The organism is Bifidobacterium thermacidophilum subsp. thermacidophilum DSM 15837, assembly GCF_000426425.1.
GTDB lineage: Bacteria > Actinomycetota > Actinomycetes > Actinomycetales > Bifidobacteriaceae > Bifidobacterium > Bifidobacterium thermacidophilum.
In genome coordinates, this window is the sequence record NZ_AUFI01000007.1 from 115,344 (window position 1) to 230,686 (window position 115,343).

The 115,343-nt window shown below is 61.2% G+C and carries 82 protein-coding genes and 8 pseudogenes (2 of these 90 cut by a window edge); 30 read left to right on the top strand and 60 right to left on the bottom strand.

Features of this window, described 5'->3' with window-relative positions:
- From K315_RS09230 to K315_RS10355, 3 genes and pseudogenes are all read left to right on the top strand, one after another.
- A pseudogene (locus tag K315_RS09230) lies at positions 1 to 233 on the top strand (IS3 family transposase) (its annotated part extends 715 nt beyond the left edge of the window); the annotation flags it as partial.
- Positions 234 to 363: 130 nt separating this feature from the next.
- Entirely contained in the window at positions 364 to 453 is a 90-nt protein-coding gene (locus K315_RS10885) for an IS3 family transposase (RefSeq protein ID WP_331343331.1), read from the top strand.
- Between the two features lie 549 nt (positions 454 to 1,002).
- On the top strand, positions 1,003 to 1,281 hold the full coding sequence (locus tag K315_RS10355; RefSeq protein WP_152571471.1) for a hypothetical protein: 279 nt from the start codon (positions 1,003 to 1,005) through the stop codon (positions 1,279 to 1,281).
- Positions 1,282 to 1,504: 223 nt separating this feature from the next.
- On the opposite strand, the gene K315_RS0102910 is transcribed toward K315_RS10355, so the two are convergent.
- The 3 genes from K315_RS0102910 to K315_RS09900 all read right to left on the bottom strand — a co-directional run bounded on the left by K315_RS0102910 (position 1,505) and on the right by K315_RS09900 (position 3,514).
- The gene (locus tag K315_RS0102910) at positions 1,505 to 1,936 is read right to left on the bottom strand and encodes a hypothetical protein (RefSeq protein WP_029576108.1); all 432 of its coding nucleotides are present in this window, start codon (positions 1,934 to 1,936) and stop codon (positions 1,505 to 1,507) included.
- A 326-nt stretch (positions 1,937 to 2,262) separates the two neighbouring features.
- Entirely contained in the window at positions 2,263 to 2,559 is a 297-nt protein-coding gene (locus K315_RS09235; protein WP_029576109.1) for a holin, read from the bottom strand.
- 10 nt (positions 2,560 to 2,569) lie between these two features.
- Entirely contained in the window at positions 2,570 to 3,514 is a 945-nt protein-coding gene (locus K315_RS09900; protein WP_052316531.1) for a glycoside hydrolase domain-containing protein, read from the bottom strand.
- Between the two features lie 259 nt (positions 3,515 to 3,773).
- Here K315_RS09900 and istA point away from each other — a divergent pair.
- Both istA and K315_RS10925 read left to right on the top strand, forming a co-directional pair.
- Positions 3,774 to 5,208: pseudogene (istA, locus tag K315_RS09250) on the top strand (IS21 family transposase).
- 83 nt (positions 5,209 to 5,291) lie between these two features.
- A pseudogene (locus K315_RS10925) lies at positions 5,292 to 6,049 on the top strand (ATP-binding protein).
- Between the two features lie 47 nt (positions 6,050 to 6,096).
- On the opposite strand, the pseudogene K315_RS10660 reads toward K315_RS10925, so the two are convergent.
- From K315_RS10660 to K315_RS0102955, 5 genes and pseudogenes are all read right to left on the bottom strand, one after another.
- Positions 6,097 to 6,426: pseudogene (locus K315_RS10660) on the bottom strand (transposase family protein); the annotation flags it as partial.
- Between the two features lie 309 nt (positions 6,427 to 6,735).
- Entirely contained in the window at positions 6,736 to 8,610 is a 1,875-nt protein-coding gene (locus K315_RS0102940) for an ABC transporter ATP-binding protein (RefSeq protein WP_029576110.1), read from the bottom strand.
- A gap of 90 nt (positions 8,611 to 8,700) precedes the next feature.
- Entirely contained in the window at positions 8,701 to 10,596 is a 1,896-nt protein-coding gene (locus K315_RS0102945) for an ABC transporter ATP-binding protein (protein WP_029576111.1), read from the bottom strand.
- Between the two features lie 70 nt (positions 10,597 to 10,666).
- Positions 10,667 to 11,269, bottom strand: a complete 603-nt coding sequence (locus tag K315_RS09260; protein ID WP_029576112.1) for a MarR family winged helix-turn-helix transcriptional regulator — start codon at positions 11,267 to 11,269, stop codon at positions 10,667 to 10,669.
- A gap of 418 nt (positions 11,270 to 11,687) precedes the next feature.
- A complete protein-coding gene (locus tag K315_RS0102955; protein ID WP_044085939.1) occupies positions 11,688 to 12,083 on the bottom strand; it encodes a winged helix-turn-helix transcriptional regulator in 396 nt (131 codons plus the stop codon).
- Between the two features lie 241 nt (positions 12,084 to 12,324).
- Here K315_RS0102955 and K315_RS0102960 point away from each other — a divergent pair, with 241 nt between their 5' ends.
- Positions 12,325 to 12,900 (top strand): NADPH-dependent F420 reductase, encoded by a 576-nt coding sequence (locus K315_RS0102960; RefSeq protein ID WP_029576114.1) that lies wholly within the window; start codon positions 12,325 to 12,327, stop codon positions 12,898 to 12,900.
- A 693-nt stretch (positions 12,901 to 13,593) separates the two neighbouring features.
- Here K315_RS0102960 and K315_RS0102965 read toward each other — a convergent pair.
- The 3 genes from K315_RS0102965 to K315_RS0102980 all read right to left on the bottom strand — a co-directional run bounded on the left by K315_RS0102965 (position 13,594) and on the right by K315_RS0102980 (position 17,203).
- Entirely contained in the window at positions 13,594 to 14,853 is a 1,260-nt protein-coding gene (locus K315_RS0102965) for an OFA family MFS transporter (protein WP_033521016.1), read from the bottom strand.
- A 594-nt stretch (positions 14,854 to 15,447) separates the two neighbouring features.
- Positions 15,448 to 16,452, bottom strand: a complete 1,005-nt coding sequence (locus tag K315_RS0102975; RefSeq protein ID WP_238556480.1) for an aldo/keto reductase — start codon at positions 16,450 to 16,452, stop codon at positions 15,448 to 15,450.
- Between the two features lie 277 nt (positions 16,453 to 16,729).
- Complete coding sequence (locus K315_RS0102980) at positions 16,730 to 17,203, bottom strand: PhzA/PhzB family protein (RefSeq protein ID WP_033520972.1); 474 nt, start codon at positions 17,201 to 17,203, stop codon at positions 16,730 to 16,732.
- A gap of 507 nt (positions 17,204 to 17,710) precedes the next feature.
- Between K315_RS0102980 and thiS the strand changes: the two genes are divergently transcribed.
- The 3 genes from thiS to K315_RS0103000 all read left to right on the top strand — a co-directional run bounded on the left by thiS (position 17,711) and on the right by K315_RS0103000 (position 19,850).
- Positions 17,711 to 17,905, top strand: coding sequence for a sulfur carrier protein ThiS (gene thiS, locus K315_RS0102990; RefSeq protein ID WP_029576119.1), 195 nt, complete (start codon positions 17,711 to 17,713; stop codon positions 17,903 to 17,905).
- A 238-nt stretch (positions 17,906 to 18,143) separates the two neighbouring features.
- Entirely contained in the window at positions 18,144 to 18,857 is a 714-nt protein-coding gene (thiF, locus tag K315_RS0102995; protein WP_029576120.1) for a sulfur carrier protein ThiS adenylyltransferase ThiF, read from the top strand.
- 90 nt (positions 18,858 to 18,947) lie between these two features.
- Positions 18,948 to 19,850: a thiazole synthase gene (locus K315_RS0103000; RefSeq protein ID WP_081666370.1), complete on the top strand. Its 903-nt coding sequence runs from the start codon at positions 18,948 to 18,950 to the stop codon at positions 19,848 to 19,850.
- Positions 19,851 to 20,692: 842 nt separating this feature from the next.
- Here the strand turns inward: K315_RS0103000 and K315_RS0103005 are convergent.
- On the bottom strand, positions 20,693 to 22,375 hold the full coding sequence (locus K315_RS0103005) for an amino acid permease (protein WP_029576121.1): 1,683 nt from the start codon (positions 22,373 to 22,375) through the stop codon (positions 20,693 to 20,695).
- Positions 22,376 to 22,896: 521 nt separating this feature from the next.
- Positions 22,897 to 23,145 (bottom strand): annotated as a pseudogene (locus tag K315_RS10665) (IS30 family transposase); the annotation flags it as partial.
- A 141-nt stretch (positions 23,146 to 23,286) separates the two neighbouring features.
- Between K315_RS10665 and K315_RS0103015 the strand changes: the two are divergent.
- Positions 23,287 to 23,766 carry an SDR family NAD(P)-dependent oxidoreductase gene (locus tag K315_RS0103015; protein WP_029576123.1) on the top strand — a complete coding sequence of 160 codons (480 nt, stop codon included), beginning with the start codon at positions 23,287 to 23,289 and terminating at the stop codon, positions 23,764 to 23,766.
- 136 nt (positions 23,767 to 23,902) lie between these two features.
- Here the strand turns inward: K315_RS0103015 and K315_RS0103020 are convergent, their stop codons facing one another.
- From K315_RS0103020 to K315_RS0103030, 3 genes and pseudogenes are all read right to left on the bottom strand, one after another.
- Complete coding sequence (locus K315_RS0103020) at positions 23,903 to 24,382, bottom strand: Dps family protein (protein ID WP_029576124.1); 480 nt, start codon at positions 24,380 to 24,382, stop codon at positions 23,903 to 23,905.
- A 52-nt stretch (positions 24,383 to 24,434) separates the two neighbouring features.
- Positions 24,435 to 25,749 (bottom strand): annotated as a pseudogene (locus K315_RS09270) (hemolysin family protein).
- 272 nt (positions 25,750 to 26,021) lie between these two features.
- A complete protein-coding gene (locus K315_RS0103030) occupies positions 26,022 to 26,624 on the bottom strand; it encodes a carbonic anhydrase (RefSeq protein ID WP_033521008.1) in 603 nt (200 codons plus the stop codon).
- 570 nt (positions 26,625 to 27,194) lie between these two features.
- Between K315_RS0103030 and K315_RS0103035 the strand changes: the two genes are divergently transcribed.
- Both K315_RS0103035 and K315_RS09275 read left to right on the top strand, forming a co-directional pair.
- Positions 27,195 to 27,758 carry a redoxin domain-containing protein gene (locus K315_RS0103035; protein WP_029576126.1) on the top strand — a complete coding sequence of 188 codons (564 nt, stop codon included), beginning with the start codon at positions 27,195 to 27,197 and terminating at the stop codon, positions 27,756 to 27,758.
- 1 nt (position 27,759) lies between these two features.
- A pseudogene (locus tag K315_RS09275) lies at positions 27,760 to 29,587 on the top strand (FAD-dependent oxidoreductase).
- Between the two features lie 237 nt (positions 29,588 to 29,824).
- On the opposite strand, the gene K315_RS0103045 reads toward K315_RS09275, so the two are convergent.
- The 3 genes from K315_RS0103045 to K315_RS0103055 all read right to left on the bottom strand — a co-directional run bounded on the left by K315_RS0103045 (position 29,825) and on the right by K315_RS0103055 (position 33,546).
- The gene (locus K315_RS0103045; RefSeq protein ID WP_044085936.1) at positions 29,825 to 31,102 is read right to left on the bottom strand and encodes an IS30 family transposase; all 1,278 of its coding nucleotides are present in this window, start codon (positions 31,100 to 31,102) and stop codon (positions 29,825 to 29,827) included.
- Positions 31,103 to 31,255: 153 nt separating this feature from the next.
- A complete protein-coding gene (locus tag K315_RS09910) occupies positions 31,256 to 32,275 on the bottom strand; it encodes an RNase H family protein (protein ID WP_029576128.1) in 1,020 nt (339 codons plus the stop codon).
- Positions 32,272 to 33,546 carry a hypothetical protein gene (locus tag K315_RS0103055; RefSeq protein WP_029576129.1) on the bottom strand — a complete coding sequence of 425 codons (1,275 nt, stop codon included), beginning with the start codon at positions 33,544 to 33,546 and terminating at the stop codon, positions 32,272 to 32,274. Before K315_RS0103055 ends, K315_RS09910 begins: the two co-directional genes overlap by 4 nt.
- 721 nt (positions 33,547 to 34,267) lie before the next feature.
- Here K315_RS0103055 and K315_RS0103065 point away from each other — a divergent pair.
- Positions 34,268 to 35,167: a hypothetical protein gene (locus K315_RS0103065; protein ID WP_162142809.1), complete on the top strand. Its 900-nt coding sequence runs from the start codon at positions 34,268 to 34,270 to the stop codon at positions 35,165 to 35,167.
- A gap of 476 nt (positions 35,168 to 35,643) precedes the next feature.
- On the opposite strand, the gene K315_RS0103070 is transcribed toward K315_RS0103065, so the two are convergent.
- Complete coding sequence (locus K315_RS0103070; protein WP_029576132.1) at positions 35,644 to 35,934, bottom strand: DivIVA domain-containing protein; 291 nt, start codon at positions 35,932 to 35,934, stop codon at positions 35,644 to 35,646.
- A gap of 126 nt (positions 35,935 to 36,060) precedes the next feature.
- Here K315_RS0103070 and K315_RS0103075 point away from each other — a divergent pair, with 126 nt between their 5' ends.
- From K315_RS0103075 to K315_RS0103085, 3 genes are all read left to right on the top strand, one after another.
- Positions 36,061 to 36,768, top strand: a complete 708-nt coding sequence (locus K315_RS0103075; RefSeq protein ID WP_161786026.1) for a helix-turn-helix domain-containing protein — start codon at positions 36,061 to 36,063, stop codon at positions 36,766 to 36,768.
- 16 nt (positions 36,769 to 36,784) lie between these two features.
- Entirely contained in the window at positions 36,785 to 37,564 is a 780-nt protein-coding gene (locus K315_RS0103080; RefSeq protein WP_152571467.1) for a hypothetical protein, read from the top strand.
- A gap of 246 nt (positions 37,565 to 37,810) precedes the next feature.
- Positions 37,811 to 38,212, top strand: a complete 402-nt coding sequence (locus tag K315_RS0103085; RefSeq protein WP_044085934.1) for a type II toxin-antitoxin system HicB family antitoxin — start codon at positions 37,811 to 37,813, stop codon at positions 38,210 to 38,212.
- Positions 38,213 to 38,680: 468 nt separating this feature from the next.
- On the opposite strand, the gene K315_RS0103090 is transcribed toward K315_RS0103085, so the two are convergent.
- Both K315_RS0103090 and K315_RS0103095 read right to left on the bottom strand, forming a co-directional pair.
- The gene (locus K315_RS0103090; protein ID WP_029576136.1) at positions 38,681 to 40,036 is read right to left on the bottom strand and encodes an ABC transporter substrate-binding protein; all 1,356 of its coding nucleotides are present in this window, start codon (positions 40,034 to 40,036) and stop codon (positions 38,681 to 38,683) included.
- Positions 40,037 to 40,279: 243 nt separating this feature from the next.
- Positions 40,280 to 42,085 (bottom strand): glycoside hydrolase family 13 protein, encoded by a 1,806-nt coding sequence (locus K315_RS0103095; protein WP_029576137.1) that lies wholly within the window; start codon positions 42,083 to 42,085, stop codon positions 40,280 to 40,282.
- Between the two features lie 306 nt (positions 42,086 to 42,391).
- Here K315_RS0103095 and K315_RS0103105 point away from each other — a divergent pair, with 306 nt between their 5' ends.
- Entirely contained in the window at positions 42,392 to 43,435 is a 1,044-nt protein-coding gene (locus tag K315_RS0103105) for a LacI family DNA-binding transcriptional regulator (RefSeq protein ID WP_029576138.1), read from the top strand.
- A gap of 1,016 nt (positions 43,436 to 44,451) precedes the next feature.
- Here K315_RS0103105 and K315_RS0103110 read toward each other — a convergent pair.
- Complete coding sequence (locus K315_RS0103110; RefSeq protein WP_239645890.1) at positions 44,452 to 46,143, bottom strand: cation:proton antiporter; 1,692 nt, start codon at positions 46,141 to 46,143, stop codon at positions 44,452 to 44,454.
- Between the two features lie 168 nt (positions 46,144 to 46,311).
- Here K315_RS0103110 and K315_RS0103115 point away from each other — a divergent pair, with 168 nt between their 5' ends.
- The gene (locus K315_RS0103115; RefSeq protein ID WP_211219726.1) at positions 46,312 to 46,863 is read left to right on the top strand and encodes a TetR-like C-terminal domain-containing protein; all 552 of its coding nucleotides are present in this window, start codon (positions 46,312 to 46,314) and stop codon (positions 46,861 to 46,863) included.
- A 182-nt stretch (positions 46,864 to 47,045) separates the two neighbouring features.
- Positions 47,046 to 48,578, top strand: a complete 1,533-nt coding sequence (locus K315_RS0103120) for an amino acid permease (RefSeq protein ID WP_029576141.1) — start codon at positions 47,046 to 47,048, stop codon at positions 48,576 to 48,578.
- Positions 48,579 to 48,709: 131 nt separating this feature from the next.
- On the opposite strand, the gene K315_RS0103125 is transcribed toward K315_RS0103120, so the two are convergent.
- The 4 genes from K315_RS0103125 to K315_RS0103140 all read right to left on the bottom strand — a co-directional run bounded on the left by K315_RS0103125 (position 48,710) and on the right by K315_RS0103140 (position 53,124).
- A complete protein-coding gene (locus K315_RS0103125; protein WP_029576142.1) occupies positions 48,710 to 49,954 on the bottom strand; it encodes an AGE family epimerase/isomerase in 1,245 nt (414 codons plus the stop codon).
- 9 nt (positions 49,955 to 49,963) lie between these two features.
- Complete coding sequence (locus K315_RS0103130; protein WP_029576143.1) at positions 49,964 to 50,221, bottom strand: hypothetical protein; 258 nt, start codon at positions 50,219 to 50,221, stop codon at positions 49,964 to 49,966.
- Positions 50,222 to 50,599: 378 nt separating this feature from the next.
- Entirely contained in the window at positions 50,600 to 52,309 is a 1,710-nt protein-coding gene (locus tag K315_RS0103135) for a hypothetical protein (RefSeq protein WP_052316535.1), read from the bottom strand.
- Entirely contained in the window at positions 52,306 to 53,124 is an 819-nt protein-coding gene (locus K315_RS0103140) for an ABC transporter ATP-binding protein (RefSeq protein ID WP_029576145.1), read from the bottom strand. The genes K315_RS0103135 and K315_RS0103140 overlap by 4 nt, the downstream gene beginning before the upstream one ends.
- A 1,189-nt stretch (positions 53,125 to 54,313) precedes the next feature.
- On the opposite strand from K315_RS0103140, the gene K315_RS09290 reads away from it, so the two are divergent.
- Both K315_RS09290 and K315_RS0103155 read left to right on the top strand, forming a co-directional pair.
- A complete protein-coding gene (locus K315_RS09290) occupies positions 54,314 to 55,243 on the top strand; it encodes a hypothetical protein (protein ID WP_029576147.1) in 930 nt (309 codons plus the stop codon).
- Between the two features lie 69 nt (positions 55,244 to 55,312).
- Positions 55,313 to 55,975: a DUF624 domain-containing protein gene (locus K315_RS0103155; protein WP_029576148.1), complete on the top strand. Its 663-nt coding sequence runs from the start codon at positions 55,313 to 55,315 to the stop codon at positions 55,973 to 55,975.
- Positions 55,976 to 56,086: 111 nt separating this feature from the next.
- Here the strand turns inward: K315_RS0103155 and K315_RS0103160 are convergent, their stop codons facing one another.
- The 6 genes from K315_RS0103160 to K315_RS0103185 form a co-directional block, all read right to left on the bottom strand.
- Complete coding sequence (locus tag K315_RS0103160) at positions 56,087 to 57,121, bottom strand: LacI family DNA-binding transcriptional regulator (protein ID WP_029576149.1); 1,035 nt, start codon at positions 57,119 to 57,121, stop codon at positions 56,087 to 56,089.
- A gap of 169 nt (positions 57,122 to 57,290) precedes the next feature.
- Complete coding sequence (locus tag K315_RS0103165; protein WP_029576150.1) at positions 57,291 to 59,963, bottom strand: glycoside hydrolase family 2 protein; 2,673 nt, start codon at positions 59,961 to 59,963, stop codon at positions 57,291 to 57,293.
- 85 nt (positions 59,964 to 60,048) lie between these two features.
- Positions 60,049 to 60,936: a carbohydrate ABC transporter permease gene (locus K315_RS0103170; RefSeq protein WP_202962325.1), complete on the bottom strand. Its 888-nt coding sequence runs from the start codon at positions 60,934 to 60,936 to the stop codon at positions 60,049 to 60,051.
- Positions 60,933 to 61,997 carry a carbohydrate ABC transporter permease gene (locus K315_RS0103175; protein ID WP_029576152.1) on the bottom strand — a complete coding sequence of 355 codons (1,065 nt, stop codon included), beginning with the start codon at positions 61,995 to 61,997 and terminating at the stop codon, positions 60,933 to 60,935. The genes K315_RS0103170 and K315_RS0103175 overlap by 4 nt, the downstream gene beginning before the upstream one ends.
- A gap of 143 nt (positions 61,998 to 62,140) precedes the next feature.
- Positions 62,141 to 63,538 carry an ABC transporter substrate-binding protein gene (locus K315_RS0103180; protein WP_029576153.1) on the bottom strand — a complete coding sequence of 466 codons (1,398 nt, stop codon included), beginning with the start codon at positions 63,536 to 63,538 and terminating at the stop codon, positions 62,141 to 62,143.
- A 789-nt stretch (positions 63,539 to 64,327) separates the two neighbouring features.
- Positions 64,328 to 65,698, bottom strand: a complete 1,371-nt coding sequence (locus K315_RS0103185; RefSeq protein WP_029576154.1) for a GH1 family beta-glucosidase — start codon at positions 65,696 to 65,698, stop codon at positions 64,328 to 64,330.
- Between the two features lie 191 nt (positions 65,699 to 65,889).
- Here K315_RS0103185 and K315_RS0103190 point away from each other — a divergent pair, with 191 nt between their 5' ends.
- The 3 genes from K315_RS0103190 (at position 65,890) to K315_RS0103200 (ending at position 69,736) form a co-directional block, all read left to right on the top strand.
- Entirely contained in the window at positions 65,890 to 66,951 is a 1,062-nt protein-coding gene (locus K315_RS0103190) for a GDSL-type esterase/lipase family protein (RefSeq protein ID WP_029576155.1), read from the top strand.
- A gap of 1 nt (position 66,952) precedes the next feature.
- A complete protein-coding gene (locus K315_RS0103195; RefSeq protein ID WP_029576156.1) occupies positions 66,953 to 68,827 on the top strand; it encodes a sialate O-acetylesterase in 1,875 nt (624 codons plus the stop codon).
- Between the two features lie 135 nt (positions 68,828 to 68,962).
- Positions 68,963 to 69,736, top strand: coding sequence for an SGNH/GDSL hydrolase family protein (locus K315_RS0103200; RefSeq protein ID WP_081666372.1), 774 nt, complete (start codon positions 68,963 to 68,965; stop codon positions 69,734 to 69,736).
- Positions 69,737 to 69,863: 127 nt separating this feature from the next.
- On the opposite strand, the gene ilvC is transcribed toward K315_RS0103200, so the two are convergent.
- The 26 genes from ilvC to K315_RS0103335 form a co-directional block, all read right to left on the bottom strand.
- Entirely contained in the window at positions 69,864 to 70,916 is a 1,053-nt protein-coding gene (ilvC, locus tag K315_RS0103205; protein WP_029576158.1) for a ketol-acid reductoisomerase, read from the bottom strand.
- A 494-nt stretch (positions 70,917 to 71,410) separates the two neighbouring features.
- Positions 71,411 to 72,766: an MFS transporter gene (locus K315_RS0103210; RefSeq protein ID WP_029576159.1), complete on the bottom strand. Its 1,356-nt coding sequence runs from the start codon at positions 72,764 to 72,766 to the stop codon at positions 71,411 to 71,413.
- Positions 72,767 to 74,588: 1,822 nt separating this feature from the next.
- Positions 74,589 to 76,193 carry an MFS transporter gene (locus tag K315_RS0103215; RefSeq protein WP_029576160.1) on the bottom strand — a complete coding sequence of 535 codons (1,605 nt, stop codon included), beginning with the start codon at positions 76,191 to 76,193 and terminating at the stop codon, positions 74,589 to 74,591.
- An 85-nt stretch (positions 76,194 to 76,278) separates the two neighbouring features.
- Positions 76,279 to 77,790 (bottom strand): sucrose phosphorylase, encoded by a 1,512-nt coding sequence (gtfA, locus tag K315_RS0103220; protein ID WP_029576161.1) that lies wholly within the window; start codon positions 77,788 to 77,790, stop codon positions 76,279 to 76,281.
- Between the two features lie 184 nt (positions 77,791 to 77,974).
- Positions 77,975 to 78,412: a DUF1653 domain-containing protein gene (locus K315_RS10155; RefSeq protein ID WP_081666384.1), complete on the bottom strand. Its 438-nt coding sequence runs from the start codon at positions 78,410 to 78,412 to the stop codon at positions 77,975 to 77,977.
- A gap of 1,137 nt (positions 78,413 to 79,549) precedes the next feature.
- Positions 79,550 to 80,884 carry a chloride channel protein gene (locus tag K315_RS0103230; protein ID WP_029576163.1) on the bottom strand — a complete coding sequence of 445 codons (1,335 nt, stop codon included), beginning with the start codon at positions 80,882 to 80,884 and terminating at the stop codon, positions 79,550 to 79,552.
- A 162-nt stretch (positions 80,885 to 81,046) separates the two neighbouring features.
- The gene (locus tag K315_RS09300) at positions 81,047 to 81,889 is read right to left on the bottom strand and encodes an acetamidase/formamidase family protein (RefSeq protein WP_052316536.1); all 843 of its coding nucleotides are present in this window, start codon (positions 81,887 to 81,889) and stop codon (positions 81,047 to 81,049) included.
- Between the two features lie 258 nt (positions 81,890 to 82,147).
- The gene (locus tag K315_RS09305; RefSeq protein WP_029576164.1) at positions 82,148 to 82,942 is read right to left on the bottom strand and encodes a FadR/GntR family transcriptional regulator; all 795 of its coding nucleotides are present in this window, start codon (positions 82,940 to 82,942) and stop codon (positions 82,148 to 82,150) included.
- 204 nt (positions 82,943 to 83,146) lie between these two features.
- Entirely contained in the window at positions 83,147 to 84,283 is a 1,137-nt protein-coding gene (locus K315_RS0103245; RefSeq protein ID WP_029576165.1) for a LacI family DNA-binding transcriptional regulator, read from the bottom strand.
- Positions 84,284 to 84,533: 250 nt separating this feature from the next.
- On the bottom strand, positions 84,534 to 84,899 hold the full coding sequence (locus K315_RS0103250) for a fluoride efflux transporter FluC (protein ID WP_081666374.1): 366 nt from the start codon (positions 84,897 to 84,899) through the stop codon (positions 84,534 to 84,536).
- Positions 84,899 to 86,167, bottom strand: a complete 1,269-nt coding sequence (locus K315_RS10500; protein ID WP_081666375.1) for a fluoride efflux transporter FluC — start codon at positions 86,165 to 86,167, stop codon at positions 84,899 to 84,901. Before K315_RS10500 ends, K315_RS0103250 begins: the two co-directional genes overlap by 1 nt.
- Positions 86,168 to 86,616: 449 nt before the next feature.
- Positions 86,617 to 87,849, bottom strand: a complete 1,233-nt coding sequence (locus tag K315_RS0103260; RefSeq protein ID WP_081666385.1) for an ABC transporter substrate-binding protein — start codon at positions 87,847 to 87,849, stop codon at positions 86,617 to 86,619.
- Positions 87,850 to 88,907: 1,058 nt separating this feature from the next.
- The gene (locus tag K315_RS0103270) at positions 88,908 to 89,789 is read right to left on the bottom strand and encodes an ABC transporter ATP-binding protein (protein ID WP_029576169.1); all 882 of its coding nucleotides are present in this window, start codon (positions 89,787 to 89,789) and stop codon (positions 88,908 to 88,910) included.
- Positions 89,782 to 90,870, bottom strand: coding sequence for an ABC transporter ATP-binding protein (locus K315_RS0103275; protein ID WP_029576170.1), 1,089 nt, complete (start codon positions 90,868 to 90,870; stop codon positions 89,782 to 89,784). Before K315_RS0103275 ends, K315_RS0103270 begins: the two co-directional genes overlap by 8 nt.
- Positions 90,863 to 91,846 (bottom strand): branched-chain amino acid ABC transporter permease, encoded by a 984-nt coding sequence (locus K315_RS0103280; RefSeq protein ID WP_029576171.1) that lies wholly within the window; start codon positions 91,844 to 91,846, stop codon positions 90,863 to 90,865. The genes K315_RS0103275 and K315_RS0103280 overlap by 8 nt, the downstream gene beginning before the upstream one ends.
- A 3-nt stretch (positions 91,847 to 91,849) precedes the next feature.
- On the bottom strand, positions 91,850 to 93,277 hold the full coding sequence (locus tag K315_RS0103285) for an ABC transporter permease subunit (RefSeq protein WP_033520966.1): 1,428 nt from the start codon (positions 93,275 to 93,277) through the stop codon (positions 91,850 to 91,852).
- Positions 93,278 to 93,980: 703 nt separating this feature from the next.
- On the bottom strand, positions 93,981 to 95,516 hold the full coding sequence (locus K315_RS0103290) for a ClC family H(+)/Cl(-) exchange transporter (RefSeq protein WP_238556478.1): 1,536 nt from the start codon (positions 95,514 to 95,516) through the stop codon (positions 93,981 to 93,983).
- A 59-nt stretch (positions 95,517 to 95,575) separates the two neighbouring features.
- A complete protein-coding gene (locus K315_RS0103295) occupies positions 95,576 to 95,998 on the bottom strand; it encodes a fluoride efflux transporter FluC (protein ID WP_029576174.1) in 423 nt (140 codons plus the stop codon).
- On the bottom strand, positions 95,995 to 96,543 hold the full coding sequence (locus K315_RS09315) for a fluoride efflux transporter FluC (RefSeq protein ID WP_029576175.1): 549 nt from the start codon (positions 96,541 to 96,543) through the stop codon (positions 95,995 to 95,997). The genes K315_RS0103295 and K315_RS09315 overlap by 4 nt, the downstream gene beginning before the upstream one ends.
- Positions 96,544 to 96,722: 179 nt before the next feature.
- On the bottom strand, positions 96,723 to 98,024 hold the full coding sequence (locus tag K315_RS0103305) for an adenylosuccinate synthase (RefSeq protein WP_029576176.1): 1,302 nt from the start codon (positions 98,022 to 98,024) through the stop codon (positions 96,723 to 96,725).
- 172 nt (positions 98,025 to 98,196) lie between these two features.
- Entirely contained in the window at positions 98,197 to 101,307 is a 3,111-nt protein-coding gene (locus K315_RS0103310) for a restriction endonuclease (RefSeq protein ID WP_029576177.1), read from the bottom strand.
- The gene (locus K315_RS0103315; protein WP_029576178.1) at positions 101,304 to 102,407 is read right to left on the bottom strand and encodes a PDDEXK nuclease domain-containing protein; all 1,104 of its coding nucleotides are present in this window, start codon (positions 102,405 to 102,407) and stop codon (positions 101,304 to 101,306) included. The genes K315_RS0103310 and K315_RS0103315 overlap by 4 nt, the downstream gene beginning before the upstream one ends.
- A gap of 4 nt (positions 102,408 to 102,411) precedes the next feature.
- Complete coding sequence (locus K315_RS0103320) at positions 102,412 to 104,379, bottom strand: site-specific DNA-methyltransferase (RefSeq protein WP_029576179.1); 1,968 nt, start codon at positions 104,377 to 104,379, stop codon at positions 102,412 to 102,414.
- Between the two features lie 9 nt (positions 104,380 to 104,388).
- Positions 104,389 to 105,177 (bottom strand): DUF4391 domain-containing protein, encoded by a 789-nt coding sequence (locus tag K315_RS0103325; protein WP_029576180.1) that lies wholly within the window; start codon positions 105,175 to 105,177, stop codon positions 104,389 to 104,391.
- The gene (locus tag K315_RS0103330; RefSeq protein WP_029576181.1) at positions 105,174 to 108,428 is read right to left on the bottom strand and encodes a helicase-related protein; all 3,255 of its coding nucleotides are present in this window, start codon (positions 108,426 to 108,428) and stop codon (positions 105,174 to 105,176) included. The genes K315_RS0103325 and K315_RS0103330 overlap by 4 nt, the downstream gene beginning before the upstream one ends.
- 307 nt (positions 108,429 to 108,735) lie before the next feature.
- Complete coding sequence (locus K315_RS0103335) at positions 108,736 to 109,980, bottom strand: polysaccharide deacetylase family protein (protein ID WP_033521074.1); 1,245 nt, start codon at positions 109,978 to 109,980, stop codon at positions 108,736 to 108,738.
- A gap of 130 nt (positions 109,981 to 110,110) precedes the next feature.
- Here K315_RS0103335 and fbaA point away from each other — a divergent pair, with 130 nt between their 5' ends.
- Entirely contained in the window at positions 110,111 to 111,187 is a 1,077-nt protein-coding gene (fbaA, locus tag K315_RS0103340) for a class II fructose-bisphosphate aldolase (RefSeq protein ID WP_029576183.1), read from the top strand.
- A 183-nt stretch (positions 111,188 to 111,370) separates the two neighbouring features.
- On the top strand, positions 111,371 to 112,144 hold the full coding sequence (locus K315_RS0103345; protein ID WP_029576184.1) for an SDR family NAD(P)-dependent oxidoreductase: 774 nt from the start codon (positions 111,371 to 111,373) through the stop codon (positions 112,142 to 112,144).
- Between the two features lie 1,177 nt (positions 112,145 to 113,321).
- Here K315_RS0103345 and K315_RS0103350 read toward each other — a convergent pair.
- Complete coding sequence (locus tag K315_RS0103350) at positions 113,322 to 114,149, bottom strand: hypothetical protein (RefSeq protein WP_029576185.1); 828 nt, start codon at positions 114,147 to 114,149, stop codon at positions 113,322 to 113,324.
- Positions 114,150 to 114,208: 59 nt separating this feature from the next.
- Between K315_RS0103350 and rpmB the strand changes: the two genes are divergently transcribed.
- The 4 genes and pseudogenes from rpmB to K315_RS09320 all read left to right on the top strand — a co-directional run.
- On the top strand, positions 114,209 to 114,448 hold the full coding sequence (gene rpmB, locus K315_RS0103355) for a 50S ribosomal protein L28 (protein ID WP_029576186.1): 240 nt from the start codon (positions 114,209 to 114,211) through the stop codon (positions 114,446 to 114,448).
- A 98-nt stretch (positions 114,449 to 114,546) separates the two neighbouring features.
- Entirely contained in the window at positions 114,547 to 114,714 is a 168-nt protein-coding gene (rpmG, locus tag K315_RS0103360) for a 50S ribosomal protein L33 (protein WP_029576187.1), read from the top strand.
- Between the two features lies 1 nt (position 114,715).
- Complete coding sequence (rpsN, locus tag K315_RS0103365; RefSeq protein ID WP_029576188.1) at positions 114,716 to 115,018, top strand: 30S ribosomal protein S14; 303 nt, start codon at positions 114,716 to 114,718, stop codon at positions 115,016 to 115,018.
- A 90-nt stretch (positions 115,019 to 115,108) separates the two neighbouring features.
- Positions 115,109 to 115,343, top strand: a pseudogene (locus K315_RS09320) (type B 50S ribosomal protein L31); its annotated part runs 17 nt beyond the window's last position; the annotation flags it as partial.

Here is a 115,343-nt window from a genome sequence, read left to right on the forward strand (position 1 = left end):
GTGACGGCAAAGTGTATGTCTCGCCCATGATCGACTGTTACGACGGCACGATCGTCGCCTACACGAGGGGATTACACCCGAACGCCCGATTGGCCAACACCATGCTCAGAAAGGCGATCGGAACCCTGCCCGATGATACCAGGGTGATCGTGCACTCAGATCGTGGCTGCCACTACCGGTGGCCCGAGTGGATCCGGATCTGCCAGGAGCACGGTATCATCCGCTCCATGAGCAGGAAGGGCTGCTCCCCGGACAACTCCGCCGCCGAGGGATTCTTCGGCCGCATGAAAACCTCAGGCGGTCTACCCCGAATACTGGGAGAAACTGACCTGCGCGCAGGTCGTGGAACACGTCGACACGACCATGCACTGGTACAACCACCAACGCATCAAACAATCCCTGGGATGGAAAAGTCCCGTACACTATAGAATGCAACAAGGGCTAATGGCCTAAACCATCTCCAAGAAAACGTCCGCAGCCCCTTATCTCAGTAGCCTCGTCCACATTGGGCACCGTCAAGCCGAGATGGTTGATGCCGCGAGGCAATGGTCCGAATTCCTCTTCGTTCGTTTTCCTGCCAGGGGTGCGCCTCCGTATGATTGCGTTCGCTGCCGAGCTGTTGCCCTCCTGTTGAGCTTGGCCTGGATTTCGCAACGTATGGGATTCGCCGGCGCGATTGGGTGTTCGCTCGGCCGCTTTGCAAAGCAGGCGGTCTGGGAATACCGGCTAGCCCACATCATGCCATGCGCAACATGGAATCATTGAGAAGAACAGCTGCAAACTATTGGAAACACGAGGAAAACCCAAGAAAAAAAGGACTTCCGGCAACCTACTGAAAACCTTGTTTGTGGAGCTAGGGGGATTCGACAGACATATGCGTGAAATACTGGAAACATTGATGTTCCAGATAGTAACAATCCTACTACCACATCTCATACCACATGAATAATGTCTGCCTGTGCTATATGGCGTTGGGAAAAATCATAGGGATAATCATAGCGTATGAAAAAAGTAGCAGAAGCTTCTAATTTCAAGGTCGTCGGTTCGAATCCGGCCGGGATCACCTACTGCCCGGCCGAAACCGGTATATGGCATATTGCGGTAGGGGTCGATTGTGACCGCCATATGACCGCCATCCTGACGAAGACCAAATCAACGGCATTTCGCGGGGGAGCGGAGCCGGGCGCTGGCACGATTGTTTCATGGTTGAGGATATTCACAAGCTCCTGCGTGACGCTTTCGATGAGGCTGACGCGCGCCCGGATCCGCATTGGCCGCTAAAGCGGTTCGCGCTCGACCTGTGGACGCAGGGGGCATTGGACGGCGAACAGCTCGCACGGCTGACGAGACTAATGCACGAGGACGAATTAGACCATGGGCACACCATTCGGGCGCCATGGTCGAGCATTACCGGCATGCAGACGTCTCGGAGCGGTTCAACGCGATGGAAACCGCTGGACTTGTCGCTGAACCTGTCACAGATCGAGTGAAAGAATGACCAGTCTTAGGCTTTTCTCTCCCAAAGAGCTATGGTTTCAACAACGTTCTTTTCACCAGTTTCGACATTGCGCTGGAAGAGTGCGGCTATGGAGTAATCGCCGAGGTACTCGTATGGCGCACCTTGTCCCGGTCGGACAAATGTATGCCGACGATCACCGATGTTATTCGCATTGCGGCCGCCGTCCCAGTGCTCAAGGATGAAGGATTGCCCATTCGGGGAGATAGAAACCAGATCCAGGTTCTTCGAGTTCTCAGTCAGGAAGACAACCTCAACTGGCGTATCACCATCGTTCTCTCGCAGATTGTATGCTGCATTACCAGGCATAGCCGACTCAGATGTCTCAACCCCCATTCGTCTCAAGCCGTCAGCCTGAGTCCTAGCCTTAAATCCGACCGGTGGGATATTAATTCTTGCAACAAGCCATTTACTCTGCATGATGCTCTCCTCTGAACAAGTTTGAACTCACGCAGCAATTCTACCGCCGCTTCCTGCCCAGGGCCGATGCCGAATCGCCAATGGGTGCGAACAGCACGCTCTTCGATTTTGTCATGAGGAAAAGCGGATGGGGGAATGTCGATCGTTGCGTTAATCGGTCGGGCAAGGAAGACGGGGATAATCTGTTACGAGCAATATCGCAGCGGGAGTCTTCCTCGGGAGCCAACGTGCATCGTTTTATGTTAGATAACAGTTGAAAATGCGAAAATCGCCCTCATCTCCGGTGAGAGAGATGAGGGCTGCTGTGTCTTGATGGCGTTTGCTTGCTAGTTGGTGGTGATTTGTTTGAGGTTGTCGCCGTTGCTGACTTCGGGTATGCCGGCGATGCTGGTGATCAGGCTGATGACGGCGGCCAGTGCTGCGGCTCCGGCTACCATGAGCCAGTCGACGCCGCCGATGGTGAGGGCGGATGCGGGGATGATGCCGAGCGCGGCTTGGGCTGCCGTCTTCACTGCCCGGACGCCGGCGGCCTTGATCCATTGCGTGAGCGTATGAGCGGTCGCGTTCTCGCTCGCGGCAGCGTCTTGCGCGGCGTCGGGTGTTGATTCGGTTGGCGTGGTCATTGTTTTCTCCTTAGAATCTGCCGGCGTTGAGCCGGTTTTGCAGGGCTTTGACGGTGGCGGGGCCGAAGCTGCCGTCGGCCGTGACACCTAGATGTTTCTGGATGGCTTTGATGGTGGCTGGTCCCATGAGCCCGTCTGCCTTAAGGCCGAGGCGGCGTTGCACGGCTCTGATCAGATTCGAGCCGTCTTTGCCGTACTGCACTGAATATAGGTTCGGCCTGGCGCCGCCGTTGTTGATCTGCCCGCTGATGACGCCGTCGATGGTGGTGCCCATGACCTGCTGCCAGCGGCGGATCGTGGCCGGGCCCGCCGAGCCGTCCACCACAAGTCTCGCGACGGCGGCCGTGGTTTTGGCTGCGGGCGCCGCAGGAACTGCCGGGGTTTGCTGCCATGCGACTTGCCCGTAGTCGGCCAGGCTGGTGCGCACGAAGTCGACCTCGCCGCCCGCCAGACGCTGCCCGTTCTTGTACTGGTAGAGCCTGATGCCCTGGGCGATTCGGCCGTGGCTCCACGCGTAGGTCTGCCATGCCGCGTAGCCGCGGCCGATGGCATGGGCGCACGGCCCGTAGCCCGCGTACACGCCCGTATGCGTTTTGCCGATGACGCTGGCCGCGCCGTCCAAATAGGCGTCCAATAGGGCGTATTCGCCCGGCTGCATGTCGTAGTCCACGGCGAAATACACGAGGCCGGCCGGCAGACCGAGCGCGGTCATCGCGCCGCGGGCAGCCGCGGCATCAGAGACGCCCGCCTGCCGGCCGCCTTTGACAGTGGTGCCGGTGGTCTCATACACGAGCGTCAATGTCAGTCCCGCCGTCTTGATCCGCGCGATCTCGTCCTTGGACAGGGCTTTGCCCCCGCTGCCGGTCAGATAGCGGATCACGCCAGCGCGCCCCGATGCCTTGACTTGCGCGAGATCGGGGTGGCCCCACGCGTAATCGATGAGTTCACTAGCCATATGATGGTCTCCATTCAGTCGGTTTCGGATATGACGAAGCCCCCGTCGCTTTGGCGGGGGCTTGGGGGAATGGGACGGTGTTTGTGTTCACTTAGATGTGGACGGTTTCGTCACTTTTTCTGGACAGCCGTGGCGTTCATTTTGGACGGTGTGGTCGGTTGCGGAATAGGGCACCGATGCCGTCCGGTTTCCCGGTGGATTCCCGGGTGCCGGTAACCGTTTTCGAGGTTCCCCGGGGGAAAAAGGATCGGTGACATCGATGCCTGTGCGACAGCGTACCGGGCAGTTGGAGGGACAGGGCACGGGCCACGCGCGGATCGCGCGCGGGCTGCATGTGTCCCGAACGACGGTGGCGGAGTTACGCCTCGAGGGAGGATTTCTCCCCGCGGCCGGCGGGCGGGGCGGACTCTGATCGATTCGTGGTATGCCGAGATCGTCGAGGGGTGGTCGGCCGCTGATCCCGGGTTCCCGCGCAAGCAGCGGCATACCGCCATGCGGGTGTGGCAGCGGTTGCGCGAGCCGCGGGTTCGAGGGCTCGTATCCGTCGGAGCGGCGTTGGGTCAAGCGGTGGCGGGAGCGGCATCGCGCGGAGTCGGAGGGGTACGCGCGGCTCGCGTGGGCGCCGGGGACCGCGCAGGCTGGTTTCCGGCCAGGCGCGCGCGTCGATCGCGGGCGTGGAGCGTGTGGTGCATTTCCTGGTGGTCTCGTGCCCGTATTCGAACATGCGGTATGTCGCGGCGTTGCCGGGCGAGACGTCGGGGTGTGTGCCGCGGACTGGGCGAGGTGTTCGCGCGTGTCGGGATGGCGCCGCGCGTGGTGGCGTCCGGGCAACGCCACGGGCGTTGGCCACCGCAACGCGGACGGCACGGTCACGCAGACCGTGATGTTCCAGCGGTTCTGCGCGCAGTACGGGTTCGAGGCGAGGTTCTGCAACCCGTACCCGGGCAACGAGAAGGGCAGCGTGGAGAACGCGGTCGGGTTCGTGCGCCGCAACCCGGTGGTGCCGGTCCCGTCGGCGGAGGGGTACCAGGCGTCGGCGACGCGCGTGGTTCGACGCGTGCGAACGGCTCGCGCAGGCCGACCATTACCGGCTCGGCGTGCCCGTCGCCGGCCTGTTCGAATCGGAGAAGGAGCATATGCTCCCGCTGCCGTCCGCCGCGTTCGACCCGGTCGAGTGGCGTTCGGTGAAGGCGGACCGCACCGGGACCGTGCCGGTCTACTCGAACCGGTACCTCGCCGGCCCGAAATGGCATTCCATGCGCCTGCACGCCGGCGCGGGGGTCTTCCAGATCGAGTTGCGCGACCCCGACGGCGGGCACACCGCCACCCTGGAACGCGTGTGGGGACGCTCGCCGGAAACGCAGGCCGACCCCGCGGCCCCGCTCGCGGTCATCGCGCGCAAGCCCCGGTCATGGGGCGAGAGCCCGATCCGCGGGGATTTCCCCGAACCCGTACGCGACCTGCTCGACCGCATGGACGCGCCGGAACGCTCCTCGCTGATCTCGGACATCCGGCACGCCGGCGAGACATACGGCTTCCCGGCCGCGGCCGGCGCCGTCGCCGCGACCGTCAAGGCCGGGCGCACCGTCGACCGGGCGACCATCGAGACCACCGCGGCACGCATCCTGCAAGGCGATGACACGCCCGGCGGCCAGGACCCGGCCAGATACGACAAATACATGGAGGAACGATGACCGACACCACCACGACCGATACCCCCGTCACGACGGCGCCCACCGGCAGACGGCGATGGCCGAAGGCCACACCCGGGCAGGTCATGGAACTCGCCCGGACGCTGCCGCCGGCACGGGACGTGCTCCGCCGGGCATGCGGCGAGGCCACCCCCGGGCAGCTCGGCTTCCTCGCCGGCCTGTCCAGGGATGGAGAACGCCAGCAGGGCCGAATCCAAACGCGCCCGCCTGCTCCGGCAGGCCGGCTTCCCTCAATCCAAGACACTCGACGGATACGACCGGGGGGGCATGGCCTCGTTCCCCGCCGACTGGGGACGCGAACAGCCCGCCAGCCTCCAGTTCGTGGACAGGGCCGAGGACCTCGTGCTCTACGGGGACGTCGGATGCGGCAAGACACACCTGGCCATCGCGATCGGGAGGACCGGCCTGCAAACACATGATACCGGCCGGGTTCTTCACGGCCTCGTCCCTGGTCATGCGCCTGCGCAAGGCCAAACACGACAACCGCCTCGACACCGAGCCCGAGGCGATCGGCAAGGCCGAACCGCCGGTCATCGACGAACTGGGCTACCTGCCCATCGACATCGAGGGCGCGCGCCTCCTGTTCCAGGTCATAGCCGACAGCTACGAGACCAGGAGCGTGGTGTTCACCTCGAACCTGGAATCCGGCAGGTGGGGCGACGTGTTCGGCGACGGCGACATGGCCGCCGCGGCCGGCGGCCACATCGTCCACCACGGGCGCACCGTCAGGTTCCACGGCGAATCCTACAGGAACACCCACTCACCGGTGAAACAGCCAAACAACACCAATAGGAAACCGGACAGCCCAAACCGTCCAGAATGAACGACGAACTGTCCGGAAAAGTGACGACACCGTACAAGTCAACTTGACAAAATACACCCGCCGCCCGGACGGGCCCACGGCACCCGCACCGCACGCACGCCGTGCCCGGGGCATGATACGCGCGGCACGCCCGCGTGGATGAACGCCTCGTACCGGAAGAAGTTCAAGTGCCGCCACACCCGGCCCCTGACATCATGCATCGGGCACGCCCCCCGCCCGCACCCCGCATGCGGGCAAGAAAAACGCGGGCCGGGCCCGAAGCCGATCGTGATGCGCAATTCGCGCCTGCCGCCCTCCCCGTCACGCAACTCCACACCCGAAACCCTCCAGGGATCAGGCAACTGCAAGGCGGCGGTGAACAACAACGTGGTATCCATACCCCCAAACTACCCGACCAGCCACCTCCACCCGACCAGCCCACCCACACCAAACAGCGAAAAGCCACTGATAATAACATCGTCCCTTATTATCACTTAGCGGCTAAGTGATAATAAGGGACGATGAAAACAACGCTAAACGCGAGACGCCAGGCGAAACGTCAAACGCAAGACGCGGGTGAGCGGCGAGACGCAGAACGAAACGCAAAACTTCAAACGCGAGACGCGAGACTCAGCGCTGGCTTAATTCGTGTCGCAGATAGTCTCATCCGCGCCAGCCCCGTGCCCAGCCGCACCCCGCCCTGCACCTCACGCGACGAGCGAGGCGAACTGGCTGTTGTACAGGTCGGCGTAGAAGCCGCCCTTATCGAGCAGTTCCTGATGCGTACCGCGTTCGATGATGTCGCCGTGGTTCATGACGAGAATCATGTCCGCGTTGCGAATCGTGCTCAGGCGGTGCGCGATTACGAAGCTCGTGCGGCCGACAGCCAGCTGGTCCATGGCCTTCTGGATGAGCTCCTCGGTGCGCGTATCCACCGACGATGTCGCCTCGTCGAGAATCAGAATCGGCGCGTCCTGCACCATCGCGCGGGCGATGGTGAGCAGCTGCTTCTGCCCAGCGGACAGCGCGGCCTTGTCGTCAAGCACGGTGTCATAGCCTTGCGGCAGCGATTCGATGAACCGGTCGAGGCCCACGGCCTTCGCGGCGGCCCGCACCTGCTCGTCGGTCACGCCCTGCTTGTCGTACACGATGTTGTCGCACACAGTGCCTTGGAACACCCAGGTGTCCTGCAGCACCATGGAGAACTGGCGGTGCACCTCGGAGCGCGGGATGGACGCCGTTGGCACGCCGTCGATGCGGATTTCGCCGCCATCCAGCTCGTAGAAGCGCATAAGCAGGTTGACCATCGTGGTCTTGCCGGCGCCCGTTGGCCCGACGATCGCGACTTTCTGCCCGGCTTTCACGGACGCGCTGAAATCATGGATGACCGGTTTACCGGGCTCGTAGCCAAAGCGCACGTGCTCGAAGTCCACGTCGCCGCGAGCACGGTCACCCAACGCATCGCTCATATGCGCATGACCTTGTGCCGCCTCGATCTGGGCACGATGCTCGGCGAAGCTGCCGGTCGCGTCGACAACCATTTCCGGCTCCTCGAGGAAGCCGAACACGCGCTCCGACGCCGCACCGCACCGCTGCAGGTTCTGCATGGCCTGCGCGAACTGGGCGAGCGGCTGCGTGAACAGGCGGATGTACATCATGAACGCCACGATGACGCCGAATTCGATACGCCCATCCATCGCGAGGGCGGCACCCACCACACACACGGCCACGTAGCCGAGATTGCCGACGAAGTTCATGAGCGGCATCATGAGGCCCGACAGGAACTGCGACTTCCAGCCGGATTCGTACAGGCTGTCGTTGTAGCGTTCGAACTGCCGGATCGAATCCGCCTCACCCGAATACGCCTTGACGATCACATGGCCGGCGTACATCTCCTCCACGTGCCCGTTGGTCTGGCCGAGCGCGAGCTGCTGCTGGGCGAAGTACTGCTGCGAGAAGCGCATGATGAGCATCATGAGCACGAGACCGATGATGCTCACGCCGATGGCGGTCAGCGTCAGCGTGACGTTGTTGGCGAACATCATGACGAGCGCGCCGACGAACAGCGTGATCGACGTGACGAGCGCGCCGAGGCTCTGCCCCAGCGTCTGACCGATGGCGTCGACATCGTTGGTGATGCGGCTGAGCACGTCGCCGTAGCTCGTGTTGTCGAAGTAACGCAGCGGCAGGCGGTTGATCTTCTTGGAGATGTCGTCGCGCAGGCTTTGCGCGGTCCGCTGGCTGATGGTCGCCATAATCCAGCTTTGCGCGTAGCTGAGCAGCGCGTACCCGACGTACAGCGCGACCAGGGTGAACCCGATATGAGTGACGGCGTCCAGGTCGATGCTGTTGAGCACCGGCCTGCCGTGCACGATGGCGGGCAGGCCCTTGGTGATCTCGTTGGTGATGTCCTTGAGCTTGTCCGGTCCGACGATCTGGCAGACCGTGCCGAACGCGCCCAGAACGAGCGCGATGATGATGGCGGGCAGGTAGCGTTTGCTGTAGTGCGCGAGCTTGCCCATGACGGCATTGAAATCCTGCGGCTTTTCGGCCGCGCCCCGGGCTCCCGGCCCGTGACCCATTGGTCCTGGCATATGAATGTTCCTTTCAGGAAAGCTAAGAAAGATAGAAGCTCCGGCGATTCGCGCCGGTTGTGCCACGCGCCGGCGGCGTCAGGAGGCGAGTTCGGCTTCGCTCAGCTGGCTTTCGGCGATCTGGCGGTAGACTTCGCAGTCACGCAGCAGTTCCTTGTGCGTGCCTTGGCCCACGACACGCCCCTGGTCGAGCACGATGATCCGGTCGGCGTCCATAATCGTGCCGATGCGCTGGGCGACGATGAGTTTCGTCGCATCCCCGGCCTCGCGGGCGAGCGCCTCGCGCACATCGTGGTCGGTGCGGAAGTCAAGCGCGGAGAAGGAATCATCGAAGACGAGGATTTCAGGGCGCCGCCATACGGCCCGCGCGATCGACAGGCGCTGCTTCTGCCCGCCGGACACGTTCGTGCCGCCCTGGGCGATCGGCGCCTCGTAGGTGCCGTCCATGCGGGTGACGAATTCATCGGCCTTCGCGACGGCCACGGCCTGGCGTACGTCTTCCATCTGCGCCTCGCTCAGCGTAGTGCCGTGCTCGGATTCCGCGAGCAGCGCCTTTTCGCGTGCACGCCCCTGCGGGGTGGAGGTGTCGGCGATCTCGACGTCCGCCATGCTCTCGCCCGCCGGCAGTACGCCGGCCTGGCTTTTGTCGCCGAACGCCACGTTCGAGGCGACGGTTCCCTTGAACATCACGGACTGCTGCGGCACATAGCCGATCTTGTCGCGTAGCGACTGCAAGGTGTAGTCCTTCACGTCCACGCCGTCGACGAGCACCTGGCCGCCGGTGGCGTCGTAGAAGCGCGGCACGAGGTTCACAAGCGTGGTCTTGCCGGAGCCGGTGGAGCCGATGAAGGCGACGGTCTGGCCGGGCTGTGCGGTGAAGCTCACGTGTTCGAGCATGGGTTCGCGCGCATCAGGGTAGGTGAAGCTCACGTCGCGGAATTCCACACGTCCGCGCACCGGCGTGCCGTCCGCGTTCTTCGCACCCTCCGTGCGTGTGCCGTCGGTGACATGCGGCTCGGTGTCGAGCACCTCGAGGATGCGCTTGGCCGAGACATCCGCGCGCGGCCACAGCACGAACACCATGCTCATCATGAGGAAGCTCATGATGACCTGGATGGCGTAGCTGGAGAACACGACCATGTTTGAAAACAGCGTGAGCTTGTCCATGAGGCCGGCCGCATCGATGAGATACGCGCCGATCCAGTACACGGCGAGGGTCAGGCCGTTCATGACGGTATTCATGAGCGGCATCATGACGGACATCGCGCGGTTGGTGAACAGCTGGGTTTCGGTCAGGTCGCGGTTCGCCTTGTCGAACTTGCCTTGCTGGTAGTCCTCGGCGTTGTAGGCGCGCACCACGCGCAGGCCGGTGAGGTTCTCGCGGGCCACGCGGTTGATGTTGTCGGTCAGGGCCTGCATGCTGCGGAATTTCGGCATGACCATGGCCATGATGATGGCGACGGCGCCCATGACCAGCACGAGCGACACGCCTGTCGCGGCCGTCCATTCGACACCTTTGCCGGCGATCTTGGCGATTGCCCACACGGCCATGATCGGCGCCTGCACGAGCATGAGCAGGCCCATGGTGAGGAACATCTGGATCTGGGTGACATCATTGGTGGAGCGGGTGATAAGGCTCGCAGTGGAGAAGCGGTTCAGCTCCTCGGGGCCGAAGGATTCCACGCGGCGGAACTGCATGGAGCGCAGCCGCTGTGTGAAGGATGCGGATACGCGCGCGGTGATGAAACCGACGGCGACGGTCGTGAGCATGGCGCCGAGCGCCACGGCGAGCATCTTGCCGCCAGCGACCCACACGTCGTGCATTTCGCTGTTCGGGGTTTCCACAAGCCGGGTGATGTCGGCCATGTAATCGGGCAGCTTGAGCTGGAGCCAGACGCCGGCGACGATGAACAGCAGGCCGACGAACAGCTGGAACCATTCGGCCTTGGAGAGGTATTTGCAGATTCGTATCACGATGTGTCCTTTCGGGGACGTTGGTTGGGAAACGGGTGTTATGTGGGACGGCTGTTGCGCCGGTTGATGGCTAAGCCGCGGGATGTGTCGGCGACGGGGTATCGTCTGGCATGCCGCCCGGGTGCCGCCCACCGGACGTATTGTGCGCGGTTATTGGGGTGACGTTCACGCGGTCCGCCGCAGGGTCATAGGGGATGCCGGTGCGCTCGAAGGCTTTTGCGATGGCGGCCTCGTCTGGGACAGGATCGTCCGGCCCGCACAGGCTCATGTAGGTGATGAACCGTGCCAGCAGGTCAAGGAACTGCTCAGTACGCCGTTCCCCCATCTGCCCGAACACCCAGCGCATGCGGTCGTCCATGGCTTGTTTGTGCAGTTTGACGAGCCGTTTGCCTTCCGGTGTGATGCGTACGATGACGTGTCTGCGGTTCTCCGGGTCGATGGTGCGCGTGGCCCAGCCTTTTTTCTCCAGCGCGGACAGAATCGCGGAGATGCGGCCCGGACTGTTGCCGGTCGCATCGGCGAGCTGGCTGGGTGTGCGCTCCCCTTTGACGGCGAGTTCGCGCATCACTGCCGGTTCACCACGATGGACACGGTTCATGTTTTCCATCATGGCTGATCTGCCGTCGGTCATGATCTTGTGCATTCGCTCGAATGCGTCATCTTCGAATGCCATCCGGTCTCCTTTCTGGCGTTGACGCGGGTGTCTTTGCATTGACGCGGACACTATTGCGTGGGCAGGAGCGTCTCGACATCAATCTGGATCATTTATACCCTTCATATTTTACGGTGTCAAATATTGACGATGGCAACTATGCCATGAGAGAAGCTGGGTGCGCCATTCGGCCGGGCGTATGCAAGGTGGGCAGTGCGCAGACAAGGAACGAATCAAGCCCAAGCTGCAGTATGTGAGGATTCGCTCACACAGTGACGGCACAAGCGGCCCCGGGAGCGCGATTCGTGCGGGAAAGTCGCCATCATGTGTGGATCGGCTCACACGACGGCGGGTCAAGTGGCCCAGAGATAGAGAGCCGGCCGCGAAGGTGGTCGCAGTGTGAGAATCCACTCACACGACGACGCCGGCAATCATGGAATCAACTAGCCGCACCAGCGGGCGCCCCAGCCGCACCGCTCCCTGTCTGCTGCGCATTGACGATTTCATCAAGCGCGAGATACAGACTGTCGAACAATTCCAAGCTCTGCCGGGCAATCTGACGCCCAGGCTCGGTCAGCGCATACGTTCCGTCGGCGTCATCCTTGACAATCAACCGGTCTTCTGCGAGCGCACCCAACGTCGCGGATAACATGCGGTCGCTGATGCCATCAACCCGCTCACGAATCTGCCCGAAGCGCAACGCCCCGTCCAGCAGGGTGGCGAGCACGAGGATGCTCCAGCGGCGCGTGACGTCATTCAATAGTTTGCGCGACGGGCACGCCGCAGCAAAAACGTTGAAATGATGCGGATTCTTCGGATTCTCGGAGGAAGTCATGCCATCCATTGTACCGACGACACGCCGGATGTGCTAACAAAACGTTAGTGGTAGTATCGTCTCAGCGCTAACAGATTGTTAGTTGTTCCGCAGCATCACACACACGGACGCGACTGACACAAGCAACAACAAGCAAGCACAAGCAACGCGGCCGACACAGTGGACGCAAGACCACCGCGAACACACCGCAACCAGAAACACAGCGGGGCGGCACACATCCGCCGACACGAAAGGAACCACCATGGCAACTATCACGATTTTCGGCACCGGCAACATGGGCACCGCAATCAAGAGCGTCTTCGAGGACGCCGGCGCAACCGTCCAGTCGCTCGATTCGCACTCCGAGAACCCGACCATCGAGGGCGACATCGTCGTGCTCGCCGTCCCCTACCCGGCCCTCGCATCCATCGCCGAGCAGTACGGCGACCAGCTGGAAGGCAAGACCGTGGTCGATATCACCAACCCGCTGGACTTCTCCACCTTCGATTCGCTCGTCGTGCCGGCCGACAGCTCCGCAGCCGCCGAATTGCAGGCCAAACTCCCCAAGTCGCACGTGCTCAAGGCGTTCAACACCGTGTTCGCCGCGAACATCGCCTCCAAGAAGACCGGCGACGCCCAGTCCACCGTGCTGGTCGCCGGTGATGACGATGCCGCCAAGGCCGCGTTCATCGACCTGGTGAAGGCGGGCGGTCTCGACGCCATCGACGCGGGTGCTCTGAAGCGTGCGCGCGAGCTTGAAGCCTTCGGATTCCTGCAGCTGGTCCTCGCCGTGCAGAAGAAGATCAGCTTCACCGCCGGTTTCGCGGTGTACCGCTGACGTCGCTTGTGGTTTTCGCAGCCCAGACAGCGCGCGGAAATCGCGTCACATATTCGACAGGCCGTCTGCATCCCGCAAAGTACGGGGTACAGACGGCCTGTCAGTTGTTACCGGGCGAGCGCCGACGACCGCGAGCGGCCACCGGCGCCAGTTCAGGGTCGTTATCGGGGCCATTAGTCAACTTGTGCGTCTGGTAATGGGGTGCGCGGGAGCCTCAATCATCGTTCTGGCCCATGCGCGCACGTCCTGTATGCCATGGCATGCGAACCCGAACAGATATCGACGAAATACGGTAGCGCCGGGCCGTGCTCTGCGTGTTGCGCATGCCAGGACATACGCAACTCGGCATTTTGGCCTCCGGACAGTACGAGACGCCCCCATCCGGCAGGAAAAGTATGCCGCAGCATACACAACCCGACATTTTGACCTCCGGGCAGTGCAGGGCACCTCCCATCCGACAGGAAACGTATGCCGTGACATACGCGGCCCGGCATATTCGAACCGCCAACGCACCCTGCGCCGCGACGAGCTCGCGCGGGCTTCGGACACACATTCCGTCCGGACTCGAAAGTGGCGGCAGGGGATCCAACACCTTGGCACGCCCGACGCGCAACCCCTCACACCCGATTCCGGGCACCCAGGTTGGCTAATGCCCCCTTCGGACATTCACGACATTCACGGCATTCACGGCATTCACACCGCAACGTTCACGACATCGCGCTCATCCGCGGACTTGCGATCACGCATGGCCAACAGGATCGCCACCAATGCGACCGCATACAACACGGCAAGCACCGGAATCAGGCCGGCGTAGCGGTGCGATTGGTCGGCGGCATGCGTCACCACGAAGGACGCCAGCTGATTGCCGGACAATCCGGCGAACGCCCATGCGCTCAACGCGAGCCCGTGCACCGTCGAAACCGAAGACATGCCGAAATGCTGCTCCAACAGCACCGGCAGCGTGGAGAAACCGCCGCCGTAGCCCGCGTTGACTAGGAACAGCATCACGAGAATCATCCACAACGTGCCGTTGTCAATCGAATGGAACACCACCTGCAGCAGGCAGACGACGACCGACATCACGAAAATCACCACGTAGCTGGTTTCACGGCGACGGCAGTGGTCGGACAGCGTGGAGAAGCCCAGTCGGCCGACCGCGTTGAACACCGCGTCAACCGCCAGCACCGTGCTGATTACGCCGGCGGTCGCAGTCGCAAACGCAGCAGCATCAAGCCCGGCGAAGCGCGGCATCACCGCAAGCGCATCATGCAGAATGTCCTTTTCCTGCGAAATCAGCGCGAGGCCGCACGTAATATTGAGATAGAAGGCAAGCCAAATCGCCCAGAACACGGGTCGACGCATCACCGTGCGACGCCTGACACGAGCAACGGCCGAGTACACGTAGCCCGCGGGGCGGCGAATCAGCAGGAATCCGGCGAACATCATAATCGCGTACACCACGGCAAGCACGTAGAACATGCTCACGAGACCTACGGAGGCGATGAGCCAGGTCATCACCGGGCTGGCGATCGCCTTGGCGAGGCCGAAGCCCGCGACCGCGATGCCCGTGGCCAGGCCTTTGTTGTCGGAGAACCAGAGCATGAGGTTCTTGACCGGCGTGAGATAGCCGACGCCCAGACCGACGCCCATAATCGCGCCATAGCAGATGAACACGCCGGGAAGCCAGCCGGCGGCGATACTTGCGCCTGTGCCGGCGAATCCGGCGACGAAGCAGACCAGGCTGATCAGCGCGGAGCGGCGGATGTCCTTTTCCACGACCGGCCCCAAGAACGCGGCGGACATGCCAAGGAAGAAGATCGCAAGCGAGAAGCCCCATTCGATGGTGCTCGGCGCGACGTGCATCTGGTCGGCGATAAGCTGTTTGAACACGCTCCAGCAGTAGACCGTGCCGATGGAGATGTGGATGAGCAGCGCGGGGACGACCGCGCGCATCCAACGATTGTCAAGGCGGCTCGGGGTGCGGACCGCAGGATTTGGCGCGACGGGTGCAGCGCCGGACGGACGGGTGGATGATGTTGAAATCGGCTGGGTGGTGATTGCCATAGCTTCCTCTCCGCAGCGAGCGCAGAGATGTTCGGTTAACACCTCCGCATCCCTGCCCGCACGACTGTATCAGGCTTTTTCCGCGGGCGCAGGAATGTGAGTGGCGTCACATGCAAACAATCAAAATGTTCGTTTCCGTGATGATTTCCGGGCTGATTGTGCGGTGCTGCGCGGTTCCGACGAGCGATGATGTTCAGTTGCGATTGGAGGGGGTAAGGGGCGACGTACCCAGCAAACTGGTGGCAAGCGGACAGGAAATCCCGATTTATACAGGCTTATACACCGCTATACAGCACTATACATTGCTATACATCGTTATACTTTTCTATATTTTGGCGATATAGCGGGTACATCCCTCGCGGCAAAGTCGCTTTTACTGTGCCGGATATGGGTGAGTTCATTCTTCGCGTGTCGTCTGCGGCGGGGGCAGACGTATGACGGGAAGCGGTGATTCAATCGCCTTGCCGGTCAGGCCTTGTATCACTAGAGCGCAGCGGCCATCGTCTGCCGGCGGGCGGCGACGGAAGCGTTGAGGCAGGCGAGGTCGTCCGGGGTGAGTTCGAGCCGCGTGGCGGCGAAGGAATCGTGGATTTCCTGCGGATTGCGGGCGCTGGGGATGGTGAACAGACGCGGGTATTGCGCCAGCTCCCAGGCGAGCGTCACCCGCTGGTGGGAGACACCGAGTTCCGCGGCGACCTCGCGGAACGGGTCGTACGCATGCTGATCAACCGGGTCAAGAAACCCACCGAGCGGGCTCCAGCACACGAACGACAACCCCAACTGTTCGCAGTATTCCAACGTATGTTCCGGGTCGGGGTGTGACGGCGAGAACTGATTTTGCACGGCGATCAGCTTGTCGCCAAGTATGCCCCGCGCGATATCAATCTGCTCGCGGTTCACGCGCGAGATTCCGGCATATCGGATGACGCCCGCATCCAGCAAATCGCGCAGCGCTCCAACCTGGTCGGCGTACGGCACCGCCGGGTCCGGACCGTGCGAATACAACAGATCAAGCGCCTCTACACCGAGATGCGCCGCCGATTCCTTCGCGTCGCGAATCATGGTTTCCGGCCGCGAATCCGCCATCCAACCGTAGCGACTGCCGACAGCCTGCAAATGCTGGCGGGCCGACTCCGCGGTGTTCTTCGCGTCGGGTGTTTCACGGGAAACATCAACCGCGGAGGCCCCAGAAGCACCGGAAGCCCCAGCATTCCCGCCGGCCGCAACCGCCTCGCAGGTGCGTCGATACCCAGTTTTTGTGGCGACCAGAACGCGTTCACGCGGGCCATCCCACGAGGCGAGCGCGTCGCTAACCAACCGCTCGCCATACCCGAGGTCTTCCGGCTCGCCGGTTCCCGGACGGCTGGGCAGATAATAAGACCACGCCGTGTCCAAATACCGGACACCTTCATCAAGCGCCGCATGGATTGTCTCAATGGCGGTCTCACGATCCGGACGCCCCTCGATCGCGAGCGCCATCGTCCCCATACCAATGCGCGGAATCTCGAATCCTGCAAGCCGCCCGTCGCGTACGCTGCGCAGATCGCGGCCGACATTCGCGTCACGTTCACCCTTCGCGTTACGCACGCCGTCCACCGCACTCAAATCGCCAGTATCGCCCGAATCGCTCCGATTATCCATCTCGCCCATTCGCCTCACCTCGCCGTTCTTCCGCTGTTTCCGCGCCGCCTCCAAGCGCCGCCTCCAAGCGCCGCCCGATGCCTCCCGGCGCCACGGCATTCCGCCGCCGTACGTTCCGCCCCGCTCAGGCGCTCGGGAAATCACCAAGCTCAATCGTCGGGGTCTGCATGCCCAGCGCCCGCATCTCGACAATCGGGTTCATGAACTCACGCTCGCGGTAAATCAGCCCGTCTCGCATTTCGAACGAATAAATGAAATGGTTGCGGTAGAACACCAGGTCATGGCCAGGCGGATTGATATTGCCCTCGCCATCGCACTCCGCCCACACACGGTCGGGATCATCGGTTGTCCAAATAGTGATATTGCTCCATGCCCAATCGGGGAAATGCTCCGATGACCACACGTCATATTTCGCGATATTCTCGCGCCCTTGGGCGAAAACCGGCTCCCGGGAATCCGATGTCCACAATCCGGAAATTCCGTCCTCGCAGAACAGCTCATGCCGGCGCAGCAGCGCGTCACCATGCCCGGAATGCAGGTACTTGTCCACCACCGCGCGGTTGCGCTCGCGCCGGGTCTGATCGTCTTCGAAAGTCATACCACCACTGTCCACACCGCGCCGGACAAGCTGTTCCGCCTTTGCCTGCCCCGGCCATCGCTTGTCCGGGGGCGTTGCCTAGGATGGCCTCACAACCGAACGGGAGCCCGCAAGGGCTGAGAGGAAGCCACGACTTCGACCGTCAACTTGATGCGGGTAATGCCGCCGTAAGTATGCGATTGTTCGTTCCGTGATTCCCCTTGGCGTTTGCCCAATCCCCGATGATTCGACCGACGGTCGGACGGCGTGCATGCGCTTCCTTCCCCGTCGCGAGTGCGGCGCCATCATCATCGTGCCGAACACGAATCAGACGGATTCTGTTCGTGAAACAACCGAATAACAGAACAAGCATGACCGGGTCATGAAGGAGCGCACCGCCCAATAGGTACGATTTCTTCAGTGACCCGTTTTTTGTTGCCTTTCGAGGCCAGGATGCCGGTTTGCGGACGCGCTTGCGCCCGGTCGGCGGGCGGCCACGGACGAGCAGCACCAACGGGAAGGATCATCATGATCGTCAACGGACAGCAGGAGACGCTCGGCACGCCAATCAGCGTCACCGAGCTCATCGAGCAGCGCGGACTGCGCCCCGAGCGCGTGGCCATCGAACTTAACGGCGATATCGTGCCACGCAACAAGCGCAGCGAAGTCATGCTGCACGACGGCGACACCGTCGAAATCGTCACCTTCGTGCAAGGCGGCTGAGCGGGTCGGGCGCCAACTAGCCGTCAAACCAGCCGTCGGGTTTGTCGCCAGACTTGACGCCGGACTTGTCGCCAAGCGGGTTACCAAGCCAATCGCAAGCTGTGGCTACGGCCAGTCATCAAATCCGGCAGCCACAGACCGCGGCAACCGCAACCACCGCTCCCAAATCACCATCGCCAATTCCAAACCAAAATCACCCCAATCACACAGCCAAACCACCAGACCACCAGAGCACACCATGACATTCACACCATCAGCAACCCCCGAACAAACCGCCGCACGACAGCAAGCCTTCGATGGCCTGCCCGACCCGACCACGCTCGTCAGCCGCGAGGAGATTCGCGCGGCCCTGCTCGACCGGCACACCGCCGCCACGCAAGACAAGCTCGACGCCGCGCATGTGGCGATTTGCGGGCTCGGCGGGCTCGGCTCGACCATCGCCGTCGCCCTGACGCGCATCGGCGTCGGACACCTGCACCTCATTGATTTCGACCGCGTCGACATGACCAACCTCAACCGCCAGCAGTACTTCCTCAAGGACCTCGGCCAGTACAAAACCGAAGCGCTGCGAGCAAACCTCAAGCAGATCAACCCATTCACCGACATCACCATCGACACCGTGAAAGTCACCGACGAGAACGTGCCGACGCTGTTCGAGCACGAGGACATCATCTGCGAGGCGTTCGACGTGCCGGAAAACAAAACTCTGCTCGTCAACGCGGTGCTCGAAAATCTGCCGGACAAGAAACTCGTGTCCGCAAGCGGCATGGCAGGTTACCGCAGCTCGAACCTCGTGCGCACCAAGCGGGTGTCCAGGAACTTCTACTTCTGCGGTGACGGCGAAACCGCGCCCAAACCGGGGGCCGGACTCATGGCACCGCGCGTCGGCGTGGTCGCCTGCCATGAGGCCAACATGATCACGCGGCTGATCCTCGGCGAAGAGGACGCATAATCGCGGCCTGTACGCGTGTCTGCCGGTTCGTCACAAACGGCACACCGACGGGCACGCATACACCACCAACTCACACACAGGAGCACACTCATGAGTACTACAACCGACAACGCAACAGCGCAAAACAACGCCGAGCCCAGCCTCGACGAACTGGTCGGAACCGCGACCAACACCGCGATTCTGCCCGAGCCGGACGCGCACGCCTATGATTCCATCGCCACCGGCGAATCCGACCCGCTGATCCTCGGCGGGCACAAGTTCACCAGCCGGTTCATTCTGGGATCGGGACGGTACGATCTGAATCTCATCAAGGCGACCATCGAGAACGCAGGCACGCAGATTGTCACCATGGCGTTGCGCCGCTGCCGCACCACCGACAACAACCTGCTCGACTACATTCCCAAGGGCATCACGATGCTGCCGAACACATCCGGCGCGCGCAACGCAAAAGACGCGGTGCGCATCGCCCGGCTCGCCCGCGAAGTATGCCAGACGGATTTCGTGAAAATCGAAATCGAACATGAGACGAAATACCTGCTGCCGGACAACCGCGAAACCATCAAGGCCACGGAGATCCTCGCCAATGAGGGATTCGTCGTCATGCCGTACATGTTCCCCGACCCCATCGCCGCACGGCAGCTCGAGGAGGCGGGCGCCGCGTGCGTCATGCCACTCGGCTCGCTGATCGGCTCGAACAAAGGGCTGCGGATGCGCGATTTCATCGAAGTGATCATCGCCAACGCGCATGTGCCGGTAATCATCGACGCCGGCATCGGCCGGCCAAGCCAGGCCGCCGAAGCGATGGAAATGGGTGCGGACGCGGTGATGGCGTACACGGCCATCGCGAGCGCCGGCAACATCCCGCTCATGGCAAGGGCGTTCAAGCATGCGATCGAGGCGGGGCGTGAAGCGTACCTGTCCGGGCTGGGCACGGTGACCGAGGGTCATGCCGTGCCGTCGAGCCCGACGAATGCGGCGGATTACCTGCACTGAGCGCGCCCCAGGCATGTGGCGGTGGCGGTCACTCAACGCTGATTGCCGCCACCGCCGCATGCTGAATCATGCCCTTGCCCATCCGGTTCAGGAAGATGCGCTTCACGGGCACCGCAGATACGCGAGATACCCGTCGATCACTGAGTGCATTTATGCAAATCATGGGTTAGGACTTATGCAAATCGTTGGTTAGGGTTTATGTAAATCGTGGGTTAGAGTTTATGCAAATCACAGATTAGGGTTCATGCAAATCGTGGGTTAGAGTTTATGCAAATCGTGGGTTAAGGTTAACGCAGATTGCCGGCTGGGACCGCCGACCGCGTACATTCCGCTCGACACAGCCGGTAAGTCGCAGTACGTTTCTCATCGATTGCCGATTCACAACAGCGAGAACAGACCAGGCTGACAGACGTCAGCAGACAAGAAATTCCCGCACGAAGCATACACGACGTCATCGGGCCACATGCCCGACTGAACTCACACGGACTGCGGGAGACCGTCTACCAGCCTGTCGCCAGAAGAAGAACTCCCGGTTTTTCGTGGGAGATTATCACGAATATGCGAATCCGATGATGTTCTCCCAAATAGCTATTTCGGGGCAAATTCAAGAACCGCGGAATTCCAACATTCTCATTTGGGAGATATTGTCCAGAAGCACGCAATACTCACAAACTCCCAGATTCGAGTGGGAGAACATCGGCGAATCCAACTTCTCCCGGGAGAACACCACCCAAAGGGCTGGATTGGATTAAACTCCCAAATTCCAGCGGAAAACATCATTCAGCCGACCAATCAGCCCGCCGACACCGCCCGCAAGCCGCACCGCAGCGCACCGGCCTACCTCAGCGCAGCGCCTCCTGCAAGTCGCGGTTCTGATAGCGCTCGTGCAGCAGGCAGTATCCGCCGAACACCAGCAGCCACACCAGTCCGGCGATGGCCGGGCCGCGCGTGTCCGCAGCGAGGAACAGCGTCACATACACGAACACGAAGAACGCAATCGCGAGCGCATCGGTGAACCGGTAGGCGGGCATCAGGAAGCCGTCGGCGATGAAGTCCGGCGAGCGACGATACCGTTCGTGCGCGATCATCGTGAGGATGTAGATGAAGATGATCACCGCGCTGGAGGCGCTGGCGAACAGCACGAACGCACTGGACATCTTCGGGAACGCGTTGATGATCGGCGACAGGAGAATCAGCGCGGCGGATACCAGGATCGCCCGGGCGGGCACACGGCGGCTTGAGACGACACCAAGCTTGTTGCGCTGTGGCGACGGCGAGTCCACGGCAAGCTGGTACAGGTGGCGTCCGGCCGAGTAGAGCAGCGAGTTGAGCGCACTGGACGCGGCGGTGATCACGACGAAGAACACGAGCGCGGCGGCCCAGTCGAGGCCCGCGTAGCGGAACACCATGATGAACGGCGAGGCGAAGGAGCCGTCGGCGTTGGGCTTGAAGCTGCGCCACGGCACGATGACCATGATCGCCAGCAGCGCGCCCACGTAGAAGATAAGCACGCGCATGATGATCTCGTTGATTGCCTTCGGCAGCACTTTACGCGGGTTCTGGGTTTCGGAAACGGTGACGCCGACAAATTCGATCATTTCGTAGGCGAAGAACACCATCTGGAAGCTCATGAGGAAGGCCAGCCAGCCGTTGGGCGCGAAGGAGAAGCCGTTCCACAGGTTGTCGAAGCCGGCGTGCCCGGCGGGGCTGACGCCGTCCGAACCGGGGATGTGGACGGACGGGTAATGGTAGTGGATGACCACCATGACGACGGCGGTGACGATCATCGCCACGATAAGCGTGATTTTGATCATCGAGAACCAGAATTCCGCTTCGCCGAACGCTTTGACGGCGATGAGGTTGATGGTGGTGAGCGCGGCGAGGAAACACAGCTCAATCAGCCATTTCCAAGCGCCCAGCTCGATGCCGAAGGTGCGGAAGAAGGTGACGAAATACGTGCTGACCGCGGTGATTTCGGTCATGCCGATGAGCACGAGAACGATCCAGTACGACCAGCCGGCGAATCTGCCCCAGCCGCGGCCGAGATACCGGTCGATGAAGTTGATGAAGGTGTGCTGGCTGGGGTCGCGGTACATCATTTCGCCGATGGCGCGCATGAGCAGGAACATGATCGCGCCGACTGCGATATACACGAGGACGATGCTCGGGCCGGTGAGTGCGATGGACTTGCCGGAGCCGAGGAACAGACCCGTGCCGATGGTGCCGCCAATGGCGATGAACTGCACGTGGCGGTTGGTCAGCCCGCGCTCCATCTCGTTGCCCTTGTCCAGGCTTTCGACGGATGCGGCGGTTGCGCGCCCTGGCGCGGCCTCCGGACGCCTTGGCGCGGCGGATGTGCCGGATGTCTTGGACGAGACGGAAGAAACGGACGAGACGGATGCGGAACAGGAGGCGTCACGGGATTCGGCGGCAGGCGTGGTGTCCGGCGTTGTGCTCGACGTGACGCCAGACGTGGCACCGGGCGTCTGACCGCCCGTGATATCGGAATGTTCAGAAAAAGTCATAATGTTCCCTACCCTACTCCTGTCCAACGGCAACCATACGCGCAACGATGCGTAACGGCGAATAATCGCATATACAACAGCAAGCGCGCCATCGTGCATCATTACACAACGCTGCGGCGGTGCGGCTTTCCCTGGCGCATACCGCCGCGCAGCTGTGCGAAGGTCTGCTCAAGCTCGATAATGCGCCTGGCCTGACGCGCGATAACCTGACTGGAAACATCCGTGTGATGCGAAGCTTCATCGTCCTGTTGGGACGCCGGAGCGGCGCCATCGTGTTCATCCGCCGATGCCGTGTCAGCGGGCTGTTTCACCCCGAGTGTGTCAGCAAGTTGGCTGAGATTACGGTCAAGCCGTTGCCGGACGACCAGCGCGCGCTCGTACCGTTCGACAAGGCAGACGATGATATCACGGTCGCTCATACGTTTGCCCGCTTGCGCCGATTTCATGGCGTCCGCTTTCCATCGGGCAACGCAACGCTCGTGGCTTGGGCATCTGGGGCGGTGGGCGGCCGTCTGCCGGACGCGGTGCACGTCGGCGATGGCGATGCGCTCGCCCATGCACAGGTGTCCGGCGTCGGTCCGCCTGGGTCTGTCCATGCCGCCACGGCACCGGTCCACGAGCGGCCGCCCGTTGCGGCCGGTGGAACGTGTCCTGCCGTTGCGCCAGACCTTCCCGGTGCGTTTGGATACACCGACCGCGTGGGCGGCCTGGGTGAAATTCATGCCGCCGCGCACCAGATCCAGGTACTTCGCGCGTCTCGCCGCCCGCATGTCCCGCAGCTTCTCGTACTTGGTCCCGTCGAACTCGTACACCATGTTTCGATTCCTTCCGAATCCAAGGTGTTGCGACGTTCACTAGAACTCGCCAGGCTCTGATCAACTGCGCGGGGGGGGGCGCTGGGCAAGGATCCCGTGGCGACGGCGGATCTTGACGACTGGCGTTCGATGTATGAGCTCAACGTGTTGGGAACCCTGCGGATCACCCAGAAGCTGCTTCCGGTACTGAAACGGGCGGCCGGAGGCGGCACGGTTCTGTTCATCTCGTCCACCGCGGGGATCAAACCGTATGAGGGCGGAGGCGGCTACTGCGCGTCGAAATTCGCCGAACGGGTCATGGCCAGGGTGCTCAGGCTCGAGCAGATCGGCGAGCCCGTTCGCATCGTTGACATATTGCCTGGCATGGTTCGTACCGAGGAGTTCTCGCTGAAGCGTTTCCATGGTGATGCCGAGCGCGCGGCAAGCGTCTACGACGGTGTTCCGGATCCGCTGGAGGCCGAGGACATCGCCGAATGCGTGCGCTGGGCTCTGGACCAGCCGGACACGGTGGATGTGGACTCGATCGTGGTCCGTCCTCGTGCCGAAGGCTCGTATACGAAGGTTTTCCGCCGGTAGTCGATAGCCGCCAGACTCCAGCCGGGTAGATGACACAGGCAGCACCACCGTGATGGGTGGTGCCGCCTGATGGATTCACGCAAGCGGACCGCGCCTTGCATCAGCGCGATTCGCGGCTTAGTCCGAGGGCTAGGGCTTACTCCAGATGGCTCCGCATGAACCACTGGAACTTCTCGAGCTCCTGGACGTGGTCCTGGATGATGTTGGAGCTGATGACGTCCAGCTCGTCCAGCTCGGCGATGGCCTTGCGGTCGTCGGCGATGAAAACGTCGTAATAGTCGATCAGGGCCTTGAGATAGTCGGCGGTGGGTCTGTGCCCTGTCAGATCGACGCCCTTCCATGTGCGCTGACGGACGATCGCGTCGGGGCGTCCGTCAGGTGATCCGCCCAGAGTGGAGATGCGTTCGGCGGTTTCGTCGGCCTGCGCAAGCACGGCATCGACCTCGGGGTCGATCATCTCATGAACGGCGATGAAGTTGGGGCCGGTGACGTTCCAATGCGCGTGCTTGAGGACCAGCGCCGCCTCCTGCTCCTGGGCCAAGCGGTTCGAGAGAATGGCGATGATCTTTTCCGATGCGGCTTCATCAAGACCGGGTACCACGAATGAGAGTGTCATGATCCGTCCTTTCCTAATATGAAACGGTGCTCGTTATTGTAGCGGCTGAGTCCTATTCGCGTGAGTTTTCCGGAAGGTTAATCTGACGGCGAACCTCCACGGTGTCGATTCGTCGACCATCCACCTTGGTGATGACCATGTCGTAGCCGTCATCCGTGTGAAGAACATCGCCCACTTCGCCCATTTTGCCTGTATGCGCAAGGAAATATCCAGCCACGGTCTCGTATGGACCGTCATCCAGCACTATGCCGGTCAGATCCGCGAAGTCCTCAAGTGTGGTGCCGCCGTCGACGGTCGCGACTCCGTTGACGAACGCGCTTGCTCCCTCCGCTGACGAGTTGTCGCCCGGTAGGTCGTATTCATCGCGAATGTCGCCGACCAGCTCTTCGGTCATGTCCTCGAGCGTCACGATGCCATCGGTTCCGCCGTATTCGTCGATAACGACCGCCAGATGGATTCCCCGCTTGCGCAGCAGCTCCAGACTGGGAAGGAGCTTGGAGGTGCCGGGCAGCGATATGCCTTCGCGCGTCACGTCCGCCACGGTTTTGGCGTTGGGATCGCGCACGTCAAGAAGGTCGCGCACGTGGACGAACCCCAGCACGTCGTCGAAGTCCTTGCCGGTCACGGGATATCGCGAATAGGGCATATTCCGCACGTAGGTGGCGGCGTCCGACAGCGACTGGTTGCCGTCCAGGAACACCACGTCCGCTCGGGGGCGCATGACCTCGGCCACAATCGTTTCGGATGCGTCGAATACGTCGTCGAGGATGGTCCGCTCATCCTTGCTCAGCCGTGAGTTGGTGTTCACCAGAACGCGAAGCTCGTCGCCGGATACCTCGCTTTCCGTTTCGTTCGGGTCGAATCCCATGAGCCGGACGATGCCATCGGTGTTTCTTGCCGATAAGCCAGATGATCGGTCGGCAGATCGTGGCGAAGACGTCAATGGCGGGCACCACGGCTCGTGCTATCTGCTCTGTGCGCTGCATGGCGATGCGTTTGGGGACCATTTCGGAGAGGACGATCGGGCAGTAGGAGATGATGAGGGTGAGAGCGACCGTGGTGAGGGGATTCGCGACATGGGCAGGAACACCCCAGCTTTCGACCACGGGCACGAGTGATGGTGAGATGGCGGATTCGCCGAAGGACGCCGACAGGAAACCCGACAGCGTCACGCCGATCTGAACGGTGGACAGAAAGGTGTTGGGGTCGCGCGCGATGGCTGCCACGCGCGCCCCACGCGCATCCTCCTGCTCCATCTGGTCGATCTGGGATCCACGGAGGCTCACCAGTGCGAGCTCGGTTCCGGAGAACACGGAACCGAGGAGGAGGAAGACGAAAACCAGCAGAATGTTCAGACCCAGCGACATATTCCCAACTCTAGCGTCATCCCGGGTGCACCCTGTCTTATATCGCTTATTCGCTTATATCGCTTGTTCGCTTGTTCGGAAATCATGCCTGATTCGGGTAAACGGGATGTGGCGCAGGGCGGCGAGATCATGCGCTGGGTGACGCGGGGGTACGCGGAGCAGCGCAGGTGAGACACGTGGGCCATGCTGGTGAGACGCATGGAGACGGAACAGGGATTCCACGGAGCATACGGGGGTTCCGATACTCGCAAGCACGTGGATGCCGGCATGGGCTAGAACGACAGCACCTCCACCACGCCATCAGACACGCGGTATCGTGCCCCCACGATGCGCAACCGTCCCTCACCCAAAGCCGCACTGATGGATTCCGACTCCGTGACCAACCGTTCGATGGTCCGGGCGATGTGGACGCGTTCGAAGTCATCCGTATCGTCAAGCCCCGCCCGCCGTGATTCGAGGACGGAGCCTCCCACGGATCTGATGATGGGCGAAGGGGAATCCGTCACCAGACGATCCAGCTCGTCAAGACGCTCCTCATCCAAGGGACTCAGCGCGGCAACGGCGCTTTGGATGGCGCCACAGTGCTCATGCCCCAATACGACCACAAGACTGGTGTGAAGGGTGTCGACGGCGAACTCAAGCGATGAGACCACTGCGGAATCGAGAACCTCCCCCGCCGTCCGCACCACGAACATGTCGCCCAACCCCTGATCGAAGATGATCTCCGGAGGGACGCGTGAATCGCCGCAGCTCAGAACCGCGGCGTCCGGGTGTTGGGCGTCGATGAGGGACTCGCGTGTTGCCGGATCCTGCCAGGGATGCTCGGGCTGACCCTGTGCGAACCGTCTGTTTCCGGCAAGAAGACGGCTCCACATCGCGTTGGCGGTGGACTCATGCTCCGAGGATCCGCCGCCGGCCTCGGTAGCCGAGAGTGGCGTGCGTCTGGTGGGATCCGCGCCGTCTGAATTCTCGTGTGAACCAGCACTGTTGGTCGTTTCCCCGCTCATCATGCTCTCCATCCGGTCCAATCATGCGCTTTTGCATCGGGACCCGAATTGTGAGGCCCGAATCGTTGGAACCCCATTCGTTGAGATCCTAGTGACATCCTAGAGCCTCAGTCTTCCAAACTGATTGCGCGGGTTCGATCGCGCGGGATCCGCCTGCCGGGGAATTGTGCCGCAGCTGTGCCTGCTGTGCCGGACGTATTCGTCGAACTCCGTGTTTCATGTGAAACGTCCTTAACCGATACGACCATGCGTCCGTGATTGTGACCCTTCCCACAGTTTTCCCCCTGACGTAACCCTGTCCGCGGCGATAGCATGGAGCTACGGACGTCTTACGGAAAACGGCGCGATGGCGTGTTTCCCGATCGGTTGTTTCCGTCTGGCGTCGATGGCACAAAGGCCGGCGCTTCGGCCTCACAGAACAAGGTAATGAGGATTATCATGACGATGCTTCAGCATGAACTGACGGATTTCACGGTCAACGCCTTCCAGAACGACGACTTCCATGAGGTCAGCAAGAAGGATGTCCTGGGCCACTGGTCGGTGTTCTTCTTCTATCCCGCGGACTTCTCGTTTGTTTGTACTACGGAGCTTGAGGATCTGGCCGACAAGTACGAGGACTTCAAGAAGATAGGCTGCGAGATTTACTCGGTCTCGCACGACACCCATTTCGTGCATAAGGCGTGGCACGACGCCAAAGAGAAAATCGCGAAGATTCAATACCCCATGCTCGCCGACCCCACGGCTCTGCTGGCTCGTGACCTCGACACCTACAACGAGGAGCTGGGACAGGCCGAGCGTGGCGACTTCATCATCAACCCCGAGGGCAAGGTCGTTGCGTACGAGGTCATTTCGTCCAACGTCGGACGGAACGCGGAGGAGCTGCTGCGCCGGGTGCAGGCAAGCCAGTTCGTCTATGAGCACGGCGATCAGGTCTGCCCGGCCAAGTGGACCCCCGGCGAGGACACCATCGCCCCCAGCCTCGATCTCGTTGGGCAGCTCTGATATGGGTTCGTCTGAAACGGCATCGTCTGAAACGGCATCGTCTGGTGTGGACACGTCGCGTCCCGCGGACGTGTACGACGTCGTCGTCATCGGTGGAGGTCCGGCCGGACTGACGGCGGGCCTTTATCTGGCGAGGGCGCGGTACCGTGTGCTCATCCTCGAACGGGCGGATTATGGCGGGCAGATAGCCATCACGGCTGATGTGGTGAACTATCCCGGCATCATCAGTACCGACGGTGCGAAGCTCACCGATACCATGCGGCGTCAGGCGGAGAATTTCGGGGCGGAGTTCCGAGCGGCCGAGGCCACCGGTCTGGATGTGGACGGCGATATCAAAACCGTGCACACGTCGCGTGGCGACGTCAGGGCCTTTGGTGTGCTGGTGGCGACCGGCGCGAGCCCCCGCAAAATCGGCTTCGCGGGGGAGGAGGAATACGCAGGCCGTGGTGTGGCCTATTGCGCCACCTGCGATGGCGAGTTCTTCACGAATCGCGAGGTCTTGGTTGTCGGAGGAGGCTTTGCGGCCGCCGAGGAGTCCGTTTTCCTTACGAAGTATGCAAGCAAGGTCACTGTGTTGGTTCGTGAGGACGACTTCACCTGCGATGCATCCGTGTCGGCCGAGGCCAAGGAGCATCCCAAGATCGAGGTGCGGTATCACACCGAGCTTGAGGGGGTGTCAGCCGGTCAGGGTGGTTTGGTCGAGGCCGAGCTGAAGGACGTCCACACGGGCAAGCGGGAATCCTGGCATCCTGCGGATGACGGAACCTTCGGCGTCTTCGTGTTCGCGGGTTATGTCCCGCAGACGGATCTCCTTCGTGACGTCGTGGCGCTTGATTCCCATGGCTATGTGGTCACTCATGGATATATGGAGACATCCGCTCCGGGAGTCTATGCGGCCGGTGATCTGCGCGTGAAGAATCTTCGCCAGGTCGTCACCGCTACGGCTGATGGTGCCATTGCGGCAGTGGAACTGGAACGGTATGCGTCGCAGATGAGCGCCGAAACCGGCATCGTCCCTCCACGCCCCGCGGAATCGAACTACGAGAAGGAGAAGGCGAAGGAGGCTGCGGCCGCCGATGCCGCGCAATCTTCTCCCGCTCCTGCTCCCGTGTCGACGTCCACCGACGCTACTGCGGCCGCCAAGGGGTCGTCGGGCTTCTTCGACGATGCCATCCGTCAGCAGCTTGGCGTCGTTTTCGGGCGTATGGCGCATCCGGTCGTGCTGCGTCTTTCCCTGGACGGCACGCCGTTGTCCAAGGAGCTGGAAGGGTTCGTCGATGAGCTGGCCTCGCTGAGTTCGGGGAAGCTGTCCGTTGACCATGATGATCCGGCCACGCAGGACGACGCGGGACGGGCGATATTCGATTCCGATGCCGCGCTTCCGCGGAGCCGTCCCGAGGTGCGAATCTGCGCCACCCGTCCGGATGGTTCGGTGGTCCCGACGGGGATGGCCTTCCACGGGGTTCCCAGTGGGCACGAGTTCAATTCGTTCGTGCTGGGGCTGTACAATGCCGCCGGGCCGGGACAGAAGGTCGACGCGGACACCGAGTCCCGCATCGAGTCGATCAAGGATTCGGTTGACGTGATGCTTCTGGTGTCACTTACCTGCACGATGTGTCCCACGACCGTGCTTTCCTCGCAGCGGATCGCGGCCTCCAACCCGAACGTTCGCGCGGAGGCCTACGATCTGGCGCATTTCCCTGAGCTCAAGGACAAGTACAACGTCATGAGCGTGCCCTGCATCGTCATCACAGGCGGGGATGGATCGCGAAAGGTCGAGTTCGGGAAGAAGAGCGTCCCCCCAGATGCTCGATTTGATCGGGGCGTGACTCCGGCGACGATAAATCCGAACATCACAGAACCGGGGTTCCATGAGCGCGCAACTCATGGAACCCCGGTTCTGTGTAGGTGGCCGTTTCAAAGGCGGGCTCTGGACGCGGTCTGGACGAATGTCCGGCCGAGGCGTCCAGAGCCCATATGAGGGATCATCCCGTGTTCTGGAGACCCGCGGCGACTCCTGATACCGTGCACAGGATGAGGGGCGGATTCTAATGGTCGTCGCAACATCATTGTTGACAGTTGGTGTTGATGGTACCGGTTGGTGTTGACGTTGCGGTGTCGCCGAGCAGTTCGAGGATCTTCTCGCTGGGTTTCATGTATCCCAGGGTCTTGCGTGGACGGTCGTCGGGTTCCATGGCGACGGCGTCGAGACGGTCCTCGGAATGGACGGACAGGTCGGTGCCTTTAGGGAAGTACTGGCGCAGCAGCCCGTTGGTGTTCTCGTTGGTGCCGCGCTGCCAGGGGCTGTGAGGGTCGCAGAAGTACACCTGCATGTCGAGCGCGGCGGACACGCGTGTATGCAGGGCGAGTTCGGATCCTTGGTCCCATGTCAGGCTGTTGCGCAGCAGTGCGGGCAGGGACCGCATCTTGCGGATGATGGCGTCCTGCACGTGTTCGGCGTCGTGCCCGTCGGGCAGGTGCAGGAGGATCGTGAACCGGGTGGTGCGTTCCACGAGGGTGCCGATCGCGCTGCGGTTGCCGGCACCGCAGATCAGGTCGCCTTCCCAGTGGCCGGGGACCGCCCGGTCGGCGACCTCGGCCGGCCGGTCGCCGGTCATGACCATGGGCTCGCGGAACCTGGGGCGTCTGGATTGGCCGTCGCCGCGGTGCCTGCGTACGACGCGCCCCCGTCTCATGGCATGTTTGAGCTGGAGTCGCAGCTCGCCCTTGCCTTGCACGTAGATGGCCTGGTAGATGGTCTCGTGGCATGCGTTCATGCTTCCATTATCCGGGTGGCCGCGTCGGAGCCTGCCGCTGATCTGTTCGGGGCTCCAGTGCTTGTCGAGCCCGGCCTTGATCTCGTCCCACAGCGGGGTGCCGGGCATGATCTTGCGTGGCTTGGGGCGTTTGAGGCGGTGGGTGGCCATCTGCTGGGCGCGGTGCGGCCCGTACACGCCGCCGATTTCGTCGACGTTGCGGCGCAGTTCGCGGCTGACGGTGCTGGGCGCCCTGCCGAGGGCCCTGGCGATGGCGCGGACGCTGTTCCCGGCGCGGTGCATGTCGGCGATGGTGATGCGCTCGTCCATGCACAGGTATCTGGCGTCGGTCCGCCTGGGTTTGTCCATGCCGCCACGGCACCGGTCCACGAGCGGCCGCCCGTTGCGGCCGGTGGAACGTGTCCTGCCGTTGCGCCAGACCTTCCCGGTGCGTTTGGATACACCGACCGCGTGGGCGGCCTGGGTGAAATTCATGCCGCCGCGCACCAGATCCAGGTACTTCGCGCGTCTCGCCGCCCGCATGTCCCGCAGCTTCTCGTACTTGGTCCCGTCGAACTCGTACACCATGTTTCGATTCCTTCCGAATCCAAGGTGTTGCGACGTTCACTAGAACTCGCCCATCCGTGCAGTGTGATGAGGGGGGGGGAGGTCGTGAGTCAGCCGGAGGACGGGACGATCGGATAGTCCGGATGGGGCAGTCGGACGGGTTGATCAGTCGGATCAGATTAGTGTTTCGACCAGTTCACGAATGACTCGGGCGAGGGATTCCTGGCGTTTCGCCGCCTTTTTGAGATTGTCTTCGGCATCAGCCACGCGCGCAGAGGGCGGGATGCTCGCCGCCTTTGCATAACGCTCGGCGGCATCTTGCTGCGCATGCGTCGCCTTGCGTAGCGTGGCGGTGAGGCCGTACAGCAACTGTGCCTGCAGGAGTCCTTCCTGCAAGTCTGCAGAAGGCTGCGAGTTCACAGAACGCTCTGAGCTCACAACTCGCTGCGTGTGCGTCGCAGCGGCGGTATCTATGGCGGCGGCATCCGCGGTGTGGGTATCCGCGGTATCGCCTGCCGTGGGGCTGTCCGCGTCATGATTGTCATCCGTGCCCGGCGTGTGGCGAACCGTCACGGGAACGACCCCCACGGTATTGGCGTCGGCCTTGGCGGCGGCGGAATTGTCGGGGTCGATCGCCTGCATCATGTCATCGGTGCCGGTTTGAATCACACGCCCTGCCAGTTGCAGCGGCACGCGCATCAGGTCTATCTGCGCTTCGGAGGGAATCTTCGACGGCGCGTGGAAGTCGCGGCACATCGTGGCGTATCCGCGCGCAAACTGGTCGGCCTGCTCATTGAATTTGTCGCCCGCGTGTCCCCTGACCCAGACGAAGTCGATCGGGCCTTCGCGTTCCTCCATCTCTATGTGGATGGCACGGATCACCGAAAGGAAGTATGGCGCGGGATTGCCGTTGTCCTTCAACCAACCGGTTTGGGACCATGTGCTTTCGCGCTTCGTGGAATACTCAATCGCGTCGCGCGAATCCGATTCGATCACCAGTTTTTCGGCGCCCGGATGCGAACGCAATGCTTGCAAGATCGCGCATAACTCGCCCAGCTGGATATTGCCGCCGAGGGAACCGCCGCAATCATGCAGCCCGGTGGTGTGGTCCACCCATGCCCAGCCGGTCACGGGGCGGGCCCCGAGTAGAAAACTGCCGTCAGTGGAGATATGGATGGTATGCGTGCCTGTCATTGGTTCCACCTCGCGGCATGCAGGGATTCCTGGGCAGAAACGCTGTCGGTATCCCCATAGCTGTTGAGGAATTGTTCCAGCTCTTCCGCGGCTTTCTCGTATTCCAATGCCGCGGCTTTCGTGTGCTTGCGAGCCTTGCGCAGCGGCTTCTCAGACAGCGGCGTGATGGGGTTGCCGTCAATTCCAGGCGTGGCATCCTTGGCGCGCTTGAGTGCGGAATCATACGCCTGCGCCGTGGCCTGCAACGCTTTCGCGCTGGAACGAAGATTGCGCACGGTGCTGTGCAACAGTTCGAGCAGTTGCGATTCCTGAGGTTCGTCCGCTTCCGTTTCGACGGCCGCGTGACGCGGGCGAGGCGGTGCCGGTACCTCGGGGACAGGCTTGGGGGCAGGCTCGCGGAGTGCCGGGTTGGGCTGGTAGGGTGCTGGCGTGGGCGTTCCTGAACCTTGTGATGACGCCGCATGGGCCGCATGGATTGGCGCGGGGACGCTCGCTGCGGTGTGCTGGACGTGGGCCGCGATGGCTTCGGCAGGGGCGCTCGCTGTCACGTTGCTGGACGTGACATTGTTGTGCGATGCCACGGCGTCATTCGCCGTTTTGCCGTCGCGGATGGTGCTGGCATTGTTCTTGCCGACGTTTGGTAGCGTCTCAGTTTGTTTGGTGAGCTTGTTGTTTTGCTTGGTCGCGTTTTGCTTGGTCGTAGGTTTGTTGGCCCGTGCCGGTTTGCCGGTTTGTTGTTGGTTCAACGCCTTCGCGTTTTGCTGGGCTTTCGCGCTCTCCTTGGCTTGTGCAATCGATGCTTCCGAGATGAGGCGACGGCTAATCATCACATCCATGGTTACGCGCGGAATCCCCGTCGGTGCGTGCTTGGGGTCTTTGGTGAAGGCCTGTAATTGCTGTTTGGCGAAGAGCCTGGCGGTTTTCAGCGCCATCACGAGCGTTTCTTCGTCAATGTCATGGAAAGACACAGGGGCGTTGTGGCGGCTGATTTCGTCAAGCACCGCTTGGATGAGGGGGAAGTTCTTGCGGCTGGATGGCGTCGTCGGTTTATGTCCTGATCGTGCGGCTTCGATTGCGACGATCGCCTGATGGCAGTCGGTTTTGATGGCGAGGCGCTGGGGGCCGGTGTGAAAGCGGAGCGCCAGCAGGATTCCCGTGAGGGCGCCTAGGTAGACGGTGCCGCAGGGGGCGCCGCCATATTTGTGAGTGTTTTCATCCGCCCATGCCCATCCCATGGCCTGGGCTTTGGTGGCGGCCTCGGCGTGTATCACAATGATTGTCTTGTCAGTGCCTTTCGTTTCGGACCGTCCTTCCCCACCGTGAGCCGCGCAACGCGCGGGGCATTCAGCGTCTCAGTCTACCCATTGCCCTAGAGCAGCGCTGATGAGCATGAGGGGCGTAGATGGCCATCAGTAAGTAAAACGTTTGACTTTACTGATGAGCCTTCACTGATGAACCTTATTACTGTTTGAAGAAAGTATCGATAGGAACACCAAGATCCCCGACCTTACGTGTGAAGCTGTTCGATGATATTCTGAAAACAGGGAATCACATAAAAGCTGGCGAACATATGGCGTTCGGGCTCATCGCCGGCGGTCGCGCTCGTTGCGCAGTTCCGCCGGATATCAGCCAAGGAGTAGCTGCGACAGCCGTCATAAAACCGTAATGAGGCGGTAGACATGATGGTGAAAAGGAGGCGCGCCACTTGTCTGAAGCCGTGCGAAAGCGCGCAACCCGAACCTGCTTCTGGGCACACCATTCAGATATCCAGGCAATCCGGCGGTACATCATTTCATCGGGATGCACCCGACCAGACCGCCCCAAGGTTCCAGCTGGAATCCCCATCCGTCCTGGAAGGCTACGTTTCGACAGAAACCAGTGCATTCCTGATGAAACGCACGTTCATTCGCGAAAACACCTCTCCGACGACATTGATCATGCACACCACGGTCTTTCTTCCCCCACATGGCGACGAGATGCCCCTGAGCGTCTGTGCCGCTGATCTTGCCCAGTCTGCAGACCCGAGGGAAAGCAATGCCGGACTCAACATGCTTGACTCACTATTGCACGATTTCAACAGAAAGGACAACCATGCCGTTGCCGTCAGTTGACATACCACATTCCACGCCGTGGGAAACCGTATTCGGCCTTGCACAGCTCACCGATGACCCGCATACATGGATGCTGACAGGCGGTCTGATGACGCAACTTCATGCGCTGATGCATCACGTCGACATCCGCCCGACCACAGACACCGATTTCCTCATCAACGTGCTCTCATACGAGCACTCGGTGATGCGCGTACGCAACGACCTCGTCACTCTAGGCTTCACCATACGGCAAGGCAGTCTCAGCCAATACACGACAAGAATGGTCAAAGGCGATCAGACAGTCGATCTGCTGGTTGACAATCATTTATCGCCTCGTCAGCAACGACGGGCTTTCTTGGGAACCAATCGAATGCTCGGAATGCCCGGGTCTCGCAAAGCGCTCCAACGACATATGCAAGTGACGTTGTCATTTCAAGATGAAAACGCCATCATTGAAACCCCTGATCTTCTCGGGGCGTTATTGATGAAAATCGCATCATGGCGAGAAGCCCCGCAGGGCAATATCGACCGTCACCTTGTCGATGCCGCGACACTGGCTTCGCTGATTGATTCACCGGAACAAGAACTGCTCAGACTCAACAATGCAAGCGACAGTGACAGAAAGAATGTCCGGACACTTCACCAAGTACTGAGCAATCCCACTGACTACTGGTGGCGCAACATGCCAGAAGAACAGCGCAACAACGGATTACGCACCGTGGCAATACCGTCATTGCTCATCGAGATGCCAAGGAAAGCAGACATGCGCGCATGGCTTGATAAGCATTACGGTCTGCTGTGATTTCCTGCATGAATCACCGGCGATTGTCCATTTCCATGCAACCCATGTACACCCGCGCGGTACGACCATGCAATCACACCACAACCAGATACCCCCGGGTTCCACAGCCAACCCGACCCCATACCAAGCCGTCATGCGACAGTCAGGTCACTGAAGCGGACCCCATATTCCGTACACATGTCCCGGTTTCCCGGGAAAACCGGAATCGGTACCAGCCACAGGAAGGAGCCCTCCCATGAAAAACGGGATGTTCACACCCGAGGAACGCGAACGACTCTCCCGCCTCGGCGCGGTCCTCGAAGTAAAGGCCAGGCAGATTGTCTACTCGCCCGAATTCAAAAAGGAATGCATGAGACGCTACCGTGCCGGGGAACGCCCCGGCGTCATCTTCGCGTCCGCGGGCATCCCACGCCGAGGACCACGGCGCCATACGGTACAGCAGACGATCGGTCAAGCCCCATCCTCGGCCAGTTCCATCAGCGATATCGGTAGTTTTCGTAGAACGCCAGCGCCTCTCTGGCTTCTTCTATGAACGCGTCAACACTTTCCTTGTTGTACGTCTCTCTGAAGCGCGCGACCGGCAGCTGGGAGGGAACGAGCATGTCGGAGGTCACCGTCACGCTCTCAGGGTGATGCGTCTCCCACGCCGCAAGCGACTCAGCGATTTTGTCAAGCAGGGAATCGACGTCATCGATCCTGTACCCCTCGTTGAAGAAAGTGAGCTTGAAAACCTGGTTGCGGACCTTCTCGGCCGTGAGCGTGTCCATAATCGCCTTTCTCCTGGTTCTGCGGGCAATTATCCACCATCATATCCATCGCAGGCGATGGACTCCGGGGGCAGTGATAGTCAAAACTATACGTATTCGCGAATAGTTTTGACTATAATCAGCACTATGGCAATCATGAATGAAGGCCGCTTGCTCACTACGAAGGAAACAGCGGGAAAACTCGGCATCAGCATTCGGCGCGTCCAGGCCTTGGTCGCGTCAGGCGACCTGCATTCCGTGCGCGTCGGACGCACGATTCTCATTCGCGCCCAGTCGCTGAACCGGTACCGCCGTATACAGGGGCACCCGGGTCGCCCTTTCTCCCCCAAGGTTGCCATGGGCGCGCTATTCCTCATCTCGGACGAACCAGCGGAATGGCTGACACCCCAACAGCGATACCGGCTTAAGCGCTATATTCTTGGCGCCGATGCGCAATCCCTTGTCTCCCGCGTTCGAGACAGGGCACGGACGCTCGACCTGTTCGCCGCGCCGCCAGCCCTGGATGCCGTGCGGGAGAACATCCACATATCCGGCGCATGCGAGCAACACGCCGAACAGTTCATGTTGATACCACAAAAGATACTAGAGGGGTATACTGGTGAGACAACATTCCGCCAACTGCTCCGGCACCACCCCCTTATGGAGGACCACAGCACCACAACACTTCGCTTGCATCTCACCGATTGTCTTCCCCAGAGGCCAGAACCGATGCCCATCGGTGTCTGCGCCGCTGACCTCGCAGTTTCCGCCGACCCAAGGGAAAGTCAGGCGGGACTACACATGATTGACAAGCTGCTCGCTATCTATCGCAAGGAACACGGCCATGAACAATAGCCAACAAGACATTCCCGTGATTGACATCCCCGCACAAACACACCCTTGGAGCACAGTTCTCGCGCTTGCCGAAGCAACTGACGATCCAACGGATTGGCGTCTTACCGGCGGTCTGATGGTCCAACTGCACGCGATGGCCCGCGGCACCGAAGCGCGGCCGACGACCGATGCAGACCTTCTCGTTGACGTGCTGACCCATCAGCACGCAGTCCGCAGGGTTGAAGACCTGCTCAAATCACTTGGATTTACTACGCACGTCGGCACACTCATCGATTACACCACCCGCATGACACGCGGCACCGCTGTGGTGGACCTTCTCGTCGACAATCATCTGTCACCTTTTCTGAAGAATCGGGCATGCCTCGACGGCCACCCCATGCTCGGCATGCCGGGATCACGAAAAGCCGTGGCGCGAAGCATGCTGGTCACCTTGCGGTACGAGGACACACAGGCGACAATGTGCATCCCTGACGTGCTGGGGGCGCTATTGATAAAAATCGCATCATGGCGGGAAACCCATCAAGGAGATCGGTCACGTCACTTGTACGACGCCGCATTACTGGCATCAATGATTGACGACCCCCGCAAGGAACTCTTACGACTCGATTGTCGCAGCCCAAGCGATCGCCGCAATATCAAAACACTCACGGAACAACTTGCCGGAGATGACGCTGATGATTATTTCGACCCGCTCAGCCCTGAACAAGTCGCGCAAGCAAAGATGGCCATCAACGAGTTTTCCCGATTGCTCGCCATGCCACGGCACGGGGGGCCGACAGAGGAGTATCTGCGATAACAGGCTGCGCTACGGGGACGATGTTGAGCGCGGGAAGTTGCGAGGCGATGCGAAGGCGTGGTGTACGTGGATGCTGGATGAGGGACGCTGGGCGCAGGGTGCGAATTACAATGCGCCGGCCGCAGAGCAGGGAACATGGCGGCGCGCGGCTTTACAGCATGAGCGCAAGGCGAGAAGACACGGCCCCCGGGGTGGCATACCATAAGTGATGCAGATACCCACTGAGGACGCACGGCGAGGAGCAACATGGGAAATACCAGCCAGCAGAAGACAACGTCTGCCATCGACGCGCATCATTACACCTATCAGGTCCGGTGGGACGCGAAAAGCAAGCAATACCAAGCCACCGTGGCGGAATTGCCGGAATGCACCGCGGCATCACCCTCCCAAATCGAAGCGCTGACCGCCGTCGAAACGGAAGCCATGCGCCGCATCGCCGCCATGCATGCAGCCGGCATTCCAGCCCCGATTCCACTCACGGAACGCCGCTATTCCGGGAAAATCCTGCTTCGAATTCCGCCGGAACTGCACCGCGAACTCAGCATCGCGGCGGCGACGCAGCATATCAGCCTCAACCGTCTCATCGCCAACCGGCTCGCAGGCGGGGCTGCGGATGAGGAGACCTCGGACAACCAGTCTGACGTGTGACCGCGGAGTCACATAGCAGACCGTACCGTTCGGATTCACCACTCGCACAGCGGTATCCAGCTGCCGTGCGACCGGACGATCGCACGATGGCAAGATATCACCCCTAACCGTGCCAGAATCCAGTCGCATCCGCCTGCAATGCAACCGCGAAACCGCACGGCAGACAGATAACCCCAGGAACGGCAACGACAACGGGCGTATCTGGCAGCAGTGCGACTGAGGGATCGCACCGCGGACAGATACCAGCCAAAATCCCCAGAGCACCCCACCACACCAGGCCACCATGCAACCGCCAAGTCGCACCACAACCAGATAGCCGCCCAATAATACGCGGAATCCCGCCCCGCAACCGTCTCAACGACGGTGCGGGAACGGGAGGGAAGAAGTTCGACACCCAGCAGGCTTGGTCAGCCGCATACCTTTGCTTCGAAAAGAATGCGGAACCGACCGTCAGACCCACTCGGCCAGTTATTCAGAGAATTTTGTAGCTTTCGGCAGCATTCCCAATTCGGCTTTGTTGTTCGCCCATTCGGTTGACCAACCGTTGACGAAGGCGTTGGACACCTTATTCCAATCGCCCGTCCCCTGCGCATACTCAACCAGCGCGTTGGAAATGTCATCCTGCCACTGCTGATCAGGGATCGTGAAGCTGCGAACCTCCTTCTTTCCCTGCTCGCTGTAGGCACGCGCCGCCGCGGTGAGCGGATTGTCCGGCTGATCGCTGTCACCGAAGGTGGTGAACGGCACCGAGAACCCCATATCCTTTGCGAAAGTCTTCTTGGCTGTCTTGTCGGTCACCAGCCACGCGATAAAGTCAAGCGTGGCCTTCTTATCCTGTTCGCTCGCGTTCTTGTTGACCGCCCAGCTCGCGTCGTAAACGCCCGCGGGACCGTAATCGCCTTCGCCCTTGATGCCCATGTAGTAGGGAAGCATGCCCAGATCGTCGTCGGCGACCTTGTTGCCCTTAATCTGCGAGTACGCCCACACGCCATTGGGATAGAACGCGACTTTGCCGAGTGCGAACTCCGACGTGCAGTCGTCATAGGTCTTGGAACTGACCAGGCTGGGTTGCGTCGGGCTGTTCTTCAGTTCAAGGTCGAACAGGTTCTTGTAATTGTTCAGATACGTTCCCTTCAGCGTTGCGGAGAATGTGGTGTCGCGATCGCGATACTCGTAGAACAACGGCAGTCGCGCCATATGTGCGGTGAAGCGGTAGGTGTCCGAGGGGTCGAGACCCGGCGTGGCGATTGCGCCGTCGAGCCCGAGATCGCTCTTGTGCTGCTGGATGCTTTCGACCACTTTCTTGAACACGGCATAACTGGTGATGTCATCAGCGGACTTGATAACCGCGTAATCCTTGGCGCAGTAGTCCTTGATGATCTTCTTGTTGTAGATGATCCCATACCACTCGGCCGCATATGGAAGCGTGTACACGTTGGACCCGTCCTTGTACGCGTAAGCACGGCCGTCCTTGCTGAGCAGGCTGTACGCCTTGGACGTCTGCAGCGGTTCCGCGTAACGCTGGTACTTCGCGAACTGGTCGTATCCGGAGATATTGAACATGGTAAGAGCGTCAGATTTCGACATCTCCGATGCCATCGTGGTGTCGTACGTGCCGGATGCCGCGGTCTGAATGTCCACTAGCACGCCAGTTTGCTTGGTATAGCTGGCCGCAAGCGTTTTCAGTTGGTTGACGATTTCCGGCTTGTTGTTCATGTAGCGCACATGGCCTTTATCGGCCGACGACCCTCCGCATGCGGCGAGGCCGACGCTCATGGCGAGTACCGCAACGGCTGCTGTGAGCTTCGTCAATGTAGTGTTCATGGTGACTCCTTTGTTGCTGATGAACTGCGGTTGACGGCCGCACTTCTGGTGGGCGGATAAAGTAATAACGGCAGATTCGCCCGGCATCGTTGCCGTTGCGGACAGGAAGAGTGACAAATGCTGACGATGGATATCGATTGCGGCCGAAGCGCCGATAATACGACAGCAGGGGCGCAACGGGGACTGCCGGCCGGAGGAATGCCCTGATATGGGCATCACCCCCAGCCAGCGATGAAAGCGCTATCAGTCCTGGTTCAACCGCAGCCAAGCGGTGGTGTCTTGCGGCAGCCGTCCGTCGGAGCACAGCTCGCCGGAGGTGAGCAGCACTTCCCCAGCCGGCAATGCGACAGGTTCCGCACCGAAATTGGTCACACTCGCCCAGCCGTTGGACCGGCGGTAGGCGATTACGCCGCCGTGCTGACCGTCAGCGCCATCCGGCACATCAGACGGGCGGTCTTCATCCAGCCAAGTCAACGTTGTGTCGGCCGGCATCAGCTCGTGACGCAACGCCAACGCCCTGCGGTACAGGTTCAACATCGACTCCGGCTGCGCGCTCTCACGGTCGGCGGCGAAATCAGCGAACCATGCGGGTTGTGGCAGGTGCGCCGGCTCCGACGGCTGCCCGGCCTGATCGGCGGAAACGCCAGCGCCCTCGGATTTCACGCGAGGCGAGAAACCGAACGACCCCTCGACCCCGTCGGCGGCGACCCACGGCAGGGGGACGCGGCACCCGTCGCGTCCCTTATCCTTGGCCGCACGCTCGCTATTGCGCGCGGTCGGATCCTCGAGCTTGTCCCACGGAATATCAGCGACCTCGAACAGGCCGAGCTCTTCGCCCTGGTACAGATACGCCGAACCGGGCAACGCAAGCTCCATCAACATCGCGGCCCGGGCGCGGCGTGTACCGACTTCGCGATCCTCGTGATAGCTGGTGCCATCACGCAGCAGCCAGTCATGCGCCAACTGATGATGCCGCGTGCTCGGCACTTGTGGCAGTGCGTAACGGCTGGCGTGACGCGGAACATCGTGATTACTCATCACCCACGTGGCGGTAGAGCCAGAACGACGCGCCGCCTCGAGACCTTCCTCGATCGCCTGATGCATGTCGTCACGCACCCAGTTCTTCTTCGCGAACTCGAAGTTGAACACCTGACCGAGCTCGTCGTCGGACGCGTACAGATACTGCCGCGCGGGATTAACCCACGCCTCAGCCACGGCGAATGCCGGCGGGTCATACTCGTTGAACACCTTGCGCCACTCGCGGTAAATCTGATGCACGTCGTCGCGGTCGTACAGCGGATGGCTGCCGTCGGCGGGCAGGCTTGGCGGGGTGACGCTCCACTGGTCGAGATTGTCGCGGTCGAGGTCCTTGCACAGGCCGTGCGCAACATCGACACGGAAGCCGTCAGCGCCGTGATCAAGCCAAAAACGCAGGGTTTTGATGAAATCCGCCTGCACATCCGGGTTCTTCCAGTTCCAGTCGGGCTGCTCCACGGTGAACAGGTGCAGATACCACTGGCCGTCAGGCACACGCGTCCACGCGGGGCCGCCGAAATGGGACACCCAGTCAGTGGGCGGCAGTTCGCCATGCTCGCCGCGGCCGTCGCGGAAGATGTAACGGTCGCGTTCCGGCGAGCCTGGCCCAGCGGCAAGCGCGGCCTTGAACCAGGGGTGCAGGTTGGAAGAATGGTTGGGAACGATATCGACGACGATCTTGATACCGGCCTCGTGCGCGGTTTTGGCGAGTTTGTCGAAATCGTCCATCGTACCGAGTTTCGGGTCGACGTTGCGGTAATCGTCGACATCGTACCCGCCGTCGGCGAGTTGGCTCGGATAGAAGGGGCTGAGCCAAATCGCGTCGACGCCCAGCTGCTTGAGGTAGCCGATGCGGCTGGTAACACCGGCGATGTCGCCGAGGCCGGAACCGGTGGTGTCCTTGAACGAACGCGGATAGACCTGATAGACCACCGCTTGATGCCACCAGGCCGCTGCGGCGCGATCCGATGCCGTGGATTCTTGCGCGGACTGTGGGGACTTGCGTTCTGCCATGCGCTTTCCTTTCTACGCTAGGTCATGGTGATGGGCGCGTGACTCGACTGCGCCACCACGATGACAGCGGTTACATCCTTCGCCGGCCTCACTGGCCGGAAACGTACGTTTCTCGTGATTCTTGCGTCTTGCCGTGGGTGATGTCGGGAAGTTGGAGAGCCGTCGTCGCCCTTGACAAGTCGTTGTATTGCAACATCATGATAGCGCTTTCATTACGACCGCACAAATATCTTGATTTCCGCCGCGTGTTGCCATGTTTTCCAACGGTTTCGATACGATGGAAGCGGTCAACAAGCAAGGAGTACCATGGCAAGGGCGACAATCAGCGACGTAGCGGCGGCGGCAGGCGTATCGCAAGCCACCGTATCCCGCGCGCTCAGGGGCAGCGCGAACGTAAGCCCCGCGACACGGGCAAAAGTCGAGCAGGCGGCGGAATCCTTGAACTTCACCCTGTCGAAAAGCGCGTCAACCCTCGCATCCGGCCGAACCATGCGCGTGCTGCTGCTCGTCTCCGGGCCGTTGAACACCTGGTTCAACGCATCAGTGCTGCAAGGCGTCTACGATGTCCTTGCTCCGGAAGGCTACGACACCATCCCGTCCTTCGTCATGAACCGCGAGCAGCTCGACCGCTTCTTCCGCGACCTGCCGCGCGACCGCAACGCCGACGCGATCATCATCACATCCTTTGAATTCGACACCGCGCTACACGACCAGCTTTCCGCGCTCGGCATGCCCGTCGTCGGGCTGAATTCGCCGTCAACCGCCGGATTCGACGCCTCCATCGGCATCGACAACGCCGCCGCCATCACCTCGGGCGTGCAGCTGCTGCGGTCGCTCGGCCATCGGCGCATCGCCTTCGTGCACGACTACATCCCCCACGACATGGTCTACGGCACTTCGACGCGCGTGACCGCGTTCCGGACTGCCGCCGCCCAAGCCGGGTACGGCGATGACGACATCGTGATGATCGGGGCCGATCACCACGACATGACCCCTGCCATGCTGGATGTGACCGCTGCTGGGATTGTGGCGAGGCTGCTGTCGTGTGAGCAGCACCCGACCGGCATCATGGGCGAGACCGACGAGTTCACGGCTGCGGTGTACAAGGAGCTGCGACGGCAGCATCTGGCGGCGCCACGCGACTTTTCCATCATGGGCTTCGACGACGCGTCCGTCTCACGAACCCTCGACCTGACGACCTTGCATCAGGATCCGGTTGAACTCGGCAATGCGGCCGCGCGCAAGGTCCTGGCGCTGCTGCGAGGCGAGGCGCCGGAGCGAACCCATGAGCTCGTTCCGGCGACCTTGGTGCTGCGCGAAACCACCGGCCGCGCGCCGAACGGGCGGTAGGTGCGGGCGCGCAGGACGCAGGACGCAGGACGCAGGAGTAAGCGGGGCGCGGGACGGCAGACCGGCGAACGTCACACAGCGGACGCCGCAATCAGCCCTACCGTATCCGTAACATGCGCATGCCCCGACATACACAACCCGACAGAACCGCAGACGATACGAGTCGGCCCCACATCGTCCGCATCAATCCGCGTGTCGCGACATACACAACACAACAGATCGACCAACCCAAACCGATTAGGCCCGCAACAGACTCATCTCGCGTATGCCCAGACATACATAACCCGACAAACCCGGCTCCCCAACCGTCCACCACGCCATCAATCCGCACGCCGCGCATGTCACGACATACACAACCCGACAAACCGGCCAATCACAGATCTTCTCTGCCCGACAATACCTGCGTCACGCATGTCAAGGCATACGCAACCCGACAAACCCAGTTCCCCGGCCATCTACCACGCCATCACTCCGCACGCCGCGCATGTCACGACATACACAACACGACAAATCAGCCCGGCAAGAGATAACTGAGACCGGCAGCAAACCAATCACGTATGCCACGGCATACGCAACCCGACAGATTGGCAGACGACACGAGCCAACCCTGCACCGTCAGTATCGCCCCGCATGCCCAGACATACACAACCCGACAGACCTGGCTCCCCAATCATCAGTCACGCCATCAACCTGCACACCGCGTATGCCCCGACAAACACAACGCGACAGACCGGACTGTGCGAGGACCCACTCACACAACGAGGGTCGAGTGGGACCGAATGACTGCGCCGAACATTGCCAAGCGTCACCGTGTGAGGATCCACTCACACACTGCCGGGTCAGGCGGCACGGACCGGAATACCGAGCGGTGCAAAGGGGCGTTGTGTGAGGATCCACTCACACAACGGCGGGCAGGACGGCCTGGATTGGGATACCGAACGTTGCGAAGGGTCACCGTGTGAGGATTGACTCGCACAACGCCGGGTCAGGCGGTTCTCCGCTGACATCTGCGCCGATTATCTCGTGGCACCCCCGGAGGCGCCAGCGTCACCCGCGCCAGCACCATCTGCCGCACCGGCACTACCAGTGTCAGCGTCACCAGCCGCACTGCCACCAGTACCACCCGCACCCGCAGCACCACCAGCCCGCTTACTCGCCGCCTGCCGCCAGCGCTTCACCGTGTCCTCCCGGTATTCCTGCGCGGTCGCCGGGTCGATGCCCAGCTCGCGCAGGCACCGGTCGCGCTCCCGCTCGGCGCGCTGCACCAACTCCGCCCGCAGTTTCGCATCCGCGGCACTCGCAGCCGGCGGCAACGTATCCATGCGCGCGACGAACACGTCCATCCGTTCCGCATGCCGTAGCAGATGCGCCATCTCGATATGTTCATGCAGAATCTGCCGGTAATCGTGCGGGTCGTGCGCAATCTCGCCGATCGCGGTCACCGGGTGCACATCCGCCACGCGGTAGGTCAGCCCGGCGAGCAACGGCATCAAGAACATCGTCACCGCACCGGCGGCGACCAGTGTGGACGCGGTCATCTGCTGCATCGTACCCGCCTTAACCGCGACTGTCGTCACCGCAACAATCAACGGCAGCGCGGTCGCACAATACACAGCGACGGTCACACGGTGATGCGAGGATATCGGGTTCGCCTTGCGGTCCAAGGACATGGCGATATACACAGGCACCGCGCGAATCAGCATCAGCACGACGATGAACACAATCAGCAATCCCGGATTGCCGCCGACGGCCTTCAAATCAATCGCCGCACCAGAAACGACGAAGAAAATCGGGATGAAGAAGCCGTACGAAATCCCGTCAAGCCGCGTTTCCAAGGTCTGCGAGCCTTCCGGAATCACGTATCGCAGAATGAATCCCGCGGCAAACGCGCCCAACACCACGTCAAGGTCGAAAATCGCTGACACCGTCACCAGCGTGATGAGCAACAGCACCGTCAGCCGCATGAGTACCTGCTCGGAAATGTTCGAATGCTTGGTCACGAGCCTGTAGAACCGGTTGCCCGCCTTGCGCGCCTTCGCCGGCACAAGCGCCGCGACCACGCAAATCGCGGCGAACACGGCGAGCGTGATGAAGGTCTGCCATTGCGATCGCGTGGACAGCAACACCGCCATCATCAGGACCGGACACAGCTCGCCCCACGTGCCGTAGGCGACGACCGCGTTGCCGACCGGCGTGCCTGGCGTGCCTTCAAGCCCACGCTCTTTGAGAATCGGCATCAGTGTGCCAAGCGCGGTCGTGGTGAGCGTGATCACCGCGGCCATTCCGGTCATATCATGCCGTTTGAAATACGGCACGAAGGTAATCACCGCGAACGCAAGCACGAATGTCGCCGCCCACGTCGCCAACCCCACGCGGCCCTGATGCCCGCCCAACTGCTTGGGGTCGATCTCGTACCCGGCCAGCAGGAACAGGAACGCGAGACCGAGCTCGCTGAGCAACTGCACCGATTCACTGACCTGAATCACCCCGAACATATGCGGCCCCAGCAACGCCCCGGCGAGCAGCAACAGCACGGTTTGCGGCACGGGTTTGCCGGGGATGAGCTGCACGATGACTGGGCACAGCACCGCCACGAGCATGATGATAGTAAGCGAGACAAGATCGACGATCATACCGCCATTATCGTCGCGATGGCGGAAAATCGCCGTTTCGTGCCCTAAGACGAGATGCGCCACGTACTGTGACATCGTTTGCGCATTCAATCAGATAGTGGTAGCTAGGTAAGTAATACGTGTGACCGATGCAACGCTCATGGGGGGGTCACTATGCCACGCGAACGCACAGACAATGCACGAACAAGATTCACTCGGCACGTGTTGCAGGATACCGTCATCAAACTCCTGCAGACGGAGCCTTTGCAGACGATCAATGTCAAAGAAGTGTGTTTGCAGGCGGGAATCAACCGCTCGACCTTCTACAGCTATTACGACAATATTCTCGATCTGGTCACGGATATCGAGAATGAGACGCTCACATGGCTGGACCATGCGATCGCCACGGCGTTCAAGACCACGCTGCGCGCCGATCTCGAGCCGGTCATCACCAGTATTTGCCAATACGCAGCAGACAACAAGGATCGCGTCCAGATTCTGCTCAGTTTGAAAACCGACCCGCGTTTCCAACGCAGACTCATCTCCATCATTCTCGATTACAGCAATTGGCAGTCCCGCGCGCAGTCCGAAGGGGCAGACCCCATTCTCGCCAATATGCGACTGCTGTTCTGCATCACCGGCGGGCTCGGGCTTGTGCAGTCGTGGGTGGATGACGGGTTTTCCGCCACACCTGAAGCGATTGCGCACGTGATTTACACGCAGTCGTTGCCGCCGGTGCTGCACGCCATGGCGCAGAGTTCGGCGGAACCACATGGAGAGGCTTCGCCGCGTGAACGCAACCGTCACGCAAGCTGACGCCACGTGCGATATGGCGGCAGGACTATGGCTTCTGCGATTTTGTGCGCCAGGTCGGGCGCGAACGCAACCGTCGCGTGAGATGACGGCGGGATGCCTCGTGTCTGCGCGTTACAATGTCACCGTCGCAGCGCCGCACCGATGATTGCCGGCGCGCGACCCGAGCGATCAGAGAGGAAAGCATGAGTACCGAGAACACCGAGCCCGCACAGGCGGGAACGCAAGGCGGGGCGCAGACCGCCACCGCAACTTCGAGCAGCCAGCCGAGCCTGCATAAATCATTGAAGAACCGGCATATCCAGCTCATTGCGCTGGGCGGAGCCATCGGCACGGGCCTGTTTTACGGGTCGAGCGAATCGATCAGCCTTGCGGGGCCGAGTATTCTGCTTGCGTATGTGATCGGCGGTCTCGCGATTTTCCTGATTGTGCGCGCGATGTCCGAGATGAGCGTCGAAGAGCCGAAAGCCGGCGCGTTCAGCTACTACGCAACCCGCTACTGGTCGAAGCGCGCTGGTTTCGTGTCCGGCTGGAATTACTGGTTCAACTACATTCTCGTGTCGATGGTCGAGCTTGCAGTGGTCGGCTCGTTCGCGAACTACTGGTTCCCGGCGATTCCGCAATGGGTATCCGCGGCGTTCTTCCTAGTACTGATCACCGCGATGAACCTGATGGGCGTCTCGAAGTTCGGTGAGTTTGAGTTCTGGTTCGCGATTATCAAGATCGCTGCGGTTCTGGCGATGATTGTCGGCGGCATTGTGGTGATCATCATGGGGATTCCGGGCATGTCCGGCGTGCGGGCGTCCTTCGCGAACTGGTTCACGATCGGTGGCGGATTCATGCCTCACGGCCTGCTGTCCCGCGGGTCTGACGGTCAGTGGACCGGCCTGCTGATGGCGCTGTGCGTGGTGATGTTCAGCTTCGGCGGCACCGAGCTGATCGGCGTGACCGCGGGCGAGGCGGAGGATCCGCGCACCACCATTCCGAAGGCGACGAACGGCGTTATCTGGCGCATCCTGGTCTTCTATGTCGCCGCGCTCGGCGTGATCATGGCGGTGGTGCCGTGGAACACGATCGACGGCAAGTCAAGCCCGTTTGTGCAGATTTTCGATTCCGTGGGCGTGCATGCGGCCGCCGGCATTCTCAACTTCGTGTGCCTGACCGCGGTGATGAGCGTCTACAATTCTGGCCTGTATTCGAACTCGCGCATGCTGTATTCGCTGGCGAAGCAGGGCAACGCGCCCGCGTATCTCGGCCGCCTGAACAAGCGTGGCGTGCCTGCCGCGGCAGTGCTGACCTCGGCTGCGATCACGGTGATTGCCGTGGTGGTGGTGTTCCTGTGGCCGCAATTCGCGTTCAACTACCTGATGAGCATCGCCACGATTGCCGCAGTGATCAACTGGTCGATGATCATGCTCACCGAAATGCACTTCCGCAAGGCCGTCGCAGCGGGTGACGGGCCGAATGAGCTCGCCGGACGCAGTGGGCAGGACGCGCTTGACGCGATTCACTTCAAGCTGCCGCTCGCCAGGGTCACGCCATGGCTGGTGCTCGCGTTCATGGCGCTTGTGGTCGTGCTTATGTGCTTCTCCCCCAGCTATCGTGTGGCCGTAGTGACCGGCCCGATCTGGCTCGCCGTACTGCTCATCGCCTACCAGCTGACCGTCTCCCGCAAGAACGCCGGCGCCGGCGATACCACCGGCACGACGCAAGCCTGAGCCCAATGCCCGCCCCTGTCCAGAGGGCGCAAGCCACAACAGAAGTGGGCCGCTTCCCTGTTGGAGGAAGCGGCCCACTTGCGGAAGAAGGAGTTCAAAGAAGAGTAGAAGAATACCGTGTTGGGCTTATGTCAGCCTTCTTTCGTCGCGACGGAGATGGACAGGCTCGGGTCGCGCAGCGGGATCATCATCGACTGCGTGGCATGGTACAGGTCGGACTTGCCGGGCCACACGGTGGTCATGAGCTTGTTTTCGCAATCAAGCTGGTGGAACCAGGAGCCGTTCTTGTGGTCGATCACATTGGCGTCAAGATACTGCAGGAACGTGGAGTACCAGTTGAGATACACGTCCTTGCCGGTGACGCGGGCAAGCGTGGACGAGGTGTTGATTGCCTCGGCAAGCGTCCAATGCATGCGGTCGTGGACGACCGGCTTGCCTTCCCAGTCCGTGGTGTACACGATGCCGGGGGCGCCGTCGGCGTTCCAGCCGTCAGCGACAGCGCGGGCGAAGAGGTGCTCGGCGATATCGACCAGGCGCTGCTTTTCGGCCTCGTCGATCTTCGCGCTCAACGCATACTGCGTGATTAGACGCGCCCATTCGATGCCGTGGCCCGGGGTCGCGCCGTACGGCTTGAACTGGTCATCGGGCTTGTCGCGGTTGAACTCGAGCGCCGGCTTCCAGTCGGAGGTGAAATGCTCGGGGATACGCCATTCGTTCTCGGACGCCCATTTGGTCACATGCGCGATGATGCGGCCGGCACGGTCACGCCAGCCTTCGTCGCCGGTCACGTCGGCGACCGCGAGGAACGCCTCGACGGAGTGCATGTTCGCGTTGAGTCCGCGGTAGGGGTCGAGCTCAGTGAACTCGGTGTTCCACGTGTCCACGGAAAGCCCTTCGTGCGCATCCCAGAAATACTTGAGGAAGATTTCCTCGGCATCGTCGAGGAGCTCCTGCGCACCAGGACGCCCGATCAGTGTGGCGGACGATGCCGCGAGCAGCACGAATGCGTGTGCATACGCCTGCTTGTCGGGCGTGTAGTCGCCGGTCGGGGTGACAGCGGGATACCAACCGCCATTGGCGTCATCGTGCAGCTCGCCGCGCAAGCCCTTGAGACCCGCGTCCACGAGCTCAGCGGCACCCGGATGTCCGACCAGCACGCCCAGCGAATACACATGGGTCATGCGGCAGGTAATCCAGGTCTCGCGATTGCGATCCGTCCACGGGGTGCCGTCATCGCCCAGCCAGTATGAGCTGCCGCCGGGAGATGGGAACCGATGACCGAACGCCATAAGGCTTTCGCGTTGTTCATCGAGGAACTGCTTGTTTTCAGGGGTGCCGAGCTGATACTTCGCTTCGGGTGATGCTTGCTCTGCCATGTGGACGCGTTACCTTTCTTGATCTTGTTCCGCGCTGTGGTCTTGTACACCGCGCAAGCCTGTGAGCATTGCTGCCGCCAGCAGGCACGCGGCATACGCGATTGCGATGACGCTGATGACGACACCGGCGACTGCGGCAACCGCCGCCGCGGACGACACCGCCGCGCTGCTGAAAGCCGCCGCCAGCAAAGCCACGCCGATAAGCAACGCCGCCGCCGGAGCCACGAACCATGTGGCCTTCAACCGTGGAAGCACTAGGGTGGTCATAACGTGCATCCTTTCTCGTCGTTGGTTCCTGGCACCATCACCAGCTGAACCGTTTAAGCTCACTGTACGACAACTTAATCGGTTATGCAAGCGGGCGTGTTGCCCCGATTCCCCAAGCATGACGCCATGATTTCGCTTGACACGCGACATCACGCGAGCGAATAATACCTACTGAAATTCGCAGAAATTCAGCGTTCAGGACTTACCGAAGCAGCGCAGAATCCACACAGGCGCAGTACAAGGTCCCAACCACCGGTGCAGGCCACGCGCAATCACGGCATACCACTGGCACCGAACCGTTACCACCAACCAACCCGCGATGCGACCCCACCGCCATGCACCGGCATGATCAATGCTCCTGTGCACGCCATTGCGCCGCTATTGCAGCGACGCGAAATCACGCAGATGCTCAAGCACCTTCAGCTGCCGCTCATCAAGCGCAATACCGCCAAGCCACGTCCCCAGCACCAAGACGCCGACACCGTTCACCAACGCGGTGCAAGCGACACCCAACGGCAATCCAGCACCGCCAACGTCCGCCGCGCCGAGCGCCGCCGCAGCCAACGCCGTCGGCAGCAGCATCACCATGGAAGCAACGATGTGAATCATCGGAATCAATGCCTGACTCGCCGCACGGCCCTGAGGCGTGGAAAACGGCCGGTCCGCCGGAGCGATCGGATACATGAACACCGGCGAAATCACTTCGGCCACACCAATGGCGCACAATCCAAGCCCCACACTCAACGCCCAAAACATCACGGACATCTCCAAACCCGCCCCAGGCTTCCAAGCGTCGGTCACCGCCACGCACACCACAGAAAGCAACGTCAGGTAGGCAAGAATAATCACCACATGCACACGCACGCGGCCACGCCGGTCATCAATCCCCCGCACGCCGCTCAACGCTTCGAGCGTGAATCCCAGCCCGTCATAGGCGACACCGTTGCCCTCGATCGCGGCGAGCATCAGCCCGCCCGTCGCAACAGCGAACCAGACCGCATACCGCATATCCCCCGGCTGCAACATCATCGCCACCAATACCAGCACGGGCGCCGCATACATGACCAACTGCCTGGGATCGCGGCGCAAATACGTCGCCAACCGCGCGGAAATAGCCCCAGACACGCTGTCGGGCACACGGGCGAAAATGCCGATGCCGTGCTGCATCTGCACCGCCCCCGTCCTGCCGCCGACCGTGCGTTCCCTACGCAGACACCACAGGCACGCCCGATAGCATACCCAACAAGTGACGGCAATAATCATCAGGCGCAACACCAGCAAGCCCCACCGCCCCCGACCTGCATCAAACGGCAATTGGAAAGCCGCGCCGAACGGCGTCCACGCGGCGACCACCGCATATTTCGCGTAGGTGACCTCGCCCACACCGGAGCTCATCAGGATATTCGGCAGCTGGAATACGAAGAAACACAACGGCATACTCAGGATGTACAGCCAACTGCGGGTGCGTCTCGAATCCGCGAGCACGGAAAACAGGGAAATCAACGCTTTCGACATGGCCAGGAGCACAGCAATCGCGACCGGGGCCGACAGGATCGCAACCACGGTCATCGCCGCACTCGTACCGCGGTATATCGGCGCGAACGCCAGCAAGGCGAGCATGCCGCAAATCCCCGGGAGGCCGCACATGCCGGCGGCGAACAAGCCACGCGTCAGCTTGCCGTCATCAATGCCGAACAACTTGAATTTCAACGGGTCCATGGCGCTTGCCTGACCGACATACATCAGCTGGAACAGCAAGACGCCCAGCATGGCGACCGCCCCGCCCAGCACCACACTCGTATTGAGCAGATCGCCGGCGCGGGTTGAAGCCGGCATAGCGTCACCGCCGAATCTCAGCGAGACGATAGCGGCGGCCGCAACCAGGCATACGGCAAACACCAGGGACACGACGACGGCAATGATCCGCTGCGGGGAATGCCGCAACGACGCGAAGGTCAGGGCCCAGCGCAGACGAATCAGTGTGGCAGCCACCTTGGGCGTGGCGGACGGGGTGACGGAAGGGGTACCAGGGTGCGTGTCGGAAGAGGTGCCGGAAAGAGTGGCGGAGTGCGTGCCGGAGGAAGTCATTGCGCGCCCCCATCCAGCCAAGCGATGTGCGCGGCGCCATGCCGCCCGCCAACCAGTTGCAGGAAACGCTCCTCAAGATCTTCTCCGGCCGCCACTTGGCCAATCGTCCCGGCGGCGCACACCACGCCCTGGTTGATCACGGCGACATGCGTGCACATCTTCTCGACAAGCGCCATGACATGCGAGGAGATAATCACGGTTCCGCCCGTGGACACGTATTCGATGAGAATATCCTTGAGATTGGCGCTGGAGACCGGGTCAACCGATTCAAATGGTTCATCAAGCACCAGAATGCGCGGGCTGTGGATCATCGCGCACGCCAGGCAGATCTTCTTGGTCATGCCGGCTGAATAATCGGCAACCATGACATTGGCGGCATTGGACAGATCGAAAGCCGCAAGCAGATCGCCGGCGCGTTGCAACGCCTTCGCCCGGGGCATCCCACGCAACATGCCGCAATACACGAGCAGCTGCATGCCGGTCAGGCGGTTGAAGATTTGATCAGGCTGCGGCATCACGCCGATCGTGCGTTTTGCGGCGTTCACATCACCCCACACGTCCCGCCCGAGAATGGTCACGATACCACCATCGGGGCGCAGCAGGCCGGTGACCATGTTGAGCGTGGTGGTTTTCCCAGCGCCATTTGGGCCGACCAAGCCGTAGAAGGACCCAACAGGAATATCAAGCGATAGGCCATTGACAGCAACCTTGTCACCGAACCGTTTCAACAGGCCGCGAATGGACACGGCGGCCGAGGGATTGGGCTGGGGCTGCATCATTGCGGGTATGGCAGGGGTCGCTGGCATCGCCGGCATCGCTGGCACTGCCGGTACTGTGGGCATCACCGTTGGCATCGCGGACGTCACAGGCGTCACAGGCGTCACCGGTACCGCTGGCATCGTTGGCATCACGGACATCACAGGCGTCGCTGACACGGGTGATATCACGGGCCCCGCCGGTACTGTGGGCGTCGCCGGTACTGTACCGCGGGGGTCGGGAGCAACGGACAGAAAACGGACAGGTTGCTCCGCATTGTCTAGACTCATGGATTCAGGCTAGCACGAGGTATTGCAAAGGTTGCGGAGATGCGGGGACTGCGCGGATTGCGGACGAGAGGTTATGGGCAGGTAGCCGCGGAAATCACGGGCTCGGCAGGCTTGATGGGCCATTACGAGGATTGAGAGTTCGCGCGCATGCCGGGGTATACACAACGCGCAGTATCGCCGATCCCGACTGGGGATTCGCTAGCATCCGCCGGCACACGTGTGCCCACGCGCGCGAAACCTGCAACACCACCGGCACACTCGAATCGGATCCACCGACAACCGCCGACACACGTATGCCCACGCACGCAAAACGCGCAACACCGCAACAATCACCCAACCGAATACGAGACAACTGCCGCCATACGCATGCCCGGGCACACGCGGGACGGCACACGCACAAGCCGGACTTCACGGACCGACCAGCATCCGACGACTTACGCATGCCGGTGCATACGCGGCATCGCAGCACGTCGTTGCCGCGGGGATACAGCAGCCCGGGCAGACTCAGCACGCTGTATTACTACTGTCGCCTCGGAACCGTGATGGTTGTTATGTGAGCCAAACCTCACACAACCACATCCGCAGACGGTCAAACGCCCAATCCAGACCATCCCGGCAGTCATCGTGCGAGTGAATCTTCGCACAACCACAGTCGAGGACAGCCAATCCACAGATTCCGACCGTCTCCAGTCCAACCGTGTGAGCCGAGCCTCACACACTCGACATCACTCGATTTCACGCTTAGAGCCGACACGAATTAATCGGTTCATATCCACGACGATTCGGCGTATACTTGACTGCGTTTGCGGCAACGGCGCATTCGCAGCGCGGCACGAACACGCACCACACCGTGCACATCAACAGTGCACACCACGCCACGCGCACACAGTGTGCGCGGTGACAACACCGGATTGGGGCCGCCGCAGGCCACGTCGACAATCCGCGGAAGGGAGCCAACATGACATCCGACCAGTCATCAGACCAGCTGCCGGAAACCGCGCAGGGCACACCCCGGGAACCAGACAAGACCAGAAGCGCCGCGCGCGCCACATCCGCGGAATCAAACCAAACACGGCGGCAAACACCAGCTCAAACACCAGCCCCAACCCTCACACAAGACACCACCGCCCCACGCCGCTCCGACTTGCCGCTCGACGACCGGGAACGTGCCATCGTCAGCCAGCTTTCCCGGCATAACCCGTACCACGGCATGTCCCGCATCGCGACGCTGCGCGCCCTTCCGCGCAACAGGAAATGGACGTATTTCCGCCAGGCGTTGCTCGCACGGGTACTCGCCGTCATCGCGGCGGTCGTCGTCGCGGTCATGCTGGCCGTGCATCTGCTCACCCCGGTCGCCAGCCCTCGGCTGTACGTAGCCGTCATCGACGGGGCGCTCGACACCCAGGACGGCACATCGCTGCAAACCGCCACCGCCCGCGCGCTGAACCTGCCCGAAGGCCGCGACGGCGGCGTGCGCATCGACACCTACTTCAACCTGGACACCGACGGGCTTGACAAACTCCAGACCATGCTCAGCAGCGGGGATATCGACGTCATCATCGCCAATTCGAAAGATTTCAAGCAACTCGCCGGATACGGGTACTGCGTGCCGCTGGGCAGCGCGCTCGACGGCACACAGCAGCACCAGCTCGCCGCATCCTATGTGTCACTGAACGGCTTCAGTGACGCGCATGACGACGACATGGACTACAACGGCAGCGGCAAAGGATCCAAACAGCCGTTCGGCCTCAAGCTTTCAGGCTTCGCGAACTGGACCACCTGGCAGAGCGCCAGCGCCGACGCCCTCGTCGGGTTCGCCCAGGATTCGCGCAACAAGACGACGGCACAGCAGTTCATCGATTATCTTCGCGACGCGAAGGACGTCTGAGCGCCCGGCAACACGCGCCGCCGTCTTCCCCTTCCCGCCCACAGCACACCACAGAAAGAACGAACCTAGATGCCTATTTTCGACCAAGACAACCCGTTCAACGATTTCATGTCGCATCTCGGCGATATGGCCATGGCGAATGTCGCGTGGGCCGTATGCAGCCTGCCGGTCGTGACGATCGGGGCCTCGACGTCCGCACTGTTCGACGTCGCCCGCGCCATCGACGAAGGCGACGACAGCCACGTACTGAAGCGCTTCTGGTCGGCGTTCACCCGGCGGATCGGCACAACGCTGCTGATCGGCATCATCTATCTGGCGTTCTTAGGGCTCATCGCTTTTGATATGTGGTACACCAGCAGCTCCGGCAACGGCGACCTCAACGCCATCAACTACGGCATCTGCATCGCCATCGGCATCATCGGCGCGATATGCTCCGCGTATGTGCTGCCCTTGGCCTCGCGCAGCAATCTGCCAGCCGGCGGTCAGTTCAAGCGTTCCGCCGCACTGGTCGCCGCACACCCGGTCGCGGCGCTCTCGGCCTTCGCTTTGGCCGCGATCCCGTGCATCATCGCCGTATGGATGCCCGGCGGCCTGTTCTTCGTGATCTTCTTCTGGGGCCTGCTGTTCGCCGGGTGCAGCAGCTGGCTGACCGCCGTGCTCATGCGCCAGCAGCGCGTGTTCGCAGACCCGCTGGTCACCGTTGACGAGGCACCGACCGCGGCACGCCGCTGACACGAGTCACCCGGACGCCGGGCTCCCTGCCTCTGCCGACGCCAACAATCACCCCAGCGTCGGCAGAGGCTTTCGTTGGCGCGGAAAGCCGCAAACCATCTGGGACTTGCGTCAGGCCTCGGTGCGCGGGGCGGCCGTCGAGCCGCGGGGAATCAGGTGATAGTTCGGCTCAAGCTGGTTATCCACGTGCTGCCCGTTGATCATCGCGTACAGCATCGGGACGATTTTCGCGCCGAGCTTCGGGATATCGCGGGCCAGCGCGGTCAGTGATGGGCTGGTCGCCGTGCACATGTAGGAGTCGTCCCAGGACATGAGCGACAGGTCGTCCGGCACGTGCAGGCCCTTGGCGACCGCCACGTGCAGGCCCTCGACCGTCATCACGTCGTTGTCGTACACAATCGCGGTCGGCGCGCTCGGCAGTGACAGCAGGCGTTCCGTGCATTCGCGGCCCTGTTCGGGCGAGTAGTCGGAGTGCAGGCAGTCGTATGCCATCGAGTATTTCGAGGTCTCCTCGTTGAATACGCGGTCGCGGATGTACGTGTGCCCGAACCGTTCGGGACCGGCTACACGTGCGATATGCCGGTGTCCCAGCTCATGCAGGTACTCAACGATCTGGCGGGCGCCGTCGGCGTCGTTGCTGCTGACGGTCGTCAGCTGGCCGGAGACCGAGGGGTCGGAGAAAACAAGCGCGCGGACTTCGGGATGCTGCTGGTACAGCTCGACGCGGGCGTCGCCGATCTCCACGTTGAAGATGAGCACGGCGTCCACGCTGCCGGCCGCGATCCAGTTGCGATGCACACGAAGCGCTTCAGTCTCGTTGCGGGCGAAGCGCAGCAGCAGCGAATAGTCCTCTTTTTCGAGTTCGACGCCGATGCCGGAGAACAGCTCCATGAAGTAGGGTTCCACACCGAGCAGCTTGCTGCCGGCGGTCATGACCACGCCGATGCTGTGCGTCTTGGCCACTGACAATGCCTTGGCCGCGCTGTTGGGTTTCCAGCCCATTGAGTCGGCGACTTCCAGCACTTTTTTACGCGTTTTCTCGGAGACGCCGGGTTTACCGTTTAAGGCGTACGAAACCGCGCTGTTGGACACTCCCGCCGCTTTGGCGACATCGGTGATGGTTACCTTGGTTTTCGCGCCTGTCATATCCCGCGTACTCCGTTTCTTGTCGCATCCTACTGAAATCAATGCTGAAATTCATCGTATCCCGATGCAACGTCAATGTTCGTGCCGAACACCAAATACGACAATGCCGGTGCGGCGGGGACACCCATGCCCCCTGCCGCACCGGCATGTGATGACGCGGTACCGGACTTTACCGTTTCAAGTCGTTGGCACACCGCAGCACGTTCGGCGCCGCGAAGCGTTCGGGATCGACATCGGCATCGCTGCTGATCGACCATGTCACCGATTCTCCCGGCAGCAGGGTCACCATGCCGCCGTCCACGGAAGCGTCCGCATCGACCTTGTCGGCCATGCAGAACACATCACGGGCGTAGGCGTGGGCGGTGAGCGTCATGGCGTAGCCGTGGTCCGTCTTCTCGACCTTCACGTCAAGCGGTTTTGCCTGAAGCTTCTGGCCGATGACCTCGGCGCCGTTGAACACCGCTCGTGCGAAGCCCGGCTGGTCCGCCACCGCGACAATGATCTCACTCGAGGCATCCGCGAAGGTCGCGACCTCGGGCTCGAGATACACCGTGACGTGGTCGACAGCGCCAAGCGACACCTCGATGCGCTGGCTGGCCAGGACTTCGCCTTCCAGCGTGCGCCGCTCGACCGTCCACGTACCGGCCCACGGCTCGCGCGTATCGTTGAGCACGACAAGCGCCAGCTTGTCGGCGGCCGGGCGCTTGCCCTCCCAGCTGCGGTCCTCCCACTGCTTCTTGGAGATACGCGGCTGGATTGTCGCCAGACGCGGCGCGAAGAAGTCGCGGGACGCATACCACAACGGTTTGCGATGGCCGTCATAATCGACCGCCGCCCACGAGACGACAGGCCAGTCGTCGTTGAGCTGCCAGATCAGCGCGCCTGCGTTGATCGGCTCCAGCGAGCGCATATGCTCGACGCCGAAGCGGATCGCCTGCGCCTGCTGCAGCTGGCAGGCCCAATGCCAATCCTCGATATCGTCCCAGTTGTCGGTGGGAATCAGCCAGTCGCGGGTGCCGTCGGCCTTGTAGCTCACGTCGTCGATGTCACCGGGGGTCAGGTGCGAGCGCATGCCGCGGGCGAGCTTGTAGTTGCCGCCCATGGCTTTCTGGTGCACGAGCATCTGGTCGCCGAAGGGCTCAAGCGGTTCATCATGGACGACGCGGGTCAGCGTGCTCCATGCCGGGGGCGCCTGGTAGCCGAATTCGTCGGCGAAGCGCGGCGTGTAGTCGGCGTACTTGCGGTAGTCCATGCGGTTCCACACGTCCCAGATGTGCATGGTGCCGTCGGTGTCGAGGTTCGCGTCGGTGAACTTGGTGAAGCTCATCGGGGAGCTGGGCAGGTAGACGTGCGTGGGGTCAAGCTCGGCGAGCAGCTGTGGGAAGAGCTGCGCGTAGTAGTAGTCGCCCCATCCTTTTTCGCCGTAGCCGTATTCGTTTGCCGGCCGGTCGTCGTCGCGCAGGGCCTGCTTGTAGCCGCCCCACTGCGCGTAGGCGACATAGTTCTCGTTGGAACCGTTCCACACAATCAGGCTCGGGTGCGGGCACAGGCGGGTGATCTGCCCGCGGGCCTCTGCCTCGATTTCGGAGCGGGTGTCCGCGTCCTCGCTGTAGGCGGCGCAGGCGAGCATGAAGTCCTGCCAGACCATGACGCCGAGCTCGTCGGCCAGGTCGTAGAAGTCGTCGGACTCGTAGATGCTGCCGCCCCAGGCGCGCACCATGTTCGAGTTGGACTCCACCAGGTCGTGGAAACGCTTGGTGTAGAAGGCGCGGTCGGCCCGGGACATGAACGCGTCGATCGGCACCCAGTTGTAGCCGCGGGCGTGCACCGGCACGTTGTTGACGTAAATCTGGAACGGGCGTCCGACCTCGTCGGCACGCGTGTCCACGTGGACGGCGCGGAAGCCGATGCGGCCAGACCATTCGGCCTCGCCGTCATCAGTGGTGACGGCAACGTCATACAGCGGCTGGTCGCCGTAGCCGAGCGGCCACCACAGCTTGGCGTCCGGGACCGCGATCTTCACGGTCGCGCTGTCGCGCCCGGCTTCGATGACGCCGGAGACCTTGGCGTCGGTGCCGTTGCCGTTCAGCGCCACCGTGAACGGGACCGGGGTCTGCCCGGCGTGGGCGTCCATCGGGTCCATGACGCGACCCTTGCCGGCACGCTCGATATCCACGGTGCAGGTGAGCACGCCGGTACCGTCGTCGAGCACATCAACCAGCGGACGGACGGCCTTAAGCCGTTCACCGGACCACGAGTCGATGCCGATCTGCTGCCAGATGCCGGCGTTGGCCACGTCGATACCCCAATCCCATCCGAACTGGTAGGACGGCTTGCGCAGCTGGTTGAAGGCGTGGTGCTCGGTATGCGGGTAGTAGCCGAGTTCCTGTTCGCGACGGTCGGATTCGCACACGGACGAGGCGAAGGTGACGACAAGCTGGTTCTCGCCCTCGCGCAGCTGGCCACGCACATCCCAGCGGTACGTGCGATGGTAGTTCTGCGCGTTGCCGACCAGCTGGCCGTTGAGCGTGACCGTGGCCACGGTATCGAGCCCGTAGGCCACCAGGTCGTGGCGTTCCTTGCCGTCGTCATGCCAGTCGAAGACGAGGCGGTACTGCCAGTCGATGTCGCCGATCCACTGCTGGTGTTTCTCGTTGTCGCCGTCGAAGGGGTCGGCGATCAGGCCGGCGGAGACCAGGTCGAGGGTCACCTCGCCCGGCACGGTCGCGGGGATGCCTACCGCGATGCGGTCACGCAGTGCTTCCGGGGCGACTTGCGGGTTGAGTGCGCGGACGCTCCAGCCATCGGCGAGCACGGCGAAGGTATGAGGGGTGTGAGTCATGATGGTTCCTTTTCATAGCCGTGGGCTGTACCGGTTAAGCAGCACAGCACAGCCCACGAGTTCTCGGATAGTCGGCGGACGGCGGTCAGCCCTTGACCGCGCCGGCGGCGATGCCGTTGTAGAGCTGCTTCTGGAACAGCAGGAACAGGATGAGCATCGGCAGCAGCGTGATGATCACGCCGGCGCAGATGAGGTTGTAGCGGCTGCCCATCGGGCCGGTGAAGGAGTACAGCGCGATGGCGACCGTCTTCAGGTTGGTGTCCTGCAGGTAGAGGTTCGCCGAGTAGTACTCGTTGTACACGCCGACGCCCTTGAGGATCATGCAGGTCACGATGGCCGGCTTGAGCAGCGGCAGCAGGATCTTCGAATAGACGGTGAAGTAGCTTGCGCCGTCCACGATGGCGGATTCATCCAGGGAGACCGGGATGTTCTCGAAGTACTGGATGAACACGTAGATGGAGATCACGTCCGTGCCGCACATCATGAGGATGTAGCCCCACAGGGTGTTCACCGCGTGCATGTTGACCATCATCTTGTACAGGGAGACCTGCATGGCGATGCCCGGCAGCAGGGCGGCGAGCGCGAACATGCCGCGGATCAGGGCGTTGCCCGGGAAGCTGAAGCGGCTCAGCACGTAGGCGAGCTGGGTGCCGATGATCGTGGTGACCACCAGGACGACGATCAGCACGATGAAGGAGTTGCGGAACGCGACACCCATGTTCGAGTACTTGAACGCTTTCACGTAGTTCTCGAAGTTGAACCAGTTGGATGGCAACTGCATGACCGTGGTCGACTGGTATTCCTTGTCGGTCTTGGCTGCGGTCACGAAGCAGCTGACGACCGGCAGGACCGCCCAGAACGCCACGAAAATCAGGCTGAAGTACTTGAGGAAGACGAAGAACCCGACCTTGAACCTGTACCAGGGGGTCGCACCCTTGTCGATCTGCTTGGTCTTGGTAGCTGCGGACATCATGCCACCGCCTTTCCGGTTGCGCTCTTCGAGGCGCCGTCGCGGAACAGGGCCGCGTTCCTGCGCTGCAGCTTGCGACGCTGCTTTTCCATCTTCTTGGCTTTCTTCAGGGCTTTCTGGGTGCCGTCATCGGCGTCCCTGAACACGTAGGCGAACAGGAGCTTCTGCAACAGCGCGCATATCAGGATGATGACGAGCAGGACGATCGCCATGGCGGACGCCAGGCCGACCTTCTGGTTGGTGTGGGCGAGATGATCCATGAGCACGAAGTAGGTGGCCGTGCCATTGGCGCCGGTCGTGATGACGAATGGGGCCTCGAAGGCGGACAGCGAACCGGTGATCGACAGGATCACGTTGAGCACGAGGATCGTCTTGATACCAGGCAGGATGATGTGACGGAACTGCTGGAACTTGTTCGCGCCATCGATCTCGGCCGCCTCATAGAGCGAGGAATCGATGGACATCATCGAACCGATGAACAGGATCACGTTCTGGCCCAGGTAGCGCCAGATGGAGGTGCCCACGAGGGACCAGTTGTTGATGCGCTGGTCCTTGAGCCAGTACGGCAGGCTCTTGAGGTCGAAACCGCACCATTGCAGCACGGAGTCAAAGACGAAGCCGCGAGTGAAGAAGAACTTGAAAATAAAGCCGATGGCGATGCCGTTGATCAGATAGGGGAAGAAATACACTGCCTTGAAGAAATTGCCGCATTTGACCTTGAAGGACAGCACAGTCGCCAGATACAGGGCCAGAGCAACCTGAAGCAGTGCGCCGACCATGTAGTAGAGGCTGAGCTTAAGCGACGAAAGCGTGTCGGGGCGGGTGAACACCTGCACGTAATTGTCAAGGCCGACCCAGCGCGGCGTACCGATGTACTTCATCTTGTAGAAGCTGTAGCCGATCATACTGCCGAACGGCACGTATGTGAAGACCACCAGCAGCGTCACAGGAATCAGGCAGAACAGAACGATGATCACGCCCCTGCGCCAGTCCCGTGGTTGCGTATTGAACGGCACATCGGCCCGGGTCTCGTCAACCGTTGCGCCTGCTGTTGTTGCAGTCACTGTATTCCCCTTTTTCTCTTGATACCTTCTTGATACCTTCTGTGGTTTCTCGGCCGTTCAGGGAACCGGCCGGTGAACGTCATCATGCGGTCGGCCCGACGCCTAGGCTCAGGAGCCGGGCCGACCGCATGATGGTCGAGGTGTTACTTGGCGACCGTGGTGTACTTGACGCTCACGCCCTCGGTCTTGAGGGCGTCGTTCCACTTGGAGTTCCACTCCTTGACCAGGGCGTCGTAGGACTCGTCGCCGTTGGCGGCGTGCTCGACGATGGCCTGGACTCGCTTGTCGCCGCCGGCGTTGATGGCGAGCTCGGAATCGGAGTTGAGGTCGTTGAAGAGATCTTCCTCGCCGGAGACCGCAGGCTCGTCCTCGAGGAACTTCACCTTGTCGAACTGGGAGTAGAGGTCCGGGAGCTTGGTGTCGCTCTTCGCGACGCCGATGCCGCCCTCGTTGTAGGCGAAGCCGGACTTCTCGGTCATCCACTTTACGAAAATCATCGAGGCTTCCTGGTTGTCGGCAGAAGAGCTCTTGTTGATGCCGTAGGAGTAGTCAGCGGCGGAAGTCGTGTACTGCTTGCCCTTGACGGAGATCGGGAACGGCATGTAGCCGACATCGTCGGGGTTGTCGCCGGCCTGCTGCATCTGGGACACGGCCCAGGAGCCGAGCACCATGGTGGCGATCTCGCCGTTGTTCATCTTGGACTTGGAGCCTTCCCAGTCGGTGGTGGAGTAGTCGTCCTCGGTGAGCTTGTCCTTGACGGCGTCGTAGAGGATCTTGTACACGTTGTAGGCGTGGGTGCCGTCCTTCGGATCGGAGAACGGGTCCTTGGTGTGCAGCAGCTCCTGGTTCATGTACTTGGCGTCGCCGGTAGCGGTGCCGCCGATGTAGGAATCCCAGGCGCCCATGGTCCAACCGGCCGCATAGTTGGTGTACAGCGGGATGGCCTTGGTCTTTTCCTTGATGGCCTTGAGGTCCTCGATGAACTCGTCCGGAGTGGTAGGCAGCTTGTCGACGCCGGCTTCCTTGAAGACCTTCTTGTTGTAGACGACGCCGACAGCGTTGCCGGTTGCCGGGACGCCGTAGACCTCGCCCTTGTATTCCTGGGCGTGCACGTATTTGATTTCGTTGCTCATGGCGTCGGTCTTGCCATAAGACAGGAAGTAGTTGCTGAGCTCGGACTTGTCGACCGCCGGGATGAGCATGACATCGCCCCAGTCACCGCCCTGCAGGCGGGTCAGCGCGCTGTTCGCGTAGTCCGTGCCGCCGGAGACCTTGACGGTGATGTTCGGATACATCTTGTTGAACTCTGCAAGATACTGCTTCCAGCTGGTGCCGGTGTAGGAATCCTGCAGCATATCGGTACGGTTGGTGTACACCTTGATGGTGGTCTTAATGTCCTTGCCAGTGGTGCCAAGCTTGATTTCCGGGTAGCTCACGTTCGTAGCGCTCTTGGAGCCGCCATTGCTTCCACCGCACGCTGCCAGGCTGATTGCACAGGTAGCCGCGACCGCTGCCGCCGTGATCTTGGTGATGACTTTCATCCTGTTCTCCTCATTGATGGGTTCGGACCCGGGAGCTTGCGCCGCCCGCGCCCTGTTGCTTCCGTCGTCTCATCACTGAACCGTTGCGGAAGATCTATCTGAAGGCTCCGTAACCGGCGCCTCCGTGATGACGATGTTCAGACTAACGCATGCTTTGCGGCTTGTCAACCGGTTAAGTTCCCGACACGCCGACAGCCCGGTTCACTGACCGTTCAGTTCTGCATTTCAGTTGACGCAGCTCGCGGAGCGGTACCGCTAAGTGGCTAATTTCCAACGATTTTATGGTTCCTCTCCCGATTAATCCAACCGAGGAGATGACGCCGATTTAGGCTGAATCATTCATGAAACGCTTAATCATCGCCATCCATCAGAGACCGCCCGTATGTCCGGAGGCACCATGTCCTAATCCCTTGAGCTGTCAAGCATTCGCGGCATGACGCTTACCTCTTCCGTTGCGCTCGACATGACTAAGCAGACGACACGCCGTGCATATGTCGAATTCGGCGATTGTCGCGGTATGTTTTCGACCGCAAGACCACCAATACCGGTCCAACGTACATTGAAGCGTTTCAGTTCGCAGGCCGTCGAAAGAGACCGCTACTGTAATCTGCGCCTTGAAACCCCGCACGGGCGCGCCACGCAAAGCAAAGCTAAGCAAAGCAGCTAGGCACTAACAACAAGTGCACAATACGACGGATTGGGGGCGGCCGCGCGACCAATGCGCGTCACCGCCCCCAATCCGTCTGCTATCCGGCACGCCGTAACCTACGGCGCGCCGGCACGACCAGGTTATGCCTCCGGAAGCTCGCGGTCAGCAATCACCCTGCGGTACCATGCGAAGCTGTCCTTGGGTACGCGACGGCAATCCTCGTCGTAATCGACACGCACGATGCCGAAGCGCTTCGAATAGCCGTACGCCCACTCAAAGTTGTCCATCAGCGACCACAGGAAATACCCCTCCACCGGCACGCCGGCGCTGATCGCCTTGCCGACAGCCGCAAGATGACGCCGCAGATAGTCGATACGGTTGGCGTCGTGCACGGCGAAGGTGCCATCGGCTTCCTGGGTTTCGACATCGTCGCACGCCTCACCGTTCTCCGTGACGACCAGCGGGACCGACGGGTAGTCATTGTGCACGCGAACCAGCAGGTCGGTCAGCCCCTCGGGGTCGATATTCCAACCCATCGCAGTGTGCTCGCCGGGCGTCGGCAACCAGTCGACGTTCTCGCAGCACGGCCACGCGGTCGCGCCCGTGTCGGTGTGCGGGGCCTTGGCGAGGGCGACAAGGCCGGTGCTGTAGTAGTTCACGCCCAGCAGGTCGATCGGCTGGTTGATGAGCTTCAGGTCGCCGTCTCGCACGAAGCTCCAGTCGCACGCCTTGCGCGTTACGTCAAACAGTTCCGCCGGGTAGTAGCCGCGCAGCATCGGGTCAAGCCACACGCGGTTGCCGATCAGATCGGTACGGTGCACGGCGTCGGCGTCGCCGCGGTTGAATTGCAGGTTCAAGGTGACGGAGACATTGCTGGCAGTGCCGACTTCCGATCGAACCGCCTGTGCCATAAGGCCGTGCGCAAGGTTGAGGTGGTGGACGGTCGGAAAGCAGCCGGCGCCAAGGCCGAGACCCGGCGCATGCTCGGTGGCGCCATAGCTCAGGTAGGAGGAGCACCACGGTTCGTTGAGCGTCGTGTAAACGTCCACGCGGTCGCCGAGCCGCCGTGCGACGATTCGCGCATAATCCGCCATTCGATAGACGGTGTCGCGGTTCAGCCAGCCGCCCTGTTCGCCCATGTACTGCGGCAGATCCCAATGGTAGAGGGTGACGACAGGCCGAATGCCACGGTCGCGCAGCGCGTCAATGATGCGCTCGTAGTGGTCGAGACCGGCCTCGTTCGACTTGCCGTCGGGCGTTGGGATGACTCGCGGCACCCCGATGGACAGACGGTAGGCGTCGACGCCGAGGTCCACGAGCAGGTTGAGGTCGTCTTCCCAGCGCTTATAGGAATCGCAGGCGATGTCGCCGGTGTCGCTATTGACGGTTTTCCCCGGCGTATGGCTGTAGACATCCCAGATGGACGGCGTGCGGCCATCAGCCTTCGGCGAGCCTTCGATCTGGTATGCGGCGGTCGCGGTGCCGAATACGAAATGTCGTGGTACGTGCATATGAGGCCTTTCTCGCTATGCCAGGTGATGGCGTGTCTTTTTAGCCACGCATAGTTGCATCTGCCGACATTCCGCGCTACCATTCTGAAACGGTTAAGCACGATGGTAGCACGATGCGCCGGCAACGACACCGGAGTCAACAGCGGCGGTGAAGCCACCGAAACCCGTACCACGGAAGGAAGAAGAGGACCATGTCTCGCATCATCTCACCCCATGACCCCGCGCTGCGCGTCATGGGACGTATCGATGACGGCAATCCGGACCGTCCCGTCTGGGTATTCCCGTACACGCAGATGAGTTTCCGATTCACCGGGACCACGCTCAGCCTTACCGTGATCAACCATCATGACTATGGGGACAGCAGAATCGGCGTCATTATCGACGGCACCCCATATTGCATCCGCATACCTATCGACAGCCGTCCCGTCACACTCACCCTGGCCAGCCATCTGCCTGACATCGAACACGAGGCGACCATCTACAAGCGGCAGGATGGCGAGCACTATTTGGAACTGCTTTGGCTCGCCATCGACGATTCCGCAGAAATACAGCCGCCCAGTGTTCCCGAACCGGCACGACGCATCGAAATCTACGGTGATTCAGTATCTGCGGGGGAACGCGATGAAGCGGTTCTGTACGCGGGCGCCTGCGACCCTGATGTGGACTTAAGCCCCTACAGCAACTCATGGCTGTCCTACGGTGCCATAGCCGCACGCAAACTCGGTGCCCAACTGCACGACATCGCCCAAGGGGGCGCGTCACTACTCGACGGAATTGGCTGGTTCCACGCGCCGAACTACATCGGTATGGAAAGCATCTGGGACCGCATCGAATACAATCCGTCGCTCGGCCCGACACGGCAATGGGATTTCTCCCGCTACACCCCGCACGTCGTCATCGTCGCCATCGGGCAGAATGACTCGCATCCAAACGATTTCATGGCGCAAGAGTACGACGGCGACGCCGCACGCCACTGGCGGGCACGATACGCCGATTTCCTCCGCGCTCTGCGCGGCCACTATCCGAAGGCGCTGATTATCTGCACAACCACCGTGCTCAAGCATGATCCAAGCTGGGATCACGCGATTGACGAGACAGTCAACACCGTCGACGACCCGAATATCGTTCATTTCCTGTACTCGCGAAACGGTTCAGCGACACCCGGGCATCCGCGCGTCCAAGAGCATGAGGAAATGGCCAACGAATTGGTCGGCTTCATTCGCAGCCACGGCGACGACATCTGGAGCGACTGACATGAGCGCACACATCGTAACCGGACCGGCGCCGGGAACCACCGCCCCGGCGCACACCGTGACAGGGCCAGCACCCGGCTCAGATGCCGGCCGAGCCGCAGACAACCGTTCGATCGGCAAGCCTCAGGGAACAGCCGATTTCAACGTGGCGGCCATCTTCTCGCACCACATGGTGATGCAACGGCACCGGCCCATCCCCGTATTCGGTCACGGCAAGCCGGGCACGCGCATCCACGCGAGGCTGTTCGAGGCAGCATCGGCGGCGAGCGGCGGCCCGAAAACGTTTGCAGAGGTTGATGGCACCATCCGCCCGGACGGCTCGTGGCGAATCACGTTGCCCCCGCAGGAAGCGGGCGGCCCATTCACGCTCGAACTCACCGCCTCGAACGGGATCCAACTGGTCTTCCATGACGTGATGATCGGCGAAGTCTGGCTCGCAAGCGGGCAGAGCAACATGGAATTCGAACTGCACAGCACCCGCGAGGCGGCCCAGGCCATCGCGCAATCCGCCGACCCGCTGCTGCGCTTCTACAACACCCCGAAAAGCGGCGACGTCGGCGACGAGCTGTTCGACGCCGAACGCAGATCCACGTGGCAGGCGTGCGCGCCCGACACCACCGGGACCATGAGCGCCATCGCCTACTATTTCGCCGCCAAGTTGCGCCGGCAATTCGGCGACACCGTGCCGATTGGCATCATCGACTGCTACATCGGCGGCACATCGATCACCTGCTGGATGGATGAGGCGACTGTTGAATCCGGCGATGCCGGACGGCCGTATTGGCAACGCTACCAGCAGGCGCTGGCCGGGCATACCGAACAGGACTTCCACGACATGACGCTCGCGTGGAAAACCAGGTTCGACCATTGGAACGCGCAGATCGAGGCCGCACGAGCCGCGAACCCGAACGTCAGCTGGGACGAGCTCAATGCGAACTACGGCGAATGCCCCTGGCCGCCGCCGGTCACCCCGCATTCGCAGTACCGGCCGACCGGGGCCTTCACCGCGATGGTCGCACGCGTCGCGCCGTACGCGGTGCGTGGCGTCCTGTGGTATCAGGGCGAAGAGGATGCACCGCATAGTGCGTCTTACGCGACGCTGTTGCGGCAGATGATCGACTTGTGGCGTCAGATGTGGCGCATCGGCGGGAATACCGTGCATGGCGTTTCCGGGTATGCGGCGCATTGCGCCGAGCTGCCGTTCATCATCATCCAGCTCCCGCAATGGATTGACCGTGCGACCGCCGAAGCGCACGCCGACCCGCTTGACTGGCCGGTGATCCGCGAAACCCAATGGGATGCGGCGCGCGACATTCCCGATGTCACGACCGTGTGCACCATCGACTGCGGCGAATACGACAACATCCACCCGTACGACAAGCGCACCGTGGGCGAGCGCACAGCCGCCATGGCGCTGCACACGATGTACGGGCACCGCGACATCGCCGCTTGGGGGCCCGAACCCGTGGAAATCCTGCTGGAAAGCGGACCCTCCCATGCGGCCCCCGGGGATGGCGCAGTCGACGGGGCGGCGGTGCTCGTACGGTATCGCCATGCCGACGGGCTGCGCTTCGACGGCACCGTACCCGGCACCGGGAACACCGGCGGGCTGGATGCGCTGTCCCGGATTGCCGGACAATCCGGGTTCGAGCTTGCCGGCGAGGACGGTGTCTTCCATGACGCTGCCGCGGACATCGTATATGGGTCCAAGGCCGGCGGCGACAATCGCGGCAGCGGCGCGATTCGCGTGTCCTGTCCCGAGATATCCCGGCCGACAGCCATCCGGTACGCCTGGCGAAGTTGGGGGCCTGCACCCGTGCACAACGCTGACGGGCTGCCCGCCATCCCCTTCCGCAGCGACGTACCGCAATCCTAGACTTGGCGCGTTCGGAGGTTGTTCCCCTTATCCTCCGGGCGCGTCAACCTCATTTTCACGACATGCAACGGAGCATCGGAAGGCGTGGCCAATTCCAAGGGTCGTGACCTTCCACTCGCGTAGGATGAAACGCATATGACTACCAAGACAACACCAGCAACACCAGCATCAGCGGCACAAGTGCAAGCGGGGCACGCAACGCAACCATCGCAGGCGATCATCACGTATCCTGCCGAACTGCACCCGGGGACCGACGGACAGCCAGGCAACGCGACCGCCTATGATTTCAGCGCAATCAAGCCGATTCCGGCGCCGCCCTGGGCGGGCAAGACATTGGGGATCCTCGGGTCATCGGTGGCTTACGGGGCGTGTTCGCTGGCCGACGGACCGGGCGAGTATATCGCACGGCGGCTGGATATGCGCCTGGCCAAGGAAGCCGTAAGCGGCACCACGCTCGCCGACCTCGATGACGGTTCCTACGTGCACCGGCTGGATACCCGGCTTCCCGCGAGCCTGCCGATTGACCTGTTCATCTGCCAGCTATCCACCAACGACGCCTCGCATGACGTGCCGCTGGGAGATGCCGGCGAAACCGACACGCATACCGTGGCCGGCGCGCTGAATCATATCGTCGCGATGGTCCGCGGACGCTGGGACTGCCCGCTCGTGTTCTTCACGGGCGCGCGATTCGACAGCCCGCGGTATCAGGCGATGGTGGATTTGCTGTTCGATATTCAGCGGATTCATGGCTTCGGCATTATCGATTTGTGGCATGATGCCGCGTGGAATGCGATTCCCGACGACCGCCGCGCGCTGTACATGCACGATCCAGTGCACCCGACCAAGGCCGGATACCGCGACTGGTGGGGCCCCGAGATGGTCCGTCAGCTGCTCGATCTCATGCGCTGAGACAAGCAGCCAAGCAATCATACGAAGAGACCGCCGGCCGGACGAACCGGACGACGGTCTCTTTCAAACGCTATGCGGAACCTCGGCTAGCCGGCCACTGGCTCAGCCGCCAAAGCGCCGCCCGCAATCACTGCACCTGGGTACGAGCGATCTTGCCGTTGAAGGACTCGGTCATATCAGTGTCAGCATCCTTCTGGTTGTTCCACGAGAACATAGCGCGCAGCTTCGGGCCAACGGTCTCGAGGTGCGGGTGGGAGTACTCCTCCTGCAGCTTCTTGAACTTCGGGGCGCCAGCAGCCTGGTCATCCATGAACTCCTTGGCGAAGGAGCCGTCCTGGATGCGCTTGAGCTGATACTCCATGCGCTTCTTGGTCTCCTCGTTGATCACGGTGGAGGTGTAGTCGCCGTACTGAGCGGTGTCAGAGCAGGACCAACGAGCCTTGTTCAGGCCACCCTCGTTAGCCAGGTCGACGAGCATCTTCAGCTCGTGGAACACCTCGAAGTAGGCGATCTCCGGCTGATAGCCAGCCTCGGTCAGCACGTCGAAGCCCATGTCGCACAGGTGGTTGATGCCGCCCATGAGGACATCCTGCTCGCCGAACAGATCGGTCTCGGTCTCTTCCTTGAAGGTGGTCTTGATGGCGCCGGCGCGCAGAGCACCGAGAGCCTTCGCGTAAGCCAGGGTGATGTCCCAGCCGTCGCCGCGAGGATCCTGCTCGACAGCCACAACCACCGGGACGCCACGGCCGTTGGCGTACTCACGACGCACAATGTGGCCCGGGCCCTTCGGGGCGACCATGAACACCGGGTGATCCTCGGTCGGCTTGATGTACCCGTAGTGGATGTTGAAGCCGTGAGCGAAGGCCAGAGCAGCGCCCGGCTTCAGGTTCGGCTCAACCTGCTCCTTGTAGACCTGAGCCTGGTACTGATCAGGCAGCAGGATCATGACGATATCGGCTTCGGCGACCGCTTCCGGCACGGACTTGACCTCGAGGCCCTGCTCCTTGGCGTAATCCACGGACTTGGAGGTCGGGCGCAGGCCGACGACGACGTCAACGCCGGAATCGCGCAGGTTCAGCGCATGGGCATGGCCCTGGGAGCCGTAACCGAGAATGGCGACCTTCTTGCCATTGAGCACGGAGAGATCCGCATCCTTCTCATACCAGATAGTTGCTGCCATATGTAGCACTCCTTGTTTTGGGAAAATCCCTTGCCGGCTTGATACCGGCACTTTGCTTGTAACTTCTGCAAAAAGGATTTTGTCCTTGATTGATGCCCATCATACTAGAACCGGCGTCCTGTATCGAACGCGTTCCACTAGTTGAACATCTCGGCAAAACTTTTTTCGTAAGCCATCAAGCACATGGGTAGTTGGTCTCCGGACCGTAGTGCGGAACCGGGACGCGGCGGGCGGAAAACCAACCGCCACGCCTCGGAATCGCGCCAAAATCCAAAGTGGAATCGATATTCAGTTATGTCGTCTTCAGTTATGTCGTTATGTACTTACGTGTTCAGTTATTTGTGGTCAGATATCAATATTCAGATATCTCAGGTATTGACTGCGGACAGACGCCGAAGCGTGCAACCTGCGACGACGCCCATGACGGGGAGCCGGCAATCCGCTGACCGACTGCCGAAAGCCGCGACCGCGACCGCCGGCTCCACGCGCCGACGTCACTTGGTGAAATCGGTGTCCTTCGTCTCACGGCAGCTGAGCACCGCGACCAGGCAGCACACAGCCATCACGCCGAGATACAGGCCGACCGAACGCACGCCCCAATGATGGGACAGCCAGGTGGCGATCGTCGGAACGAACGCGGCACCCACGATCGCGGCGAGATTGTAGCCGATGCCGGAACCCGAGTAGCGCACGTTCGCATCGAACAGCTCAGGCAGGAACGCGCCGATCGGGCCGAAGGCGATGCCCATCAGGGCAAAGCCGACGCACAGGAACAGCTCAACCTGGAAGAAGTTGCGGTGACCCATGAGCAGGTACGGGAACACCAGCGCGAACACCACCAGCGCAACTGAGGAGAACACGAGCACGCGACGGCGGCCGATCCGGTCCGCATACACGCAGGACAGCACGATGAATAGCGCGAACACGCAGATGGCGATCATGAGCATGAGCAGGTACTCGCGGTTCGTGAAGTCGAGGCCGCCACCGCCCTGTTCAACGGTCTTCGTGCCCCAAGCGAGCGACCAGGTGGCCAGCGTGTAGAACAGCGTGTAGGTCACAGCGACGATGAACGTGGCTTGGATCACCTGGCGCCAGCTCTTGCGGAACACCTCGGTAAGCGGGGACTTGATCACCTTGTGCTGCTGCTGGGCGAGGCGGAAGACCGGGGTCTCCTCCATCTGCACGCGCACAACGAGGCCGACGATCACCAGCACGCTCGACAGCAGGAACGGCACACGCCAGCCCCAAGAGACCATCGCGGCGTTGTCATTGAAGCTTTCCAGCAGGAAGTACGTGCCGTTCGACAGGAAGAAGCCGATCGGGGCGCCCAGCTCCGGGAAGGAACCGTACAGGGCACGCTTATCGGCGGGCGCGTTTTCGGTCGCCACCAACGCGGCGCCAGACCATTCGCCGCCCAGGCCGATGCCTTGAACAAAGCGGCACAGGCACAACAGCGCGACCGCAGCGACACCCCACATGTCATAGGTCGGCAGGCAGCCGATCAGGAAGGTTGCGGTGCCCATCGTCAGCAAGGAAACGACCAGCGTGGTCTTGCGGCCCATGCGATCGCCGAAATGGCCGAAAATCAGGGAGCCGACCGGGCGGGCGATGAACGCGATGGAGAAGGTGAGCAGCGACATCAGCAGCGCGACCGTCGGGTTGGTCGTGTCGCTGAAGAACACCTTCGGGAAATAGTTCGCAGCGGCGGTGCCGTATGCGTAGAAGTCATAGAACTCGATGGCTGTGCCGACCATGGAAGCGGCAATGACGGTGCGAACCGAATCGCGCGTCATCTGTTCCACTTTGCCGGCGGCCTGTTGAAGGCCAGTCGTCTGTTCGACTGCTGTCATGATTGCTCCTGGATTGCTCCTGGACGTGCCGACGTCACTCGCGTGCGACACGGTTCCATCTGTTTTGTTTTGAGCTGGATGCTGGTTGCGAATCTGTGGCGATCCTTGTGGGATTTGCAGTGCAACAAAAAAGCCCCGCGATGTATGCAGGGCGAATGATCTGTCCGGCCCCGCATTCGTCAGCGGGGCTCAGCATGTACCGAATCAGTCCGCCAACGAAGACGGGCTAATAATTCGTGCGGAAACTCGCAACAACAGCAGACCGTTCATCGTGGCGTCCTCCTTTCGGTTCTCTTTGGGATGTCTTCCCAACTGGCCCCTAACCATAGGAGGGTTGGACCGGTTCAAGGAAGCGATGTCCACTATGTGGACATGTCGGGAAGGCTGTAATATCAACGGGTTGAACGTTTGACTTCGATAGGTGTCAGGGTGCTGGTGGGGTGAGTGGGGTGAGTGGGGTGAAGTCGGATACAGTCGGATGCAGATGCGGATGCGGCCGAAGGTAGTAGAAACGGTCGGACACGGGAGATTGCGACGAATTGATCGGCATGGGCATAATCTCCCGGGAGAACAGTGGGGATTGAGGCAAGCCCCACAAGAACTCCCAACGGAATCGTTGGAATCATGCGGTTCGCAAAATCAGGCCGCCGGGAGTTCAACATCAAATCAACGCGAACACGATAAACTCCCGGCAGAACAGTAGGGATTGAGGCAAGCCCCACAAGAACTCCCAACGGAATCGTTGAAATCATGCGGTTCACAAAATCAGGACGCCGGGAGTTTAGCGCCAAATCGACGTAAACGCGATAAACTCCCACAACCGATTCCGCCGGCATGCGGGCGCACCGCGGATTTCCAACGCTCTCAATCAGGAGCTGATCCGCAGCAATGAACGATTGACACGCGCCTAGGGAGTTCTTCCACGCGATGAAGGAATCCGTGCAAACTCCCGCAGCGGCCAAAGCATCAACATGCTCAGACCTGATTTCGCCACGAATCGTCATAGATCGCGCCCGCCTTACAAACTGGTTACGCGGAGCCGGCCGTCAGCGTAACCAGTTTGTGTGAGGATGAACGGGACTGCCACAATTGCACGCGCCACGATATGGTTCTGCATCAGCGGCGGGTAGCGCCACAATTGCACGCCACCACGATTGGCCGTCACGCACCTGCACGACCGGCATGAGACAGGGGCAGATGCACCTGTGAATCGATTCTGCCGGCCATCAGCTCTCAATTCGCAATCTCAATATCTCAGCGAAACGTCGAAATCAGCGAGATTTTCAGAAAAAACTCTGAAAAACTCCGACGGGAACGCAAATCCGAGATTTATTGAGATTCTATGGGCCAGCCCGCACGAATGAGGCGCCATCACATCGTTGATATTCCGCGGTTCTCAAGAATCCACCATCACTGTAGCGACCCGCCAGAATCTGAAAATCTCGCGAACACATGTCCAGACGCGAGATATTCAGAACAATCTCTCAATATCTCGCGACAGAAGGGCAAATCCGAGAGTTTTTCAGACTCCAATCTGAATATCTCGCCAAATCGGAGGGGGCTGCGGTCGCAGGCGTGCCGGGATGCCTTCACCTGCACGGCCAATGCGAAAACGCAAGCGGCCGGGCACCTGTTTCGCCCCGCAATAAGGGAAACAGGCACCCGGCCGGTACATCGCACGCATCGCACGCGCTCAGGCTTTGCGAGACGGCGCAGCCACACGCGCTAGCACAAAGCGCGCTGCCCGCAACCGAATTGACGTTTAAAATCCGCCACCGTCGTCGAGCCACACGCACTTGCGGAGGGCAAGCCGCCCGCGGCGTCACTTCACTTTCTTGATGCGCATGATCAGGTAGGCGGCGATCAGCACGATCGCTATGGCCACAATGAACACCACGCGATAGGCGGATGGCGGCGTCGCAGTCACATGATGCATGCCCTTGGAAATGCTGATTATCGTCGACGTGAACACCGAACCAATCACCGTGGACAGCGTGTTCGCAAGGTTGAGGATGCCCAGATCCTTACCCGCCTCCTCCGGATTCGGCAGCACGGAGACGTTCAGCGCCTGGTCGATCGCGTTATACACGCCGTAGCCGAGGCCAGCGACCGCGGCAAACAGCAGCATGCCGGTGCGGGTCGGAATCAGCAGCGGCATGAGGATGCCGACGGCGAACAGGCAGCTGGCCAAGGCGACCGGCAGCTTGCGACGGCCGATCTTGTCGGTGATCGGGCCGGCGGTCAGCGCGGCAATCAGCGAAACCACCAGCGTGATCACGCCCATCACGGCGATCAGCGCGTTCGCGGAATCCTTCGCATGCGGCTGGCCCGCGTAGATGTAATCCTGCGAAATATAGAACAGGTAGCTGTTGATCATCCAGTAGCCGCCCATCATCAGGGTGCGGCCCACGAGCGCGAAGTAGAAATCAGGAGCGTGACGCGGCGGACGGAAGTTCATAAGCACGGACTTCGCGGTGATTTCCTCGCGCTTTTCGTTCACATTGGAGCCTTCGCGCGGCCAGATGGCGACCGTGATGATGCCGATCAACGCGAACACCGCCGCGCCGATCAGCCAGCCGAGCGTGACACCGGTGGCGCCGTTGTCGTTGAGCTTGGCGCCGACCACGTTGCCGAGCGTCTGGCCGGCGGCGATACCGGCACCGTAGAAGCCGGAAATCGTACCGCGGACCTTGTCGGGCACACGGTCGGACATAGTCGCCACGAACGGGGCGAGCATGACGTTATACCCCAGTTGGGCGCAGCACCACAGCACGAGGATCGCCGGGAAGCTGTGCTGGGCGAGGGCGATCAGGCCGACGGACAGGCCGGCGATCAGGCCGCCGAGCACAATCCACGGGCTGCGCTTACCGAACCGGCTGCGCGTCATATCGGACAGCGTGCCGAAAATCACGTTCGCCAGCAGCGCGACGATGGAACCGACCGCGTTGATGGTGCCGAGCATGGACTCCTTGGTGGCCGGATCGATGTTCTCCAGCACCTGCTGCAGGATGACCGCGCTCAAGGCGACCCACGGGATGGCGCAGGCGACGGCGCTGAGCGTGAAGCCGACGCCGAGGCGCACGATCTCGGTCTTCGACGGCCGATGCCCGTCAGCGCTGACCATCGGGTCGCGCATGTCGTTGAACGCCGAATTCGGGTCGAGCACGGCCGCATCCACGGAACTCGCCATCGCGGCGACCGGGCTGCCGCTTTCCGCGACCATACGAGTCTCCTGGACGCCTACGGATGCCGCAGAATCCTCGCTCTTCGCCTTCTTGGGCAGTGGGACAGCGAGACGGGAGACCGCCTCTTTCTGCTCCGGAGTCAGCGCCTTGTCCAAATCAGGGCGGTCATCGATACCCGGACGGACAAAACCGTTGCCGGGCTTCTGGCCGGCAGCTCCGCCGGTCTCATTGTTGTTGCTCATGGCAACCCCCTTGATGGGTATGGACGTATGCCGTGCCGCTTGGCCGACGCTCCAGCACCGGCCAAGCGGCACAGTCATTGTTGTCTCAGGCGACTGTCGGTGGAGCGGCCAGCAGGTCGTCGGTTTCATGCTCGCCAGCCGCATCCGACCAGCGCAGTGTGCACACGGAAGCCTGGTTATCAACACCCAGGCCACGTTTCGGTTCGAACGTGAGGCTCGCCGATGTGGTCTCGCCCGTCCAGCTGAAGGTCAGCGCATCGCCGTCACGGTTGAAAGCGAACTCGCCGTCGAATGCGTCAAGCTGGTTGCGCATGCGGCACAAGGCGTTGAGCGCCTTGACGACCGGACGTTCGAGATTGCGATCGATTTCCTCCACCGAATAATAGTGGCGATTGATGTCGCGGCCGACATTCGTGCGATGCAGCAGCTCCATGTCGTTCGCGCCGGCGAGCGCGCCGACATAGTACACCTGCGGCACGCCGGGCAGGAAGAACTGCACGGCACGCGCGGCGAGGTAATGCTGGTCGTTGCAGCCGAGCGCCGAATAATACGTGGAATTGACCTGATAGAGGTCGAGGTTGCTGGCGGCGGCACCGGTCGCGGCGCGGGATTCGCCGTGGGTGTTCTCGTGGATGGTTTCGACGAGCTGGTCGACCTCCTCGTCGGGTACGAGGCCCTTGAGGCTGCGATCGAGCTGGTCGGAACCGATGTCGATGACGCCGATGCCGTCATGCGTGTCGAGCACGGTGACCGCGTTGTTCGGGCGCACCTCGACCCACTTGGCGATCGGACCGGTCTTGCCGGTGGTCAGGGCGTGCAACAGCAGACCCGGAATCGCGAAATCGTAGACGCGATCGACCTTGTTGGCGATGGCGACCTGCTTCTTGTAGTAGGAGTGCACTTCGATGAGGGTTTCCAGCCCACGGGATTCGGCTTCCGCTTTGATCCGGCCGATGAGGTCGAAGGTCTTGGGGGTCATGAAGCAGCTGGTCTTGGCCTGCTTGGCACCGTAGCCTACCGCGTCGAGGCGGATGTAGCTCACGTGGCTGCGCGACAGCTGGTCGAGGATGGACAGCAGGTAATCCCAGCCTTCCTTGGAGTCGGTGTCGATATCGACCTGCTGCGGGGTGAAGGTGGTCCACACGAGACGGGTCTTGCCGCCCCACGTGTAGTGGGTGAACGGCAGGCCCGGGCGCGGACGGTAGATGCCGGCGAGGTCCTCTTCGGTGGCGCCGTCGGGGAAGACGCTCGACATGGTGAGGAACATCGGGTAGTAGGGGCTGTCTTCGCCGCGCTTCATGACGTCTTGGAATTGCTTGGATTCCCAGGACATGTGGTTGACGATGGTGTCGACCATGATGTCGTGGGTCTTGGACAGCTCGGCGATATCATCCCATGTGCCCAGACGCGGGTCGACCTTGGTGTGGTCCACCGGGTCGAAGCCGGCGTCGGCGCCGTCATAGGGGGTGAAGAACGGCAGGATGTGCACGCCTTCGTACACGCCGTCGAAACGGGTGCGCAGCACGTCGGTCAAGGACTTGATGGTGCCGTCGCCTAACCGGTCGGCATAGGTGATGAGTTGGACCTTGTTCTTCATCGACCCTCCTTTGGCGCCAAACACAGAACATTTTCAGTGTAGCGGGTTTTCGGCGGTTTTTGTTGGATTTGGCGATTCGAGTCGCCGTCCGCACAACACACGCTCGAACACGTATCGAACCGGTTCGATATTGTACACGACGGAACGCCCCGACACCATGCGACGCGCGGTCTGCGGCAGGAATTCAGCGATGATTCATGCTGGGGATATCCTCGAGTTCGAATCGGTAGCGCTGCCGGACGTCGGGATACTTCGCACGGTCGACCTCGCCGGCGAACATCTCAAGCGGGCGCACCCACAGCGAGCCATCGCCATACAGTTTGCGGTACACCACCACCGGCAGACCCGACTCGGAATCCGTGGCGAAATCCTCCACAAGGTACCGGTCGCCCTTGAAATGGCGGTAGATGCGGCCGCGGAGAATGCGACGGCCGGAGTGCGCTTGCGCGAGGGTGGGCGGGATGGTTTCGGCTGGGGTGCGGGGGGCTTGGGTATGAGTGTCCCGGCTGCCGGCGCTCTGGTTGCGGGTGTCCTGGCTGCCGGCATCTCGGCTGTTCACGTCTTGGTCGCGAGCGCCCTGGTTGTGGGCATCCCGGTCATGATTGCGCTGATTGTCGTCCATGCCTCGCATCGTACACGGGCGGGGCGGCGGAGCGACGGCCGGCATTGCGCGGGCCGCTATACGCATGATTCGGTTTCCGCACCAGCCAATCGGCAGAACCGCCGGATTCCACGACTCGTCGGCAGCGAGCGTTGCGCATCCACCCCGTTTCATGGTTACAGTTCCATACGATGAATGTTGATCATCGATGTCGCAGGCGCGGAGAAGCGAAGTGTTCAGCGCAGCAGGCACAACGCACCGGAACCGCGGAATTCCAACAGTTTGCCAGCACATGCGCTCCCGTTGCCGTGACTGCGAGCCCGGATGGCCTTCCACACCATGGATTTCGAGGACCGATTGTGCGGCCGCGGGGAGTCAGGCTGGCAGAGACGGCTGCGACGCGGAATCAAAAACCGCAGAATATCAACGATCCGATGGCAGTGAGCGTTGCACGGCACTCTCCCGTTCCAAGGTCACTTTGCCATACCGTGCGTTTCGACATTCGATTCTGCGGATGCGGACACATGATTCCCGAGATAATCGGGACTTTACGCCGAGACGGGCCATAAATGTGTAAAGTCCCGACTTTCCGCGGGAGATTAGCGCAATTGCGTCTATCTGGCGACAAACTCCCAACGGCATGATTTTGCGAACCGCATGATTCCAACGATGTCGTTGGGAGTTCCCGCAGGACACGGCTGGACCCGACGATTCTCCCGGGAGATTACCACCGCCCCGACGGAATCGGCGCAATCCCCCGCACCTGCTCGCCGCCGTCAAACCGCATCGAGACTCCCCGCACCAATCCTCCGCATCCGGCGACACATCAACGGAAACCAACAATCGCGAGCGAACCCAGTCCTGACCACCATCATCGCAACCAGACCGGAAAGACCCGCAAACCGGTTACGCCGAGACAGGCCATAAATGTGTAAAGTCCCGACTTTCCGCGGGAGATTAGCGCGAATCGGCCGATCCGTGGGAAAACTCCCAACGGCATGATTTTGCGAACCGCATGATTCCAACGATGTCGTTGGGAGTTCTTGCAGGACACGGCCGGACCCGACGATTCTCCCGGGAGATTATCCGTCCAATGGCCGATTCAGCGCAATCTCCCGCTTCCGACCGTGGATCAGCGCACCCAGTTTGGGATTGGGATCAACGGTGAACGCGGGCGGCAATGCCGGCGAGCGGGTGCCACGCGTCGAGACGCGGCATCAGCACTTTGCACACCAGCGCGCTCACCGCGACCGCACAACCGGCGGGCACGAACAGGTTCACCGGTGCGGCGGCGAGCTCCATCACCAGGCAGGTCGCCATCAGCGGCGCCTGCTGGGAGGCAGACAGCAACGCGCACGCGCCAATCAACGCATATACGGCGAGCGCATTCGTGTGGAAGCACGTCATCCACAGCACGCCGAGGATCGCACCCATCGACGCACCCAGCGCGATGCCCGGCTGCAGCACACCGCCCGACGCGCCGGAGCGGATGGTCAGCAGGGTCAGTACGGCTTTTGCCGCGAATCCGATCAGCAGCCCCGGAATGACTGACAGTTCAACCGCGCCCGAGAATCCCAGCTGCCCCAACGCACGACCGTTGCCCATAAGCTGCGGCAGCCAGATTGCAGCGACACCGGTGAGTGCGCCGGCAAGCGGCATGGTCCACAGCAACGTGACACCGGTGGATTTATGCGATTCCGCCCACGCGGAACCGCGGCGGAACAGGGCGCCGCACCCCCCGCACACCGCGCCGACAATCAGCGCGAAAGCAATAAGATCCGGCGTGAACAGGGCGCTGACATGCCCCAAGTCATAGAACGTGTGCGTGCCTTTGACCAGCGAGGCCGTCCATGCCGCCAGGGCCGAGCCACCGAACGCCAAAGCCACCGTTTCCAGGCTAATCTCGTGCAGCAGGATCTCCACGGCGAAGAAGGTCCCGGCGAGCGGCGCGTTGTAGACACCGGCAAGGCCTGCGGCGGCGGCGATCGCGACGAGTGTGCGCGTATCCCGCTTGTCCAGGCGGGTCAACGCCGCAAAACGCTGGCCGAGCAGCGCACCCAATTCGCGCGGCGCGACTTCACGGCCGATCGAGGCGCCCGAACCGACGATGAATATCTGCAGCATCACGTGCACCACGGTCTGCCAGGCGGGCATGCGCGAGCCGCCAACCGCCTGTTTGACCGACGGCACTTTGGTGGTGCGCGTGCGCAGCAGCCACCAGATCACCGCCGCGACCGACAGCCCTACAAACACCGACACCGCCCGCCGCCATGCGGGCACCGCAAACGGGCCGGGGGCCGAAACGCCTTCCACATAGCCGAGGAACAGGTGCTCCACGCCGTAGAGCATGAGCGTGAGCAGGCCGGCCGCCACGCCGGCGAGCGCGGACGCGATAGCCGTCGCCGTGGCGAGGCGCATCAGGCGCTGCCTGCCGGTGTCGGTTGGTTCCGCCGATTCGTTGGCGCGTCCGGTGGTGGTGTCTGCTTGTACCATGTCATCTCTTTCATCTGCTGGGCCAAATCAGGCTGGGCCAAATCAGGCTGGGCCAAATCAGGCCGGATTGTGTTCCAGCGGTCCCGTACCCATCTTCGGCGTATGCGGTGACGGGAGCATCCGGGTATCCGCCAACTGCCGTGCCGCCGCTGTCTTGCCTTGTTATCGGCCGATATCGGCCCGTCGGATCGCGGCATGGACGCCGCGTTGGATGTCCACCGCCTCGGAGATATCGAAATCAGCGGCGGCGCTGAGGTACGCGTAGGCGTGCGCGCGGTCGAAGCCGCAGCCGTCGACCAGCAGGCGCAGGGATTCCTCCACGCAATGTTCCAGCGCATCGTCGAGGCGCAGGGCGCGGCCGGTGGTCACCAGGTAGTCGGGGGTTTCCAGCAGCGGCCCCTGCAATACACCGAAACGCCGCGTGAAATCAGGCCCTGCGATGACCCCGACGCGCAGGTCGGCTTCCAGGGACGCTTCGAGTGCGGTCAGCGCAACCTCGCCGTCTCCTTGCGCGAAATGCGGGTCGCCCGCGTACAGGCCGGCGCCGTCCACGAATACCGGCAGGTACAGGCGCGTGCCTTCGACCATGAGGTTGATGTCGAGGTTGCCGCCGAAATCCCCGGGCGGTACGGTGCTCAGATGCTCGCCGGTGTCCGGTGTGACGCCGATGATGCCGAGGAACGGGCATAGCGGGAAGGCCACCGTATCGGGGTCGTCCGGCTCGGGCGGGCTCGCCGGCGCACCGCCGGCCAGGTACGTATGGTAGGCGTCGATGGCGTCCGGGCCAGTTTTCCGCATGACGCCGACGTCCTTGCCGTTGACGCGCATGCGCCGGGCGAAGATGCTGACCGTCCGTCGCCCGGCTTCGGGCATGGACGGCAGTACGCCTTTGCCGTGGCGATTCGAGATGATGCCGTAGTCGACGCGCGGGGAGAGGCGGAGGATATCGATGGCCAGCCAGTCTCCGGGCTTCGCCCCGCGCACTTCGACCGGACCGTTGACCACGTGCGGTCCGGAACCGTGCGGATGGTCCGATTCTGCGGCGATGGCGGCCGCGTCCGCGAGGATGTCTGATGCCGCGACGCCCTGCGCTTGGAAGAATCCCAGCGGATCCTTGCCTTGCTCTTCCAGCAGACCCTCATGGCTGAGCGTGTCGATGCGCAGCGTGTCCCCGGCGTTGATGGCGGCGACGGGACGGTCGCCGCGGGCGGGCAGGGTGCCCCCACCGCACGGTATCCGGATGGCTTGACAGGTGGATGATGCTCATCGTTCGCCCCTCGCTTGCCTCGTTGGCTTCATTGGCTTCGCAGGTTCCATTGGCTTTGTTGGCTCCTTCAGTTCTGCCGGTTGTTGTGGCTGGATGCCGAGGACGTCCATCCCGCCGATGGCCCGCAGATGGTCAAGCATCGCCTGCTGGGCGCCGGGCGCGTCACCGGCTTGGACGCGCGCGAAGATCGCACGGTGTCCATCCAGTGAGACGCGGCGTCTCGTAACCGTGCTGTGCGTACCGGCCCGCGTGGCTTCCGCGGAATCGTTGACAAACCGCAGCAGCGCCGCCAACAGCGGATTGCCGGTACTTTCGGCGAGCGCCAGATGGAACGCCATGTCCATTCGCAAGGATTCGCGTGGCGTCATCCGGATGTCGGTGTGGTCGATGATGCCGTGGAGTGTCACCAGATCCGAAGGCGATGCCCTGCGTGCGGCGAGTGCGGCCATGGGCGGCTCGACCAAGTCCCGCAGCTCGCGGATATTGCCACGTTCGTGGTCGGCTTGCCTCAATACCGTCTCGATGGCGAGGGACGCCTCGTCGGTGTCCAGCACGATGGTGCCGGCACCCCATTTGGTGCGTACCACGTGGCGTTGCGCGAGGATGGCGACGGCATCGAGGACTGTGCCGCGTGAGACGCGGAAGGTCGCGGCGAGCTCACGTTCGCCGGGCAGTCGCGTGCCGGGCGGGTATTGCCCTGCCGTGATCCGGCCGGCGAGTATGGAGGCCAGTTCGGCGGGTTTGCCCGCAGCGGATGCGAGGAATGTCCCGTCACTGTCGTTGTCGCCCATAGCCGTCTCCCGGTGTCGTTCCGATGGCGCACGGCCGCGGGTTGGATTGGACCTCTTGGCGTGCGCCTCATACTGGTGACAGCCAATCATCGCCGTATTTCCGCGGGGTTTCGCAGTGGTCGGCAAGTGGACGACCACTGGACCAATTTCCGGAGAAGGCAGGCCCGTCCTGCCCTCGGGATTGTTCCCCCACCTGGCAGGCCGCTAGGCGACAGGCCGGGTGGTGTCGCCGATGTGGAGGCAGACCGGCACGATATCGACCGCCGCGGCGTTGTTGGATTCCTTGCCGGCCTTGGAATCCTCACCGTCCTTGGATTCCCGACCTTCCGGCTCGTTGACGGCGTCGACGATACGTGCAGCCAACCGTTCGGCAATCGTATCGAAATCCTGCTTGATGACCGTCAGCGTCAATCCGGCGCAATCTACCAAGCATGTGCCGTCATACCCGATGATCTGCACATCACGCGGCACGTTCAGCCCGTGCGCGAACGCCTCTTTCACCGCGCATGCAGCGACCACGTCAGAACCGACAATCGCATCGACCGGCGGAATCCCGGCATCGCCGACGCCAGAATCGCGGGCAGAACCGCCGGCAGAACCGCCGGAACGCGATTCGCTGAGGCGGTCGAACAGCAGATGCACCGCCCGCGCATACCCTTCGACATCTGTGACCGGTCCGCATGCCACATACTCATGCCGAATTCCAACCGCATCGAGCCGCTCCCCCAGCGTCTGGAAATACCGCACCGTGGGGAATGTGGTCGCCCCTTCGCCGCGATCATCGAACTGACTGCGCGGGCCGCCGACCATCACCACATGGCGGGCCCCCGACTTCACCAGTTGCTCGGCAACCAGCCGACCGCCCTGCTCATGATCGGAACGGACTGTGGCGATGGTATCGCCCAGCGCACGGTCGAACGCGACAACAGGCCGGCCAATCGATGTCCAGTAATCCGCAGGATGATCAGTATGGGCAGCCATGATGATTCCGTCCATCATATGCCGGCGCAGGCGGCTGACATACTCCGCCTCACCGGTATCCGCATCAGCTGTAGAACACAGCAAAGTCTGCAATTCATGCTTCGCGAGCCGCCCCTGCAACGCGGACACCAACGTCGCGAAAAACGGATGACGCAATGTCGGCACAATCACGCCGATCATGCCGGTCCGCCCGCGATACAGATTGCGTGCCAGCTCGTTGGGGATATAGTCCAATTCGTGCATCGCCTGTTCAACGCGACGACGCATCTCTCGCGAAACGTATCCGGAAGCGTTCACCACCAACGATACGGTGCTTAAAGACACTCCGGCCTTTTTGGCCACGTCGCGCATTCCGACCACGAGTTTCTCCTCACGAAGCTTGATTCAAGCGCTCTCTGTTGCTTTCCGCTGCTCTCTGTTGTGCACGGACGGGTACCGCACGCCAAGCGGGACTTGAACCGCCGGGCGGTGTGCATCGCGCCTGCTACCGGCATTGTACTATCGGGACGAATCGAGCGGCGACACCGGTTTCGTCATCATGCGTTGTGATGGCACCGCTGAATTACGCGGGGTGTGGGATGCAGTGGCGCAACCGCGATCCGACAGGCGCTCAGCGCGTCACAGCAACCAGCATCCACCCCAACGCAGCGCACAACAGCGGCGTCGCAATCGTCGCAAGTAGATACGAGAACGCAAGCCACCAGCGACGATTACGGGCAAGTGACACCATCTCGTTGATGGCGGCCGAAAACGTGGACATGCCGCCGAGAAAACCCGCGACGAAAATCAGGCTGGTCGCGTAATCGACCGTATGGTACGCGTAGCCGGCCGCCGCCATACCCGCACAGAACGAGGCGAGCACGTTGACCAGCAGCGTCGCCAGAGGAAACGCGTGATGCCAGCCACGACGAATCGAAACGTCGAACACATAGCGAACCATTGTGCCAAGTCCGCCGCACACACAAACCAGCAGCATCAGTGCACCTCCCCGGTCACCGGATCAGGAACCAGCGGGATTTCCGCGGTGATGGGCGTCGGCTCGAACGAAGCCGGCATATTCGGGTCGCTTCCGGCTGCGACGCCGTTGGCGGCAGTGGAATCACCGCCGGTGGAAGTCTGGGCGTGTCCGGAAGCAGGATTTCCGCCCCCGACCGACGTGGGGTTGGCTCGCCGGGGATTATGCGACGCCTTGGAACCGCCTGACATGCGACGCAGCGACTTGGCGGCTCGCGACGCCGTCAGCACGTGAGCCAGCAGGACACCGGCGACGCAGCATATGGTGCCGACGACCACGCTCGCCACCATATAGGAAACAGCCATCCACGGCTCATGGTCGAGCATATCGGCGAGGCTTTCAACCGCCATGGTGGACATCGTCGACAATCCGCCGCACAAACCGAGTCCCAGCCCGCGGCTGAGCAATTGGCGGGTGCGCCGGCGGATCCACGAGGCGTGCGCCATCGTTTCCGCAAGCAGCGAGAACAGGAAGCAAGCCGCGACATTCGCGATGAACGTATCCACGGGGAATTCGGTGCCAGACGACGGGAACAGTGCGGACACACCGTAGCGGACGGCGGTGCCGACAAAGCCGCCGAGGAATACGACCAGATAGACCAGTCCGTCGGCGAGCGGGTTGAATTGGGCGCGGAGTTTTTTGATTGGGGCCAGCGAAATCTGCGGAGGATTCGGGGATGCCGCCGCACCCACCGGGGCGTCGTGCTGCTCGACCTGTTCGATCATCAGGGTCTCGGGCTTCGGCTCGTCACCGGGATTTTGGGGGTTGGCGAGGGTGGTGTGGTCGGTAGATTCACCGAGGTTGGCGTGGTTTGCGGATCCGTTGGGGTTGACGGGATTGCCGAGAGCGCTGGAATCGGCGGAATCTCGCCCGTTAACCGATTCAGATGCGGAGGTCAGCACTGTCGACATCACAGGGATATCAGGGACTTCCGGCATTGCAGGGACCGAAGCAGGGACCGAAGCGGCAGAAGCAATCGACGCGACCGAGAACACCGACGTAACGGCAGGGTCAGCAGGAGCTGGAGAACCGGCGGAATCCGCAGAGTCAGCAGAAAATGCGGCAGATGCAGGCTCGGCGGAGTCAACGGGAGATGTAGAAGATGCAGGTTCAGACGCGACAGCCGCGCGCTGCGGAACCGCCGCTCCCATAGCACCCGGCAGCGATGCCTCGCCACCTTCGCCGTTTTCGTCGGGGACATCCACGTCCCGACCATTCTGTTGCGTCATGTGTCACTCCGAAATCATGCCTGTGAGGCGGAATCGCCCGCCGCCGTCCTTACTCGCGCCACCGCGAATCGCGGCAATCCACTATGGTACCGCAACCATCGCACGAACCGTGCGGAACGGCACGACCGCAACGGGTCACAGACGGCAAACGCGCGCCTGCCGACTAGTGGCTGCCGACTGGTGGTCGCCGCCCGCCGACTCACGACTGCACAGACGCACAACTGCACAGACGACGAAGCGGCCGGCACGCACGTAGCGCACCGGCCGTTTCGTCGTCCCCGCACCGGCTTCACCCACCGGCTAAGCGGCTCCAGTCTGCCACAGACCAGTCATCGGCCAAATCGACACGCCGCCCACCGGCATCGTGCCCGATCGACCAACAGCCCGGTCCGCGACCATCCCAGTTATCAGGAATCAGAGATCAGCAATCGGCAATCAGTCATCTGCCATCAGTCAGTAGACACCTTGCCAGACTGGACGTGGTCGAACACCGGCTTGTTGTCCTCACCGAACTTGTACACGCCGATATTCGCGGAGCTCGGATCATGGTTCTTGTTGAACGGTCCGATACCAGTCTGTCCGACATATTCGATATCTTTGCCATCCTTCAGCAGCGCCACGCACTCTTTGTAGGACTTGCACTTCGTGCCGCCGTTCGCGCCGGACACCGCGAGCAGGTTCTTCTGGATGGTCTCGCCATCGGTCTTGCCGCCCTTCTGAGCAGCGAGCGCGAACAGGATCACGCCGTCATACGTTTCGGCCGCATACGTGTAATCCTTGACGCTGCTTTCCATGGACTTGACCTTCTTCTGGAAGTCCGCAGTCGCGTGAGCGCCCGGAATCGTGCCGGTCACGCCCTTGAGCGTGCCCTTGTCGAAAGTGTCGGAATAGTCGGAGGTATTGCCATCGACCAGATACAGCTTCGTGGTATCAATGCCCTGGCTGATCATTTCCTTGATGAGCGCCTTGGTCTGGTCGAAGGCGATGATGACAATGGCGTCCGGGTTGGAGGCTTTGATGGTGGACACGAGCGAGGAGAAGTTCGTTTCGGTCGGGTCGAAGGCCTGATCCGCGCCGTACACCACGTTGACGCCGGCATCCTCAGCGGTCTTGGCGATGGTGTCGCGCAAACCAGTGCCGTACTCGTCGTTGAAAGCCGCGATTGCAAGCTTCTGCACGCCATCCTGGGCAATCACGTTGCCAAGCACCGCGCCCTGCACGCTATCCGGGGCGACCGTGCGGAAGAAGTACGGGTCGACGCCGGACAGGCTTGCGGATGTCGCGCCCATCGAAATCATCGGGACCTTCGCCGCGGAAATCTCCTTGTACACGTTCTTGACCACGGAGCTGGACGCCGGACCGATGATCGCGGACGGCTTCTTGGACAGCACCGACTGGGTGCCGGACGTGTTCTGGTCCGCGTGGTCGGCGTCCGAAGTATCCGCGCTCACCGACGTGGCCTTCTTGCCGAGCACGCCGCCCGCATCATTGATGTCCTTGAGGGCGAGCTTGACCGCGCCTTCCTCCTGCGGGGACATGTACGCCAGCGAGCCGGTCTGTGGGAACAGCGCGCCGAGCACGAATCCGTCGTTCGAACTGCTGGACGCCGAGCCGCCTGATGACGAGGAGCCGCAGCCGGACAATGCCAGGGTCAGTGCGGCGACGGCGGCGGTGGCGCACATCATGGTTCGTTTCATTGACTTACGCGATGATGTTGACGGCGTTGATGATGTTGATGATGTTGAGTAGCGCATGATCAGTTTCCTCTCTCCCATGCTGATTCATTGGTGCGAAGCGGACGCTTGGACATTACGGTGATGTAGGCTTGCCGTTTCGTTTACCCGTGAATCTAAGCGTGGTTTGCAACACAGGCGTGTGCCGGATGTTTCCTGACCGTGACATGCGAAAACAACAGGAAATATTGTGCAATCAGACATGGGGGCTGGCTCGGGGCGCGGGGCGTGAGGTGGTGTGGGCGCAAGGAGTCATCGGAGACGGGCATCGGCATCAGGAACACGGGGGAACGCGGGAGTTCCGATTGAAAACGCAAGACAGCGGATAATCTCCCGGGAGATTATCCATGAAAACGGGATTCGGCGATAATGTGACAAGGAAAACGTTGGAATACCAACACGCCCAATATCAGCCCGTTGGGAGTTTACGGGACAAATCACGAATCACGCGAGAAGTCCCGCGATGATGGCGCCACGATGATGGCGCCACGATGATGGGTTGGGCTGTGCCTTGGGAGCCGGAACATGGCAGCGGCATGATCAGACCGCTCACCGGACCCGATAACGACTCCCGCAGTTGGCTCCATTCTCCTCCGCTCAAGCCGAGCCGGGTACCCAGACCCACGGTGCGGAAAGGTAACCATGGGATGCGAGGATGGCGGTGAGGGACGCGCTGCCGATGTAGGCGGAGGATTGGCGGTATTCCGCGGATTCAGGAACCAGAGCGGCAGGGCGAGCCGGGGCCGGGCGTCGCCGCATCGGCCACACCTGCGGAATCGGACATGACCATGCACGTTGTAGAACAGTAACCAAGGAACGCGGGCACGAGAGCGAAATCAACAAATCGCCGGCCGCAGGAATCATGCGGTGTTATGGTGGCTGGTCTCAGAGCGTCCCCCGCTTCGCCCCCGTCCCTGGTCGGTTACTGTTCCACACTGTGCGAATCGGGCAGCAATCTGCTCGGCACTGCGCCGAGCAACATGCCCCGGCGCCGCACACCGCCCCGTCTACCGACCTTCTTCCTCGACCGTCTCCTCGAGGTTGCCCAGGTACAGGGAGACGACCTTCGGGTCGTTGAGCAGGTCGCGGCCGCGCCCGGAGTAGGCGTTGCGCCCTTGGTCGAGCACGTACCCGCGGTCGCAGATCTGCAGGCATCTGCTGGCGTTCTGCTCGACGATCACCACGGAAACCCCGGCTCTGTTGACTTCCTTCACGCGGATGAAGGTCTCGTCCTGCAGCATCGGCGACAGACCGGCGGACGGCTCGTCGAGCAGCAGCACGGACGGTTTCATCATCAGTGCGCGGCCCATCGCGACCATCTGCCGCTCGCCGCCGGACAGCGACCCCGCCAACTGGTCCTTGCGCGAGGCGATTTTCGGGAAGATCGAGCTGACGTACTCGAACCGCTCCTTGAACAGTTTCGGCGCCTGGAACGCCCCCATCCGCAGGTTCTCCTCGATGGTCAGCGACGGGAACACGTTCTCCGTCTGCGGCACGAAGCCCACGCCGCGCGAAACCAGCTTGTCGGCGCGCATATTCGTGATGTCCTCGCCGCGCAGCAGCAGCTTGCCGGACCGGATGTGCACCAGACCGAACAGGGATTTGAGCAGGGTCGATTTGCCGGCGCCGTTCGGGCCGATGATGCCGACGATTTCGCCGTCATGCAGGGTCAGCGACGCCCCATTGAGGATGTTCACACCAGGCAGATAGCCGGCGATCAGATCCTGCGCGTCCATAAGCGGGTCGCCTTCCGGCTCGCCGACGTGCACTTGCGAACGCGCCAGCGTGCCTTGCGTTGGCGTCTCATCAGCGGCCGCCACACCGGAATCCACGGCCACGCCCGCGTCGGCAGTAGGTTCTTCGCGCTCGTTCACCGTTACGTCACTCATGCTGTTCCTCCTCAAGCTTCTCAAGCGCCGCGTCATCGCCCAAATCGATGTTCGCTCGGGCGCCCAGGTACGCGTCGATGACCGCCTGGTCGGACATCACGTTCTTCGGCACGCCTTCGGCCACGATCTTGCCTTCCGCCATGACCGTCACCCAATCGGCGATATGCCGGACCATGTTCATGTCGTGTTCGACGAACAGCACAGTCGTGCCGGTTTCGCGCAGCGCCATGATGCAGTCAAGCAGCGATTGCTTGAGCGCGGGGTTCACACCGGCCATCGGCTCGTCGAGCATGACCAGCTGCGGGTCGCTCATCAGCGCTCGCGCCATTTCGAGCAGTTTGCGCTGGCCACCGGAAAGCGACCCGGCGAAATCATCCTTCTTCTTCCACAGCAGGAAGCGCTTGAGCAGACGTTCAGCTTTTTCGCGGTTTTTCTCCTCCTGCTTGCGCCAACGGGCAGGAAACAGCGCTGCGAGCATACCTTCACCCGGTTGAACGGGGGCGCCCAGCAGCATGTTGTCCATGACGGTCAAGCGGCTCATGACTTTGGTCAGCTGGAAGGTGCGGACCATGCCCATGCGCGCCACCTGCTCCGGGGATTCGGATTTGAGCGGTTTGCCGTCGAATTCCCACGTGCCGGTGTTCGGGGTGTCGAAACCGGTCATGAGGTTGAAGAAGGTGGTTTTGCCGGCACCGTTCGGGCCAATCAGCGCGGTGATGCCGTGCCGTTCAATCTCGAAATGTTGCACGTCGACCGCGGTGACACCACCGAATTTGCGGGTGATGTTGTCCGCCACGAGGATCGGATCCGGCTTGGCCACACCGGGCGCGGCTTTCACGAACGACAGATCGTGTTGCACACGGTCCGCGTACTGCGTGGATTCGAGTTTCTCACCCTCGGGCGCGCGGGTCGCCCAACGCGGCAAATCCGCCTCGGGAGTGAGGGAACCAGGGGCCGGAGCGCCCGGAGCGTCAGATTCGGAGACGTACGTCTGCTGCTGGAAGGGCTTGCCGCCGAAGTCGTCGGCCGCGTTCTTCCCGGCCTGCTGCGATGCTGCTTGTTGAGATGTTGACTTACGCATTGAACGCCAACTCCTTTCGGTCGCCGAGAATGCCTTGCGGCCTGAATATCACGATGCACATGAGCGCGACGCCCATAATCACCCAGCCGAGCGCCTCCACCTGGTCGGAGGAGATCACGGTCGTCGGAATCGTGCCACGCATGAACTCCTTAATCAACGTGAGCGCCACCCACAGCACGCACGAGCCGATCAGCGGGCCGAACACGGTCGCCGCGCCGCCCATGAGCAGGATCGTCCACGTGTAGAAGGTGACCTGACGACCCAGGGAATCCGGCTGTACGGAACGCGGCAGCACGAAGATGATGCCGGCGAGCGCGCCGAACGCGCCGCCCAGGAACAGCGACTGGATCTTGAAGCGGGTCACCGACTTGCCCAGCGAGCGCACCGCGTTCTCATCCTCGCGGATGCCTTTGAGCACGCGACCCCACGGGGAGTTGAACCAGCGCCAGGTGAGGAACAGCGCGATGCCGACCAGCACCCAGGCGACGATGCGGATCCACCAGGAGTTCGCCGTATTGTTCGAGTAGGTCCACAGCAGGAAGGTCGATTGTCCGTCGGGCAGCGGGGAGAGCGCTTCGAACTTCTCCGTGAAATCCTGTGGGGAGATACCGCCGGAACCGCCGGTGATCTTGGTCATCGCGGTGGAGCGGCCGATAATGCGAACGATTTCAGCGGCCGCGAGCGTGACCATCGACAGGTAGTCAGGCCCGAGTTTGAGCGTCGGAATGCCAAGCAGCAGCGCGAACAGGAACGACAGGAACAGCGCCATACACAGGGAGCCGAGAATGCTCCAGCCCATAGACTGGGTGACCGCGAAGCCGTAGGCGCCCAACAGCATGAATCCCGCCTGGCCCATGTTGAACAGGCCGGTCATACCGAAGTGAATGTTCAAGCCGATTGCCGCAAGCGCGTAGGCGGCGGTTGTGGGCGCAATCAGTTCGCCCAACGAATTGGTGATAATCGTAAGGAAATCCATGGTTCAGCCCACCCTCTGTGCTTTGCCGAAGATGCCCTGCGGACGGAACAGCAGGACGATGATGAGGATCGCGAGCGCCGAAGCGTAGCGCATGTCGTTGGGGATGATGAGCGAGCTCATATCCGCCACGACGCCGATGATGAGGGCGCCGACGAGCGCGCCCGGCGCGGTGCCCAGGCCGCCGAGTGTGACCGCGGAGAACATGAGCAGCAGCAAGACCGCGCCCGTGTTCCACGCGATGCCGTTGAGGTAGATACCCATAAGCACGCCGGAAAGTGCGGCGAGCGCGCAGGACAGGATCCACACAATCCGCACCACGTGTTCCACGTTGATGCCGGACGCCGCAGCGAGTGCGGCATTGTCGGAGACGGCTCGCGTGGCCCGGCCGAACCGCGTGTGGTACAGGAAGTACGTGACGGTGGCGATGACCACGATTGCAATGGCCGCGGAAATCAGTGTCGCGCGGTCAGTAGTAATCGGGCCGATTTGGAAGCCACGTTCCACGGAGGTGACAATGCCTTTCGTACTGCCGCCGAAGAAGAACTGGAACAGGTATTGCAGCACCATGGACAGGCCGATGGTGACGATCATCTGCTGTAGCGGGCCGACATGCTTGCGGCGCAGCGGCGCCCAGATGACTTCGTTCTGGATGAGGCCGGTCAGCGCGCCGATCGCGATGGCGAAAATGCCGGAGACGATGAGCGGCCAATGCAGCATCTGCGTGCCGACATACGCCATAAGGCCGCCGAGCGTGACCTGCTCGCCATGGGAGAAGGAGCTCAGTCCGGTGGTGCCGTAGACGAGGTTCATGCCGACGCTCATCAGCGCGAGCATGAGGCCGAAAATCAAGCCGGAGTAAAGCTGCTGCCAGAAGCGCTGGCCGAAATTGCTGGAGCTGCCGGATGAGCTTGACGCCGACGAGCTGTCGGTTGTGGAGCTTGAGCTGCCCGACTTGGCTTTGCTTGACGATGATGCCGAGCCGGAAGCTTTGCCGGAGCTTGAAGAATCCGTCACGTTTGCCTTGTCGAAGCGGACGACCGCCCGCTGCTTGGAGAAATCGCTTTTGTCGATGCTCACGGTCGCCGTGTTACCGGGCAGGCCGTGGCTTGAGGCGACCGACTTGTCGATGGTGACGGTGTATGAGCCGTCTGCGGTCACCGAGAACGCCCATTTTCCGGTCGAATCGGTGGTTGTGGTCGCTGATTCTTTGCCGGACAGGGTGACGGTCGCGCCGGCAACAGGCTGTTTGGAAGTATCTTGCAGGATGCCGTTCACGCAGCCGTTGGTGGCGGTCGGATTGCAGGTTGTGACCGCTTCAGCGGCCTGTGCGGATGATGGGAATGCGAGGAACGCCATCGGAACCAGCATGGCAAGCATGCAAGTCAGTATCAGGAACCGATGGCGCCGCGCAGTCGATAGTGCGTCTGCCATATGTAGTCCTCTCTCGATTACCCTCACCATAGGTGTTCGAGATTCGACTAGCGGTTGCAATAACGTTTCGCCGGGGTAACTTCGCAGTCATTCGTGTTAACACGGCGGGCACGCGGATGACTGGGCGAGCGGGCGGACGGGCGAGCGGGCGAGCGGCCCGCACCGAATCGGAGAACACCGACCGAAAACGGATCCAGTCCGCGCGTGCGCTGACCACGGCATCACCCCGGCGACCCGACCAACACCGCAAACCCGCAGAATACCAACAATCCGAACACACCTCCGTCATCAACCATCGCCAAACAAACCACCCAGAACACCCGAACCACGGACCAAACCGGAAAACATAGGACAAAATCGGAACCAGTTCACACCCATGCCGGACCATGTCCGGCCGCCAACCAAGGCATCATCGCAGAAGCGCGGAATCACGGGGATCTGATTACGCCATCACAATCGACCGCCGGCGTGCCAGGCACCCAGAACACCCGAATCACGGATCAAACCGGAGAACACCGACCGAAAACGGATCCAGTCCGCGCGTACGCTGACCACGGCATCACCCCGGCGACCCGACCAACACCGCAAACCCGCAGAATCTCAACAATCAGCCGGCAGCACGAGTACCGAACAACGACGACTGACGTCGGATGGTACTGTCCCGTCGGCGTCAAATAGCTCGCGCAGGCAACCGCGGCGTCAATCAGCTCGACGAGGCGCCGGCTTCGGTCTCTTCCGCGTCGCATAGCCCGCGCAGCGCCGCGCGGACGGTCTGTTCCTCCTGACCGCTGAACAGTACGATCAGGTAATCGCCACCCCGCAGCATGGTGTCGCCACGCGGAACGATTTCGTGTTCACCCCGTCGAAGTCCAATAATCAGGCATCCGGACGGCCAGGCAACGTCGCGCACGCGATGCCCGTCTGCGGGCGCGCCCATTTCCAGCGGAAAGTCCATGATGCCGGAACCCAGATTGCCGGGCAGTTTCGCCGCCTGACCTTGCGCGCGCATGTAGCGTTCCAGTAGTACGCCGTAAATCGGTTTCGTACGCAACGAGTCGGAGACCAGCAGGGCGATGAACGCGGCTGCGGCGACCGGCAGCATGTGGGTCAGTGTGCCGGACATTTCAACGGTCAGCAGGATCGAGGTGATCGGGGTTTTGACCGATGCCGCCAACGTGCCTGTCATCACGCAAACCGCGAAAACCGGAATCGCCTGCGCGGAAAGCCCCCACAGGTCATGCCCGAGCGTGCCGAACGCGCCGCCCGCCAGCGCGCCGACCGCAAGAATCGGCATGAAGATGCCGCCGGGCACGCCGGAACCGAAACTTGTGCTGGTGAACAGGATTTTCACGACCAGCAGGATGCACAGCATCAGGAGCCCGGGATGGCCGCGTTCGGCGGTTTGCACGAGGTTCGAGCCGCCTCCGAGCACGTCGGGCAGCCACAGGCCGACCGGCAGGGCAATCGCCATGGCGATCATCGGGCGCAACCAGTCGGGCAGCTTGCCGTACAGGGTCTGGAATCCCAGCAGGGAACGGTTCATCAGCGAGCCAACCAGTCCGGCGATGATGCCGAGCGGAATCAACCACATGTAATCGCCGAGCGGCAACTGCCGAATATCCCCGAAATCGAGGACCGGGGTCAAGCCGAAACAGTATTTCGAAACAAAATCCGCGGTCAGGGAGGCTGCGGTTGCGCCCATGAGGATGGCCGGGGAGAAGCTGCGGTGGATGCCTTCCAGCGCGAACATCATGCCGGAGAGCGGGGCGCTGAACGCCGCGGACAGGCCGGCAGCCGCGCCCGCAGTCACCAGATAGTGCTCCTGCACGTCTTCGCGCCGTTCGCCGCGTATGCGGTGCGACAGGAATTGCGCGCCGGACGCACCGATCTGGATGGACGGGCCTTCACGCCCCAAAGACAGTCCGAACAGGGCTGCGAGCAGGCCGCCGAGGAAGCGCACCGGCAGAATGGTCTGCCATTTCATTTTCAGGCCGCTCAACACCACACCGTCGGTTTGTGGAATACCGCTGCCGGATGCCATCGGCTCTTTGCGGACCATCCATGCGATAAGCAGGCTGATGAGTATTGCAGCCAACGCCCAGGGGGCAATCAGCCATGGGGTTATGCGAATCTGCGCGTACATCCACCGGGCGAAGCGAATGCTTAGTTCGATGCCCTGCCGGTAGATGACCACGAGCACGCCGGACAGCAGGCCGATGAGCACGCCAGCACCAGCCATACGCCATTTGAGGCGGGCGAATGAGGTGAGCAGACGGTCCGCTGCGGCGTGCAGGTCGTTCACAGCGCTGCCGCCAGCCACCAGCCGAGCGCCACGCACAGCAGCGGGACGACATATTCGAGGACGATATTCGCTGCGGCAACCGCGCTCTTGCCTTTGCGCAGCAGGGTGACGCTTTCGTTGATGGCGGTCGAGAACGTGGAGAACCCGCCGAGGAAGCCGGTGGCGAGCACCAGACGCCACGGGCTGGCCGGGTCGCCGTGGTAGACGAAGGCCGCCGCGACGATGCCGGCGAGCAGTGAGGCCGCGATATTCACGACGAGCGTGGACAGCGGGAACGCGTGGATGGCTGCGGTGCGTTCGTCCGCGTTGTCGGGGATGCGGGACCACGGCTGTTTGACCGCGGTATCAAGCACGAACCGGGTGACGGCTCCGAGGCCGCCCATCAGGCACAGGAGCGCACCGATCAGGAATGATGTCATTGCCGGGCCTCCTGTTCTGCGGAGTTGGCGGGGGTGGTGGGGTTGTCGGAGGTGGCGGGATTGCCGAAGGCGACGGAATCACCAGACCGGGCAGTTTGGCCGGCCGCCGCAGCACGTTCCGCGCGATGCCCGGTCGCAAGCCGATTAGCGCACCAGACGCCCGCGAACGCGACCAGCAGGCCACAGACCACGCTGACCAGCAGGTACAGCAACGCCTGCCACACCTGCCCACCGAGTATGCCGGTGAAGCCTTCTAACGCGAGTGTGGACATGGTCGACAATCCGCCGCACACACCCATGCCGGCTCCCCGGTTGACCAGTTCGCGTTTGCGCGGGCGAATCCAATCAGCCTGTGCCAGGTACGCGCTCAATCCCGCGTATACGAAGCAGGCCAGCAGGTTCGCGGCGAGCGTGCCGAAGTGGAATCCAGCGGCCGTGGCCGGTATCGCCAGCCCCAGCAGGTAACGCATGCATGTGCCGATCGCGCCGCCGATGAACACAACGACATACAGTTGTGGGTCGGCGAGTGGGGAACGTTTCGCCATATGTCTTTCCTCCTTCTCCTTACTCTTCCTTACGCTTTGCGGCATCCGGGAACCCTCTCCCCTTCTCTCCCCCGGCAGCTTTTCACGGCCTGTTATGCGGGACCGGAGCCGTGACGCCCCTGCGCCTCGACTCCGGTCGGGTTGGGTTTGGTTGGGTTTGCCCCGTAATGCTTAGCCGACTAGTCGATCAGCGAGTGGACGGAGATGATATGGTCACGCTGCGGGCCGGTGCCGATTGCGGAGATCCGGCATCCGGACAGGTCTTCGAGACGGTTGACGTAATCCCGGCAGGTCTTAGGCAGGTCTGCGAAATCATGCACCTGCGAAATGTCCTCGTCCCAGCCGGGCATGGTCTCGTAGATCGGCTTCGCCGCGGTGAAGGCCGCCTGGTCGACAGGCATGTCGTCGTAGCGGGTGTGCGTGCCGTCCGGGTTTTCCACGTCGTAGGCGACGCAGATCGGGATTTCCTTGAGGCCGGTGAGCACGTCAAGCTTGGTGAGCACGATATCGGTCAGGCCGTTGACGCGCACCGCGTACCGGTTGACGACCGCATCGAACCAGCCGCAACGACGGGGGCGACCGGTGGTGACGCCGTACTCGTGGCCCTGCTCGCGCAGCCAATCACCCTGCTCGTCGAACAGTTCCGTCGGGAACGGGCCTTCGCCCACGCGCGTGATATACGCCTTGGACACGCCGATAACGCGGGTGATCTTGGTGGGGCCGACGCCCGTGCCGGTGCAAGCGCCGCCGGCGGTCGGGTTCGAAGAAGTGACGAACGGGTAGGTGCCGTGGTCCACGTCAAGCATGGTGGCCTGGCCGCCTTCGAACAGGACGGTCTTACCTGCGTCGAGCGCGTTGTTGAGCACGAGGGACGTGTTTGCCACGTACGGCTTAAGCCGTTCACCAAGCTTGAGCAGCTCGTCGGTGGTGCGGTCCACGTCGATTGGACGGCGGTTGTACAGCTTGACCAGCATCTGGTTCTTCTGGTGCAGGCTCGCCTCGACTTTGTCGTGCAGATGCTTCTCGTTGAACAGGTCGTGCACGCGAATGCCGACGCGGTTGATCTTATCGGCGTACGCCGGGCCGATACCGCGACCGGTGGTGCCGATCTTGTGCTTGCCCAGGAAGCGTTCGGTCACCTTGTCGATAGTGCGATGGTAGGGGGCGATCACGTGCGCGGACTCGCTGACCAGCAGGCGCGAGCAGTCCACGCCACGGGCTTCCAGGCCGTCAATCTCCTGGAACAGGACTTCAGGATCGACAACCACGCCGTTGCCGATGACCGGGGTCACGTTCGGGCTGATGATGCCGCTGGGCAGCAGGTGCAGCGCGTAGGATTCGTCGCCGACGACCACGGTATGGCCCGCGTTGTTGCCGCCGTTGAAGCGGGCGACATAATCGACATGCGAACCGATGAGATCGGTCGCCTTGCCTTTGCCTTCATCGCCCCACTGAGCGCCGATAAGAATGATTCCGGGCATGATGCACCTCCGCAAAACGCATGATTCCGCCGCCCACAGATTACCGTATCCCCTCTACCGGGTGGTGTGGGTGGCTTAGCTGACTCAGCGTCGGCAGAGGGTGAGAATACACAAACTGGTTACGCTGAGATGCGCCCCAGCGTAATCAGTTTGCGGGATTTTCCTCTGAGGCTCAGCTCTCCACCCACGGGTGGTATTCAGTGGCCACGTCATAATGGAAGTCGTCGCCTAGGTGCAATGCTTCGAAATGCTTCTCGGCACAGCTGATTTTGGCTTCTTCGGTTGGCCGGTTCTCACCGCGCTGCTTACCTTTGGTTTCGATGACGAAATACACCCGCTGCTTGCCGTCCTCATCCTCCTCGACGTATGCCCAGTCGGGATTGTAGCTTCCGAGTGGCGTGTCGATTTTGAACTTGCTGGGCAGCTTGGCGAACACCTTCACCTCTTCGGAACGGTCAAGTTCCACGGCGTAAGGTCTTTCAATGCTTGAGGAGTCATATACCACGTAGCTGTACAGGCTTTTGTGATGCACGGGCTTCCATGCGTTCTGATCCAGATACGCGCGCAAATCGTTCACAGCGAGGATGTCCATCATGTACCACTCGTTCTGCGGTCTACGCGTGTATTTGATGCCTTTGGCCACCACCTGATTCTTCGCGGATTCGATTCTCGACGAAACCTGTGAAAGGAATGTCATCGGGTCCACTGAGAACTCGTCCATGCGCCCGGATTCTGTCAGTATTCTCGCCAAGGTCGAGCGTGTAAGACCGACCGAGTCGGATAGTTCAGAGAGCGGATCCGGCAGGTCGTATACGCGTGCCGCGTCCGTGTGGACAAGGGATTTATGAACACTCGCCTCGTCGGCGGCCACGCCGCTGTCCGACACGTTCAATCCCGCAGCGGAACTGATTATCTCCACCGGTCGCACAGGCGGCATCTGCTTGATGGCTTCCACCGCCTTGTCCACCAGCTCATCGGTATCCACATGGAGCTCATAACGCGTGGTCTGCCGTATGCGGTTCCAGAGGGCTTGGAACGCGGGATCAAGCGACACGTCTTTCTCCAGCTCGACTTCCACTTCCTGTTTCTTGTCGCGGATTTGCAGTTTTTCAGCCTTGTGCAGGACGATGTTGCACACCTGCTCCTGTACATCCTCCACTTCGGCGATATCTTCGGGAAGGGGGATTTCCCCTTTCTCCGCCGCAGCCTTGAGTTCTGCCTTGATAGCGCCCTGCTTCTTGCCGTTGGTTTCCACGAGCCCTTGCTGCTCAAGGGTTTCATAGACTTGCTTGGAACGCTCGTAGCCGAGTTTCTCTTCAGTCCCATCCGGCTGTTTGAGCAGGATGTTGGTGAAGCTCTCAGGCGTCAGCATGCCGAAGCGATAGCCACCGTCTTCGAACTCCTTCTGGAGGCCGTTCGCGAAGTCCTTGTAGCTTTCATTGCAGATTACGGTGAGCACGTTGACGTCCGGATCGAGGCAGCGTTCGCCTTCCTGATTTACCGGCAAACGTAGGCCACGCCCGATTTTCTGCCGTTTTGTGAGCGTGTCCTTGGTTTCCACCAGCGTGCAGATCTGGAAGACATTGGGGTTGTCCCAACCTTCCTTGAGCGCCGAGTGGCTCCAGATGAAGCAGACGTCCTTGTCGGGGTCTTTCCCATCCGGGAGGGACACAAGTGTTTCCTTCTTCTGCATGATGAGCTCGAAGGCGCTGGTGTCCGCCTTCGTGGAGGCGGATTCACTCGTGTTCTTGAACTTGCCTTTTCCATCGACCGCGAAATAGCCTTGGTGGAGCGGCTCAGGGTCAGTGGGCAGCGGCACCCCCGCTTTTTTGTATTTGTGCTGCCACTTGGTGCTTGTGGCGAGTCTGCGGTATTCCTCCTCGAAGATCGAGGCGTATTCGCCCTTGTGCCAGCCTGTTCCTTGTTCGTCGTAGGCGCGGTATTTCTCCACTTTGTCGATGAAGAAGAGTGAGAGAACCTTGATTCCGAGAGGGCGCAGCCTCAGTTGCTTGTCGAGGTGGTCTTCGATGGTTTTCGCTATCTGGGCGCGTTTAACCGCCTCGCTCTCGGGGTCGTTGACGGTTTCGCCGAGTTCCATGTATGTGCCGTTTTCGAACTCGATGAACTCGTCACCCGGTTCTGTGCCGATGTTGCTTACTATCCAGCCGTCGCGGTAGTCCTCGTTCTCATTGGATTTCTGGTAGAGGTCAGCACCCGTGCGGACGGTGATTTTCTTTCTTACCTGCCCGCCACGATCCTGTCGCATGTCAATAGTGAGCTTGGCGGAATAGCCACTGCTGCCGTCCACTGATTCGAGCCGTACGTATGCACCGTTGAGGTCGGATCCGCTTTGCACGGAGTCCACGACGATACCCTTCACAAGGTGCTGCTGGAACGCCTCGACGGGCCCCAACTGGTAAACCGTGTTGAGTTTGCGGCGGTGTGTTGCGGAGTAACGGAGCACGAAGAGCGGATCCAGCGTATCAATGGCATGCCGCGCCTTTTCGGTATTGTCGACGCTTTGCGGCTCGTCGATAATCACGATAGGGTTGCAGCTACTTACCAATTCCTGTGGGCTGTGACCACCGACGAGCTTCTCACTGGGACGGTGGAAGATGTTTGTTACGCCCTTTTTCTCATCGCTCGCCAGCTCTTTGTTGAAAGCACCGATGTTGATAATCATGACTTGGATTGAGCTGCTTACGGCGAAGTTCGTGACGTTCCCGAGCTTTCCGGAATCGTAGACGAAGTAGTCGAGAGGGGTGTTGTCATAGAGCTGTTTGAAGTGGCTGCTGGTGCTTTCGAAGGACTTTTCCACGCCTTCTCGGATGGCCACGGACGGCACGACGATCACGAACTTCGTGAGGCCATAGCGCTTGTTCAATTCGTAGATGGTACGCGTATAGACATAGGTCTTGCCGGTACCGGTTTCCATCTCAATGGTGAAGTCGCGAAGACGCCCATCGGTGGTGTCATGGGTTCGAGGAAGGTTGTTTTCTTCCTGCACGGCGTGCAGGTTCTCTTCCAATTGACGTGCAGAGAGGCGCAGCCCGTTTGCGTATCCGATGAATGCCTCTTCGTACAGATCCAATTCCAGCTGTTCGGGGGTGTTGTCTATTCCCGGGAGCTTCAGCTGCTCACCTCTCACCATACGCACTGGGCGATAGCCGGCCGTGAACCGGGACTTGAGAAACTCCTGCCCGCGGAACAGATTGCACACTGCGTTGATAGCGTCCAGCTGGTACTGCTGGTCCGCAGCATACTTGAATTCAAGCTGACTCATTCGGTATTGCCCCCATCAGCGCTGTCAAGTCCCTGCTGCTCCGCGAAGAACTCCTTCTGACGCTCTATCTCTTCTTTCAGTTCCTCTTCGGTGGGCAGGTAGGTGAGGTACTTCGCTGCAAACAGCTGGTCACTCCCGTTGAGCACCGAGAAATGCGCAATGTCCTTGTCGGTTTCGGTGCATAGCACAATCCCCAGCGTGGGATTGTCTCCTTCGCCACGCTTGAGCTCGTCGTACATGCGTACGTACATGTCCATTTGCCCAATGTCCTGATGCGTTAACCGCCCGATCTTAAGATCAATAAGCACGAAGCATTTCAGCAGATAGTTGTAGAACACGAGATCTATATAGAAATCATCGAGTTCTGTACGGATATGCTGCTGACGCGCCACGAACGCGTACCCCTTACCCATTTCGAGCAAGAACTTCTGAAGGTTCGTGATAATGGCGCCTTCCAACTCAGACTCCTGGAAGCCACTGTTCGGGGCAAGACCCAGGAATTCTGCCACTACCGGGTTCTTGATGAACTCGAGCTTGTCACGCTGCAAGGGCGCGGAGAGCGCTTTCATCTCACCCTCGACGGCTTTCTTCTCGGCGCCTTGTGATTGCAGCAGCCTGTGGTAGTACTGCGTGGAAATGTTGCGTTCCAATGTACGGACGCTCCACCCCTGTTCCGCAGCCTCCTGCTCATACCAAGCTCGAGCTGCTGGATCGTAAATCCGCGAGAGCGCTCGGTAGTGTGACCAGCTCAATTGGTCACACAGTGTGTGACCAATTGGGAATGCGAGGTAGAACTGACGCATGTATTTCAGGTTTGTCGTCGTAAAGCCTTGCCCGTAATCGGCGGTAAGACGCTTCGAGAGGTCCCTGATGAGCGCCTTTCCGTATACCGCCCGTTCTTCGCCGCCTTGTTCTTCCACAATGCGGCGGCCAATCTCCCAGTAGGCGTGCACCATCGCAGTATTCACGGCACGGTAAGCCTTGCTTCGGGCTTCCTCCAGAACCGAAGCGATGCCTCCATAGAATCCATCGGGCAGGGAGAGGTCTTTTGAATCGCCGGACGTGGCACACTGGTTCCGCTGCTTTTCGATGTTCGCCATCGTGTTACACCGTCCTCAGTTCGATCTTCTGCTGCGTTTGTTCTTCGGCATGCTTGAAGATCGCCAAGGCGTCAAGTTTGAGTGAGTCATCGTAGCCGAACACACTGTCCATTATGAAGACGCGACGCGGCTGCTCGGCCGCTATCGCCTCCAGGGCGTCGACCGTGAGGCCCGGCTCCATGCAGCAGATGAGGTCGCCCGCCGCCACGGAGTAGCATCCGTAGCCAGCGAGCTCAGTCTTCTCGATGGGGTACGTCAGCTCGTAGCCCCACTTGAGCATCACTTCGAAGATGATGTCCAGGTCGGAGCGACCGTCCTTCCTGCGGTCGATGAGGAGCTGGCCATCCTTGGGCTCGGCAATGCCGGACTCATCGAGCCTGAAGACGCGGAAGCCGATGTCAGGCAGCTTCTTCGGCTCTTCGCCCAGCTTGGGCTGGTTGTTGGCTTCGGCAACCTCCTCAGCAATCTTGTTTCCTGCACGGCGTATGCGCTCTTCGCCTATGTCGCAGAGGGTCGAATAGCCTTGTTTTCCCGCCTCCGAACTAGGTTCACATTTCTCCGGAAGTTGCACCATAATAAATCGTCTTTCCTGGCCATCTTCGATATTTTGGAGCATGACTGCATGTGCAGTTGAAGATGAACCGCTAAAAAAGTCCAATACAACTTCATCAGTAGCAACACCGATTATTTGAATCAAAAAACGAATCAAGCCGACCGGCTTTGCATAATCAAAGGGAATGCTTAGAGCTTTAAGCTCGCGCGAAGATTGGCGGTTTTCAAATTGAGTAAGTAGGTTTGAAGGAACCACACCACCCTTTTCTTGCTGCTCACTCAAATAAAGTTTGTTGTATATATTCCATTTACTCTGATGCCCGAATTGGTCTACGAGACCTGATGTGCTCGTTTGTTTGAACACTATCCGGCCGGCTTCGAGTTCACTTTCATAGCGAGGATAAATCCACTTCCAGACCTTATCCCGCGCAGTGGGGAGCACCGTTTCACCTTCGATAAGATGTTTCGGCAGAGTAGGACCGGGCGGGATTGCAAAGGATCCGTCAGGGCATTGGATGTAGTACCTCTGGTTTGGCCTAGGATCGAGACTCGCTTTGAAGAGACGTTCCTCACCATAGAGTTCCCCAGCGTGAGGTCCAGAAGTCTCAGTGTTCTTATAAAACGTTTTTATCTGCTCTTCTGTGAATGGAGCACGAAAAGGCGCGGTCGCGTCAATATCGCGAGCGTAAAACAATATATAGTCAACCGAAGGAGTATAGAAAGTACCCTTGGCTCCACCGGATTTCATTGCTCGAGAAAAAAGAGCAATCCTATTCTGCTGCCCGAAGAGTTCATCACATATTTTTACAGCGTTATCGATTTCGTTTTCGCCAATGCTGAAAGTCAGCACACCGTCCTCGGAGAGCAGCTCCCGTGCCAGCTTGAGGCGCGGATACATCATCGAACACCAGTCAGAATGAAATCGTCCATTCGTTTCAGGATTCGATTGGCCAGCCTGTCCAGTTTGCTTCTTGTAATTTTCGATGGTGTCGCCGAACTTGTCTTTGTAGACAAAATCATGACCAGTGTTGTAGGGCGGGTCAATGTAAATCATCTTGACCTTACCGTGGTAGGCACGCTGAAGTAGCTTGAGTGCTTCAAGATTGTCGCCCTCGATGTAGATGTTGTCCGAGTCGAAGGAACCGTCTTTGCCGTCGCGGCTGCGGCTCTTCTCAACTACCGGCCGCAGAGTAGCCGTCGTGCTCGTCTGGCTCTGGCGGATGGCATCGGCCTTGCCTGGCCAAGTGAAGGCGTACCGTTCGTTGCCTTCGTCCACTTCATCGCCCAGCAGCAAACGCAGCTTGTCGAAATCAATGCCACTCTCGCTGAATGCCTCAGGTACAAGCTTCTTCAGCTGTCGCAGCCGGTCATCAACCAAATCTTCGGATTCCAAATCGACCTTCTTGATATCGTTGCCCATGTTCAACCTCTACTTTTCCTCACCATGTTCAGTAGTACTCATGTCTCGAATATCACTCAACGTACCATCACGTTGCCGCTGAGCTCTGCGCATTTCCATCCTCAGCCGGGCGGACTCGTTCGGAGTCACATCCTTGTCACGGCGTTGTTCTGCGAGCGCATCCACTTGAGCTTGCAGGCGCTTGTAATCAGCGATAAGTTCCAGCAACCTGTCTCGATTGTCAGGCGTGCAAGTCGGGTAGAAGCCCAGCGCTTCGATCGCCTGTGCGAGTCTCACACATGAGATAAGCCCCTCCAGGTATGAAAGCAAATCACTTTGCGGCAGGCTATCGAAGGCGAGCGCTCCGAGGAAAGGCTTAAAACGCTCATCGTCTGGATCGAATAGCCCTGTAGACTCCACGTCGTATACAACAGTCGTACCACGCTCAGCATGGCTTTTCCGCGTCAAATCAACGGATACCGCAATGGCGTCTCCCGCTTCCTGAAGAATCACCGTAGGGTTTGGGAAACACTTATGCAGCAGATGTGCAATCTCAGCCACCGCCTGAGAGTCTCTCGACATGCTACAGCGTAAGAAAATGACGCTTTGGATGTCATAATCCTCATCCACACGTGGAAGCACCTGCGCAGTGCCCTTCGCCACGGTAGCGAAGTGTTCAAGGCGGCTCATCTTGTCGAGCGTTCGCCGCTCATGCTTGGTAAGCATCGCGCGGCTTGTCAGTACGGTCTTCGGTATGCGCCTGCCTCCCGCATATGCAGTCTCAGGCAGCTTGAATACGTCTTCCCAGCGCACACTCATCGGAGCACCACGAATCCGACAAGCGAATAATCATCAAAACCAAGCGATACACCGCTGCCCACCTCACCAAGGTCGAACAACGCATCCACGCCAGCGGTTTCCTGCACACCAGTAATCGCCGAAACCACGCCATTGAGCAGTTCGGTGTACTTCTCCATGTCCCTGCCGTCTTTGGTCTCGCGGTTGAATTCACGACACAATTCCATCACTGGTTCCGCATGTCCGAGACACACCGCCCGCATAAGATCAAGCGCCGCCTTGGGCTGAGTGTGCTTGCTCATATGGCTGCCATCCGCGGTCACATACACCACGTAGTACGGGAAAACCGGGTTGGAATCCTTGGGGTCTTGTTCCTCGTCATTCTGGCGGAGACAGAAAATCACACCTGGCTGAACCTCGTTGCGCAAGTTATCTGGAATAGTAGTCACAGCATGAATACCATCCGGCGTGCTTTCAAGCAAACCGGGGTGATCCTTGTCATAGCGCTGTAATTCCACGCAGAAATCGTCAAACGCGAAATCGGTAATGGAAATACCGCCAGAAATGTCCTCAAGATCCAGCACCTCAGTTTGCAGCTGTTCAAGCTGTTTCTTGCGGTACATGAGGTCGTTCATCTGGTCGGGCGCTTTGTCTTCCAGCACGTTCTCCTCACCGGTGGCGCTTGCATCCATGAGCGCCATACGGCCTTTCACACGCCCCTCCAACTGGATGTACTCGTCCAGGTCAATGTCAGGCCAAAAATCCACAAGCTGTATCTGCGTGTTCTTCGAGCCCAAACGGTCGATACGACCGAAGCGTTGCACAATACGCACCGGGTTCCAGTGAATGTCGTAGTTGACCAGGCAATCGCAATCCTGCAGATTCTGTCCCTCAGAAATGCAGTCGGTGGCGAAGAGGACATCCACTTCGCCTAACGCCCAATCCTCTTCAGGCAGTTCTTTGGAAACCGGAGAGAAGTGACCCAGAATCTCCCCAAAGCTGGTTCTCGGAAGCTTGAGCGACCATGTCCGGTTACGGTCACCGGTCAGTTCAGCGCACTCCAGTCCGAGATCGTCCTTCAAGCCGGACGCCAGTTGGTCGAACAAGTAATCTGCGGTATCCGCGAAAGCAGTGAACACCAGCACCTTGCGGTTACCCGGGTTATAGGGCTCGCGTACCTTCTGCTCAATGAACTTCCGCAACCTGATAAGCTTCGCATCACGCTCCGGCGTCACACGCTCGGCATAGCTCAGCAGCTCGTGAAGCTTCCCGATGTCGAAGTCCAAATCATCCGCAAGCCTGAGGGCGTCGACATCACGCAGGTCAACATGCACCTTCCCTCCGGCAGTGAATTCCTCTGCATCATCGTCATCGTCAAACTCAACAGCCTCACTGACATCGTAGGAAGCCCCCACAGCGTCGGCAGACAGGTCGTTCAGCCGTTTCCGAAGATCTTCGCATCCCTTCAGAATCCGCTCCAGCGTGATGCGGAAACTGTTCACAGAAGATTCCATACGCTTCAGCACGTTGACCCGCATGAGATTGGCCACCGCCTTGGTGCGGTTCACCTGGCTTGAAAAGTCCTTACCCCACGAATCCCCATACCGGGCCTCATACTTCGCACGGGCATCCGTTCGCACGTACTCCAGCAGCTGATATTGGGCAAATGTCAGCCGTGCGATCGTATCGTTCAACACGCCCATGGGCGGCAACTCACCGGCAGCATCGATAGGCTCCTTGAACGAGATGGGCTTGCGCCGCGTCGGGAACGTACCATTCGAAGCGCCATAGTATTTCACGATATGCTTACGGCTGCGCGCAATGGTGAGCACGTCAAGCAGCTTGAAATAGTCAGGATTGACCATATTGGCGAAACTTTCAGTGGTACGTTCCGCATCGGTCAGCTTGCTCCACTCGTTGAAGCGCTGCTGTGCTACACGCGTCACATGCGTAATGGAGGGAATGCCGTCCGTCTCGGCAAGATATGTGTCATCGCCTTCGGTAATCAGCTCTATCTGATTACGCAAGTCAAGCAGTTTGTTATTCACCGGCGTCGCCGAAAGCATCAGCACCTTGGTACGCACGCCCGCCTTGATCACATCTTCGATGAGGCGTGTGTAGCGGTCTTTCTTGTCGGAATCAGTGCTCTTGTTGCGGAAGTTGTGGCTCTCGTCAATCACTACAAGGTCGTAATTGCCCCAACGCAAATGGCTTAAATCCACATCACCGCTCATGCCGCGGTACCGGGACAAGTCAGTATGGTTGAGCACGGTGTAGGCGAAACGGTCATCCGCGAGCGGATTGCGGTCATCGTTGTCACGCGTGTACAGCGTCCAGTTCTCACGCAGCCGCTTCGGTGCGAGCACCAGCACGCGAGCATTACGTTCCTCGTAATACTTGATGACTGCCAGAGCCTCATACGTCTTACCCAAGCCCACCGAGTCGGCGATAATGCAACCCTTGTATTTCTCAAGCTTGCGGATGGCACCCACGACGGCATCCCGTTGGAAGTCATACATCTTGTTCCACACAACAGACTGTTCGAACTTCAGCCCCGCCTTGATAGGATCCTCCTGATCCTCCATGAAGTCACGGAACAGATGGTACAGCGTCAAGAAGTACACAAGCTCAGGCGGATTCTCGCGATACAGCGTTTCCAGCTGATCGATGACAGCGCCAGTAACATCCTCCACCAGCGCTTGATTGTTCCAAATACCGTCAAACATGGCTTTCAAGCCGGCAGCTTCCGTACTCGTCTGGAAGTGAGCGACACCGGTCACTACGCCAGGTTCCCGCTCATAGCCGAGCCCCTCCAGTGTGAAAGCATTGGAGGTCGAGCCCATGAAAGCCTGATTCTCGTCGTTCGGGTTCTCAACGTGGTAGCTTCCGGAAGTGCCTATCATGCCTGATTTGCGAGCGGTCTTGAACGTCGCATGTCTGCGAGCCCAATCAGCACACTCGCGGGCGAGCGCACGCTGATTCAGATTGTTCGACAGCTTGAGTTCAAGCCCAGTACCGCCAAGCCCAAGTTCACGCGAGCGTCGGCTAATCTCCCACTCGCGAGGTTCCTTCTCTGACTCCATGCGCTTTGCAAAGGTCGGCTGGTCGAAAATGAAGCGCAACTCATCGACCTTCGAAAGCTCATCCTTAAGCTCGCCATAGGCGTACACCGTGAAATACGAGGCGATGACCGAAAGCTTCGCATCATCGCTGATGGCATTCTTAAGCGCGTCGCCCAGACGTTGCCGCCCCGTGTTATCCAAGTACTTCACGTGACGCTCCCAATCCGACAAGTCGAATACATTTTTCTGAATTCTATCAGCACAGTTGTAGCTCCTAGCGGCGGGCACTGCCAGCTCGCAACAGCGTCCACAGACACCTACACACCCCTCCTCTTCCTTCTGCCGACGCTTACGGAACTCTCATCGTCGGTAGAAACAGAACCACAACCCACAACTGACGCTCACACGGTCCTCAGTGTCGGCAGAAGCAGAAATCTGACCTCTTGCCGACACTCAATTCGTCACGCACTGCGTGACCAATTCGTCGGGCAACGCCCACAAGCACCCGCCGCACCACCTACTTCTTCGCGTTGCCGTCCTCATCAGCCAGCGGGGCGGCGCTGATGCCGGCGAGTTTGAGCAGACCGCTGATGGTCACGAACTCGTAGCCTTGCGCTTTCAAATCGTCAATAATGCCGGGCAGGGCCTGAATATCCTGGTCGCGGTTGCCGCCGCCGTCGTGCATGAGCACCACCGCGCCGTTGTACGCGTGGTTGAGCACCGCGTCATGGATCGCTTGAGCGCCAGGGCGCCGCCAATCCTCCGTGTCGATGCTCCACAGCACGTTGTAGTCGACCAGATCGTACACGTCCTTCCACTGGTCCACCGTGAACGAGCCGTACGGCGAGCGCATCATGCGCGTGCTCACGCCGGATGCTTTCTTCATGTTGGCGAATCCGGCGGTGATTTCCGCCCGCAACGCGTCCCGCTTCATCTTCGGCATAAACGGGTGCGTGTTGCTGTGGCTGGCCACTTCATGGCCTTCCGCGACCATCCGCTTCTCCAAAGCCGGGTACTGCACCGAATACTGGCCCACGTCGAAGAACGTCGCCTTCACGCCCTTTTGCTTGAGAATGTCGAGAATCGGAGCGGTGTACTGATCGCTCGGACCGTCATCAAACGTCAGCGCAATGACCTTATGACCTTGCGGACGCGGCGATACGCCGACAATCTGGGCATCAACCGGTTGAGCAATAACCCGCTTCGTGATGCGTCTCTTGGAGATATCGCCGACCCAAATCTCGCGCTTACCGTCTTTGCCGCGCGTTTTCACCATCTGGATGACGCTGCCCTTGATATTAACCGATACAGTATAGGGAATCGGCGCATAGTCGATCGCGTGCCCCTCGGCCACATCTCCTCCCGACTTCACGGAAATATCAGCGTTGCCGGAAAACCGGGTATTGCCCCAATCCGCAGGGTCAATCACGCTGCCGTCAACCCTCAATTCCGCCGGATGTCCGCCATACTTCTTGATGACGCTACCGTCCACCGCCAGCAGCCGACCGGGATGGGTGCCGAAATCGTCATGGTCTTTCAACAGTTGTTTCGCCGTGGTCCCCACGGAAATCTCCGCCTGCCGCCCGTTGACGAATACGATGATATGACGCAATCTGGCCTCCCAAGCCCACGCACTCGCGCACACCACAACCAGCGCCACGACAATCAGCACGGCAATCAGCTTGCCGACCCACAGGTGGCGTTTGCGTTCGCTCGCGCCGGTGGCACTGTCGCCGAACGAGAGTTCTTCTACTTCCTTCATGGCCCTTCCATCCTGACGATCCTGATACGGTATTGTCACACACACCCGCCCGTTTGTGTAGCACCTCATGCAAAAACAACACACCGGGTTCGAAACGCGAATCCGGCACCCCCTGAGCGATAATGGAATCATGACTATTGCAACCCCTGAACGGTATGCCAAGATGCTCGATGCGGCGCGTCGCGGCGGCTATGCTTACCCCGCTATCAACGTGACCAGCACGCAGACGTTGAACGCCGCGCTGCAAGGCCTGGCCGACGCCGAGTCTGACGGCATCATCCAAGTGTCCGTAGGCGGGTCCGCCTACTTCTCCGGGCAGCGGGTCAACGACCGGGTCACCGGGTCGCTCGCATTCGCCGCGTTCGCGCACGAGGTCGCCGCGAAATACCCGAACACGGTCGCACTGCACACCGACCATTGCGCCAAACAGTATCTGGACGAGTGGGTGCGGCCGTTGCTTGCCATCGAAGCGGATCAGGTGGCGCATGGCAAAGAGCCGTCATTCCAGTCGCATATGTGGGACGGCTCGACGGTCCCGCTCGCCGAAAACCTTGATATCGCCGAGGAACTGCTCGCCAAGTCGGTCGCCGCACATACGGTGCTGGAAATCGAGATCGGCGCGGTCGGCGGCGAGGAAGACGGGCAGCGCGCCGAAATCAACGAGAAACTGTATTCGACGCCAGCGGACGGCGTGACCGTCGCTCAACGACTCGGATTGGGCGAAAACGGGCGCTACATGGCCGCGTTCACCTTCGGCAACGTGCATGGCGCGTACAAGCCGGGTGTCGTCAAACTGCGGCCGGAACTGCTGGGCGATATTCAGAACGAGGTCGCCGCAGCCGTGGCGGACGGTCGGATCGCCGGGCATGCCGCAGGGCGTGGATTCGCGGGAGAAGTGCCTGAAAACAAGCCGTTCCCGCTGGTGTTCCACGGCGGCTCCGGGTCCAGCGCCGAGGAAATCGCCGAAGCGGTGAGCCACGGCGTTGTCAAGATGAACATCGATACCGACACGCAGTACGCGTTCACGCGGGCGATTGCCGGACACATGTTCGCGCATTATGACGGCGTGCTCAAGATCGACGGCGAAGTAGGCGACAAGAAGTTCTACGATCCGCGCTCGTGGGGGCGTGAAGCCGAGGACTCGATGGCGCGGCGCGTGGTCGAAGCGTGCGAGCAGCTCGGGTCGGCGGGGCGGCGGCTCAAGTAGGCCGGATGGTGTTGGGATTGCGCGCCGGCGCGTCCACGTGTCCCGTTCGCGCGTCCCGTCAACCTTCTGCCGACGCTGAGACGACCGTCAGCGTCGGCAGAAGCGGAATCATAACCAACTGCCGACGCTGAGATGACTGTGAATGTCGGCAGAGGCAGGATATCAACCAGCAAAGGAGCTGCAATGAAGGCAATCGTCACCGGAGCGTCGAGCGGATTGGGCCGCGACATGGCGCTGTATCTCGCCGAACTCGGGTATGATCTTGCGCTCGTGGCACGCAATCAGGCGCGTCTGGACAACGTAACGCAAGAAGCGCAACGAATCGCGGCGGCACACGGCAAAACTATCACGGTCGAAACTGTCACGCTCGACCTGTCGCAACGCAGCGCGTGCGAGCAACTGTTCGCGCGCTACCGCGACGAACGCATCGATCTGCTCGTCAACAACGCCGGATTCGGCCTGTTCGGCGACTTCACCGACACCCCGCTGGACCGCGAGCTCGAAATGATCAACCTCAACGTGGTCTCCTACCACGTGCTCACCAAACTGTTCGTCCGCAAGTTCAGGCGCGACGGGCACTGCCGGCTGCTCAACGTGTGCAGCGCCGCCGGATTCCTCGCCGGACCGCGGCTCGCCACCTACTACGCGACCAAGAATTACACACTCAAACTCACGCTGGCCGTAGCGCAGGAGCTTCGGCGCGACCGCGTTCCCGTCACCGTGAGCGCGCTATGCCCTGGACCGGTCGACACGCATTTCAACGCGACCGCGGGCGGGGAATTCCTCACGCCGGGCGCATCCAGCCGCACGGTTGCGCGATACGCGATCGACAAGACGCTGGCCGGCAAGCTCATCATCGTGCCGACCTGGCAGATGAAAGCCGGGCTGTTCGCCGCCCGGTTCCTGCCGTGGAGTGCGCAACTGCGGATCATGGACCGGTACGATCGCGGGCGGTGAGGGCACGGGCGCGGCTGAAGCCACCACGGCGGGTGAGGCGAGGCTGAGACTGAGGTGAGAGACCGGAATCCGCGGGATTCGTCACCTGCCGCAGATTCTGTCGGGTTCTGTCGGGTTACGCATACCGGGACATACGCAACCCGCGGAATCGTCGACCGAACCGTTCTCCCCCGCGCCATCTGCCTCATCCTGTATGTCGCGACATGCGCAATCCGACGGATGCCCTACCGGACAACCCCATCCACACACCACCCGCCCCACCACGCATGCCCCAACATACGCAACGTGCGAGATTCCCCACCGAACCGTCTTCAATCCGAAACATCCACCGGATTACGCACGCCGGGACATACGCGACGTGCGTAATCCCGCACCGAACCGTCCCCAACCCGGGACGCCCACCGGGTTACGCATGTCTTGGCATACGCAACCCGACAGACCCACCAGTCGAACAGGTCTCTTCCATACCCATCCGTCTCATTCTGTACGTCACGGCATACGCCGCGGCACAATCACGTTGCGGCACGATCACGAACAGACCGTCAGGACGGCAGGCTCGACCCACCGTGCGAGGATCCGCTCACACAGCGGCACCCCAGGGACCAATATCAACCAGCCCAGCCCCACCCTAAATCACCGTGTGAGGATTCGCTCACACAACAGACAGTGCGACCCACCCGAACCGGCAAACCCGACGGCCCCAACCGTGCCCATGTGAGGACCGGCTCACACAACGACACCTACATCGACCAAAACACCCAGTCCCCCTACCAATAACGGGCCCTCATGTGAGCATCGACTCACACAGTGACGTCCCCAGACCACCCGAACCCGCCGACGCTCCACCGCCACAGGCCATCATGTGAAAACCCACTCACACAACGGGGACTTCGGCGGCGCAAACCGGGCAGTCGGGCAGAGAAAGCCGTCGTCGTGCGAGGATCCGCTCACACGACGACACCCCGAGCGACTCCAATCAACCCACTTCCCGTCGCAGCAGGTCACCATGCGAGGAATCACTCACACAGCGGGCAAGAACAGGAAGCGGACAAGCAGAAAGCAGACAAGCGGGCACCGGCAGCCATCAACCTATCCGTCGCCCGCTCGTCCCACGGCGCTTTCGCCTGTTGCCCGCCACCCCGCCAAAGCCAACGCGACCATCGCGCCTTTCAACGCTTCAGACCCGTACCCGCGACGGCGTGCACACGTCCCCAATCAGCGCGTGCAGGTCGGTGCAGTGGGCATCCGGGTGAATGGTGGCGGCCGGGTCGGCGAGCGCGGTGACGATTGCGGACAGCCGTGCGGTTTCGTCGGCATCTTGCCTAGGTGACATAGCCGCGCCGCCCAAGGCCACACCGCCCAAGCCCGCACCACCATCCGCCGCGAGCGTCGGCAACACGAGTATGTGCGCGGCTTCGCGGATGAGCCGCGCCTGCACAACGCCAGTCGAGCGTGAGTCGAGTACGGCGTCGTCGTCTGTCGTTCCGGCGATAACAAGCCGGTCGTCGTCGAAGAGCCTTGATTCGAAGCCGTCCAGTCCGACCGCCGTGGCGACATGGATGGTGTCGATCGCGCACGGCAGGTCGCCCAGCATCGAGCTGTCCGCAAGATATTGCGCGACCGCGGTTCCCTCGACACCGACCGGCAGCACGGCCAGCACGGCTCCGGACCATTCGGGGGCCGCGTTCATCACACGTACGAGGTCGTGCTTGCACGCGCAGGTCAGGCAGCAGTCGTCCATGGGGAACATGGTGGTGTCGCCGCCGAGCAGATTGTTGTCGTTTTCAGGCTCGCAGACGGTTCTAACCAGGGACAAACCGGTGGGCGAGGCGGGGTCGGGGGTTACATCGTAGGTGGCGACGCGAATAGCCGGGCGGGAATCCGCCAGGGAGAAGGCGACGGCGTCGATGGCGAGGCGGTCGACTCCAGTCAGCAGGACGAGGCTGACGCGTGGGGTTCCGGCTTCGGCGTTTCCCCATGATGGCAACGATGGATGGCGTGGCATGGCACGACCTTTCTGCAATCACTTGACGATAATGATTCTCAATATCTATAATGAGGCACATGAGCAACTATTGTCAAGTCCTCGGCACCCACGCCGGCAAGGGCAACACCGTATCCCATTCGCACCGGAAAACCCGCCGCCGCTTCGAACCGAACCTGCAGCGCAAACGCTATTTCGTGCCGTCGCTCGGCCGGCGCGTCACCCTCACGCTGACACCGCGCGGCATGAAAACCATCGAAAGGCACGGCATCGATGCGGTCGCCGCCCGGCTGATCGCCAACGGCGAGATACGCCTGTAGCCCGCAGCCCTGCCCAACGCCGCGGAAACGCAACGGCACAGGAACGCGGGAACAACAGAACGACACCCCAGAAAACACCCAAAAAGAAAGGAAGCCCCATGGCCAAAACCACCGATATCCGCCCGGTCATCACCCTACGATCAACCGCAGGTACCGGATCGACCTACACGACAACCAAGAACCGCCGCAATACGCCAGATCGCCTCGAACTGCTGAAATTCGACCCCGCGCTGCGCAGGCGCGTGATGTTCCGGGAGGTCCGCTGATATGGCCAAACGCAGCCTCATCGCCAAACAACGGCAACGCGAACGCATAGTCGCGGCATACGCCGAACGGCGGGCGGCGTACCGGCACGATTCGGTCGACCCGCGTCTGCCCCCGGAAGCACGCGCCGAAGCAATGCGCCGGCTGCACGCGCTCCCCCGCGACGCCAGCCCCACGCGGCTGCGCAACCGTGACGCCATCGACGGGCGGCCGCGCGCATTCAACCGGCGATTCGGCCTGTCACGCATCAATCTGCGCGACAAAGCCCATCGCGGCGAACTGCCAGGCGTCGTGAAATCAAGCTAGTAGCAGCCTACCGGGCACGCGTCGCCGCCCACCGATCCGGCGACCCCACAATCAACCCTCAACCAGCCCCCAACCACCGACAGGAGAACCATGAAACCAGATATCCACCCGACATACGGGCCGGTCGTATTCCGCGACCAGACCACAGGCGAGACCTTCCTGACCCGCTCCACGCTCGCCGGGCAGGCCAAGCGGATGCCCTCCATCACCTGGACCGACGGGGCCACCTACCCGCTGGTCAACGCGGATGTGACCAGCGCATCTCACCCGTTCTACACCGGCAAAGCCGTCGTCCTCGATTCCGCAGGGCAAGTGCAGCGATTCC

Bases quoted from the DNA above. Each gene is read 5' to 3' on its own strand.
- K315_RS10885 (WP_331343331.1), top strand. From the start codon at position 364: ATGCACTGGTACAACCACCAACGCATCAAACAATCCCTGGGATGGAAA.
- K315_RS10355 (WP_152571471.1), top strand. From the start codon at position 1,003: ATGAAAAAAGTAGCAGAAGCTTCTAATTTCAAGGTCGTCGGTTCGAAT.
- K315_RS0102910 (WP_029576108.1), bottom strand. From the start codon at position 1,936: ATGCAGAGTAAATGGCTTGTTGCAAGAATTAATATCCCACCGGTCGGA.
- K315_RS09235 (WP_029576109.1), bottom strand. From the start codon at position 2,559: ATGACCACGCCAACCGAATCAACACCCGACGCCGCGCAAGACGCTGCC.
- K315_RS09900 (WP_052316531.1), bottom strand. From the start codon at position 3,514: ATGGCTAGTGAACTCATCGATTACGCGTGGGGCCACCCCGATCTCGCG.
- K315_RS0102940 (WP_029576110.1), bottom strand. From the start codon at position 8,610: ATGGGTCACGGGCCGGGAGCCCGGGGCGCGGCCGAAAAGCCGCAGGAT.
- K315_RS09260 (WP_029576112.1), bottom strand. From the start codon at position 11,269: ATGGCATTCGAAGATGACGCATTCGAGCGAATGCACAAGATCATGACC.
- K315_RS0102955 (WP_044085939.1), bottom strand. From the start codon at position 12,083: ATGACTTCCTCCGAGAATCCGAAGAATCCGCATCATTTCAACGTTTTT.
- K315_RS0102960 (WP_029576114.1), top strand. From the start codon at position 12,325: ATGGCAACTATCACGATTTTCGGCACCGGCAACATGGGCACCGCAATC.
- K315_RS0102965 (WP_033521016.1), bottom strand. From the start codon at position 14,853: ATGCGCGCGGTCGTCCCCGCGCTGCTCATCCACATCTCCATCGGCACG.
- K315_RS0102975 (WP_238556480.1), bottom strand. From the start codon at position 16,452: ATGGGGACGATGGCGCTCGCGATCGAGGGGCGTCCGGATCGTGAGACC.
- K315_RS0102980 (WP_033520972.1), bottom strand. From the start codon at position 17,203: ATGACTTTCGAAGACGATCAGACCCGGCGCGAGCGCAACCGCGCGGTG.
- thiS (WP_029576119.1), top strand. From the start codon at position 17,711: ATGATCGTCAACGGACAGCAGGAGACGCTCGGCACGCCAATCAGCGTC.
- thiF (WP_029576120.1), top strand. From the start codon at position 18,144: ATGACATTCACACCATCAGCAACCCCCGAACAAACCGCCGCACGACAG.
- K315_RS0103000 (WP_081666370.1), top strand. From the start codon at position 18,948: ATGAGTACTACAACCGACAACGCAACAGCGCAAAACAACGCCGAGCCC.
- K315_RS0103005 (WP_029576121.1), bottom strand. From the start codon at position 22,375: ATGACTTTTTCTGAACATTCCGATATCACGGGCGGTCAGACGCCCGGT.
- K315_RS0103020 (WP_029576124.1), bottom strand. From the start codon at position 24,382: ATGACACTCTCATTCGTGGTACCCGGTCTTGATGAAGCCGCATCGGAA.
- K315_RS0103030 (WP_033521008.1), bottom strand. From the start codon at position 26,624: ATGTGGAGCCGTCTTCTTGCCGGAAACAGACGGTTCGCACAGGGTCAG.
- K315_RS0103035 (WP_029576126.1), top strand. From the start codon at position 27,195: ATGACGATGCTTCAGCATGAACTGACGGATTTCACGGTCAACGCCTTC.
- K315_RS0103045 (WP_044085936.1), bottom strand. From the start codon at position 31,102: ATGGTGTACGAGTTCGACGGGACCAAGTACGAGAAGCTGCGGGACATG.
- K315_RS09910 (WP_029576128.1), bottom strand. From the start codon at position 32,275: ATGACAGGCACGCATACCATCCATATCTCCACTGACGGCAGTTTTCTA.
- K315_RS0103070 (WP_029576132.1), bottom strand. From the start codon at position 35,934: ATGGACACGCTCACGGCCGAGAAGGTCCGCAACCAGGTTTTCAAGCTC.
- K315_RS0103075 (WP_161786026.1), top strand. From the start codon at position 36,061: ATGGCAATCATGAATGAAGGCCGCTTGCTCACTACGAAGGAAACAGCG.
- K315_RS0103085 (WP_044085934.1), top strand. From the start codon at position 37,811: ATGGGAAATACCAGCCAGCAGAAGACAACGTCTGCCATCGACGCGCAT.
- K315_RS0103090 (WP_029576136.1), bottom strand. From the start codon at position 40,036: ATGAACACTACATTGACGAAGCTCACAGCAGCCGTTGCGGTACTCGCC.
- K315_RS0103095 (WP_029576137.1), bottom strand. From the start codon at position 42,085: ATGGCAGAACGCAAGTCCCCACAGTCCGCGCAAGAATCCACGGCATCG.
- K315_RS0103105 (WP_029576138.1), top strand. From the start codon at position 42,392: ATGGCAAGGGCGACAATCAGCGACGTAGCGGCGGCGGCAGGCGTATCG.
- K315_RS0103110 (WP_239645890.1), bottom strand. From the start codon at position 46,143: ATGTCACAGTACGTGGCGCATCTCGTCTTAGGGCACGAAACGGCGATT.
- K315_RS0103120 (WP_029576141.1), top strand. From the start codon at position 47,046: ATGAGTACCGAGAACACCGAGCCCGCACAGGCGGGAACGCAAGGCGGG.
- K315_RS0103125 (WP_029576142.1), bottom strand. From the start codon at position 49,954: ATGGCAGAGCAAGCATCACCCGAAGCGAAGTATCAGCTCGGCACCCCT.
- K315_RS0103130 (WP_029576143.1), bottom strand. From the start codon at position 50,221: ATGACCACCCTAGTGCTTCCACGGTTGAAGGCCACATGGTTCGTGGCT.
- K315_RS0103135 (WP_052316535.1), bottom strand. From the start codon at position 52,309: ATGACTTCCTCCGGCACGCACTCCGCCACTCTTTCCGGCACCTCTTCC.
- K315_RS0103140 (WP_029576145.1), bottom strand. From the start codon at position 53,124: ATGCCGGCGATGCCAGCGACCCCTGCCATACCCGCAATGATGCAGCCC.
- K315_RS09290 (WP_029576147.1), top strand. From the start codon at position 54,314: ATGACATCCGACCAGTCATCAGACCAGCTGCCGGAAACCGCGCAGGGC.
- K315_RS0103155 (WP_029576148.1), top strand. From the start codon at position 55,313: ATGCCTATTTTCGACCAAGACAACCCGTTCAACGATTTCATGTCGCAT.
- K315_RS0103160 (WP_029576149.1), bottom strand. From the start codon at position 57,121: ATGACAGGCGCGAAAACCAAGGTAACCATCACCGATGTCGCCAAAGCG.
- K315_RS0103165 (WP_029576150.1), bottom strand. From the start codon at position 59,963: ATGACTCACACCCCTCATACCTTCGCCGTGCTCGCCGATGGCTGGAGC.
- K315_RS0103170 (WP_202962325.1), bottom strand. From the start codon at position 60,936: ATGATGTCCGCAGCTACCAAGACCAAGCAGATCGACAAGGGTGCGACC.
- K315_RS0103180 (WP_029576153.1), bottom strand. From the start codon at position 63,538: ATGAAAGTCATCACCAAGATCACGGCGGCAGCGGTCGCGGCTACCTGT.
- K315_RS0103185 (WP_029576154.1), bottom strand. From the start codon at position 65,698: ATGCACGTACCACGACATTTCGTATTCGGCACCGCGACCGCCGCATAC.
- K315_RS0103190 (WP_029576155.1), top strand. From the start codon at position 65,890: ATGTCTCGCATCATCTCACCCCATGACCCCGCGCTGCGCGTCATGGGA.
- K315_RS0103195 (WP_029576156.1), top strand. From the start codon at position 66,953: ATGAGCGCACACATCGTAACCGGACCGGCGCCGGGAACCACCGCCCCG.
- K315_RS0103200 (WP_081666372.1), top strand. From the start codon at position 68,963: ATGACTACCAAGACAACACCAGCAACACCAGCATCAGCGGCACAAGTG.
- ilvC (WP_029576158.1), bottom strand. From the start codon at position 70,916: ATGGCAGCAACTATCTGGTATGAGAAGGATGCGGATCTCTCCGTGCTC.
- K315_RS0103210 (WP_029576159.1), bottom strand. From the start codon at position 72,766: ATGACAGCAGTCGAACAGACGACTGGCCTTCAACAGGCCGCCGGCAAA.
- K315_RS0103215 (WP_029576160.1), bottom strand. From the start codon at position 76,193: ATGAGCAACAACAATGAGACCGGCGGAGCTGCCGGCCAGAAGCCCGGC.
- gtfA (WP_029576161.1), bottom strand. From the start codon at position 77,790: ATGAAGAACAAGGTCCAACTCATCACCTATGCCGACCGGTTAGGCGAC.
- K315_RS10155 (WP_081666384.1), bottom strand. From the start codon at position 78,412: ATGGACGACAATCAGCGCAATCATGACCGGGATGCCCACAACCAGGGC.
- K315_RS0103230 (WP_029576163.1), bottom strand. From the start codon at position 80,884: ATGGTACAAGCAGACACCACCACCGGACGCGCCAACGAATCGGCGGAA.
- K315_RS09305 (WP_029576164.1), bottom strand. From the start codon at position 82,942: ATGGGCGACAACGACAGTGACGGGACATTCCTCGCATCCGCTGCGGGC.
- K315_RS0103250 (WP_081666374.1), bottom strand. From the start codon at position 84,899: ATGCTGCTGGTTTGTGTGTGCGGCGGACTTGGCACAATGGTTCGCTAT.
- K315_RS10500 (WP_081666375.1), bottom strand. From the start codon at position 86,167: ATGACGCAACAGAATGGTCGGGACGTGGATGTCCCCGACGAAAACGGC.
- K315_RS0103260 (WP_081666385.1), bottom strand. From the start codon at position 87,849: ATGTGCGCCACCGCCGCCGTCGCCGCACTGACCCTGGCATTGTCCGGC.
- K315_RS0103270 (WP_029576169.1), bottom strand. From the start codon at position 89,789: ATGAGTGACGTAACGGTGAACGAGCGCGAAGAACCTACTGCCGACGCG.
- K315_RS0103275 (WP_029576170.1), bottom strand. From the start codon at position 90,870: ATGCGTAAGTCAACATCTCAACAAGCAGCATCGCAGCAGGCCGGGAAG.
- K315_RS0103280 (WP_029576171.1), bottom strand. From the start codon at position 91,846: ATGGATTTCCTTACGATTATCACCAATTCGTTGGGCGAACTGATTGCG.
- K315_RS0103285 (WP_033520966.1), bottom strand. From the start codon at position 93,277: ATGGCAGACGCACTATCGACTGCGCGGCGCCATCGGTTCCTGATACTG.
- K315_RS0103290 (WP_238556478.1), bottom strand. From the start codon at position 95,516: ATGGCTGGTGCTGGCGTGCTCATCGGCCTGCTGTCCGGCGTGCTCGTG.
- K315_RS0103295 (WP_029576174.1), bottom strand. From the start codon at position 95,998: ATGACATCATTCCTGATCGGTGCGCTCCTGTGCCTGATGGGCGGCCTC.
- K315_RS09315 (WP_029576175.1), bottom strand. From the start codon at position 96,543: ATGGCGAAACGTTCCCCACTCGCCGACCCACAACTGTATGTCGTTGTG.
- K315_RS0103305 (WP_029576176.1), bottom strand. From the start codon at position 98,024: ATGCCCGGAATCATTCTTATCGGCGCTCAGTGGGGCGATGAAGGCAAA.
- K315_RS0103310 (WP_029576177.1), bottom strand. From the start codon at position 101,307: ATGAGTCAGCTTGAATTCAAGTATGCTGCGGACCAGCAGTACCAGCTG.
- K315_RS0103315 (WP_029576178.1), bottom strand. From the start codon at position 102,407: ATGGCGAACATCGAAAAGCAGCGGAACCAGTGTGCCACGTCCGGCGAT.
- K315_RS0103320 (WP_029576179.1), bottom strand. From the start codon at position 104,379: ATGGGCAACGATATCAAGAAGGTCGATTTGGAATCCGAAGATTTGGTT.
- K315_RS0103325 (WP_029576180.1), bottom strand. From the start codon at position 105,177: ATGAGTGTGCGCTGGGAAGACGTATTCAAGCTGCCTGAGACTGCATAT.
- K315_RS0103335 (WP_033521074.1), bottom strand. From the start codon at position 109,980: ATGAAGGAAGTAGAAGAACTCTCGTTCGGCGACAGTGCCACCGGCGCG.
- fbaA (WP_029576183.1), top strand. From the start codon at position 110,111: ATGACTATTGCAACCCCTGAACGGTATGCCAAGATGCTCGATGCGGCG.
- K315_RS0103345 (WP_029576184.1), top strand. From the start codon at position 111,371: ATGAAGGCAATCGTCACCGGAGCGTCGAGCGGATTGGGCCGCGACATG.
- K315_RS0103350 (WP_029576185.1), bottom strand. From the start codon at position 114,149: ATGCCACGCCATCCATCGTTGCCATCATGGGGAAACGCCGAAGCCGGA.
- rpmB (WP_029576186.1), top strand. From the start codon at position 114,209: ATGAGCAACTATTGTCAAGTCCTCGGCACCCACGCCGGCAAGGGCAAC.
- rpmG (WP_029576187.1), top strand. From the start codon at position 114,547: ATGGCCAAAACCACCGATATCCGCCCGGTCATCACCCTACGATCAACC.
- rpsN (WP_029576188.1), top strand. From the start codon at position 114,716: ATGGCCAAACGCAGCCTCATCGCCAAACAACGGCAACGCGAACGCATA.